Raw genomic sequence first — 112,831 nt, forward strand, 5'->3', positions numbered from 1 at the left:
GCCCCGAGGGGCGACGGCGCGCGTCGCGCGGCTGCACTTCATGCGCGCAGGCGCGCCCGTCGCGCTGCGTGGCGGCAACGAAACGCACCGCCTGGCCGGCCAGCGGCCGCGCGCTTCCGCGCCAGTCGCGGACATGGAAGAACAGCCGCGCGGCATTGCCCGCGGCGACGATGAAGCCGAAGCCGCGCGCATCGTTCCAGTCGACGATCTCGCCGGACTGCTGCCTGGAGTGCGTTCCGTGGCGCGTCACGATGTCAGTGCAGCAGGATCAGCGTGGCCAGGCCGAGGAAGCAGAAGAACCCCATCACGTCGGTCACCGCGGTGACGACCACGGTGCCGGCCACCGCCGGATCGACGTTCATCCGTTTGAGCAGCAGCGGCAGCAGCACGCCGGCCGCCGCGGCCGCGCAGAAGTTGATCACCAGCGCCATCGCGATGACCAGCGACAGCGAGAAGCTGCGGAACCAGACCAGCGCGATCAGGCCGACGATGCCGCCGATCAGCACGCCGTTGATCATCGCCACGCGCAGTTCCTTCCACAGCAGGATCCGCGCATTGCTGGCGCCAACCTGGCCCAGCGCGAGGCCGCGCACCATCAGGGTCAGCACCTGCACCGCGGCGTTGCCGCCGATGCCGGCGACGATCGGCATCAGCACCGCCAGCGCGACCACCTTCTCCAGCGTGGCCTCGAACTGGCCGATCACGCCGGCGGCCATGAACGCGGTGAACAGGTTGATGCCCAGCCAGACAACGCGGCCGCGCACGGCACGCCTGATCGGCGAGAACAGGTCCTCGTCCTCGTCCAGGCCGGCGGCGCCCAGCGCCTGGTGCTCGGCCTGCTCGCGGATGATGTCGACCACGTCGTCGATGGTGATGCGGCCGAGCAGGATGTTGTTGTCGTCCACCACCGGCGCGGAGATCCAGTCGTGATCGGAGAACTGCCGCGCCACTTCCTGCGCGCCTTCGCCGACGTCGATCGCCGGCTGCTCGTCGTCGATCAGCCGGTTGATCGGGGTGGTGTCTTCATGGGTGACCAGCGCGGCCAGCGGCACCCGGCCCAGATACTGGTGGCGGCGGCTGACCACGTACAGGTGGTCGGTGTGCTCGGGCAGTTCCCCGCGCAGGCGCAGGTAGCGCAGCACCACGTCGACGTTGACGTCGGCGCGCACGGTGACCACGTCCGGATTCATCAGGCGGCCGGCGCTGTCCTCGGGATAGGACAGCACCTGTTCCAGGCGCTCGCGGTTCTCGCGGTCCATCGACTTGAGGACCTCGTCGATGACCGTGTCCGGCAGGTCCTCGACCAGATCGGCCAGGTCGTCGATGTCCAGGTCTTCGACCGCGGCGACCAGCTCGTCCGGGTCCATGTCCGCGATCAGGCTCTCGCGCACCTCGTCGCCGACGTGCAGCAGCACCTCGCCGTCGTCCTCGGCATCGACCAGACCCCACACCACCTCGCGCTTGCCCGGCGGCAGCGACTCGAGCAGGTTGCCGATCTCGGCGGGGGACAGCGTGTTGACCAGCCGTCGCACCGGACCGAGGCGTCCGCTGTCCAGTGCATCGGACAGCATGCGCAGCTGACGCGCGGTCTTGTCGTGGCGGACGGCTTCGGCCATGCGCGGCTCCGGTTGGGACGGGCGGGGCCGCGACGACAGCCGCGGCGGATCAGGTGGTCATCCGCGCATTATCCGCCCGGCGCCTGGCAATGGATAGAGCGCGCGTCCTGGAAAGCTCATGGCGCCGACGCGCGGGCGGGGGCATGTCCGGTGCAAGGCGGTGTCGTCATGCCAAGGGCAAGGTGCACGCCCCGCCGACGCATGGCGCTGCTGCCGGTCAGGTGACCTTGGACAGCCAGCGCTCGATGCCGGTGCGGTCGCGGGCGCGCAGCAGTGCCTCCGCGCCGGACCGCAACTGGGCCAGGTCGCAGCTGCGGATCGTGCGACGCAGTTCCAGCAGGGTGGTGGGATGCAGGCTGAACTCCCGCAGGCCCAGGGCCAGCAGCAGCGGTGCCAGCCGTGGATCGGCGGCGATCTCGCCGCAGATGCTGACGGGCACCCCGTGCTCTTCACCGGCGCGGATCACGTGCGCGAGCAGGCGCAGGACGCCCGGATGCAGTGGCGAGTAGAGGTCGCCCAGCGCCTCGTTGTTGCGATCGACCGCCAGCAGGTACTGCACCAGATCGTTGGTGCCGATGGCGAGGAACTCCGCGGCATCGATCAGCCCGTGCACGCCGATCGCCGCGGCCGGGACCTCGATCATGGCGCCCAGCGGCGGCGCCTCGGCCGTCAGTCCATGCTTTCGCAGCGCCAGCACCGCCATGCGCAGGCGCCGGCGCACGATCACCAGTTCCTCGCGGCAGCTGACCATCGGCACCAGCACGCGCACTGGGCCATAGGCCGCCGCACGCACGATGGCCCGCAGCTGGGTGTCGAACACCGCATCGTGCAGCAGCGACAGCCGCAGGCCACGCACGCCCAGCGCCGGGTTGTCCTCGTTGGCCAGCGCCAGCCCGGCGCGGTCGGCCTTGTCGGCGCCCAGGTCCAGGGTGCGGAAGGTGACCGGCCGTCCGCTCATGCACAGCACCGCATCGCGGTAGGCGATGAACTGCTCTTCCTCGTCGGGCAGGCTGTCGCGCTGCAGGAACAGGAACTCGGTGCGGTACAGGCCGATGCCGGCCACGCCCAGCTGGTGGGCACGGCTCATGTCCTCGCGCGATTCGGCATTGGCGTACAGCGCGATGTCCACGCCATCGCGGGTCCTGGTCGGCTTGCTGCGCAGCCGCTCCAGCCCGCGCCGCTCGCGCGCCTCCTGCCGTTCGCGTGCGCGATAGGCGGCCAGATCGTCCGGCCCCGGATCGACGACCACGTCGCCGGTCTCGCCATCGACGATCAGCACGTCGCCGTCGTTGATCTTCTGCAGCACGCCGACCGCGCCGACCACCAGCGGCAGGTGCAGGCTGCGCGCCAGGATCGCGCTGTGCGAGAGCGCGCTGCCGGCGCTGCTGACCACGGCGACCAGCCCCTGGGACTGCAGCTGGGCCAGTTCGGCCGGCGACACCATGTCGCAGACCAGGATCTCGCCGGCGGTGCCGCGCGGCTCGGACGGCCGTGCATGCAGGTGCGCGTTGATCCGGCCGATGATCTGGTCCAGGTCGTCCAGCCGGCTGCGCAGATAGGGGTCGTCCATCCGCTCGAACACCGCGGCCAGCCGGTCGCGCTGCACCCGCAGCGCATACGGTGCCGAGCAGCGGTCGCGGCGGATCAGCTCGTCCAGCGCACGGACCAGTTCGGGGTCGTCCAGCAGCAGGGCATGCAGGTCGATGAATTCGACCGCGTCGCCTGCCAGCGCGCCCTGCAGGCGTTCGCGCAGGCTGCGCATTTCCTCGCGGGCCGATGCGATGGCCCGGGCCAGGCGCGCGGCCTCGGCGTCGACCGCGCCCGCCTCGACATGTTGTTCGCCGATGTCCAGGGCATGCGGCGCGCGCACGCGTGCGCGTCCCAGCGCGATTCCGCGCGATGCCCCGTGAGCGGCGAAACTGCGCCTCATCGTCGTGCCGATCGACCGGTGGGGCAGGGGCCGGCGACCGGGCGCATGCTCAGGCTTCCTCGTCGAAGCGTCGTTCGAACAGGGACACCACGGCCTCCATCGCGATGGCCTCGTCCTCGCCGTCGGTACGCACCGTGATCGGCGTGCCGGGCCCGGCGGCCAGCAGCATCACGCCCATGATGCTCTTGGCGTTGACCTCGCGGCCCTTGGCGGCCAGCGTCACCGCGCAGCGGAACGGCGCCAGCTCCTGGACCAGCTTGGCGGTGGCCCGGGCATGCAGGCCCAGGCGGTTGGACACGGTGAGTTCACGTTCAAGCATCGTCGATGATCGCTCCATTGCGCGCGCCCGCCGCCGCGGTGGCGGGCAGTTCGTCCAGTCCCTGTTCCGGATAGTTCATCACCCGCAGCAGCATCGGCAGGCTCAGCGCCGCGACGCGGCGGACCGGCGTGCCGAGGTGAGCGACCCGGGCGGCGAGGTTGCTGGGACTGGCGCCATACAGGTCGGTCAGCACCAGCACGCCATCGCCTCCGTCGACGCGCCGCAGCGCCGCCGAGGCGGCGGGCAGCAACTGGTCGAGATCGGCGTCGAACGGGACTTCGAACGCTTCCGCGCGCAGCGGCAGGTTGCGCAGCAGCGCGGTCGCGACCGCCAGGACCGAGGCGCCGATGCCGGGGTGGGTGATGAGGAGAATGCCACAGGCCATCCGGGAAAGTTAACAGAGCGCCATGGCTTTCGTCAGCGCCGATTTCCGGGACAGTGTGGCCCTGGAGGAGCACCCGCGGCGGCGGCCGCTCAGTCCTGTTCGCGGTGGTAGGTGGCGACCTCGTCCCAGCCCTGCGAACGGGCATGCGCGGCCAGCCGTTCGGCCAGGTACACCGAGCGGTGCTTGCCGCCGGTGCAGCCGAACGCGACGGTCACGTACGCCCGGGTATCGGTGCGCAGCCGCGGCAGCCAGGTGTCGAGGAAGCCGGCCACCTGGTCGACGTAGGTGGAAACGTCGGGCTGGGCGTCCAGGTAGTCCCGCACCCGCGCATCGCGCCCGGTCAGCGGGCGCAGGTCGGGCTCCCAGTGCGGGTTGGGCAGGACCCGCGCATCGAACACGAAGTCGGCATCGGCCGGCACGCCGCGCCGGTAGGCGAACGATTCGAACAGCAGCGACAGGCCGGTGCCGTGGCTGAGCGCGAACTCGGTGATCACGTGCCGGCGCAGCTGGTGCACGTTGAGCTGGCTGCTGTCGATGACCGCATCGGCCTCCTCGCGCAGCGGCCGGGTGATCTCGCGTTCGCGCGCCAGCGCCTCGGGCAGCGACAGGCCCAGCCGGCTCAGCGGGTGCCGGCGGCGGGTGTCGGCAAAGCGGCGCAGCAGGACTTCGTCGGTCGCTTCGAAGAACAGCAGCTTGGCATCCACGCCCAGCGGTACCGCCGCTTCGCGCCAGGCGGCCAGCTGGCTGAGGTCGCTGTGGCGGCTGCGCACGTCGATGCCCACCGCCATCCGCTCGGGCAGGCCGTCGTCGCGCACAAGGCTGCGCACGAAGGTCGGCAGCAGCTCGATCGGCATGTTGTCGACGCAGTAGTAGTCCAGGTCCTCGAAGGTCTTCAGCGCGACCGATTTGCCCGAGCCGGACAGGCCGCTGATGATCACCAGAGTCGGCTGCACGGTACTCATCCGCCGCGTCGCTCGAGCAGGTTGCTGTGGCGGGCGATGAACATCGCCGCCGGGTCGATGCCCTTGGTGCGCAGGATGTGCAGGCGCGTCGCGGCCTCGCTCAGCACGGCCAGGTTGCGGCCGGGCATGACCGGCAGGGTGATCAGCGGCACGTCCAGGTCCAGCACGTGGCGGGTGCCCGAGTCGCCGGTCAACCGCTCGTAACCGTGCGGATTGGGCTCGGTCATCGGCTTGGTCAGGTGCACGATCAGGCGCAGGTACTTGTTCTTCTTGACCGCGGTGTCGCCGAACATCTCGCGCACGTTGAGCACGCCCAGTCCGCGCACCTCCAGCAGGTCCTGCAGCAGTTCCGGGCAGGTGCCGTCGAGCACGTCGGGGGCGATCTGGGTGAACTCCGGCGCATCGTCGGCGACCAGGCGATGGCCGCGGCTGAGCAGTTCCAGCGCCAGCTCGCTCTTGCCCGAGCCGGCCTCACCTGTGATCAGCACGCCGATCGAGTAGATCTCCATGAACACGCCGTGCAACGTGACCCGCGGCGCCAGCGTGCGCGCCAGATGGTAGGACAGGTGGTTGAGCAGCTCATGGCCGCGCTTGGGCGAGATCCACAGCGGCGTGTTGCTTTCGTCGGCGGCGGCGCGCAGGTCCTCCGGCAGCGACTGGTTCTTGCTGATCACCATCGCCAGCGGGCGGAACTGGATGATCTTCTCGATCGTCTCCCAGCGCAGGCGCGAGTCGAGCGAATCCAGCCAGGCCAGCTCCTCGCTGCCGAGGATCTGGACCTTGTTCGGGTAGACCGCGTTGAGATAGCCGGCCAGCGACGGCCGGCGCGCATTGGTCTGCCCGGATTCGATCTCGCGCGACTCGCCCTTCTGTCCGGCCACCCAGCGCAGGCTCAGCTTCTCCTGCTGCTGGTCGAACAGTTCACGCGCGGTGATGCTGGCATTCCTCATGCGGCCCAGGCCCCTGTCTGGCGAATGACGTGGCATTGTCGCCCAAACCGGCAGGCGATGCGCCAGTGCCGGCGGTCACGCATGCGGCATGCCGGGCCGGCCTGCTGGCCGGTCCGGCATCGGTGATGACGTGGGATGCTGCACGGGTCCCGGCGCCGCGGTGCGGCACCGGGACGGGCGGTGCTCAGGTGAGGTCGGGCACCGCGCGCGGCTGGTGGTTGTGCTGCTTTTCCTTGTGCTTGAGCACCAGGCGGTCGAGCTTGTCGGTCAGCAGGTCGATCGCCGCGTACATGTTCTCGGCGTTCGCGTCGGCGTGCAGGGTCCTGCCGGGAACATTGATGTTGGCCTCGGCGTGGTGATCGGGCTTGCGCAACCCGAGCTGCACGCGGACCTCGATGGACTGGTCGAAATGGCGGTCGAGGCGTTGCAGCTTGCTCTCGACGTACTCTCGCAGGGCCGGAGTGACCTCGAGCTGCTGGCCATACGTTTCGATGCGCATCATGAACCTCCTGGTCGTTGCCGCGGTAAGCGGCTCCGTCCGATGCGGGGCCGGACCTCAGCCGATGCGGACCCGTTCGTGCGAAGCCGAGATGTTCATGGCCTCACGATACTTCGCAACGGTCCGGCGCGCCACAGGAATGCCCGACTGTTTGAGCAGGTCGGCCAGCTTGGCGTCAGAAAGCGGCTTGCGTGGATTCTCGTCGTCGATCAGGCGCCGGATCATCGACTGGATCGCGGTGCTGGACGCCTCGCCTCCGCCATCGGTATCGATGCCCGAGGCGAAGAACGCCTTCAGCGCCAGGGTGCCGCGCGGAGTGCGCACGTATTTGCGGGCGATCGCACGCGACACGGTCGATTCATGCACGCCGATCTCGCCCGCGATCTCGCGCAGGGTCAGCGGCCGCAATGCCTGTTCGCCGAACTCGAGAAACGCCGCCTGCTGGCGCAGCACGCAGCGCATCACCTTGAGCAGGGTCTCGCCGCGGGCTTCCAGGCTCTTGAGCAGCCAGCGCGCCTCCTGCAGGTGCCCGCGCAGGTAACCGGCGTCGTGTTCGCCGCAGCGCCGGATCATCTGCTCGTAGCCGCGATGGATCGACACCCGCGGCATGGCCTGGCCGGACAGGGCGACCTTCCAGACGCCGCGCTGGCGCCAGATCACGCAGTCGGGAATCACGTAGCTGTCGTGGTCCAGCTCGCCCAGGCGCTTGCCCGGGCGCGGATCCAGCGAACGGACCAGCTGCACGGCCTGCTCGACCTCGTCCGGCGTGCAGCGCAGTTCCTGCGCGATGCCCTGGATGCCGCTCCGCGGCAGCCGTTCGAGCGGACCGTCGACGATCCGCAGCGCGACCGCGCGGCCGGGGGTGCAGTCGGGCAGGGGATCGAGCTGCAGGCGCAGGCATTCGCCCAGGCTGCGTGCGGCGATGCCGGGCGGATCGAAGCGCTGCAGCTGGTGCAGCACGGTCTGGATCTCGTCCTCGCCGACTGCGGTCTCCGGCAGCAGCGTCTCGGCGATGGCCGACAACGGTTCGCGCAGGTACCCGTCCTCGTCCAGCGCATCGATCAGCGCCGCGCCGATGCGGCGGTCGCGCGGCGACAGCGGCGAGAGGTGCAGCTGCCACAGCAGGTGGTCGGCGAGGTTCTCCGGTTCGGCCAGCCGCTCGGCGGCGTCCTCGCCGTCGTCGTCGCGGTGGCCGCTGCCGGTGCTTTCCCAGGCGGCCGATTCGTCCGGCGCCCAATCGTCGCCGGCCTCGCCTTCACGGGCGTCGCTGTCGGACGCCTCGGCGGCCTTCTCGGTCCCGTCGGTCTGCGCCGGTGCTTCCGGCTGCGCCTCGTCGGTCCATTCCAGCAGCGGGTTGCTCTCGATCGCCTCGGCGACCTCGGCCTGCAGTTCGAGCGTGGACATCTGCAGCAAGCGGATCGCCTGACGCAGCTGCGGCGTCATGACCAGATGCTGTCCCAGCGATGTCTGCAGCCTTGCCTTCATGCCCGAGCCAAACGTGGAGGAGCGGGGCCGCCGGCCGCGGAATCAGAGACGGAAGGTGTCCCCCAGATAGACCCGGCGCACGTCCGGATCGGCCAGCAGGGCGTCCGGCGCCCCCTGCGCCAGCACGCTGCCCTCGTTGAGGATATACGCCCGGTCGCAGATTCCCAAGGTCTCGCGCACGTTGTGGTCGGTGATCAGCACGCCGATGCCGCGGTTCTTCAGGTGGGTGACGATGCGCTGGATCTCCCCGACCGAAATCGGGTCGACGCCGGCGAAGGGCTCGTCCAGCAGCATCAGGCGCGGCTTGGCCGCCAGCGCCCGGGCGATCTCGCAGCGGCGGCGCTCGCCACCGGACAGGCTTGCACCGAGCTGGTCGGCGACGTGGCCGATCTGCAGCTCGTCGAGCAGGGCCGACAGTTCGGCTTCGATCGCATCCTCGCCCTTGAGGTCCTCGCGCAGCTCCAGCACCAGGCGGATGTTGTCGGCCACGCTGAGCTTGCGGAACACCGACGGCTCCTGTGGCAGGTAGCCCACGCCCAGGCGCGCGCGGGTGTACATCGGCTCGCCGGTGATGTCGCGGCCGTCGAGCACGATGCGACCGGCATCGGCGCCGACCAGGCCGACGATCATGTAGAAGCAGGTGGTCTTGCCGGCGCCGTTGGGGCCGAGCAGGCCGACGACTTCGCCGGCATCGAGCGACAGCCCGAACTCCTTCACCACCTCGCGCTGCTTGTAGCGCTTGCGCAGGCCTTCGGCGACCAGCATCAGCTGCCTCCTGCCGGCTTCTTCGGCTGCAGCACGGTGCGCACGCGGGTACCGTCGCCGCCGCTCTGCATCTGGCCGCTGGCCATGTTGTAGACCATGCGCTGGCCACTGTTGCTGCCGCGCGGTGACTCGACGGTATAGTTGCCGGTCAGGGTCAAGGTTTCCTTGCCAGGCTCGTACACGATACGGTCGGATTTGGCATTCATGGTGCTGCCATCGTCCATTTCCTGCTTCATCGTGGCCTGCTTGCCGGTCAGGATCACCTGCTCGGTCTCACCGTTGCGCTGCACGATCTCGGCGCGTGCAGCACGGATGTCCAGCGTGCCCTGGGTGATCACGACGTTCCCGCTGAGAATGCAGCGCGAGTTGGCGTTGGTCAGCTGGTTGCAGTCGGAACTGTCCGACTCCACGTTCATCGGCTGGTTGCGGTCCGACGACTTGGCCACGGCGGTCGCCGGCAGCAGCGCAGCCAGGACGAGCAGGGTGGCCGCGCGGGCGATGCGGGGATTAACGGCGCGTGGGTTCATAGCGGGTCCTGACCTGCGAGAGGAGCTTGTACTGCTGGGTCTTGAGATTGGCCTCGAAGCCGACGCCGGTCTGCATGATACCGGGGCGGGTGAAGGTCACGCGGTCGTCGGTGCGGGCCAGGTCCTGGCCGGGCAGCAGTTCCAGGCGGCCGGTGCGGAAGGTGGTCGGCGGGCCGGCCTGGCTGTCGCCGGCGACGTTGCCTTCCAGTCGCGCCAGCTCGCCGTCGCCGCTGACCCAGCCACGGTCGGCGGTGACCTGCCAGGGCGTTTCCGGGTCCGGCATCAGGAACACGGGGGTGACGATGTCCAGGCTCTCGTCGCTGCGGCTGCGCTGTAGCTCGGGCGCGCGCAGGCGGACCGACTCGCTGCCGTCCTTGGCCAGTACCACCAGCTCGAAATCGCGCAGCACGTAATCGGAGCGCTGCTCGGAGGCGGTTTCCTGCGGGCTGCGGTCGCGCATCTTCCACGCCGACCAGCCGCTGAACACGGCGGCCAGCAGCAGGGCGATGCCGAGCCATCCACGCCAGCTCATGCGCGGCTTCCGTCGCGCCCGGCGTGGCCGCGCAGGATGGTGTCGACATGGCCGTGCGCGGCCAGCAGCACGTCGCAGACCTCGCGCACCGCGCCTTCGCCGGCGCGGGCGGTGGTCCGCCAGTGCACGATCTCGGCGATCCACGGGTGGGCATTGGCCGGAGCGACCGCCAGGCCGACCTCGCGCAGGCACTCCAGGTCGGGGATGTCATCGCCGACGAAGGCCGTCTGGCTGCGGTCGATGCCGTGGCGGGCGCACAGCGCGTCCATGCACGCCAGCTTGTCCTTGATGCCGATGTGGGTTTCCAGGCCCAGGTCGGTGCCGCGCTTCTGCGCGACCAGGCTCATCCGGGCGGTGATCAGCACGACCTCGAAGCCGAAGCGGCGCAGCAGGGTCAGGCCCTGGCCGTCGAGCACGCTGAAGGACTTGAGTTCGTTGCCTTCGCTGTCGAAGTACAGGCGGCCGTCGGTGAGGGTGCCGTCCACGTCCAGGCACAGCAGGCGGATGCGTGCGGCGCGGGCGCGGATGTCGGCGTCGACGAGGGCGAGGGGATCGTAGGGCATGGGACTGCGGTTAAACCACGCGTGCGCGCAACAGGTCGTGAACATTGAGCGCGCCTACGGCGCGCCCCTCGGGATCGACGACGATCAGGCCGTTGATCTTGTGCCGCTCCATCAGGTGCGCGGCCTCGGTGGCCATCTGCCCGGTATGGATGGTGCGCGGACCACGGGTCATCAGCTCGGCGATGCGCGCCTGGCGCACGTCGATGCCCTGGTCCAGTGCGCGGCGCAGATCGCCGTCGGTGAAGATGCCGAGCAGGTGGTCGTCGGCATCGACGATGGCGGTCATGCCCAGGCGTTTGCGACTCATCTCGACCAGGGCCTCGGCGACGCTGGCCGTTTCGCTCACCTTGGGCATCGCCTCGCCGGCATGCATCACGTCGGTGATGTGCAGCAGCAGGCGGCGGCCCAGGCTGCCGGCCGGGTGCGAGCGGGCGAAATCGTCGGCGGTGAAGCCGCGCGCCTCGAGCAGGGCCACGGCCAGCGCGTCGCCCAGCGCCAGCGTCGCGGTGGTGCTGGAGGTCGGCGCCAGGTGCAGCGGGCAGGCCTCGGCCGGGACGGCGACGTCCAGGTGCACATCGGCCTCGCGGGCCAGGGTGGACTGGGCGCGGCCGGTCATCGCGATCACCGTGTTGCCCTGGCGGCGCAGGGCCGGCAGCAGCATCAGGATCTCGTCCGATTCGCCGGAGTAGGAGATCGCCAGCACCACGTCGGTGTCGGTGATCATGCCCAGGTCGCCGTGGCCCGCCTCGCCGGGATGGACGAAGAAGGCCGGGGTGCCGGTGGAGGCCAGGGTGGCGGCGATCTTGCGGCCGATGTGGCCGGACTTGCCCATGCCGGTGGCCACGACCCGGCCGCGGCAGGCGAGGATGCGCTGGCAGGCCTGGGCGAAGGCGTCGCCGATGCGCTCGCCGACGGCGGTCAGCGCCTGCGCTTCGATCTCGAGAACGCGGCGGCCGCTGGCGACCAGGCCGGCAGCGGCGGGAACGGGGGCGTCGGGAAGGGACATGCGGTTCGGCTCCGGATGCCCGGATTCGCTAGACTATGGGGCTTCATTCTAGGCCAAGTACCCATGGACGCCGACACCATCCGCCGCTTGATCGAAGACGGACTCCCCGGCGCGCAGGCGCAGGTGCAGGGCGAGGACGGCGTGCATTTCGAGGCCACGGTGGTCTGCGAGGCCTTCCGCGGCAAGCTGCCGCTGGCCCGCCACCGCATGGTCTACGCCACCCTCGGCGACCTGATGGGCGGCGCGATCCACGCGCTGGCGCTGAAGACCGTGACCCCCGACGAGGCGCGCTGAGCGCCCGTCCCCGAGCCCCCGACCGGAATCCCGATGCAGAAGATCGTTGTCAGCGGCGGTGCGCCGCTCCAGGGCGAAGTCGCCATTTCCGGCGCCAAGAACGCCGTCCTGCCCATCCTGTGCGCGACCCTGCTGGCCGATGCGCCGGTGGAGATCACCAACGTGCCGCACCTGCACGACGTGGTCACCACGGTGAAGCTGCTGGGCGAGATCGGCGCCGGTGTCAGCATCGACGAGGACACGCTGGCCAGGGGCCGCAGCATCACTATCGACCCGACCACGGTGGACCGCTTCGTCGCCCCGTACGAGCTGGTCAAGACCATGCGCGCCTCGATCCTGGTGCTGGGCCCGCTGGTCGCCCGCCACGGCGCGGCGGTGGTCTCGCTGCCCGGCGGCTGCGCGATCGGGTCGCGGCCGGTCGACCAGCATATCAAGGGGCTGCAGGCGCTGGGTGCGCACATCACCGTCGAGAACGGCTACATCAAGGCGCGCGCTGCACGTCTGAAGGGCGCGCGCTTCGTGTTCGACATGGTCACCGTGACCGGCACCGAGAACGTGATGGCGGCGGCGGTGCTGGCCGAAGGCACCACGGTGCTGGAAAACGCGGCGATGGAGCCGGAAGTCATCGACCTGGCCGAGTGCCTCAATGCGCTGGGCGCGAAAATCGAGGGCGCCGGGACCTCACGCATCGTCATCCACGGCGTCGAGCGGCTGGGCGGCGGGCGTCACGCGGTGGTGCCGGACCGGATCGAGACCGGCACCTTCCTGGTGGCCGCGGCGATGACCGGCGGCCGCATCGTGGCCCGCAACGCCCGTCCCGACACGCTGGAAGCGGTGCTGGACAAGCTCAAGGAAGCTGGCGCGGTCATCGAGACCACCGCCGACACCATCACCCTGGACATGCAGGGGCGCCGGCCGAAGGCGGTGAGCCTGACCACCGCGCCGTACCCGGCATTTCCGACCGACATGCAGGCGCAGTTCATGGCGCTCAACTGCGTGGCCGACGGCGTGGGCGTGATCAGCGAAACGATCTTCGAAAACCGCTTCATGCACGTCAACGAGCTGCTGCGCCTGGGCGCGGACATCCAGGTCGACGGGCACACCGCGATCGTGCGCGGCGCGCAGCGCCTGAGCGGCGCGCCGGTAATGGCGACCGACCTGCGCGCGTCGGCCTCGCTGATCCTGGCCGGCCTGGTCGCGGACGGCGATACCACCATCGACCGCATCTACCACCTGGACCGCGGCTACGAGAACATCGAAGAGAAGCTGGGCGCGCTCGGCGCCCGCATCCGCCGGATCGCCGGCTGATGCTGCTGCGCGGCAGGCTGACACCGAGGCGGAAGATCCTGCTGGCCGCCCTGGCGCTGGCATTGCTGGCGCTGGGCTGGGCCAGCTGGCAGGGCATGGCGATCACCCGGGGCGTCGAGACGAAGGACATGGACTGGAACGCCGACGGCACGGTCTCGCGGACCGAGATCCTGCAGGCGTTCTATGCCGTCACCGCGGCCCGCGAGCGCAGCGGCCAGCGCGAGTGCACCACCTTCGCCTGGTACCGCAGCGGCGAATCGATCCGGGTCGACTGCCAGACCGTGTTCGACGACGGGGCCGGCGCTGCCGAGTAAGGCGGGCGGCGGGGCGATGCGCGTGGCCCGGAGCGGCATCAGGCGTCGGGCGACCGATGCACCTGAAACGACACGGGCCGCTTCGCAGCGGCCCGTTCGCGTTGCAACGGTGCGATGCCGTCAGTTCAACGATTTGAGGGTCAGGTCGATCGTGTCCTGGCCGTTCTCGCGCTGCAGGATGCGCGCCGGCACCGGCATGCCCGCGACCACCCAGGCGATGGTTTCCTTCTTGTCGTCGCGGCGCACCACCTTGGTCGCCTGCTTCTGCTGGCCGGCCACGGTGATCTGCTCCTTACCGGCCACCTCGTAACGCATCGGGCGCGCGCGGCCCTCGTCGACCAGGCGGTAGGCCATCGGCCGGCCCGCCTGCGCGTCGCGGGTGACGGCCAGGTTCATCAGCAGTGCGTCCATGTCGCCGGCCTGCAGCTTGATCGGGCCGCGCCGGTCGTCCTTGACGTCGCCGCTCCAGCTGGCCTGCGCGGTCTTCCAGTCGTAGTTGGCGGTCACCGACTTGCGGCGGATCAGCATCACCGACTGGTCGTTGCTGCTGAGCGGGCGCAGCTGGCCCTCGTGTTCCTCGAACACGGTGTTCTGGCGCAGGTCCGCCACCTGGTTGCGGATCTGCAGGCTGTACTTCCAGTGCGCATTGCCCTCGCGCGCCAGGGTCATGTTGGCATTGGCCTGCATGCCCATGTAGCTGGCCTGGTACTGGGCGTTGAACGGTTCCAGTGCGGCGGCGGGCAGGGCGGCGCCGGCCGTCAGCGCGACGGCGAAAGCGAAACGAAGGGCGGGGCGCGTGGTCATGCTCATGCTCCTTGGTACTCCACAAGACGGAGATCGATCTCGTCCTGGCCGTCCTTGCGTTGCAGGATCCGGACCGGGGTGGGGACGCCATCGGCGACCCAGAGGATGGTTTCGTCGCCATCATCCTCGATGCGGGCGACCTTGAGTGCGGCGTAGCTCATGTCGCCGACGGCGATGGTTTCGGGCGTTTCCGCGACCTGGTAGGCATGGTCGCGGACGCGTCCACCATCGACGAAACGATACTGCAGCGACCGTCCGGGGCGTGCGTCGCGGATCACCGCGAGGTTGATCAGCAGCGCGCTCATGTCGCCGGCCTGCAGCGGGATCGGCTGGCGGCGGTTCTTCTTCAGGTCGCCGTCCCAGTGCGCCTGCATCCGGTCCCAGTCGTAGCTGCCGGTGACCTGGCGCCCCATCAGGATCGCCTTGCGCACCGTGCTCTGGCTCAGCGGGCGGAACAGGCCGTCGTGCTCGTCGAAAACCGTGCTCTGGTGGATGTTGAGCCGGGTCAGGCCGGCCAGGCCGCGGTCGCCGCGGATGGACAGGTCCACCCGCCAGCGCTCGCCATCGCGGACGACCTGCATGGTGGCGTCGCCCGCCTGACGGCCCTTGTAATAGGCGTCATAGGTCGCGACGAACGGCGTCAGTGCCGGCGCGACCCGGGCCGACCCCGTCGCGGCCTCGGCCTCGGTCGGCGGCACGGGTGTCTGCGCCAGTGCCGGGGCAGCGGCGACGCACAGCAGGCACAGCAGGGCGATCGTCGTGGTCGGTCGGCGCATCGGAGTGGGCGGTCGCGTGGGAGGAAGGCGGACCAACATGCCCAGACGTCGGTGTCAGGCGCGTGATGCCGTTCGCAGTTCTCCGGCGCAATCTAGTTGCAGCGGGCTAAACATGCACTGAGTGTCCACCCAGACCTGACCGTCGCGTTCAGCCAGGCGGCCGGCCACCGCCAGCCGCACCACCGCCACCATCAGCGCGTGTTCGCGCGGCAGCAGGCGCGTGGCCAGGGTGTCGGCGGTGTCATCGGCGGTCACCGGCAGGCGCACCTGGGCGATGACCGCGCCGGCGTCCAGTTCCGGCACCACGAAGTGCAGGCTGGCGCCGTGTTCGGCGTCGCCGGCCTCGAGGGCGCGCGCGTGGGTGTGCAGGCCGCGATGCCGCGGCAGCAGCGAGGGATGCACGTTGAGCAGGCGGCCGGCGAAGCGGGCGATGAAGGCCTCGCCGAGGATGCGCATGTAGCCGGCGCAGATCACCCAGTCCGGTCGCGCGGCCGCGACGGCATCGCCCAGGCTGGCCTCGTAGGCGGTGCGGTCGGCGAAGTCCCGTGGCCGGGCGCTCCAGCGCAGCGGCCCGGCAACGCGCGCCAGCGCGGCGGCCTCGGGGCGGTCGGAAAACACGCCGACGATCTCCGCATCGAGGTGGCCGTCGGCGATCGCGTCGAGCAGGGCCTGCAGATTGCTGCCGCGCCCGGATGCGAGCACGGCCAGGCGGGGCAGGCGCGCTCCGCAGGTGGGCGACATGCGGCTGCCGGTCAGCCGATGCGGACGCGTTCTTCGCCGCTGGCGGCGACCACCTGGCCGATGGTCCGGTGCGCCAGGCCCTGCGCGTCCAGCGCCGCGCCCAGCGGGGCCACGGCATCCTGCGGGACCACCAGCACGAAGCCGACGCCGCAGTTGAAGGTGCGCCACATCTCGGCGTCGGCCACCGCGCCTTCGCGCTGCAGCCAGTCGAACACGGGCGGCAGCACGATCGCCGAGGCCTCGATGTCCAGGCCCAGGCCGTCGGGGATGACCCGGATGATGTTCTCGGTCAGGCCGCCGCCGGTGATGTGGGCCATCGCGTGGATCGCCGCGCCATGGGCGCGCAGCAGCGACAGGATCGGCTTCACGTACAACCGCGTCGGGGCCATCAGCGCGTCGACCAGGCGCACGCCCCCGATCTCCAGCTCGGCCGGGCGGCCGGCACGGTCGTAGATGCGGCGGACCAGCGAGTAGCCGTTGGAATGCGGGCCGGAGGAGGCGATGCCGATCAGCACGTCGCCTTCGCGGACCTTCGCGCCGTCGAGGATCTCGGACTTCTCGACCGCGGCCACGCAGAAGCCGGCCAGGTCGTATTCGCCCGGCGGGTACATGTCGGGCATCTCGGCGGTCTCGCCGCCGATCAGGGCGCAGCCGGACTCGGTGCAGCCCTCGGAGATGCCGCCGACCACGGCCGCGGCGGTGTCCACGTCCAGCTTGCCGGTGGCGAAGTAGTCGAGGAAGAACAGCGGCTCGGCGCCCTGCACCAGCACGTCGTTGACGCACATGGCGACCAGGTCGATGCCGATGGTGTCGTGGCGGCCCAGCTGCTGGGCCAGCTTCAGCTTGGTGCCGACGCCGTCGGTGCCCGAAACCAGCACCGGCTCGCGGTACTTGCCGGACAGGTCGAACAGTGCGCCGAAGCCACCCAGCCCGCCCATCACCTCGGGACGGAAGCTGCGCTTGACCAGCGGCTTGATCCGTTCGACCAGCGCATTGCCGGCATCGATGTCCACGCCCGCGTCGCGGTAGGTCAGGGAGGTCGGCGGTATGGTCTGGCTCACGTGGGCGGCTTCTGGTTCGACGAAGCCGGCGATTCTAGCAGCCGGGCCGGTCCTTCACCGCGCCGGATTGGCGCCGGGAGGGCATTCGCGCAACAATCGCGGTCCTGTCCGTCCCACGCCGAAGGATTCGCGCATGCGTGCATGCACCGGTTTCGCCCTGTCCCTGCTGCTCTGGCTGCTTGCCGGCCAAGCGCTGGCGCAGGCCGGCCTGCGCACCGAAGGCGACGTGGTCAGCGTACAGGGCGTCTACGCGGCCGAGGTGCAGGTCAACAGCCAGACCGACCAGGCGCGCGAGGCGGCCTATCCGCGCGCGCTGGCCGCGGTGCTGTCCAAGATTTCCGGCGATGCGGGCGTGGTCAACCGCCCGGGCGTGACCCAGGAGCTCCGCAACGCCAGGCAGTACGTGGACGGGTACGACTACCGCCAGGACCAGGGCACCTCGCCGGGCGGGGCGCCGACGTTCCGGACCATGCTGGTGGTGCGCTTCGTCCCCGAGGACATCGACGTGCTGGTCTCCGCGCTGGGCCTGCCGGTCTGGCCGCAGCCCCGGCCCAAGCCGGTGCTGTGGATGGCGATCGACGACGGCAGCGGCCCGCGCCTGCTCAGCACCGCACACGTGAACGCCGCCCGGCCGCTGCTCGACCGCGCCCAGGAACGTGGCTACCGGCTCGGCCTGCCTGCCGGCAGTGCCGCCGAACAGGCCGCGATCGGCGCGATCTGGCGCAGCGACCCTGCCGCCGTCGCCCGCGCATCGGCCGCCTACAGCCCTCCGATGCAGCTGATCGGCAAGCTGTTCCGCAGCGGCAACGGCTGGACTGCCGAATGGACCTTCGTGGACGCCGGCCGCGTGCTGGCGACGCGTTCGATCTCCGACGGCGACGCGCGGCGGGCCCTGTCCAGCGGTGCCGACGTGGCCGCCGACGCGCTGATCCAGCGCTACGCCAAGGTGCCGCCGTCGCAGCCGGCGGGTACCTACCGGGTCGTGTTCACCGGCGTCCGCAATGCCGACGACTACCTGCGCGTGTCGGGCCTGCTGCAGCGCCTGTCGGTGGTGCGCCGGATCGCGCCGGTGCGGGTCGACGGCGAGCGGATGGAGTTCGATCTGGATCTGCTCACCGGCCTGGCCGGGTTCGAGCGCATGCTCGGCAACGACGTGCCCGTGGTCGTGGTCGAGGGCGCCACCGGGGAGTACCGCATCCGATGAGCGAGGTCGGTTCCGAGGCGGAAATCGCCCGCTTCCTGCGCCAGCTCAAGTGGGGCGCGCTGGCGCTGGCCGTGGCCTGGTTCATCTGGGCGCTGGCGCCGATCCTGACGCCGTTCGTGCTGGCGGCGCTGTTGGGCTGGCTGGGCGATCCCCTGGTCGACCGCCTGCAGCGGCGCGGCCGCTCGCGCACCGTTGCGGTGACCCTGGTGTTCGTCGCCATGTCGCTGCTGCTGGTGCTGTTCCTGCTGATCCTGGTGCCGATGGTCGAGCGCCAGATCGTCACCTTGGTCAATTCGCTGCCCGAGTACCGCGACTGGTTCATGCAGACCGCGCTGCCGTGGATCGAGGCACGGACCGGGTTGGAGCTGATGGGCTGGCTCGACCCGCAGCGGCTGATCGAATGGGTGCGCAGCCACTGGCAGCAGGCCGGCGGCGTTGCGGCGACGTTCTTCGGCTACCTGTCGCGGTCCGGTTTCGCCCTGGTCACCTGGGTGGTCAACCTGGTGCTGCTGCCGATCCTGGCGTTCTACTTCCTGCGCGACTGGGACAAGCTGGTCGAGCGTGTCGCCGGCGTCATCCCGCGCGACCACGTCGGCACGGTCACCCGCCTGGCGCGCGAATCCAGCGACGTGCTCGGCGCGTTCCTGCGCGGGCAGTTCCTGGTGATGCTGGCGCTGGGCGTGATCTACGCGGTCGGCATGTCGCTGGTCGGGCTCAAGCTGGGCCTGCTGATCGGCATCGTCGCCGGCCTGATCAGCTTCATCCCGTACCTGGGGGCGACCACCGGCATCGTGCTGGCGGTCCTGGCCGCGCTGGTGCAGTCGCAGGGCTTCGACTGGCAGCTGCTGATCCTGATCGGCGTGGTCTTCACCGCCGGCCAGCTGCTGGAGAGCTACGTACTGACACCGCGCATCGTCGGCGACAAGATCGGCCTGCATCCGGTGGCGGTGATCTTCGCGGTGATGGCCGGTGGCCAGCTGTTCGGTTTCCTCGGCATGCTGATCGCGCTGCCGGTGGCCGCGGTGGCCAATGTGCTGCTGCGCTTCGTGCAGGAGCGCTACCAGGCCAGCGACCTGTACACCGGCGAACACGTGCCGATCCTGCTGGAAGGCCATGTCGACCGGACTCTGGTCGAGCGCGTGCCGCCGCGGGAGTCGGATCCGTCGTGACCGCCATGGCAGGGCCACCGCCCGGCAGCGGTGCGGTGACGCCGCAGCTGCCGCTGGCGCTCCGCTATCCGGCCGACCAGCGCCTGGACAGTTTCATGCTGCCGCCCGACGGCGCGATCGCGCAGCTGCAGGCGCTGGCGCGCGCGCCGGGCCAGGACTGGCTGTACGTCGTGGGGCCGGCACGTGCCGGCAAGACCCACCTGGCGCTGGCCACCTGTGCCGAGGCCGAGCGGGCCGGGCGGCGTGCCGCCTATCTGCCGCTGCGCGCGGCCGCAGGGCGTCTGCGCGATGCGCTGGAGGCGCTCGAAGGCGCCGACCTGATCGCGCTCGACGGGCTGGAGGCGATCGCCGGCGACCGCGACGACGAAGTCGCGCTGTTCGACTTCCACAACCGCAGCCGCGCCGCCGGCAGCAACGTGCTCTATCTGGACCGCAGCGGTCCGGCCGAACTGGCTCTGACCCTGCCGGACCTGCGCTCGCGGCTGGGCCAGTGCACCCGCATCACCCTGCAGGCGCTGGACGACGATGGCCGGCGGGCGGTACTGCGTGATCGCGCCCAGCGTCGCGGCCTGGTGCTCGAGGACCAGGCCATCGAGTGGCTGCTGACCCGCACCGACCGCGACCTCGGCCAGCTGCTGGCCGCGCTGGAGCGGATCGACCGCGAATCGCTCGCCGCCCAGCGCCGCGTCACCGTCCCGTTCCTGCGGCGCGCACTCGGGACGGGCTGAAGCTCCCGGGTCCATCCGGCGCCCCGCACCGTCGCTGGCTGATCCGCACGCCTACACGGGCTTCGACGCTCGTCGAGGTCGAGTGCCGCGCGGTGCTGGAGGTGCCCGTAACGGCACGGCCCAGCGATCGAGGACGCATCGGGTGCCGCATCGATGCCCATTGCCCGCCCATGTCCCGCTGCATCGCTGCCGATGTGCGATGGCTGCAATCCAGTGCGGGGGGGCGTCGCGCTTGCTGCGCCGTGGCCGGATATCGCGTAACCGATGCGGTGACAGCGACGGATGGTCACGAGTCGCAGAGGCGGAGGTGGGGCAGGATGACGCAACTGCGATGCCCCGCCGCCCGCATTCTGCGACGAGCGACGTTGCCGGACCTGGGACGTGGCGCGATCCGGCCGGCAGCACGCCCCAACCTGGGCCGCGGTGCGGGGGCAGGGTGCACCCGTGCAGCCGCCGGGCTCGCCGAACTGGCCGGCCGATCTCAGGCGTCGGCGCGGTCGGTTTCGGTGAGCGCAGGCCAGACGGGGGCCAGCGACCGGGACAGCTGCTCCAGCCGCTCGGGGGTGCCCACATCGGTCCAGCGGCCGCGGTGATGCTCGCCGGTCGCCCGGCCCTGCGCGATCGCCGCATGCAGCAACGGCGCCAGCCGGAAGCGCGGCGGCAGTTGCTCGACGCCCGGGAGATCGCCGATCACATCCGGCCAGCGTGCGAACAGCGCCGGCCGATAGACTCCGAGGCCGGAAAACGTCAGGCGCGGTGCGCCATCGGGCCGCAGCCCGGCACCGTCGCCGAGCACGAAGTCGCCGTCGGGATGGTGGTCGGGGTTGTCGACCAGCACCAGGTGCGCGTCGCCCTTCGGATCGCGCGGCAGCGCGGTGAAGTCGTAATCGGTCCAGATGTCGCCGTTGACCGCGACGAACGGCGCATCGCCGAGCAGCGGCAGCGCATGCAGCATGCCGCCACCGGTTTCCAGCGGCGTCAGGCCTTCGTAGGAGTAATGGATCCGCATACCCCAGCGGCTGCCGTCGCCCAGCGCTTGCGGGAACTGCGTGGCCAGCCAGGAGGTGTTGATCACGACCTCGCGCACGCCGATGCCGGCCAGTTTTTCCAGATGCCAGGCGATCAGCGGACGCCCCCCGGCCACCAGCAGCGGCTTGGGCGTGAGGTCGGTCAGTGGGCGCATGCGCTCGCCCAGGCCGGCGGCGAAAATCAGGGCGCGCATGTTCAGGCCGCCCGTGCCCGGGTGATGTCCGTCTCGCCGATGCAGCGTTCGAGCAGGGCGATCATCGGGCGGATGTCGGCATAGGCGCTGCCGACCTCGCGCACATAGCGCCAGACCAGCGGCAGCTCGGCCAGATAGGCCGCCTTGCCGTCGCGGTAGGCCAGCCGGCAGAAGATGCCGAGCACCTTGATGTGGCGCTGCAGGCCGGTCAGGTCGAACCAGCGCGCGAAGCGTTCCGGATCGGCGTCGGTCAGTCCCAGCGCCACGGCCTGGCGGCGGTAGTCCTCGCGCCAGGCGGTCACGCGCGCGGCCGGCCAGGCGATGTAGCAGTCGCGCAGCAACGAGGCCAGGTCGTAGGTCAGCGGGCCGCGCATCGCGCCCTGGAAATCGATCACGCCGGGCGAGTTGTCGTCGACCACCAGCAGGTTGCGCGAATGGAAGTCGCGGTGCATGAAGCACTGCGGCTGCGCCTGCGCCGCATCGAGGATCGCGCGGAACGCGACTTCGATCGTCTCCCAGTCGGCACAGTCGCGGGCGGTGCCCAGGTGCCGACCCAGGAACCATTCCGGCATCAGCTCCATTTCCATCACCATCCAGGCCTCGTCGAAGGCCGGCAGGCCGTCCGGCGACACCCGGGCATGCATCGTCAGCATCGTGCGCAGTGCTGCGGCATACAGCGGGTCGGCATCCCCCTGCTGCAGTGCGGGCAGGTACAGCGCGTCGCCCAGGTCCTCCATCAGGATGAAACCCTGCGCATGATCGACCGCGTGCACCTGCGGGGTGTGCAGTCCGGCGCCGGCCAGGCGCGCACCGATGTCCAGCCACGGCACGATGTCCTCCTTGCCGGGCGGGGCATCCATCACGATCCAGCTGCGGCCTGCGCTGGAGGTCCGCCAGTAGCTGCGGAAACTGGCATCGGCCGAGGCCACCTGCAGCTGCAGCGAGGCATCGGAGAGCGCGTCTCGGGTCCAGGCCAGGCGCCGCTCGGCGCGTTCATTCGGTACTGCGTGGGGCATGCGGTGAAGGCGCTCGGCCGGAGGTGGCGCGCACAGGGTAAACGGGAGGCGCGCCGCAGGCGAGGGTGTGTCGTTCAGCGGCGCGTGCGGAACAGACCGGTCAGCGCCAGCACCACCACCGCACCCAGCAGCGCGGCGAAGAAGCCGGCGGGCTGTCCGGCCGCATACCAGCCCATGTAGCGTCCGAACCAGCCGGCGAGCAGGGCGCCGCCGATGCCCAGCAGGATCGTCAGCAGGCAGCCCATCCGGTTGTTGCCCGGATGGATGAAGCGCGCCAGCAGGCCGACCACGAAGCCGACCAGGATGATGTAGAGCCAGCTGTCGCTGCCGAACAGTCCGTTCATTGCGTCCCTCCCTGCGATGGAAGGCAGGCTAGCAGCAATCGCCGCGACGGGCATGCGACGGTGCAGCGTGCTGGAGCCGGGGCGCCGGCGTGTCGCTGGCACCCCGGGCGGCTGCCGCGATCAGCAGCAGCCGTGGTCGCCGTGCTGCTCGCCGCCGGCAACCGCGCCGACCCCGACCGTCTCGCCGCGCAGGCTGGCCTGGCAGTGCGCCGCGATCACGTGCGAGACGCAGGCGGTGACGCGCTTGCCCATCGGGATGTGCAGGAACTCGTTCGGGCCATGCGCGTTCGAATGCGGGCCGAGTACGCCGGTGATCATGAACTGCGCGCCGGGAAACTTCTCGCCGAGCATGCCCATGAACGGGATCGTGCCGCCTTCGCCCATGTACATCGCCGGCTTGCCGAACGCGGCCTGCGAGGCGTCCTCGATCGCGCCGCTCAGCCACGGCGACAGCGCCGGTGCGTTCCAGCCCGTGGAGGACTTCTCCAGCACCAGCTCGACCTGCGCGCCGTACGGCGGATCGGCTTCCAGGGTCTGCTTGAGCAGCGCGCCGGCCTGCTTGCCGTCCAGCGTGGGCGGCAGGCGCAGCGACAGCTTCACCGCGGTGTGCGGGCGCAGCACGTTGCCGGCCGACGACAGCGAGGGCATGCCGTCCACACCGGTCACCGACAGCGCCGGGCGCCAGGTGCGGTTGAGCACCAGCTCGGTGCGGTCGTCCGCCATCGGGGTCATGCCCGGCAGGAACGGGAACTTGCTGAACACCTCGTCGCCCAGCACCTCGGCGACCTTGCCGGCCTGCTGCAGGCGCTCGGCCGGGATCTCGACGTGCAGACCGTCGACGATCACGCGGCCGGTGTCCTCGTCCTCCAGCCGCGACAGCAGGTCGCGCAGCACGCGGAAGCTCGATGGCACGATGCCCGAGGCGTCGCCGGAGTGGACGCCTTCGGACAGCACCTTCACGTCCAGGTTGCCGCCGGCCAGGCCGCGCAGCGAGGTCGTGCACCACAGCTGCTCGTAGTTGCCGCAGCCCGAATCCAGGCACACCACCAGCGACGGCTTGCCGATGCGCGGGGCGAGGTGATCGACATAGGCCGGCAGGTCGTAGCTGCCCGATTCCTCGCAGCCCTCGATCAGCAGCACGCAGCGCGCGTGGGCGATGCCTTGTTCCTGCAGCGCAAGGATCGCCGCCAGCGAGCCGAAGATCGCGTAACCATCGTCGGCGCCGCCGCGGCCGTACAGCCGATCGCCCTTCAGCACCGGCACCCACGGGCCCAGGTCGGCGTCCCAGCCGGTCATCTCCGGCTGCTTGTCCAGATGCCCGTACAGCAGCACGGTGTCCTCGCCGGTGTCGGCGCCGAAGGCGGGGATCTCGACGTAGATCAGCGGCGTGCGGCCCTCCAGCTCGACCACCTCCACCTGCATGCCCGGGATCGCCTGCGCCCGCGCCCAGGTCGCCATCAGGTGCACGGCGGCGTCCATGTGGCCGTTGGCTTTCCAGTCCTTGTCGAACATCGGCGACTTGTTCGGAATGCGGATGTACTCGACCAGCTGGGGAACGATGTCGTCGTCCCACTTGGCGGAGAGGTAACGGTCGAGGCGTGCGTGGTCCATGGATGCTCCAGGCGGATCTTGAAGCGGCCGATTCTACGCCTCCCACAGGGGTAGGATTTTTCCTACACATGAATGCGATGTTCTCCGGCTACGGTTCCGACAGCGGGGCGATACGCTTCCAACCCATGGCGCGGGAGACTGGCGGCGTCGATGGTCCGGCAGGAAGCCGGCATCGATGAAGTCATCAACCACACTACAGGGAGTAGTCGCCATGAATGGATTCAAGGTTCTGCTGAAGTCGCTGCTGCTGTCGTTCGTCCTGCTGGCCGGTTCGGCCTTCGCCATGGACACGGTCGACATCAACACGGCGGATGCCGCGCAACTGGAACGGGCTCTGGTGGGGATCGGAGCGGCCAAGGCCGAAGCGATCGTCGAGTACCGGACGTCCAACGGGCCGTTCAAGAGCGCGGATGAACTGGCACTGGTCAAGGGAATCGGTCTGAAGACCGTCGAACGGAATCGCGAACTGATCGTGGTCGGCACTGCGAAGGAACCGGCACCGCGCGCTGCGCAGCCGGAGGCCGCGCCGGCCAGGCCGGTGGTACGACGCTGAGCGGGGGCTTGCGTCGGCCAGAGTGGGCAGGGATGTCCACCGCACCGGCGGGCAGGGATGAACCTCGGGAGCAGGCGGTTGTGGCGTCGGATACTGCGTAAGGACGCGTGATCCGGCACCTGAAGGCAAGGATGCGTTGAGGGAGGCAGGAGGCCGACACGGATGTGCCCATCGCCCGGTGTTGCACAGGGAGTGCAGCCGGGCGATGTCATGTCCGGATCCCGGACTGCAACAGCTGCGGCACAATGCCGCGATGAGCGAGCTGCCGTTGCCCCGCATCGTCCGTGCCCATGATTGTCGCCGCGAGCGCTGGCGCAATGGCGCCGGCTGGACGCGCGAGATCCTGACCGTTCCCGCATTCTCCGGTGATTCCATGGCAGGCCCCGACTGGGCGGCGAGACTGTCGATCGCCGACATCGAGGTGGATGCCGACTATTCGCTGTTTCCCGGTGTGATGCGCGAACAGGCGCTGCTGTCCGGGGAGGGGCTGCGTCTGCAGGCAGGGGAAGAGGTGCATGAACTTCTGCCCCCGCTGGGCCGCTGGCGCTTTTCGGGTGCGTTGCCGGTGCGTGCGGTCCTGGTGGGCGGGCGCGTGGAGGCCTTCAACCTCATGTGGCGCCCCGGTCTCGTCGATGCACGCCTGCTGCATCGGCCCCTCGTGGGGACGATGCTGTTCTTCTGCCCGCCCGGACTGACCTGGGTCGTCCATGTGGTGGCCGGCAGTGCGCGGCTGGCAGCGGGAGAGGCGTCGCTGGTCCTCGAGCGCGGTGACACCGCGTTGCTCGCGCCATGCGCGGACCGGCGGTTCATGCTGGACGGCGGCGCGGACCTGCTGCTGGTGCGTCTGCAAGCGCAGGATGGAGCATCGGTCGCTGGCCTGGACGAGCGGGCGAACCTTCCCGATGCGGATGTCATTGCGCGCGGCGGCGACGCGGCATGACCGCCGGACCGCACGTCGGTCAGTAGACGTCCCGACGGTACCGGCCCTGCTCACGCAACTGGTCGCGCACGTCCTCGCCGAGGATCCGGGCGAGCGCGGCATCGACCGCCGGCGCCATGCCCGTCGCATTGCCGCACACCAGGATGGCGGCGCCATCGGCGACCCAGTCGCGCAGCGTATCGGCCGCCTGCAGCAGCCGATCCTGTACGTAGGCACGCGCGTCCTGATCGCGCGAGAACGCCAGATCCAGCCGTTCCAGCCAGCCGTCGGTCTGCCAGCCGGTGATTTCCCGGCCGAAGAAGAAGTCGCGGTCGGCATTGCGTTCGCCGAACAGCAGCCAGGTGCGTGTCGCGCCGAGTACGATCCGGGCGCGCAGATGGGCGCGCAGGCCTGCCATGCCGGTACCGTTGCCGATCAGGATCAGCGGTCGTTCGGGCGACGGCGGGTGGAAACCGGGATTGCTGCGGATGCGCAGATCGACGAGCGTGCCGGGCACCGCGTGCCGGCACAGCCAGCCGCTACCCAGGCCAACGCCGCCGTCAGCCGAGTGCATCAGCCGGACCAGAAGGCGCAGTTCGCCATCCTCCGGCACCGAGGCGATCGAGTACTCCCGATGCGGCAGCGGCCGCAGCGTGTCCGCCAGCATCTGCGGTGCCCGTGGCAGGACGGACACGTCATCGGGGAGGTGGCAACACGCGAGCACGGCGTCCAGCCGTTCCCGACGACCAGCGACGACGACCGGCAGGTCGGGCTGGAGGGCGAGCGTGGCCAGCAGCCGCGCGACACGTTCGGGGCTGTTGCGGGGGCCGATCTCGGCGATGTCGCCCGCTTGCCAGATCGGTCGTTCGCTGGCATCCGAGGGAGCCAGGGCGATCTCGAAAGCCGGCCCGCCGGCGCTGCCCGGATTGGCTTCGACGCGGCGTTCGAGCCGCCAGCGGCCATAGACCGGGGGCGCCCAGTCGGGCAGGTGGGCGATGCCACCGATCCGCCCCAGTTCGTACTGCCAGTGACGCAATGCCGCGGCGTCGGCATTGTCGACTTCGACCGGATCGAACACCGGCTGCGCGCCCTGGCTGCGCAGCCAGGCATCGAGCTGGCGGCCGAATCCGCAGAAATCCGCATAGCTGCGATCGCCCAGGGCCAGCAGCGCATAACGGAGAGTGCCCAGGCGTAGCGCCGCGGCTCCGGTGCCCATCGTCGTACGCAGGAAGCGCAGCGCATGGTCCGGTGGGTCGCCTTCGCCGGTGGTGCTGGCGATGAACAGCGCCTGCCGGCTCGATTCCAGCAGGGCGGCATCGACCTGATCGAGCGCCAGCACCCGCGTTGGCGTGCCTGCCGCGCGCAGCATCGCCGCGCTGCGCTCGGCCAGCGCCTGCGCGAAGCCGGTCTGGCTGGCCCAGACCACCAGCATCGGCGCTGCTCCGTCATCGCCCGATGCCATCGGGGCAGGCGCCTTGCAGGTCCGACGGAGGAACACGGTGCAGAAGGCCGCATAGACGAGCAGGGCAGCGAGGGCCAGCCCCCAGCGCGCGGGCAGCGGCGACGCCAGCCACCATGGTCCGGTCTGCAGGGGCAGCAGCGCGGCTGCGGCGAGCAGCAGGGCCGCCAGGACCGCGGTGTTGCCGAGCAGTGCCCAAGACCGCGTGCGCCCGGCTGGCATGACGGCGCGGCTCATCCGACGAGATGCTCCTCGAACGCGGGACTCATCGCTTCGGAGACCTCGGCACCGTCGGACGACACGAAGCGCACCGCCAGACCGGCTGCGCACGCGTGACGCAGGCCGGCTTCCGGCCCCAGCACGGTCATCGCGGTGGCCCAGGCATCGGCACGCATCGCATCGGTGGCCAGCACGGTCACCGACGCAGCGGCATGTGGCACGGGTTGGCCACTGCGTGGATCGATGCTGTGGCTGTAACGCCGGCCGTTCTGCTCGAAGTGGTGCCAGCGGTCGCCGGAGGTGGCCACGGCCAGTCCATCCAGTGACAGCACGCGTGGTGGCGGGGTGGCCCCGGTCGCGACGTCGGGCGGGGTCTCGACCAGCACCCGCCAGGCATCACCGTCGGGCTTGCGGCCATGCGCGCGCAGTTCGCCGCCGACCTCGACCAGCGCGGCGCACACACCGATACCCTGCAGGTATTCGCTGACCAGGTCGACGCCGAAGCCCTTGGCGATGCCCGAGAAGTCCAGTTGCAGGCCACCCGGCTGGTGGAGCGCGCCGTCGCCGTCGCGGCGCCGCAGCTGGTGCCAGCCGCAGCGCGCCCGTGCCGCGGCCAGCCGCGCCTGATCCGGTATCCGCCGCGGCTGCGCGCCGGCGCCGAAGCCCCACAGCTCCACCAGCGGGCCGACGGTCGGGTCGAACGCGCCGTCGCTGGCCTGCGCGACCTCCAGTGCAGCGGTGAGCACCCGCGAGAAGCCGCCCGGCAACGGGTGCCAGCTGTCGGCGGGGGCATCGCGGAAGCGGCTGATGTCCGAATCCGCTTCCCACGTGCTCATCTGCGCGACCACCGTGTCGAGCTGGCGCTGGATGCCATCGTGGAAGGCATGCAGGTCGGCTGTCCTGGACACCGCCAGGCGTACGCTCCAGCGGGTGCCCATGGTCTGGCCGCCCAGCGCGGCCAGCGCCAGGGTGCTGTCGGTAAAGGCGTGCATGCGTCGTGCGCCGATCCGGTTACTGCGGCAGCACTTCCAGCGTGGCCACGTAGCTGAGGCGACGTTGCCCGGCCTGCGGAATGCTGGTCTTCGCGTCCTGGGTGCCGGTTTCCAGCCAGTACATGCCCGGCGCGGCCCAGGTCACGGCGAATTCGCCGTTCGCGTCGCTGGTCGCCTTGATCTCGTCCTGCGCATTGCGATAACGGGTTTCGCCGCGGACGATCTCGAACTCCAGCCCGGCAGCAGGCCTGCCGTCGACCAGCACGCGGAAGCGCGTTTCCTCGCCGGCGAACAGGTCGTTCGGATGGCCGGTGAGCACCAGTTCGATGCCTTCGCCGGTCGGCTTGAGCGCGGTGTCGTTCGGCGCGCCGTTGGTCACGTAGGTCTCGATCCGGCCGATGCTCTGCGACACCTGCAGGTTCTTCGCGTCCTTCGGCACCTCGCCGAACGTGGCGACGCTGCCGCGCCAGCGCTTCGGTGCGCCGTTCTCGTCCCAGGTGGCGAACAGGCCGCTGTTGAGCACCGCCAGGCGATAGGTGCCCTGCTGGGCCAGTTGCAGGTCGAACACGCTGCGGTACTTGCCGGTCGCGCCGTTCTGCGGCTGCACCTGGCTGCCGTCGGGCGCGGTGATCACCACGTTGTCCAGGCGCAGCGGCACGTGGTTGAAATAGAACAGGTCGTTGGACACGGCCGCATCGACGGTGATCCACGGGTCGGCGCCGGCCAGCACGGTCTGCGACGGACGCAGCCAGGCCTTGTGCGCAGGTGCGGCGAAGGGAACGAGCAGGGCAATGGCGGTGGCGAGCAGCAGCGGGCGCTTCATTGGAAATCCTGGTGGCATGGGTGCGGTGGAATGGATGCGGAACGGATCAGGGCTTGACCGCGAGGGTCACGCTGCCCAGCTCGCTGTCGCCCTGGGCCTTGCCGGACTGGGCGGTCTTCGTCGGCCAGCTGAAAGGAATCTTCAGCAGTTCGCGGCCGCCGACCTCGCGCACGGCTTCCACCACCAGCGTGTAGTCGCCTGGCGCCAGGCCCTTGAGTTGTGGTGCGGCTTCGTCGAAACGCAGCACATGCTTCCCGACCGGCTTGGTCGGGCCGGTGACGCCGTCGACCGGCACGCTCAGCGTGCGCCCGGACTTGCGCCACCACTGGCGCAGGTCGGGCAGCCATTTGGTGCCATGGCCTTCGGCGGTGTCCTTCATCTGGTACCAGACCGACAGGTTGGCGGCGACCTTCTGGTCCGCGCCCTCCAGCCAGACCGCCACATACGGGCGGTGGTATTCAGCCACGTTGAGTTTCGGCACCTCGACGTTGATTTCGAGTTCTGCGGCGAAGGCCGGAACGGTCAGCAGGCCGCTGACCGCGAAGAACAGAGGGGTACGCATCGGAAAACCTCGGGTCAGTGGATCAGGATCAGGGCCAGCAGCAGCGGCACCAGCAGGCCCAGCCCGACCAGCGGCCAGGTCATGCGCCGCTGGCGCGCGTGCAGGTGCAGCAGGAACAGCCCGGTGATGCAGAACACCAGGCAGGCGACGGCGAAGATGTCGAGGAACCAGCTCCAGGCCGGCCCCGCGTTGCGGCCCTTGTGCAGGTCGTTGAAGTACGACACCCAGCCCCGGTCGGTGCGTTCGTACTCGATCGCGCCGCTTTCGCGGTCGATGCTCAGCCAGGCATCGGCACCGGGCGAGGGCATCGACAGGTAGATCTCTTCCGGCGACCACTCGCCCTGACGCTGGCCGATCGGTGCCTGCAGGGCTTGGCCCAGCCAGTCGGCGACATCTGCAGGGAGCGCGGCGTGGCCTTCGTCGGGACCGGTTTCGAGCGCACCTAGCAACGGGGCGGGCAGGTCGATGGTGAGGTTCCGGACCTGCGGACTGGCCTCGATCTTCGCCGCGTGGTTCAGGGTGATGCCGGTGGCGGCGAACAGCAGCATCCCGACCAGGCAGACCGCGGAGCTGATCCAGTGCCACTGGTGGAGCGTGCGCAGCCAGAAACCGCGGCGCTGCTGCCGGGCCACCGGGTCGGAATGGGGAGTGGTGCTGGACACGGTGCGGCTGGCGGATTGGACGGCCCATTATAACCAATCGATGAGAATGGTTCTCATCGATTGGGGCGATCCGACACCAACGCGCGAAGCGCCGGGCCGTTGACAGGCCCGGCGCCGATTGCGGTCAGAAGCTGACGTTGAGGCTCAGCCAGAGGTTCCGCGACTTGTCCTTGTTGTTGTAGTCGTCCAGATAGGCCGGCGTATAAGCGCCGGTCGTGGCGTTCTGGGTCCAGAGCGTCTGGAACGAAGTGAAATCCTCGTCCAGCAGGTTGTTGATCCGCGCGTTGAACCTGACGTTCTCGCTGAAGGCGTACTGCGCGCCGAGGTGCAGGACGGTGTAGTCCTTGTAATCGCGGCGCTCGCCGTTGAGCACGTCGCGGTAGCGCCTGGAACGCGCCTCGGCGATCAGCTGCAGGCTGAAGCTATCGGTGGCCTGCCAGTTCATCGTGGCGTTCGCCATGTGCTTGGCGGTGTTGGTCAACGGCAGGCCGATCTGCGCACCGCTCAGCTGCTCGCTGTCGGTGTAGGTGTAGTTGGCGCGCAGCGACAGCGCATCGCTGATGCCCCAGCGGCCTGCGATCTCGGCGCCCTGGATGCGGACCTCGTCGATGTTGATGTTCTGCGCGTAGGTCGTGTAGCCCAGCAGCGCGTAGTCGCCCAGGTTGGCGCAGGGGCGCACGCCGCCGGTCTGTGCGCAGCTGAGGTTGGTCTCGCCGCGCGCGATCTTGTCCTCGAAATCGTTGCGGAAGATGGTGACGTTGAAGTTGTGCGCGCCGTCGACCGAGGTCCAGTACAGCGCCAGTTCGCTGTTGACGCTGGTTTCCGGTTGCAGGTCCGGGTTTCCGACGAAGGGCGAGGTGCCCTGCGCGCCGAAACCGGTGATGCCGTCGTACAGATCGGTGGTCTTCGGCGTCTTGTAGCCCGTGCTGACGCCGCCCTTCAGGGTCCAGCCCTGGGCGAGCTCGTAGACCGCGTAGGCGCGTGGGCTGATGTGGCTGCCGAACACGTTGTGGTCGTCGTGGCGCACGCCCAGGGTGATGGTCAGCGCTTCGATCGGGCTCCAGTTGTCCTCGGCGAACACCGACCACATCTTGTGGTCCTGCACGGTCCCGGCGCCTTCGCCGCCGCCTTCCATGCCGAACACGCCGTCCTCGAGCTCACCGTCGATGACCTGGCCGCCGACCACGAAGTGGTGCTGCGCGCCCACCGCGAAGTCGAGCTTGGCATCCAGCGTGTACTGGGTGCTCTCCATCGTGCGCTTCGGCCGCGGCAGGAAGGTATCCACCAGCAACTGCTGGCGCTGCGCGCGGGTGCGGCCGGCATACGGACCGGTGGCGCAGACGGCGGCGTTGTTGCAGTAGATGTCGCGGTGGACCAGACGGTCCTCGACGGTGAACGGCAGGGTGCGGCCGTGATTGCCCGTGTCGATGTGCGCCAGCGAGACGAAGCTGTTGCCGAATGCCCACTCGCCGTGATGGGTCACCGACCACTGGTCGCGGGTGAACTCCTGCTCGGCGGTGTAGCCGACCTGCGGGGCGGCGCGCCAGATGCCGGCCAGCCCGTCCACCGTGCCCAGCGGATAGGCCTCGTTGCCCAGGTTGTTGATGAACGGCGTGTTGTCGTAGGTCTGCTTCGAGGTGTCGTACTCGAAGATGACGCTCTGGTTCTCGGTCGCCTTCCAGCTCAGCGTGACGCCGGCACTCTTGTTGGTGCTGTCGACGGTCTTGCCGCCTGCGCCGAAGCCGAGGCTGCGCTCGAACTGGGTGCCGTCGGGCGCGGTGATGAATTCGTACTCCGGAGTCGATGCATCGCGCTCGTACCACGAGCCGCGCACGCCCAGGCCCAGCGTGTCGGCGATCAGCGGGCCCATCACCGCGAAGTCGAAGGTGCTGTCGCTGCCGAAGTCGCTGTTTTCCTGGATGCTGTGGCCGATGGTGGCCGAACCGGTCCAGCGGTCGGCGACCTTGCGGGTGATGATGTTGATCACGCCGCCGAGCGCGTCGGCACCGTACAGGGTCGAGGCCGGGCCGCGGATCACCTCGATGCGCTCGACCATGTCCAGCGGCGGAATGTGGTTGAACTGGTTGCCGCCGAAGCTGTTGGGGTAGATGTCGCCATGGTTGTTCTGGCGCTTGCCGTCGATCAGGATCAGGGTGTACTCCGAGCCCATGCCGCGCATGCTGATGGTGCGCTGGCCGGTCTTGTCGGAGGTTTCGCCGACATCGACGCCTTCCAGGTCGCGCACCGCATCGATCAGCGAGATGTACGGGCGCTTCTGCAGTTCCTCGCGGGTGACCACGCTGATGCTGGCTGGTGCGTCGGTGATCTTCTGCTCGAAGCCGGCGGCGGTCACCACCACGGTGTCCAGGGTGGTGGCATCGCCAGCGACGGCGACCTCGGCGAAGGCCTGCGGCGCGAACAGCGTGGCGGCCAGGGCCAGGGCGAGATGGTTGCGACGGCTGACGCGCAGGCGCGAGCGGGTGATGCTGTGCATGGGATGGTTCCAGGGTGGCGGTCGTAAGGAGGGCCTGCGGCGTGACCCCGCGCAGGCGTGCGAGGGCGCGGAGGCGGCCCTGCAAGGATCGGGAGGAGGGATCGGCCGCCCGGTACAGGCGGACGCGATCAGGCCTGCGGTGGCGCGCGGCCCTGCTGGCGCCTGTGCGCCGGGGATCCGGACGCCGGTGCGGTGATGTCGGCAAGGATCCGCCCGCGAAGAAGCGGGCGCTGGAACAGGCCAATGCCCGGTCCGGGCAGCACGGTGCCGCCGGTGGCGATGGCAGGTGCAGGCGAGGTCTCGTCCAGACCGACGCAGGCGATTTCGCTGCGACGCGGCTTGGCCGGAGCGTCACGGTGCAGCGGGGACGAGGGCAGTCCGCCGTCGCCGCTGTCGTATCCGTGCCCGGCCGACGCGCCGGGCACGGTGGGCGATGCGGTGGACGCCAGCGCGAGGCAGACAGGCAGCAGCATCAACAGTGCGGCGATCAGCAATGGCGACAGGCGCAGCGTCCATTCCGGACGGAATGCGCGCTGGACGCTGGCGATGGCGCTGCTCGCGGTCACGACCTGTCGCTTCCCTCAGGCGGAAAAGGTCCGCCGAATTCACGCATTTTAAACGATAACCATTATCGTTAGCAAACGCGTCTGCATCTCATGTGTGTGCAGGGAGCGCCCTTCTACAGGGTGATCGGAAGGTCGTGTCCGGAAGCCGGATGGGGAGCCCGGAACGCGCGGAGGGTCTGGTCGGCTGGTCGCCACTCGGAACTCAAGGGCCGCGCCGCGCACAGCGTGGGCACCTGGCCCGACGTCGGGCGGCTTCGCAGTGAGAACCGCCGTCGAACGTGCTGCCCCTAGTCGAGGGCAGGATGCCGGCGCCTTCGCTCAGTCGCGATCGTCGCGGGTCCAGACCCCGCCGTGTTCGAACCTGACGGGGAACTTCGGCACCGGCGAATAGGCCGGCGCGCAGAGGGCACGGCCATCGCGCAGGTCGAAGCGCGCCCCGTGCAGGACGCATTCGATGCTGCCTTCGGCCGGGTCGACGCTGCCGGAGGACAGCTCGAAGTCCTCATGGCTGCAGCGGTCCTCGAGCGCATAGAGTTCGCCATCCAGATTGACGACCAGGATCGGCGTGCCGGTGACTTCGTCGAACACGGTGCGCGTCTCGCCCGGCAGCAGTTCGCCGCTGGGACAGACGAAGGTCCAGGTCCCGCTCATGCGCGACCACCGGACAGCGGCTTTTCCAGGACCTCGAAGCGCAGGTCGTCGCGCTGCGGCAGGCCGTAGCGGGCATCGCCGTAGGGGAAGGGCTTGTGGATGCCGGTCCGGCGGTAGCCGCGTCGTTCGTAGAAGGCGATCAGTTCGTCGCGCACGTCGATCACGGTCATGCGCATCGCCGGCAGTGCCCAGTCTTCGCGTGCGACACGCTCGGCTTCGGCCAGCAGTGCCTTGCCCAGTCCACCGCCCTGCAGCTTGGGTGCGACCGCGAACATGCCGAAGTAGCCCGCGCCGTCCTCGTCGGCGACATGCGCGCAGGCGAGGATGGCGTCGCCATCGACCGCAAGCAGGATCCGGCTGCGCGGGCGTGCGATGTCGTCCATGAGCACCTCGGGCGAGATGCGTTCACCGTCGAGCAGGTCGGCCTCGGTGGTCCAGCCCTGCCGGCTGGCGTCGCCGCGGTAGGCCGAGGTGACCAGCGCGACCAGGGCCGGAATGTCGGCGGCGGTGGCGGTGCGGAACTGCAGGGTGCGGGCGGTGGCGTGCATGGCCTTATTGTAGCGATTGGCACTGTCGCGGCAGCGGTGGCCAGCCTGCGGCAGCCGGAGCTCACCGGGACGCTGGCGTCGGCGGCGTGTGCCACATGCTGGTATGGCCGGCCGCAGGAAGCGGCCGGCACCGCGTGCGGCATCAGCCGAGCAGGGCGCGGACCTTGCGCAGCGCCACCACGAATGCCTCGATTTCCTCGTGCGTGTTGTAGAACGCAAGCGAGGCGCGCAGCGTGGCCGCGACGCCGAAATACTGCAGCAGGGGGTGCGCGCAGTGCTGCCCGGAGCGGACCGCGACACCTTCCAGGTCGAGCAGCGTCGCCAGGTCGTGCGCATGCGCGCCCTCGACCAGGAACGAGATCACCGCGGCCTTGCCCGGTGCCTGGCCGAAGATGCGCAGGCCGTCGACCTTGCCCAGTTCCTCGGTGGCATGCGCCAGCAGGTCGGCTTCGCGCGCGGCGATGTTCGCCATGCCGAGTGTGTCGAGGTAGTCGACCGCCGCACCCAGGCCGACGAAGCCGGCGATGTTCGGCGTGCCGGCCTCGAAACGGTGCGGCGGATCATTGAACACCGTACCGTCGAAACTGACTTCCTTGATCATCTCGCCGCCACCGATGAACGGCGGCATCGCCTGCAGGTGTTCGCGGCGCGCCCACAGCGCGCCGGTGCCGGTCGGGCCGCACATCTTGTGGCCGGTGATGGCGTAGAAGTCGCAGCCGATCGCGGCCACGTCCAGCGGCAGGTGCGGTGCGGCCTGCGAGCCGTCGATCATGGTCACGATGCCGCGGCGGCGCGCCTCGCGGCAGATCTCGCGGACCGGATTGACCGTGCCGAGCACATTGGACACGTGGGTCAGCGCCAGCAGCTTCACGTCGGCGGTCATCGCCGTGCGCAGCGCGTCCAGGTCGAGCGAGCCGTCGGGGAGGATCTCGGCGACCTTGACCGTCGCGCCGGTGCGCTGGGCCACCAGCTGCCACGGCACGATGTTGGCGTGGTGCTCCATCCGCGACACCAGGATGGTGTCGCCGGCCTTCAGCCGCGGCAGCGCCCACGAATAAGCGACCAGGTTGATCGCGAACGTGGTGCCGCTGCACAGCACCAGCTCGTCGGCACGCACATTGAGGAAGCGCGCCAGCCTGCCGCGCGCGCCCTCGTAGGCTTCGGTGGCCTCGGTGCCGAGCGCGTGCACCGCCCGGCTGACGTTGGCGTTCTGGCGGCGGTAGAACGCGTCGGTGGCCGCGATCACCTGGATCGGCTTCTGCCCGGTATTGGCGTTGTCGAAGTACAGCAGCGGTTTGCCGTGCACTTGCCGCATCAGCAGCGGGAAGTCGCTGCGCACGCGCTCCCAGTCGATCGCTTCGGCCCGGATCGGATCCGCCGGCACGCTCACGCGACCCCCGACGCGCTCAGCGCGCGGTCCAGATGCGCGGCCAGGATCGTCGCCAGCGGGCCGTCCAGCGCACCCAGCGGCTCGTGGCAGAACGCGGCGCTGAGCAGGGCCTGGGCACGATCCTTCGGGATGCCGCGCGAGCGCAGGTAGAACAGCGCCTGCTGGTCGAGCTGGCCGACCGTCGCGCCGTGCGCGGCCTGGACCTCGTCGGCGTCGATGACCAGCACCGGCTGGGTGTCGATCTCGGCATTGGCCGACAGCAGCAGATTCTTGTTGGACAGGCGCGCGTCGGTCCCGTCGGCGCCGGCCTGGATGTTGATGCCGCCATGGAACACCACGCGGCTGCGGTCGGCGCCGAGCCCGCGCCAGACCAGTTCGGCGGTGGTGTCGCGCGCGATGTGCTCGATCCCCAGGCGGGTGTCGATGTGGCGGCGGCCGTTGCCCAGCAGCACGCCGTTGGCGGTCAGTGCGGCGTTGTCGCCTTCCAGTCGCACGTTGAGCTCGTGGCGCGTCAATGCAGCGCCCAGTTCCAGGTCCACGCGGCGGTACTGCGCCTCGTCCGCCAGCACCGCATCGGTGCGCAGCAGCGTGGTCTGCCCGTCGGCATCGGCCTGTACGCGTGCGTGGGCCAGCGAGGCGCCAGCGGCCACCTGGATGTGGGTCAGGGCATTGGCCAGGTGTGCGGACGCGCCACCGGCCTGCAGGTGATGTTCGACCAGCTGCAGCGATGCGCCACGGCGCACGTCCACGACATGGCGCAGGTGCCAGGCACTGTCGGCCGCGTCCGGCGCACCGAGGAACACCAGATGCAGCGGCGTCTCCACCACGGTGTCCTCGGCCACGCGGAGCAGGGCGCCCTCGTGGGCCAGCGCGCTGTTCAGGCGCGCGAAGACCTCCTCGGCACGCTCGAACCGGCGCGTGATGAAGCGCGACGCCTCGTCACCGGTGGCCAGCGCCACCGACAGCGGCTGCAGCATCACGCCATCGGGCAGGCCGGTCAGGTCCGACAGCGCGGGCGCATGCAGGCCATTGACGAAGACCAGGCGCGGGGCCGGGATGCCGGCGAGCAGCGCCGGGTCGATCGCCGCCATGTCGGGCGACGGGACCGCGAAGCTGCGTCGTTCCAGCTGGCGCAGCGAGGTGTACTTCCAGGCCTCGGCGCGCGGGCCGGGCAGCCCGTCGCGCACGGCGGCATCGAGCAGCCCGCGGCGCACGTCGTCGCCGTCGAAGCCTGCGGCCAGCGATTGCAGGAGCGTGCTCATCAGACCGCAGCCTCCGGGGCGACGCGGTCCTTCAGCCAGGCGTAGCCGTGCTTCTCCAGCTCCAGCGCAAGCTCCGGGCCGCCGGTCTGGACGATGCGGCCCTCGGCCAGCACGTGGACCACGTCCGGCTTGATGTAGTCGAGCAGGCGCTGGTAGTGGGTGATGACCACGAACGAGCGCTCCGGCGAGCGCAGCGCGTTGACGCCATCGGCCACCACCTTCAGTGCGTCGATGTCCAGGCCCGAGTCGGTCTCGTCCAGGATCGCCAGCTTCGGTTCGAGCACGGCGAGCTGGAAGATCTCGTTGCGCTTCTTCTCGCCGCCGGAGAAGCCTTCGTTGACGCCACGGTGCAGCAGCTCGTCCTTCAGGTGCAGCACGGCCAGCTTCTGCCGGACCAGCTTCAGGAACTGCATCGAGTCCAGTTCTTCCTCGCCGCGTGCCTTGCGCTGCGCGTTCAGCGCCGCACGCAGGAAGTAGGTGTTGTTGACGCCGGCGATCTCGACCGGGTACTGGAACGCCAGGAACAGGCCGGCGGCGGCGCGCTCCTCCGGCTCGAGCTCGAGCAGCGCCTTGCCGTCGAACTCGACGCTGCCGGCGGTGACCTCGTAACCGTCGCGGCCAGCCAGCACGTTGCCCAGGGTGGACTTGCCGGCGCCGTTGGGACCCATGATGGCGTGCACCTGGCCCGGCTTCACGTCCAGCGACAGCCCCTTGAGGATGTCCTTGCCGGCGACGGAGGCGTGGAGGTTGTCGATCTTCAACATGTTGGTGCCTGGGATGTCTGGAATGAGGGATCAGCCCCGCGGGGCGAGATAGGCGTCGCAGAGAAAGCGCGAACGGTCGTTGTTCAGCTGTTCCACGAGGCTGTTGTAGAGCACCGTGCGGCGGGTCCGCGGATCGTCCGCCGGCAGGATCGCGCCCCAGCTGGCGCGCAGCGCCTCGAGGTCGCGGTCGCGCAGGGCGATCCAGCTGCGCTGCGCATCGCGGATCGCGGCGGCGGCGCCGGGCTCGGACGCGTATTCGTCGAGCACCGCGCGGTAGGTGCGGTTGAGTTCGGCATCGGTGTCGGCCGCGGCCTTGACCGGATCGGCGTCGACGTCCGGACCGGTGCAGCCGCCGCCTTCGCAGCAGATGTCGTCGTGGACGAAGTCGGCTGCCGCCAGGGTGGGCGCCGCGGCCGGCAGCAGGACGCAGGCCAGCAGGGCGAGGATGCGCGTGCGTACGCGGTCGGACGTGGTGCTCATCCGACCGAGCCTTCCAGCGAGACCTCCAGCAGTTTCTTGGCCTCGACCGCGAACTCCATCGGCAGCTCGCGGAAGACCTGCTTGCAGAAGCCGTCGACGATCATCGACACCGCGTCCTCCTCGCCGATGCCGCGGGCGCGGCAGTAGAACAGCTGGTCGTCGGAGATCTTGGAGGTGGTCGCCTCGTGCTCGACGGTCGCGCCCGGGTTCTTCACCTCGATGTAGGGGAAGGTGTGGGCGCCGCACTGCTTGCCGATCAGCAGCGAGTCGCACTGGGTGTAGTTGCGCGCCCCGTCGGCACCGCGGTCGACCTTGACCAGGCCGCGGTAGGTGTTCTGTCCGCGCCCGGCGCTGATGCCCTTGCTGACGATCTTCGACTTGGTGCGCTTGCCGATGTGGATCATCTTGGTGCCGGTGTCGGCCTGCTGGCGATGGTGGGTCAGCGCCACCGAGTGGAACTCGCCGCTGGAGTCATCGCCCAGCAGCACGCAGGACGGGTACTTCCAGGTGATCGCCGAGCCGGTCTCGACCTGGGTCCAGATCACCTTGCTGCGGTCGCCGCGGCATTCGGCGCGCTTGGTCACGAAGTTGTAGATGCCGCCGACGCCGTTCTCGTCGCCCGGGTACCAGTTCTGCACCGTGGAGTACTTGATCTCGGCGTCTTCCAGCGCGACCAGCTCGACCACCGCGGCGTGCAGCTGGTTCTCGTCGCGCATCGGCGCGGTGCAGCCTTCCAGGTAGGAGACGTAGGCCTTGTCCTCGCACACGATCAGGGTGCGCTCGAACTGGCCGGTGTGACCGGCGTTGATGCGGAAATAGGTGCTCAGCTCCATCGGGCAGCGCACGCCGGCCGGGATGAACACGAAGCTGCCATCGGAGAACACCGCCGAGTTCAACGCCGCGAAATAGTTGTCGCCGACCGGCACCACGGTGCCCAGGTAGCGCTTGACCAGCTCCGGGTGCTCGGCGATGGCCTCGGACATCGAGCAGAAGATGATGCCCTTCTCGGCCAGTTCCTTGCGGAAGGTGGTGCCGACCGAAACCGAGTCGAACACCGCGTCGACCGCCACGCCGGCCAGCTTGGCGCGCTCGTGCAGCGGTACGCCGAGCTTGTCGTAGGTGTCGAGCAGTTCCTTGGGGACTTCGTCCAGCGACTTGTACTTCGGCCCCTTGGGCGCGGAGTAGTAGCTGAGCGCCTGGAAGTCGATCGGCGCGATCTTCAGCTTGGCCCACTCCGGCATCGGCATCTTCAGCCAGTGGCGGTAGGCGGCCAGGCGCCAGTCGGTCATCCACTCCGGCTCGTTCTTCTTGGCCGACAGGGCACGGATGATGTCCTCGTCCAGGCCCGGCGGCAGCGATTCGGATTCGATCTCGGTGATGAAGCCGGCGTCGTAGCGCCGGCCGAGCCGCTCGATGATCTCGGCGTTCTGGATGGGGGCGTTCACGTCGGTGGTGTCGGTTTCGGTGGCCATCTGGCTGCCTACGGGGATCAGGAGGCGACGCGCACGGCGATCGGGCGCCGGCGCAGGTCGGTGGGGGACGGGGGGCGCAGCATCTGCGACAGGGTGACACCGCGCAGGGCGTCGGCGACCACGTCGTTGATCAGCCGCCAGTTGGCGCGCACGCCGCACTGGTGGGCGATGCCGCAGCTGCTCTCGTGCTGGCTGCACTCGGTCATCGCCAGCGGGCCTTCCATCGCCTCGACGATCTCGATCAGGGTGATCTCGCCGGCGTCGCGGCTGAGCCGGTAGCCGCCATGCACGCCGCGCAGGCCTTCGACCAGGCCGGCCTGGGCCAGCGGCTTGAGCAGCTTGCTGACGGTCGGTTGTTCCAGGCCGGAGTGCTCGGCCAGGTCGGCCGCGCTCAGGACCTGGCCGGCACGCGCGGCGAGCACGGTCAGGACCACGGTGGCGTAATCGGTCAGTTTGGTGACGCGGAGCATTGCGGGGCAAAGACTGGGGGAGGAAAGCGTACCGAAATTGTACGCTTTTGCCCTGGCCGCGCCAACCAGTCCATCCGGCAGGTCATCCCGGGTTGCGGTGGATGAAGAATCGAGCCGCGAATGCGCCGGGGCTTGGGCCTGGGCGGCATTGTGGGCGAGAATCCCGCATTGCCTCCGCACCGGACCCAGCATGGCCCGCAAGATCGTCGCCAGGAAATCGCCCATCCACGGAAACGGCGTGTTCGCCGTCGTCCAGTTGCGCAAGGGCGACAGCGTCGTCGAGTACAAGGGCAAGCGCCGCACCCACGCCGAGGTCGATGCCGATACCACCGGCGATGTCGAGAGCGGTCACACCTTCCTGTTCACGCTCAACGACCAGTACGTGATCGACGCCAATCACCAGGGCAACGACGCGCGCTGGATCAACCACAGCTGCGACCCGAACTGCGAGGCGCTGATCGCCGAGTTCGACGGTGACGACCGCAGCCGGGACCGGGTGCTGATCGAGGCGCTGCGCGACATCGCGCCGGGCGAGGAGCTGACCTACAACTACGGCATCACCCTGGCCGAACGGCATACGCCGCGGCTGAAGAAGATCTGGGAGTGCCGGTGCGGCTCGCCCAACTGCACCGGGACGATGCTGCAGCCCAAGCGCTGAGCCGCTTCGTGGCGCCTCAGTCGAGCGACTGTGGCGCCAGCGCGCCGATGTCCTGGTTGAAGGTCACCACCAGGCGGCCATCGGCGACGCCTGCCGACGCGACCTGGATGCCGCCCAGCAGGGCGGCGATCGCGGGATCGAGCCGGTACACCGGCTCCTGGCGTGCGTAGTCGGCCAGCCAGGCGTTGAGCAGGCTGCGCGTGCTCGGGTCGAGCGTCGCGCTGCCGCTGACCGGCTTGAATGCTTCCAGGCTCGGCTGGTCGAGGAAGAACGCCTGCTGCGCACCGTCGTAGCGCAGCGCGCTGCTGAGGGTGACGTTGCCGACCGGGGTCGGCGTGCCGCCGCCGCTGGCCATCGCCAGGTCGAACGCCAGCCGCAACCGGTTGCCGGGCGGCAGTTCCAGGCGCGGCCTGCTGACCGTCAGCTCGACCAGGCCGCCCAGCGCATCGCGCTGCTGCGGGAACTGTCCCTCGAGGAACTGCTGCGCGTCGGCCGCGCCGATGGAGACGTTGCGGCCGCGCACCTCGGGTGCCGCATGGGCGGTGGCGACCGCCGACAGCGCGGAGAAGGCGAGCAGGCTGGCGGCGAAGAGACGATGCAGAGCGGGCATGGGGCGTGACCGGCGAAAGGACGCGTCACTGTCGGCCGCGCCGGGTGAATCCACCGTTAGCGGAACGCGTGGCGTGGCGACGCGGCCGACGCGAGTCGCTGGACGCAGGTGATGCCGCTGCCGATGTTCAGTCCAGTCGAGGCTGCAGCGATGCCGAGGTGATTTCCCAGCGCTGGCCGTCGATGCCCAGCCGCAGCCGGTACCAGCCATCGATCCGTTGTTCGCCCGCCCGGGTGCGCAGGCGCAGCTCGACCGGGATCTCGACGGCGCGCGGTGGCATCTCCATGTCCAGCGCACGTGGGGTGCGGTTGCGGATCCGCAGATCCTGCAGGTCCGCGCGCGCACGCACGATGGCGTCGTCGGGCGACTGCTCCGGATGCCCGCCGGCCCAGAAGGCATCGGCGGCAGCCGGGTCCATGCCCGGCGCCAGCCTGAGGTAGGCGTGAAGGTGCGAGACGGCTGCCTGGAATGCGGCGCGCTGGCCGTCGCGGTCGCGGTCGCCGTCGTCGGGGGAGGAGCGGGGGGCATGGTCCGCGGTCGCTGGCTGCGCAGTGCCGTCGACGGCCCCGGTGGGGGACGCTGCCGCTGCGGGCTCGCGCTGGCACGAGCAGTGCGCCAGCGGCAGGACCAGAAGGGGAATCAGCCACAGGCGCATGCGCGGCGCTCCTCGTGCGATGGCGCGCAGCATACGGGATGCGTGCCGGCTCAGGAGCCGCCGCGCCGCTCCAGCTCCTCGACCAGGGCCGCCATCGGCGCGCGCATGCCCGCCAGCAGGTCGTCCTGTGCCTCGCGCGGAACCTGCATCAGGCCTTCGAGGATCCGGGCCCCGATCACCAGCGCGGTGCGTTCGTCGCCGGAGAAGCCGCGCAGGCGCTGGTTGCCCTCGACCGAACGCATCCAGTCGTCCTGGCAGGTCTGTTCGAACTCGATGCTGCAGCGGCCGGTGCAGGGCAGGCCGCCGGTTTCGACCGGGGTCACGGTGACCCGGTAACGTTGCTGGCGTCGTTTCATGGGAAGCATCTGGCGCGGAAGTGACGCAAACGATAGGGCCGCCGTCGCGACGCCACGAGTAGGCATGCCATGACGAACTGTTCCATCGCGCCAGCGCGCCGATTCAGCGTGCGGCACGCAGGCGCGGCAGCGGATCGGACGCACCGTTCTGCCCGTAGATGCCGTAGTGCAGGTGCGGTGGCGTGCCACGCGCGTTGCCGGTCGTGCCCACGGTGCCCAGGCGCGTGCCGGGTTCGACGACGTCGCCCACGGCCAGATCTGGTGCCCAGTCGTCCAGGTGCGCGTAGTAGTGGCGCTCGCGCCCGGGGCCGATCACCCAGACCTGTCGTCCGCCCAGGCCGCCGTCGCGCACCGCCACCACCACGCCACGCGTGCTGCTGCGGACCGGGGTACCGCGTGGCGCGAAGATGTCGACGCCTTCGTGGCGCCGGTCGCGACCGCGCGGTGCGCCGAAGGTGTCTGCGATCCGCCCGGCGGCGACGCCGTCAACCGGAACGGCGAGCGTCGGCGGCGCGGGCGTGCGCGCGAGATCCCACAGCGTGCGCGGCGTCTGCAGGAAGGGCTGCCGCCAGGCCCAGGCCAGCACGAGCAGCAGGCAGAACAGCACCAGCAGGCGGAGCACCAGCCGGGCGATCCGCCGGGCGCGACCGCGGCCACGCATCTGCACGCTCATGCGCGCAGCGGTGCCGGCCGGAAACGCAACAGGGCGGCATCGCTGCCGCCCTGTCGGGAAACGCAGGTTGCGCGCTGGCCGATCAGGCCGCGGCGTCCTTCAGCTTCTTCAGCGGACGGACCTTGACCTTGACCGAAGCCGGCTTGGCCGCGAACCACTGCTCTTCCTTGGTGAACGGGTTGATGCCCTTGCGCTTGGCCTTGGCCGGAACCTTGACCGAGGTGACCTTGAACAGGCCCGGCATGGTGAAGCTGCCAGCGCCCTTCTTGCTGATCGCGCCGGACACGGCTTCTTCGACGGCGGCCAGCACGGCCTTGACGTCCTTGGCAACCACGCCGCTGGTTTCGGCCAGGTGCTTGATCAGCGCGGACTTGCCCAGCACTTCCTTGAGGACGGGGGCGGCCTTCTTCGGAGCGGCAGCCTTCTTCACTGCGGCCTTCTTGGCCGCTTTCGGCGCGGCCTTCTTGGCGGCCGGCTTCTTGGTGGTCTTCGCCATAACTTTCCTGTGCGGTACGTTGGAATGGGTGGAGTCTGCGCCGACGCCCGTCGGCAAGCGCAATGTAGGGCAAGTCCGCGGCCCCGCCAAGGGGAAAACAGCGAAAAAGTGCAGGAAATGCCGTGCAGGGAGACCGGAATCGGCTCATTTGCGCCCGTCGCCCGGCTCGCGGGCGCCATGGCGCGCCGGATCCGGCACGATGCCGGCCTCCTTGCGGATGCGCTTGCGCTCGGCCACCTTGTCGCTGGCCTGCTGCTCGCGCGCACCGCGCACCATCTCGGTCAGCCAGCCGACCAGCAGCTCGGTATAGGCCTTCTGCTGCGGTTTCTGCGAGAACGCGTGGTCGGCGCCGGAGATCCTGCGCGTGGTCAGCGAATGCGCGTTGGCGAACGCCGCGGCGTAGTTCTCGGTGACCGGATGCGGCACCACCTCGTCGTGCTCGGCTTCGACCAGCAGCACGTCGCCGCGGAAGCGGCTGCCCGCGGCCAGGGCCAGGTTCTCGTCGATCCCGACCCGGCGCCTGCGGAACGCCGGCAGGTCCGGGTCGTCGTGCAGGCGGCGCTTGGGCAGTTCCCAGCCGACATCCTTGTAGAGGGCGGGCGAGCGCAGTGCCAGCCAGCGCACCGGCCGGCGTTCGGCGAGCAGGCAGGCCAGATAGCCGCCATAGCTGATGCCGACCACGGCGATCGCGCCGGGGTCGACGTTGGGCTGGGCCACGAACCAGTCGTAGGCGGCGAGCAGGTCGTCCAGGTTCTGGCCGCGGCTGACGGTCTCCCACTGCGAGGCGGTGTCCTCGTGTCCGCGCAGGTCGAAGGTCAGGCAGACGCAGCCGATGCCGGCAGCCTGGCGGGCGCGGACCAGATCGTGTTCCTGGCTGCCGCCCCAGCCGTGCACGAACAGCACGCCGGGCAGGGCGGTGGTGGGGGAAAGCAGGGTGCCGCGGACGATGTCCTGGTCGACGGCGATGTCGATCGCTTCAAGCGCTATGTCCATCCGGAATGTCCACGGTCGCGTATTTCATGACCGGGCCTTCTGTCGCATCGGGGTCGTGGAAATGTACGGTCGCGTGCGTCGGCGGAATGTGTGCGGCATCGTGGCTCTCGTGGCAGGCCGCATGCACCTGCTGCGTGCCGGGGAGACGCAGCAGCACTTCCAGCGCCGCGATCTCCGCCGGTGACGCGCCACCCAGGCGCCAGGACTGCTCGAGGATGCCGCAGCGACGGCGCCCGCTTCCGTCGATGCCGCAGACCGCATCGTAGTTGCGGCGCGAGGCGAAGAAGCCGGGGAACGCCTGCTGTACCGCTGCGTCGTAGCGCACCGCATTGCGGACCACGGCATGTTCGTCCTCGCTGCGCGCCAGGGCCTCCAGCGCGGCGAAATCGCCACGGATCACCCGCAGGCTGGAACCGCCATAGACCTCGCAACCGGTACGGTCCACGACCTGGCGCTGGGTGCCCAGGTAGGCCAGGCGTACGCCGGGCAGGCGGATCTCGCCGATGCTGCAGGTCACCGCCGCGTCCAGGTTCATCTCGACCACCACGCCGTGTTCGCGCAGCGTGCCAGGATCGAGCGAGGCGCAGACGCGGCGCAGCGCATCGGCGTCGGCGACCACGTCCTGGCCGTGTCCGCCGCGGGCGTGGGCCTGCTTGATCCGCACCGGCCCGTGCGCCAGCAGGTCCAGGGCCGCGGCCTCGAGCGTGTGGCGGTCGAAGGCGGTCTGACCCGGCAGCACGGCATCGTCCAGCGCGGCGGAGAGGCCGTCGTCCCAGCCGGGCGGCACGTGTGCGGCACGACCTGGCACGGCATGCGAGATCACCTTGGTGGCGACGAAGGCGTGCGGCACGACGCCGCCGAACAGGTCGTCCTCGCCGGCGATCCCGAGGCGCGCCGCATCCTCGGCCAGCAGCGTGTCGGCCGGGATGAAGTAGGGCGGGTCGCGATACCGCACCGCCGGGTCGAACGCGCCGCCGTAGCGCCAGCCGTGCAGGTCGGCAAGGCTGCGTGCGAGCGAGGCCACGGTATCCAGTTCGTGCGGTGCACGCGGCTGGTGGGGATCGTGCAGGGTCACCACGGTGCGCCGGTGGGGGAGCGCGACGAGGGCGGGCACGGGGGCGGCTGCGATCGGTGCCATGGGAGGTCCTCGGGTTCGCCGCAGACGCTGAGGGCTGGGCAGTGAAACGGCTGCGAAGGACCGGAGACCGAATGGGAGCGCTGCGACCGCGTGCACGCGGCCGGCGGACGTGGGTCGCGCTCCACATGCGGGTCAGGGACGGGCCGACTCGTGCGGTCGTGATGACGCGACGACCGGCGGCCGATGGCACCTTGCTGGTGCGTCGCGCACGTCATGTCCCGATCATCCGCTGGCATGTCCTTCCGGACGCCGGGGCCATCGATCCCGTCGCGACCTCCCCGCGCTGGACGTGGCCGGGCGAGGAGATCGGCCTCGACGACGCGGCGGTCGCTACTCCAGCGCACGACCGGACGGGACCGGTCCGGCCGGCATTCACGGCTGGTGGTGGTCGTGGGTCACCGGCGTGGCGCAGTGCGGATGGGTCGGCAGCGGCGTGGCCCCGCGCCGCTGGCCTGACTGATGGGAGGCACGCCGACAGCCGCGGTGCGTGCATCGGTCCGATGCGCGGATCCGAATCAGGCGAGGACAGCGTGGCGGCGACACGTGCTCCCGCACCTGGCAAAGGCAGCAGGCACAGCGGAGCGGTGGCCGTTGCCGCGCCCGGTACCGCCTGTCCGGGCGCTACAGGCGGTACTCGGGTGAGTCGTCAGCGGGCCTGCGCGAACAGCGCGCCGCGCGCGGGCAGGGTGACGTGGCGTCCGTCCTGTGGCGGCACCGGCGCGCCGTGTGCGTCGAGCGTGGCCCAGTCGCCGGCCGGCAGTTCGAGCCGCGACGCCGTCGCCGACAGGTTGAAGGCGGCCAGCAGGCGCTGGCCTTCGGCCTCGCGGACGAAGGCCAGGACCGGCTCGGGCGCATCGAGGAAGCGGATGTCACCGCGAACCAGCGCAGGTTGCATGCGTCGCCACTGCATGAAACGGCGGAAGGCGTTCAGCACGGAGTCCTGTTCACCGTCCTGGCGGGAGACCGCAACTGCGCGGTGCGCGTGGGCGACCGGCAGCCACGGCGTACCGGCGCTGAAACCGGCATCGACGGCGTCGGTCCACGGCATCGGCGTGCGGCAGCCGTCGCGGCCCTTGAAGTTCGGCCAGAACGCGATGCCGTACGGGTCCTGCAGTGCTTCGAACGGCACCTCGGCCTCGGGCAAGCCGAGTTCCTCGCCCTGGTAGATGCAGACCGAACCGCGCAGCGCACCGACCAGCATCGCCAGCTGGCGGGCGTGGTCGGGCGTGGCGGCGCCATCGCTCCAGCGGCTGATCGCGCGCGGCACGTCGTGGTTGGAGATCGCCCAGCACGGCCAGCCTTCAGTCATCGCCGCTTCCAGCCGTTCGACCGTGCCGCGGATGTAGGCCGCGCTGCTGTCTTCGGTCAGCAGTTCGAAGCTGTAACCCATGTGCAGGCGGCCGGCCGAGGTGTACTCGGCGGTGGTGGCCAGCGAATCCTCCGAGGAGATCTCGCCCAGCGCCACCGTGCCCGGGTAGCGGTCGAGCAGGGCGCGCAGGTCGGCCAGGAACGCCAGGTTCTCCGGCTGGGTGTTGTTGTACCAGTGGTACTGGTAGGCGTAGGGATTGTCCGGGCTGAAACCGCGGCCGACGCGTTTGTCCTTCGGCTTGGGCGGGTTGTCGCGCAGCTGCGCGTCGTGGAAACAGAAGTTGATCGCGTCCAGGCGCAGGCCGTCGACGCCGCGGGCCAGCCAGAACTCGACGCTGTCCAGGATCTCCTGGCGCACCGCCGGGTTGTGGAAGTTCAGGTCCGGCTGCGAGGACAGGAAGTTGTGCAGGTAGTACTGCTCGCGGCGCGGCTCCCATTGCCAGGCCACACCGCCGAACAGGGCCATCCAGTTGTTCGGCGGCGTGCCGTCCTCGCCGGGGTCGGCCCAGACGTACCAGTCGGCCTTCGGGTTGTCGCGGCTCTGCCGGCTTTCGCGGAACCAGGCATGGTCGCTGGAGGTGTGGCTGAGCACCTGGTCGATCATCACCTTCAGGCCCAGTGCGTGCGCCCTGGCCAGCAGCCGGTCGAAGTCCTCCAGCGTGCCGAACAGCGGGTCGACCGCGCGGTAGTCGGCGATGTCGTAGCCGAAGTCGGCCATCGGCGACTTGAAGAACGGCGAAATCCAGATCGCATCCACCCCGAGGCTGGCGATGTAGTCGAGCTTCTCGATGATGCCCGGCAGGTCGCCGACACCGTCGCCGCTGGCGTCCAGGAAGCTGCGTGGATAGATCTGATAGATGACGGCGCCGCGCCACCAGGGGGAATCGGACATGAGCCAGGCCGGTTGCATTGCGTGGAGCCGGGGCCGCTGATGGAATGCGGCCCGGGCCGATGGAGGTGGCGCGCACGTCCACCCCGCCGGGGGAGAGGAACCGGCGGAGTGGAACGGCACGCTCAGAAGCGGTAGTTCACGCCCAGCAGGTAGGTGCGGCCCCACTCCAGGTGCTCGAGCGGGCGGTCGCGACTTCCGGCGTAGGTGCGGTAGGCCTCGTTGGTCAGGTTGCTGGCCTGCAGCAGCAGGGTCAGGCCGTTGAGCGCCGAGTCGGTGCCGAAGCTGTAGCTGAGCTGCGCGTCGGTGATGTTCTCGCCGACCACGTAGCGCAGTGCGCGCACGCCGTCGAAGTTGCCGATCTCGCCGATGAAGTCCGAGCGGCGGCGCTGGCTGATGCGGGCCTCGAAGCCGTTGTTCTCGTAGTAGGCGGTCAGGTTGTAGACGCGCCTGGACAGGCCCGGCAGGTCGATCGGGTCGCTGCCGACGCTGTTGGCGCTCTCCGGGTCGAGGATCTTGATGCTGCTGTCGTTGAAGCTGGCGCTGGCGACGATGCCGAACCCGCGCAGCGCCTCGCTCCACAGGTCCAGCGGCAGCGAGGCGGTCAGCTCCAGGCCGCGCAGGGTGCCGCCTTCGCCGTTCTGCGGAGCGGTGAAGTTGCCGATGTCCTGCGCGGGCTGGGTGCCCGGCGGCGGCACGTAGTCGGCGACGAAGGCCGAAAAGTCGTAGTCGTCCCGGGTCTGGGTATAGATGTAGGTGCGCAGGTCCTTGTAGAAGAACGCCGCGGCGATGTACGCGCGGTTGCCGAAGTACTTTTCCCACGACAGGTCGAACGCATAGGCATGCCACGGATCGAGCATCGGGTTGCCGCCGCTGCCACCGGGCCGGCCGGTCGAGGTATCGACGCCGAATTCCAGCGACGAGCGCAGCTGGTCCACGCGCGGCCGCGCGACCTGTTCGGCCAGGCCGACGCGGATGGTGTGTTCGCCGGGCAGCTGGAATGCCAGGTTCATGCTCGGCAGCACATCGGTGTAGGTCTTGCCGGCTTCGAACGGCTGCACGTTGCTGCCTTCGGGCCGGGTGGCATCCCAGTAGCGCGACGCCGAGGACTGGTCCACGTGCTGGATCTGCACGCCGACGTTGCCGGTCACCAGGGCCGCGCCCCACTCGGCATCGATGTTGGCGCGCGCGTAGGCGGTGGTGATCTCCTCGCTGACGGTCCATGCCTTCGGGATCAGGTAGGACAGGTCCTCGACCGGCTCGAAGGTCATGTAACGCGCGACCGCCGCCGGCACGTTCCACGCCGGGATGTAGCCCACGCCGGCGAAGCCCAGGTCGACCAGGCCGTACTGGAGGTCCGACCCGATCGCGGTGTCGCCCTGCGCGCCGAGGTTGATGTTGCCTTCCGGCTGGCGCTTGCTCTTCTGGCGGTCGGCGTAGTTCAGGCCCAGGTCGATGTCGGCCAGCCAGCCGATGGCCTCCGGAGCGGGCAGCGACACGCCCAGGCGGACGCCCTTGAGTTCGTCCTCCACGCTGGGGGTCTTGCCGTATCCGGAACCATAGATGGTGTTGGTCAGGTAGAGGTTGGACGCATCGGAGTAGTCCAGTCCCGGCACCATCTGCGAGAAGCCGTTGTCGCGGATGCTCAGCCCGATCGTGTCCAGCGAGGGATTGGGCAGCCGCTGGGCGTTGTTCTCCAGGCTCACTTCGTCGCGTTTGGCACGCGACCAGCTGACATCGGTGAACACCCGTGCCTGGCCGACGTCGAACTCGTTGCTCCAGCCGAACGCGTCGATCCTGTCCTCGCGGCGGTTGTACATGCCGCGGACCAGCGGATAGACGCCGGTCAGCGTGCCGCCGGCGAAGCTGCCGTTGTCGCTGAGCTGCACGTTGCTGTAGACGCATTCGGGATTGCAGGGGAACGAGCCGTTGTACTGGGTGTTGACCTCCCACTGGTTGGCCGTGTCCTGCTGCTCGGCTTCGGAGTGGAACAGGTCCAGCGTGCTGGTCCAGGCGTTGGACGGGCGGAACTGCAGCGTGGCCATCACGCCGTCGCGCTTGGTGTAGCCGGTGCGGCGCAGCGCCTTCATGCCGTCGGTGGCCCAGGCGCCGGTCGGCAGGCCGGGGCGCGCGTCGGTCTTCCACGGCTCGTACAGCCCGACCTGGTTCTCGTGGATCGGCGTGTCCGAATGCGAGTAACCGATCGAGAAGCCGAAGCGGCGGTCCTCGGACTGGCCGATGTAGCTGGCGCTGAGCCGATGGCCGTAGCCGCTGGTGTCGGCGGCCTTGCCCAGCGAGTTGTGCTGGTAGCGACCGCTCAAGGTCACCACCGTGTCGTCGAAGTTGAGCGGACGGACGGTCTGCATGTCCAGCGTACCCGACAGGCCCTGGCCGATCAGGCGTGCGTCGGGCGTCTTGTACACGGTGACGCCGCTGACCAGCTCGGACGGATACTGGTCGAACTCCACGCTGCGGTTGTCGCCGGTGCTGACCATCTCACGGCCGTTGAGCAGGGTGGTCGCGAAGTCCGGCGACAGGCCGCGCACGCTGATCACCTGGGCGCGGCCGGCCACGCGCTGCGCCGACAGGCCGGGCAGGCGGGCGATCGACTCGCCGATGCTCACGTCGGGCAGCTTGCCGATGTCTTCGGCCGAGATCGCCTCGACGATCGAGCTGGAATCACGCTTGACCGAGATCGCGTCCTCGATGCCGCGACGGATGCCGGTGACCTGGACGGTGTCGAGGTCGACCGCGTCGCCCTGCGTCGCCGGATCCTGCGCGGTGCCGGCCGTCTGTGCATGGGCGCTGGCGGCGGTCAGCACGATGGCGGACGCCAGCGCCGCGCTCAGCAGATTGCGCTTGTGGTTCAACATTGTTCCCTCCCAGGAAATGTTGTTCGTTCGATGTGTGGTGGCAGCCGACGTGCCGGGTCGCGGTGTGGTTCCGCGGCAGCGGGCAGGCGTTGTGGGCGCGTGTCCATGGTAGTGCTCCGCATGCATGCCGGAAGATGGATGCATACGTATTCATGGCGTTTTCAAGTGGTTTCCGGTGCGTGCTTCCTGCGCGGAAACGGTTGCACGGCATCCGCGACGGCACGGCACGACGCTGCCGATGCGGCCGCAACACCGCATCGGCAGCGTCGCGGTCACAGGGGAACGAGGCGGATCGCCTGGCCGCCACCGGCGGCGAGCCACAGGTCCAGCGTGTCGGCGGCGCCGACCTCCCGGGTTTCGCGTGCGAAGGCGAACGGCGCATCACGCCAGTGCGCGCCATCGCCATCGCGATGGATCTCGGCGCGGTAGCGCCGGCCCGGGTCGAGGAAGGACAGCGACGCCCGCACCGTCCGCGCCTGCTCGTCGCCGACCGCGCCGATGAACCATTCGTCGCCGCCCCGCGCCCTGCGCGCGATCACCGCGTAATCGCCGACCTCGCCGGCCAGCATGCGGCTTTCCTCCCAGTCCACCGCGACATCGCGGATGAACTGGAAGGCCTCGGGCTGGGCGGCGTAGTGCTCGGGCAGGTCGGCGACCATCTGGATCGGGCTGTACAGCACCACGTACAGCGCCAGCTGCTTGGCCAGCGTGCTCTGCAGCGGCTGGCCGTTGCGGCCCTTCAGGCTGACGATGCCCGGGGTGAAGTCCATCGGCCCGGACAGCATCCGGGTGAACACCAGCGTCGCCTCGTGGTCGGGTGGATTCGGCGGCTGGCCCCAGGCGTTGTACTCCATGCCGCGCGCGCCCTCGCGCGAGACCCAGTTCGGATACGTGCGGCGCAGGCCGGTGTCCTTGACCGGTTCGTGCGCGTTGACCGCGATCCGCCGTTTGGCGGCCTCCTGCACCACGCGCAGGTGGTGGTTGCTCATCCACTGGCCTTCATGCCATTCGCGCAGCACCGGCCCGTCGCGGCGGTCCTGGCGCTGGATGTCGCCGGCATCGCAGACGTAGCCGGTCTTGATCACGTCCACGCCGTTGCGCGCATACAGGTCCAGCGCGGCCGGCAGCTGGCGCTCGTAGTGGCTGACCGCGCAGGCCGTCTCGTGATGACCGACCAGATGCACGCCCTTGCCGGCGGCGTAGCGGGCCAGGCCGGGCAGGTCGAAATCCGCGGTGGCGCGGGTGAAGTCGAAGTCCCAGCCGTTGGCGAACCAATTGCCGTCCCAGCCCGGGTTCCAGCCCTCCACCAGCACACCGCGGAAGCCGTTGTCGGCGGCGAAGTCGATGTAGCGACGGGTATTGGCCGTGGTGGCGCCGTGCTTCGGGCCGGTCGCCCAGGTCTCGGTTTCCAGGTGCAGCGACCACCACACGCCGACGTACTTGGCCGGGGTGAACCAGCTGACGTCGCCGAGCGCGTTGGGCTCATTGAGGTTGAGGATCAGGTCGGACTCGACCAGGTCGCCGGCGCGCTCGCCGACCTGGACGGTGCGCCAGGGCGTGGTGAACGGGGGGCTGCGGACCACCGCGGCGTCGCCACTGCCGGGCGTCAGCGCCGCGCGCAGCACGTCGCCATCGCCGCGGGCCAGGTTCATGCCGGCGTAGTCAACCAGCGCGGCCTCGTGGATCGACAGGTGCAGTCCGGCATCGGTACGCAGCGTGATCGGCGTCTGCGCGGTGCCGACTTCCTTCAGCGGAGTACGGTGGTACAGGTATTCCTCGCGGTTCCATTCGAACGCCGGCACCCACCAGGCGGTGGCCGGCGTGGACGGCGCGAACTCGGTCAGCTCGGCGCGGATGCGGACCTGCTCCTGCCCCGGCTGCTTCGGGAACTCGTAGCGGAAGCCGATGCCGTCGTCGTAGACCCGGAACACCAGGTCGAAGCGGCGCCCAGCCTGTGCGGTCTCGCGGACCTCGGCCCTCAGCTCGGTGTAGCGGTTGCGGCTGACCCGGCGCTCGCCCCAGGGCTGCTCCCAGGTCTCGTCGACGCTGCGGGTGGACTGCGCAACCACCTCGAGATTGCGTTCCAGCCGCCCGTCGCCGAGCAGGAAGCCGAGCCGGGAGCTGGACAGCACAGGCGTGTCGCCACGATCGACGCGATAGGACAGCCGCCCCTCGTGCTGCGATTCAAGACTGACCCGGAGCACGTTGCCGGGCGAGTCGACGCTGGCCACGGTGTCGGCGCGGGCGGTCAGGCTGACGCTGCCCAGGAGGGACACGCACAGGACGACCGGGGCCAGGCGCCAGCGGTGGAGGGCGGAAAACGCGGATGCGCGCATGGTGGCGGTCACTCCAGGACGTAGACGAGGGCGGTGCGTGGCGGCACGTCGAAGCGGCCGCGGCGGGCGTCGTAACGCGCCTGCTCGCGTGGACGCGTGTCGGCCGCTTCAGGCGCCAGATGCACCGGGTGCAGCACGTAGCGCTTGCCGCGCTCGCCGGGAAGGTCCAGGCGCTGCGGTTGCGGCGATGCATTGAGCAGGTACAGCACTTCGCGGAAGCCGGCGCCGGGATGGCCGCGTCCGTCGAGATGTCCGGCGATCACCAGCGGGTTCTGATCGGGGCCGGTGTTCGGGAAATGCAGGCGCGCGATCACCTCGTCGGCGCTGTCGAGCCGGAACAGGCTCGAGCTGGCGCGGATCCGCAGCAGGTCGCGCAGGCCATCACGGGCCAGTGCGATGTCGGTGGGCGTCGGCCGCAGCGCGGGATCGGCCAGCCGCGGTGCGATCCACGGCCACGCGGCTTCATTGCCGCTGGCGGGCGGCAGGCCGGTGCCGAAGTATGCGTCGCGGTAGGTCCAGTCGATCCGGTTGAACCAGTCGCCGGAGTCGTAGCTGTTGCGGTCCATCGACTTCGAACGCAGCGTGTCGATGCCGGCGTGGAAGTAGGCCACGCCCTGGCTGAAGGCGGTGCTGGCCATGCCCAGCAGCTGCACGCGGGCGCGGTCTTCGCTGCTGGTCTCCAGCGGCAGCTTCCAGGCGTTGAGGTCGTACAGGGTCTCGTTGTCGTGGTTCTCGACGTAGTTCACCGCCTCGCCCGGCGCGGCCGCATAGCCGGCCGGCTGGCCGTTGTAGTCGATCGCGTGCAGCGGGCGTTCGCGACCATCGGCGCTGGTCAGCACGTAGTCGCGCAGGCTGCCGGCCAGGCCGACCCGGACCAGGTCGGCGGCAGCCAGCAACGCCGCGCGGCCCAGCGCGGGATCGGCGTCGGCGTTCGGCGCATACACCAGCCCGTTCAGCCAACCCTGCCGCGACGCTTTCTCGGCCGGGCTGTCGCCGGGCCCGCCGCCGCGCAGCGCATCGCGCGCACGGTCGCTGAAGCTGCCGATCCCGCTGCCGGCCAGCGACAGCTGCGAGGCCTGGACGAAGCGCGCCCCGTCGGCGACCTCGCCGAAGTTCCAGCCTTCGCCGATCAGCTGCACCGGGCGTCCGGCGGCCGCATCGACCCGGCGCTGCAGCGCCTCCATCGCCGCGCGCGGCTGGTGGCCCATCAGGTCGAAGCGGAACGAGTCGATCCGGTAGTGGCGCACCCACAGTTCGGCCGAATCGATCATCAGCCGCGCCATCATCGCGTGCTCGGTCGCGGTGTTCTCGCAGCAGGTGCTCTGTTCGACCCGGCCGGCCGCGTCGAGCCGGTGGTAGTAGCCGGGCACGATCCGGTCCAGCACCGAGCGCGGGTCCTGGCCGGAGACGAAAGTGTGGTTGTAGACCACGTCCATGCCCACGCGCAGGCCCAGCGCATGCAGCGCCATCACCATCGCGCGGAACTCGCGGATCCGCGATGCGCCGTCGGCCGGGTCGCTGGCGTAGCTGCCTTCCGGCGCGTTGAAGTGGTACGGGTCGTAGCCCCAGTTGAAGCAGTCGCCGCTGGCGACCGCCATCACCGCAGTCTGTTGAGCGGGGCTGTCGGCAGGCGCATCGGGAACGTCCGGCACGGCGCAGCCGGCCTCGGGCACGCTGGCGAAATCGTAGACCGGCAGCAGGTGCAGGTCGGTCAGGCCGGCATCGGCCAGCGCCCGCAGATGGGCGATGCCGTCGCTGCGCTGCTCGGCGAAGGCCAGGTAGCGGCCGCGATGCGCTGCGGGCACCGTGGCATCGCCGATCGAGAAGTCGCGCACGTGCAGCTCGTAGATGCGCATGTCGGCCTGGGTGCGCAGCGGTGCCGGCCGCGCCGCGTCCTGCCAGCCGGACGGGGAAAGCGCCGGGTCGTCCAGGTCGGCGATGTAGCTGCGCCGCGAATCCGTGCCCAGGCTGACCGCGTACGGATCGGTCACCCGGTTGCGGACCAGACCGGTGCCGCGCGCATGCACGTCGACCAGCCAGGTGTAGGAGTGGCCGCGCAGGTCGTCGGACACGTGCAGCGACCAGATGCCGGTCGCTGGATCGAAATGCAGCGGCGCGATGCGGCTGGCCGGCGCGCTGTCGTCCGCATGCAGGCACACCGACACCGCCTGCGCGGTCGGGGCCCAGACACTGAAGGTGGTGCCATCGGCGCGGGGCAGGGCGCCGGGCGACGGCGCATCGACGGCCGCGGCGTACAGATCGTCCAGCGCGGCCGCCGGCTGCAATGCGGTGGCATCGCGTACGCGGCCGTCGGCGTCTTCATGCACCAGGACCAGCGCCTGCGTGTGCAGCTCACGCAGGGCGGCATCGTCGAGGTCGACGCGCAACACGGCGCCGTCTCCGGCGTGCGCGAGCCGACGCAGCACATCCGCGGCGATCCCGGCATCGGAAGCAGGCAGCAGCGGATGCACCCCGTCGGCACCGCGGACGCGGGTCCCGACCTCGGCGTGGATGCCGCCGCGTGCGGCGTGGTACAGCCGGTAGCGTTCACCGGCCCGCATGCCGGGCCAGCGCAGCGTGCGCCGGTCCAGCCACAGGCCGCGTGCTTCGATCGGTGCTGCCAAGTCGGCAGCGAGCACGCGTGCCGGGCCGGCATCGCAGTCGGCCAGTGTCGGTGCGGGCACATGCGCGGCCATGGCCTGCGGTGCCTGCGAACACAGGGCCAGCGCCAGCAGTGGCGCGGCGATTCCACGGCGACGGCCACGGCCGTCACGCGTTGCATGTCGCATCATCCCTCCCAGGAATCGCGGTGTGGTACGACGGCGCCGCATCAACCGACGCCGACGCTGCACGATGCCAGCGCCGGCCGCGCGGTGGGCATGAATACGTATGCAGCGCCGTGCCGATCCGGTGCCGCGCCTCTACCATGAGGCCGCGCCCCGCTTTCGCACCGGCGCTCACATCGCATCCGTGATTCCCGGAGGGGGGAACCGCTTGATGGACCGTAAACCGCATCTGTCGTTCTGGCAGATCTGGAACATGTGCTTCGGCTTTCTGGGCATCCAGTTCGGCTTCGCCCTGCAGAACGCCAACGTCAGCCGCATCTTCCAGACCCTGGGCGCCGACATGGACCAGGTCCCCGGCCTGTGGATCGCCGCGCCGCTGACCGGCCTGCTGGTGCAGCCGGTGATCGGCTATCTCTCCGACCGCACCTGGACCGGCCTGGGCCGTCGCCGCCCGTACTTCCTCGCCGGCGCGGTGATGGCCACGCTGGCGCTGTTCGTGATGCCGAATTCGTCTGCGCTGTGGATCGCCGCCGGCACGCTGTGGATCCTGGACGCGTCGATCAACGTGTCGATGGAGCCGTTCCGTGCGTTCGTCGGCGACCAGCTGCCGCGCGAGCAGCGCGCCAGCGGCTACGCGATGCAGAGCTTCTTCATCGGCGTCGGCGCGATCGTCGCCAGCATGCTGCCGTGGCTGCTGGCCCGGGCCGGCGTCGCCAACACCGCCGGCCCGGGCGAAGTGCCGGATACCGTGCGCTACGCGTTCTATCTGGGCGGCGTGGTGCTGTTCACCGCGATCGGCTGGACCGTGCTGCGCACGCGCGAGTACCCGCCCGACGTGCTCGCGCGCTTCGAGGATGCGCAGCCGGTGGCCGCATTGCCGGCCGGCGATGCGCGCGCGCCGGTGCCGGCCGCGCTGCTCTGGCTGCTGCTGGGTGTGGGCTGCGCCGTGCTGATCGCCTGGCGTGGCTGGGACCGCATGCTGTACGTGCTGGCCGGCATGCTGGCCGCCTACGGTGCGCTGCTGCTGGTCGCCCGCGTGCTGCCGCCGGCGGGCATGCTGCCGACCATCGTCGCCGACGTGCGCGCGATGCCGGGCACGATGCGGCGGCTGGCCGTCGTCCAGTTCTTCTCGTGGTTCGCGCTGTTCGCGATGTGGATCTACACCACCGCCGCGGTGGCCGGCGTGCACTTCGGCAGCAGCGACCCCACTTCGGCCGCCTACAACGACGGCGCCAACTGGGTCGGCGTGCTGTTCGCCGTCTACAACGGCTTCGCGGCGCTGGCGGCCGTGGTGATTCCGTGGATGGTGCGGGCGCTGGGCCTGCGCCTGAGCCATACGCTGAACCTGTGGCTGGGGGCGGCCGGCCTGCTGTCGTTCCTGCTGGTGCGCGACCCGCAGTGGCTGCTGCTGTCGATGCTCGGCGTCGGATTCGCCTGGGCCTCGATCCTGTCGCTGCCCTACGCGATGCTGTCCGGCAGCCTGCCGGCGGCGAAGATGGGCATCTACATGGGCATCTTCAACTTCTTCATCGTGATCCCGCAGCTGGTCGCGGCCAGCCTGCTGGGCTTCCTGCTGCGCGCCGCGTTCGGCAACCAGCCGCTGTGGGCGCTGGCGATCGGCGGCGGCAGCCTGCTGCTGGCGGGTGTCTGCGTCCTGCTGGTGCCGCGCGAGACGACGGAGGTGCGCGCATGATGATCCGGACCACGCTCGCCGCGGCACTGCTGGCCATCACCGGCACCGCGGCAGCCACGGAACGCTTCCACGGCACGCTCGAGCCCTTCGCCAGCGAGGCGGTGTACTTCGTCGTCACCGACCGCTTCGTCAACGGCGACCAGTCGAACGACCATCGCGACCAGGGTGGCAGCGACGCGCTGCGTACCTTCGACCGGCCGCTGGCACCCTGCGACGGCGAGGTCGGCAATGTCGGTTATCTGGGCGGCGATTTCCGCGGCCTGCTCGACAACGCCGCCTACATCCGCGACCTGGGCTTCACCGCGGTGTGGCTGACGCCGATCATCGACAACCCCGACCAGGCCTTCACCGGCGGCGATGTCATCACCTGCGACGGCTTCCTGACCGACCGCGGCAAGACCGGCTACCACGGCTACTGGGGCGTGAACTTCTACAGGCTCGACGAACACCTGCCCAGCGCCGGCCTCGATTTCGCCGGGCTGACCGGCGGCCTGCGCGCGCAGGGCCTGAAGACGGTGCTGGACATCGTCGCCAACCACGGTTCGCCGGCCTACACGATGCCGCAGGCGCAGCCGCAGTTCGGCCAGGTGTTCGACGCGGAAGGGCGGCTCGTCGCCGATCACCAGAACCTGCCGCCGGAGCGGCTCGATCCGGCCGGCAACCCGCTGCACGCGTTCTACAACGCAAAACCCGACCTGGCCCAGCTCGGCGATTTCGATGCCGACAACCCGGCGGTGATGGACTACCTGGTCGGCGCCTACCTGCAGTGGATCGGGCAGGGCGTGGATGCGCTGCGGATCGACACGATCCGGCACCAGCCGCTGGACTTCTGGAAGCGCTTCGCCGACCGGATCCGCGCCGAGCGTCCGGGCATGTTCATGTTCGGCGAGGCCTTCGACTACGAGGCGGCCAACATCGCCGCGTTCACGCTGCCGGAAAACGGTGCGATCAGCGTGCTGGACTTCCCGATGAAGCAGGCCATGGACGAGGTCTTCGGCCACGCCGGCAAGGGCTTCGAGCGGCTGGCGCCCGCGCTGCATCTGGTCGATGGTCCGTACGCCAACCCGTACGACCTGGCCACGTTCTACGACAACCACGACATGCCGCGGCTGGCGGCCAGCGATGCCGGCTTCATCGACGCGCACAACTGGCTGTTCACCGCGCGTGGCATTCCGGTGGTCTATTACGGCTCCGAGGTCGGCTTCATGCGTGGTCAGGCCGAGCATGGCGGCAACCGCGCCTACTTCGGCCAGCAGCGGATCGACACGGCGGGCAGCAGCCCCATCCATGCGGCACTCAGGCGCATCGCCACGCTGCGCCGCGAATCGCCGGCACTGCAGCGTGGCCTGCAACTGAATCTGCGGCTGTCCGGCGACCAGGCCGCGTTCTACCGCGTCTACCAGGGCGACGACACCACGCAGACCGCGCTGGTGCTGCTCAACAAGGGCGATCGCGCCTCAACGATCCGCCTGTCGCGCGACCTGCAGCCTGGCGGCTGGCGCGACGGCTTCAGCGGCGAGCGGATCGACATCGGCCGACGCCTGCGGATCGAGGTGCCGGCGCACGGCGTGCGGGTGCTGTTCTTCGACCAGCCGCTGACCGATGCCGCGTTGCGCGCGAAGCTGGCTGCCGGGATGTCGCGCACGCCGGTGCATTGAGTCCGTAGCGCTTCCGGCACAGACGCCGGATGTCGCGCCGACGCGTGCGGCATCGATCCGGACGTCGCAGCTCCGGCTTCCTCTCCCGGATCGCTACGGTGGGAGGCACGCGCCCAGGGGCCCGGGCGTGAGGGCAGGGCGCGAAGAACAGGCGATCTGCCGCCGCCCGAAAGGTCGGACGGGATGGCGGCGAGACTCGCCCACAGTGCAGGCCTGTCTCAGCGCCCTGCAGCATGTCTCGAAACCCCGCTGTCACCGCTGTGCCGCGTGCACCGGCAGCGGCGAAAGAGATGAGGCGAAACGAAGGCTCCGGACGGAACGTTGGTCGTGCGCTGTTGCCGGGCCCCGTCTCAGGCCCCGGTCGAGGCGCGCAGCACCAGTTTTGCCGGCAGCGCCTGGCTGTCGACCGGCTCGCCCTGGATCAGCCGGATCAGGCTGTCGACCAGTACCTGCCCGGCCTGCTTGGTGTCCTGCTGCACGGTCGACAGCGGCGGGTCGACGAAACTGGCCATCGCGATGTCGTCGAAACCAGCGACCGCGACATCCTCGGGCACGCGCAGGCCGTGCTCGCGCAGTGCCTTCAGCGCACCCAGCGCGATCAGGTCGCTGGCCGCGAACACCGCGTCGAACGCCTGGCCCGAGGCCAGCAGCGCGCTGGCGGCCTCGTGGCCGGACTGCTCGGTGGTGATCGCGTCGAACTGCAGCGCCGGGTCGGCGCCGATGCTGGCCGCGGCCAGCGCCGCGGCATGGCCGCGGTAGCGTTCGAGGAATTCGGGGTAATGGTTCGAGGCGTGGCCGAGGAAGGCGATCCGGGTCCGGCCCTGTGCCAGCAGGTGCGCGCTGATGTCGCGCCCGCCCTGGTAGTTGTCGCAGCCGATCGAGACGCCGGGCTGGCCGGGCAGGGCGGCGCCCCAGCGGATGAAGTGCGTGCCCTGGGCGACCAGCTGCTGCAGCTTGGATTCGGCTTCCAGGTAGTCGCCGTAGCCGAGCAGGATGATGCCGTCGGCCTTGTGTGCGTCCTCGTAGTCGGCGTGCCAGTCGTTGGACAGCTGCTGGAACGACACCAGCAGGTCGTAGCCGCGCAGCGCGCAGGCGCGGGTGATCGAGCCGAGCATCGACAGGAAGAACGGGTTGATCAGCGAGTCGTCCGGGGTCGGATCCTCGAAGAACAGCAGCGCCAGCGTGCCGGACTGGCGGCAGCGCAGGCTGGACGCGTTCTTGTCGACCTTGTAGTTGAGCTCGTCGGCGATCGCCAGGATCCGTCGGCGGGTCTCGGGATTGACCGACGGGCTGCCGCGCAGCGCGCGCGACACGGTCGGCTGCGAGACTCCGGCCAGGTGGGCGATGTCCAGCGATGTGGCCTTGCCCTTGGTCATTCCGGTGGCCCTGGCGGGCGGATGGCGTGTTGCCGACGCCGGCATCATGCCATGGCCGTCCGGCCTGCCGGTGGGCGCCGCGCGGGGCTTGCGCTAGAATCGGCCGCGATGCCGTCGGCACTGGGCCGGCGCGCGAACCAGAACGGACAGGGTGGCCCGCGGCAACGCCGGCCGAGCGTGCGACATGAGCACTACCACCGCCCAACGCTGACCCGCCACCCCGGACCCGGAACGACGGCGCCTGGTGGCGCTTTTTTTTGGTCGCCCGGTTCTGGTTCCCATTCCTTCCCGTTTCCTGCCCGCGGCACCGCCGCCGGCCCCTCAGAACGCCATCCAGATGATCACGATCACGCTTCCCGACGGCAGCCGCCGCGAATTCGATGCCCCCGTTTCCGTCATGCAGGTCGCCCAGTCGATCGGTGCCGGCCTGGCCAAGGCCACCATCGCCGGTGCCGTCGACGGCGTGCTGGTCGATGCCAGCGACGTCATCGACCATGACGCCAGCCTGCGCATCATCACCGCCAAGGACGAGGAGGGCGTGGAGATCATCCGCCACTCCTGCGCCCACCTGGTCGGCCATGCGGTCAAGCAGCTCTACCCGGACGTGAAGATGGTGATCGGCCCGGTCATCGCCGAGGGCTTCTATTACGACATCTACTCCGAGCGCCCGTTCACCCCGGACGACATGGCCGCCATCCAGGCGCGCATGGCGGAGCTGATCGCCACCGATTACGACGTGATCAAGAAGATGACGCCGCGCGCCGAGGTGGTCGAGATCTTCAAGGCCCGTGGCGAGGACTACAAGCTGCGCCTGATCGAGGACATGCCCGCGGATGTCACTGCCATGGGCATGTACTACCACCAGGAATACGTGGACATGTGCCGGGGTCCGCACGTGCCGAACACCCGCTTCCTCAAGGCCTTCAAGCTGACCCGCATCTCCGGCGCCTACTGGCGTGGCGATGCCAAGAACGAGCAGCTGCAGCGCGTCTACGGCACCGCCTGGGCCGACAAGAAGCAGCTGGATGCCTACATCCAGCGGATCGAGGAGGCCGAGAAGCGCGACCACCGCCGCATCGGCAAGCAGCAGAACCTGTTCCACCTGCAGGAGGAGGCCCCGGGCCTGGTGTTCTGGCACCCGAAGGGCTGGTCGGTGTGGCAGGTGGTCGAGCAGTACATGCGCCGCGTGTACCGCCAGACCGGCTACGGCGAGGTGCGCTGCCCGCAGATCCTGGACGTGTCGCTGTGGCAGAAGTCCGGCCACTGGGACAACTACAAGGACAACATGTTCTTCACCGAGTCGGAGAAGCGCACCTACGCGGTCAAGCCGATGAACTGCCCGGGCCACGTGCAGATCTTCAACCAGGGCCTGCACAGCTACCGCGACCTGCCGATCCGCTACGGCGAGTTCGGCAGCTGCCACCGCAACGAGCCTTCGGGCGCGCTGCACGGCATCCTGCGCGTGCGCGGCTTCACCCAGGACGACGGCCACGTGTTCTGCACGGAAAGCCAGATCGAGGACGAAGTGCGCGCGTTCCACGAGCAGGCGCTGAAGGTCTATACCGACTTCGGCTTCGAGGAGATCCAGATCAAGATCGCCCTGCGCCCCGACTCGCGTCTGGGCGACGACGCCACCTGGGACAAGGCCGAGGACGCGCTGCGTTCGGCGCTGCGCGCCTCGGGCGTCGAGTGGCAGGAACTGCCGGGCGAGGGCGCCTTCTACGGCCCCAAGATCGAGTACCACCTGAAGGATGCGATCGGCCGCACCTGGCAGCTGGGCACGATGCAGGTCGACTTCATGATGCCCGGCCGCCTGGGTGCCGAGTATGTCGACGAGAACAGCCAGAAGAAGCACCCGGTCATGCTGCACCGCGCCATCGTCGGCTCGATGGAGCGCTTCATCGGCATCCTGATCGAGCACCATGCCGGCCAGTTCCCGGCCTGGCTGGCCCCGGTCCAGGCCGTGGTGATGAACATCACCGACGCCCAGGCCGATGCCGTGGCCGAGGCCCGTAAACTCCTTGCGAATCAAGGCTTCCGGATCGAGGCCGATTTGCGAAACGAGAAGATCGGCTTTAAGATCCGCGAGCATACGCTGCAGCGGGTGCCGTACCTGCTGGTGGTCGGAGACCGCGAGAAGGAAAACGGCGCCGTGGCGGTCCGCACGCGTTCGGGGGAAGATTTGGGCACAATGTCCATCTCCGCCTTCGGCGATCTGCTGCGTTCGCACCAGGCGGCGTGACCCGGCGCACCGACCGGCGCCGTCAGACCCCTCTTTGGAGACTGCAACATCAGCACCCCCGAAAAACAGAATCGCAAGAACAATGAGATCCGCGTGCCGCGTGTGCGCGTGATCGGTTCCGATGGCGAGATGATCGGCGTCCTGTCGCGCGACGAGGCGTTGCGCATGGCCGAGGACGAGGAGCTCGACCTCGTCGAGATCCAGCCGAACGCGGATCCGCCGGTCTGCAAGATCATGGACTTCGGCAAGTTCAAGTTCGAAGCGCAGAAAAAGGCCAACGAGGCCAAGAAGAAGACCAAGCAGGTCGAGATCAAGGAGCTCAAGTTCCGTCCGGTCACGGACGAGGGCGACTACCAGATCAAGTTGCGCAACATGCGCCGCTTCCTGGAAGAGGGCGACAAGGTCAAGGTCAACATCCGTTTCCGTGGCCGCGAGATGAGCCACCAGGAACTCGGCCGCCAGATGGCGGCGCGGATCGAGGGCGACCTGGGCGAGGACATCGTCATCGAATCGCGGCCGCGTCTGGAAGGCCGGCAGATGGTGATGATGATCGCGCCGAAGAAGAAGTGACCGCGGCGGCCTCCGGGCCGCCATGGTGCCGGCCCCGGGCCGGACATGCAGGGGCGCCGCGGCGCCCCTGCCGCTTTCCGGGGGCCGGTTTCGCGCCAGGGAACCGGCTGATTTGCAAGGTAAACTCGGGATCGGCATAATGGCCGGCTCCGGTTCGCCGGAACGACTGTCCGCAGTCGCAGGACCCGCCCGAGATGCGTTTCCGGTCAAGGGCTTACAGCAGGTAAGGGCAAGGATGGAAAGCGCAGCGCAGCTGCCGCCCGTGCCAGTGACATAGACCATCAAGGACATTTGCAATGCCCAAGATCAAGACCAACCGGGCGGCGGCCAAGCGCTTCCGCAAGACCGCGTCCGGCAAGTACAAGGCTGGCCACGCCAACCGTAGCCACATCCTCACCAAGAAGGCGACCAAGCGGAAGCGCAACCTGCGGCAGACGAACCACGTCCGTGCCGAGGACGCTGGCCGTCTGGACCGCATGCTGCCTTACCTCTGAGGAACTGAACCATGGCACGAGTCAAGCGTGGTGTGCAGGCGCGCCGCCGCCACAAGAAAATCCTGAACCTCGCCAAGGGCTACTACAACGCCCGTCGCAAGGTCTTCCGCGTCGCCAAGCAGGCGGTCATCAAGGCGCAGCAGTACGCCTACATCGGCCGCAAGCAGAAGAAGCGCAATTTCCGCTCGCTGTGGATCACCCGCATCAACGCGGCTGCCCGCAGCAACGGCCTGAGCTACAGCCGTTTCATGAACGGCCTGCTGAAGGCCGGCATCACCCTGGATCGCAAGGTGCTGGCGGACATCGCCGTGCATGACGCGGCCGGCTTTACCGCACTGACGGAAAAGGCGAAGGGCGCTCTGGCGGCATAAGTGCGGGTCCCCTGCATCGTCCCGCGCATCGCTGCGCGGGCATGCGGAGGAAACAGCGCTGACATGCATGGGGAAGGGCGCAAGTCCTTCCCCATTCTTTTTTTGCGTCACACGACATTCCCGCCGCAGGGTCATCACGGCGCTGCGGCCGCACCGAACCATCAGGTCCGTATCCCGATGAGCGAAATCGAATCGCTGAAGCGCCAGGCGCTGGACGACATCGCCGCCGCGGCAAGCCCCGACGTGCTGGAGGCCCTGCGCGTGGCCCTGCTGGGCAAGCAGGGCAGCGTCACCGGCCAGCTCAAGCAGCTGGGCGCGCTGCCGCCCGAGCAGCGCAAGCAGGCCGGCGAGGCCATCAACCAGGTCCGCGACGCCGTGTCCCAGGCCCTGGCCGCGCGCAAGGACGTGCTCGACGCCGCGGCGCTGGACCTGCGCCTGGCCGGCGAAGGCATCGATGTGACCCTGCCGGGCCGCGACGCCCGTCGCGGCGGCCTGCATCCGGTTTCGCGCACGCTGGAGCGCATCGCCGAGATCTTCGGTCGCCTCGGTTACGAGCTTGCCGACGGCCCGGAGATCGAAGACGACTGGCACAACTTCGAGGCGTTGAACTTCCCGCCGCATCATCCCGCGCGGGCGATGCACGACACCTTCTACTTCGGCGACGGCCGCCTGCTGCGCACGCACACCTCGGGTGTGCAGGTCCGTTACATGGGGCAGCATCAGCCGCCGCTGCGCATGATCGCCGCCGGCAAGGTCTACCGCTCCGACAGCGACCAGACCCACTCGCCGATGTTCCACCAGGTCGAAGGCCTGCTGGTCGACGAGCACGCCACGTTCGCCGACCTCAAGGGCACGCTGGCCGAGTTCGTCCGCGCGTTCTTCGAGCGCGATTTCGAGATGCGCTTCCGTCCCAGCTACTTCCCGTTCGTCGAGCCGGGCGCCGAGGTCGACATCGCCTGGCAGCAGCCCGACGGCAGCACGCGCTGGCTGGAGGTGCTGGGCTGCGGCATGGTCCACCCGAACGTACTCAAAGCGGTCGGCATCGATCCGGAGCGCTACACCGGCTTCGCCTTCGGCCTGGGCGTGGAGCGCTTCGCGATGCTGCGCTACGGGGTGAACGATCTGCGCGCCTTCTTCGAGAACGACGTGCGCTTCCTGCGCCAGTTCGCCTGACGCCGCCGCACCGCATCCCGGTCATCAACGGCGGGCCATGGCCCGCCCAGCTGGATCCGCACACACCATGAAGTTCTCCGAAAACTGGCTGCGCAGCCACGTGCCCACCCAAGCGAGCCGCGACGAACTGGCCGCCACCCTGACCGCGATCGGCCTGGAGGTCGAAGAGGTCACCGCGCTCGGCGCCGGCCTCGATGGCGTGGTGGTCGCACGCATCCTCAGCGCCGAGAAGCATCCGGAGGCCGACCGCCTGCAGGTCTGCTCGGTCGATGCCGGGCAGGGCGCACCGCTGCAGATCGTCTGCGGTGCGCCGAACGCGCGTGCCGGCCTGGTCGCGCCGCTGGCGATGGTCGGCGCCAATGTGGGGGGCATCGCGATCAAGGCGGCCAAGCTGCGTGGCGTCGAATCCAACGGCATGCTGTGCTCGGCCAAGGAGCTGGGTCTGGATGCGGATGCCTCCGGCCTGCTCGAACTGCCGGCCGACGCGCCGGCCGGCACGCCGCTGGCCGACTATCTGCAGCTGCCCGACGCCAGCATCGAGATCAAGCTGACCCCGAACCGCGCCGACTGCTTCAGCGTGCGCGGCATCGCCTTCGACGTGGCCGCCGCCTGCGCCAGCGACGTCGCACCGCTCGAGGTCGCGCCGGTCGCTGCCGCGTCCAGCCGCGAGCTGGCGGTGCAGCTGCAGGCCGGCGCCGACGCGCCGCGCTACTGCGGTCGCGTGATCGAAGGCCTGGATCCGGCCGCGATCACCCCGGTGTGGATGGCCGAGCGCCTGCGCCGCAGCGGCGTGCGCCCGGTCTCGCTGCTGGTCGACATCACCCAGTACGTGATGCTGGAGCTGGGCCAGCCGATGCACGCCTTCGATCTGGACCTGCTGCAGGGCCCGGTGGGCGTGCGCCACGCCCGCCATGGCGAACGCCTGACTCTGCTCGACGGACGCGAGGTCGCGCTCGATCCCGCGTTCCTGGCGATCACCGATGCCGACCGCGTAGTCGCACTGGCCGGCCTGATGGGCGGCATGGACACCCGCGTCACCGAGGGTACCCGCAGCGTGTTCCTCGAGGCCGCGCATTTCGCCCCGGCTGCGATCATGGGCCGCGGCCGTCGTTTCGGCCTGCATACCGATGCCGGCCATCGTTTCGAGCGCGGCGTCGATCCGCAGCTGCCGCGCACGGCCATCGAGCATGCGACCGCGCTGGTGCTGCAGCTGGCCGGCGGCACGCCCGGCCCGGTGACCGAGGCGGTGCTGCCCGAGCACCTGCCGGCACCGGCGACGATCGTGCTGCGTCGCGCGCGCATCCAGCGCGTGCTCGGCATCGCCATCGACGATGCCGAAGTCGAGCGCATCCTGCGTGCGCTGGGCATGGATGTCGCCGCCTCCGGCGATGGCTGGACCGTGACCGCGCCGACGCGCCGCTTCGATGTTGCGATCGAGGAAGACCTGATCGAGGAACTGGCGCGCATCCACGGCTACGACCGGATCCCGACCACGGTGCCCGGTGGCGCCGCGCGCATCGTCGCGTCCAGCGAAACCCGGGTCGAAGAAGGCGACCTGCGCCGTCAGCTGGTCGCGCGCCACTATCAGGAGGCGATCAGCTTCGCCTTCGTCGAGGAGGCGCTGCTGCAACACTGGCAGTGCACCGACGACACGGTCACGCTGGCCAATCCGCTCAGCGCCGAACTGGCGGTGATGCGTCCGCGCCTGCTGCCGGGTCTGGTCGATGCGCTGGGCCGCAACGCCGCGCGCCAGGCCGGGCGCGTGCGTCTGTTCGAGTTGGGGCGTGTGTTCGCCGCACCGGCACAGGCTGGCGACGCGCCGCTGGAAACGCGCCGCATCGCCGCCGTCGCCTGTGGTGCGGCTGGCGCCGAGCAGTGGGGCGTGGCCACGCGCCGCGTCGATTTCCACGACATCAAGGGCGACCTGGAATCGCTGGCCGCCGCATCGGGGGCACAGCTCGTCTTCCGTGCCTCGACCCAGCCCTTCGGCCATCCAGGCCGCAGCGCCGACGTGTACCGCGTCGACGGTACGGGCCCGGCGCGGCATGTGGGCTGGATCGGCCAGCTGCATCCGCGCCTGCAGGGCGCGCTGGATCTGGATCAGGACGTGTACGCGTTCGAGCTGGATCTGGAGCCGCTGCAGCAGCGTGCGCTGCCGCGCGCCGAGGCACTGTCGCGCTTCCCCGCGGTGCGCCGCGACCTGGCCTTCCTGGTCGCCGAGCAGGTGAGCTGGGCGGCACTGGAAACCAGCATCCGCGCCGCAGCCGGCCCGGTGCTGCGCGACCTCGTGCTGTTCGATCGCTACCAGGGTCAGGGCGTGGAAACAGGGTCCAAGAGTCTGGCTATGGGCTTGATTTTGCAGGACAACGCGCGCACTCTCACGGATCGCGACGCGGACGCCGTGACCGATCAGGTCATCGCTGCACTGGCCAGCGAACACGGTGCCCGCATCCGCGGCTGAGACGAGGGGAACACGATGGCTTTGACCAAGGCGGAAATGTCCGAGCGCCTGTTCGACGAGGTCGGTCTGAACAAGCGCGAGGCAAAGGAATTCGTCGATGCGTTCTTCGATGCACTGCGCGAGGCGCTGCAGGATGGCCGGCAGGTGAAGCTGTCGGGTTTCGGCAATTTCGACCTGCGGCGCAAGAACCAGCGCCCGGGCCGCAATCCGAAGACCGGCGAGGAGATTCCGATTTCGGCGCGTACCGTGGTCACCTTCCGCCCCGGGCAGAAACTGAAGGAGCGGGTCGAGGCATTCACCGGAGCCGAGCCGCATGCTTGATCCCGGCAGCAACCGCGAACTCCCGCCGATCCCGGCCAAGCGCTACTTCACCATCGGCGAGGTCGCCGAGCTGTGCGACGTCAAGCCGCACGTGCTGCGCTACTGGGAGACCGAGTTCCCGAGCCTGGAGCCGGTCAAGCGGCGTGGCAACCGCCGCTACTACCAGCGCCACGACGTGCTGATGGTGCGGCAGATCCGCGGCCTGCTGTACGAGCAGGGCTATACCATCGGCGGCGCCCGCCTGCGCCTGGAGGGCGAGGGGGCGAAGCAGGAGTCGGCGTTGAGTCACCAGATCGTCCGCCAGGTGCGGATGGAGCTGGAGGAAGTGCTGCAGCTGCTGCGGCGCTGAGTGGGGATGCGCTATCAATGGCGCATGCGATCCCGCTATAATCGCCAGCCCGCTTCGGCGGGACAGCTTTCCGGGGTATAGCGCAGCCTGGTAGCGCACTTGTCTGGGGGACAAGTGGTCGTCGGTTCGAATCCGGCTACCCCGACCAAACCGTTTCACGATCAAGCCCGCCGCGTGCGGGCTTTTTCGTGGGCGTCTGCAGCGTGAACAGTGCGCCGGGCTAGGTGTGTAAAGCCACCACGTTGTTCACCGGGATCGTGATTCTGGAGATTGGCGGCCTGTAGTCGAGGCTGGCATGCGGACGGTGCCAGTTGTAGACGTGCAGCCACGTTGTCAGTTCTGCGGCTCGCTGATCGGAAGTGTCGTAGACGCGGGCGTAGGCCCACTCGCGCATGCTGGTCTGGATGAAGCGTTCGGCCTTGCCGTTGGTGCGCGGCGTATAGGGCCGCGTGCGGCAATGCTTCAGGCCAAGCCGCCGCATCGCACGGGCGAACAGAGCCGATCGATAGCAGGCGCCGTTGTCGGTCAGCACTTGGCGGAAGGACACGCCCAGCGTCCGGTAGTAGCGCAGGGCGGCGATCAGCGCATGCACGGCACTGATCGCGCGCTCGTCCTTGTGAATGCAGGAAAAGCCGATGCGCGAGTGGTCATCGATCGCGATATGGACATAATCCCAGCCTGCGCCATCGCTGGCCTGGGTGCGATCACCGGTAACCCGGTGGCCGGGTCGCCAGAAGCGGCCCAGCTTCTTGATGTCCAGATGCAGCATGTCGCCGGGCTTGGGGTGCTCGTAGCGATTCTGCGCACGGGGCGGCTCCAACGACGAAAGCCGGTTCAGGCCGGCGCGCCGAACGATCCGGGCTACGGTGCTGTGGCCCAGTTCCAGCGCATCGCCGATCTGCCGATAGGTCTGGCGCTGCCGCCGTCGTTCCAGGACCTGCTCGACGACTGATCCGACTGTGGCGTTGGGAGAGGACTCGGGACGAGAACTGCGATCGGCCAGTCCGGCCAGGCCTTCGCAGCGAAAGCGCTCCAGCCACTTGTAGGCGGTGCGGGCGCTGACGCCACTGGCCTGTGCGGCTTCCTCCACCCGGAGTCCTTCGTCCAGGATCCTGCGCACGAGCAGCGCTCGACCGTGGGGTGTCAATCGGGCATGTTTATGCAGGTTCATCCGGGGCTCCTGGGGGCTGGTTGGCTTCGCAACCTCCATCTTCCAGAGATGCCCCGGATGAACAACCTACTGAGAGATCACAGCTAGGCCAAAGGGCATGTGTATTCGTGCCGCGCGCCGCCTATGCTCGCGCCTTCATTGGATCTTCACGGGGACGACATGCGGCGCATCGCACTGGTGGTGGGGCTGTGCCTTTCGACGGGACTGGCGCACGCGCAGGAGGCGGCCCCGGTGCCGGTGGAGGGGCCGCCGATCGTCGATGTCGAGGCCGTGCTCGTGACCGGTGTTCAACCCGGTCCCGGCCTGTGGCGCGTCTACAACGGCGAGAACACGCTCTACATCCTCGGCACCCAGTCGCCGCTGCCTCGCGACATGACCTGGGATTCGCGCGAGGTGCGCCAGGTGCTGGCCGAGGCCGGGGTCGTGCTCTATGCGCCCGGCGTCACCATCGATGCCGACGTGGGCTTCTTCCGTGGCATGACCATGCTGCCCTCGGCACTGAAGGCGGCCAGGAATCCCGATGGCAGGACCCTGGACGAGGTACTGCCGGCCGACCTGTACCGGCACTGGAGCAGGCTGAAACAGCGCTACGCCCCGCGCGATCGCGGCATGGAAAAGAAGCGGCCGCTGATCGCCGTGTACGAGCTCTACAAGGAGGCGCTGGACCGCAATGGCCTGCGCCAGGGCGGCGTGGTCGGGCCGGTGATCGAAGCGGCGCTCAAGCAGCGCGACATGAAGAGCACGCCGACGACCTTCAAGATCAGGATCGACGACCCGCGCGCGGCGCTCGCCGAGTTCCGCCAGGAAGCGCTGAAGCCCGAGGACCTGGCCTGCTTCCGTGACACGCTGGACATCATCGAGCAGCAGTTGCCGGCGATTGCGGCCCGCGCCAACGCGTGGGCCACCGGCGACATCGAGGCGCTGCGGGCGATGCCCGATGCGCGCAGCCAGACCATGGCCTGCCTGTCGGCGTGGACCGAAACCGAGGTGGCGCGCCGTCGCGGGCTGGTCGACGTCGACACGAAGGTACGCGCGGCCTGGCTGCAGGCGGCCGATGCGGCGCTGAAGGAGCATCGCGTCGGATTCGCGCTGCTGCCGATCAGCGATCTGCTCGGCGGTGGCGGCTACCTCGCGCAGCTGCAGGCGAAGGGATACGAGGTCGAGTCGCCCTGAGCCGCGCTCAGGCCGAGACGCAGTCGCGCCCGCTGCCCTTGGCCCGGTACAGCGCGGCATCGGCCGCATCGATCCAGTGCGCCGGTTCGAGATGGTCCGGCGCGACCACGGCCAGCCCGATGCTGATCGTGCAGGTGCCGCCGCCCGGGCCGGAGCGCGCCGAGCGCCGGACCTCGGCCAGCACCGACTCGGCCCATGCCTGCGCCTGGACCAGGTCGGCGCCAGCCAGCACCACGCCGAACTCGTCGCCGCCATAGCGGCCTGCCGCATCGCCCGCGCGCAGGTGCGAGCGCACGATCAGCGCGACCTGCTGCAGCAGCGTGTCGCCGGTGGAGTGGCCATGGCGATCGTTGGTGGCCTTGAAGTGATCGATGTCCAGCATCAGCAGCGTCGCGGGCGTTCCCTCGGCCTGGTGCCTGCGCAGCGCGGCGGCGACGTTGTGCTGCCAGTGTCGGCGTGCGTCCAGGCCGGTCAAGCCGTCGATCCTGCTCAGCGCATCGAGCTGCCGGTTCTTCTCGCGGATGCGCTGGACCAGGCGGCTGCTGCCCAGGCTCACCGCGAGGGTGTGGATCAGCAGCATCGGCAGGCTGGCGAGCACCACCGTCATGCTGCTCTCCGGTTCGAACGCGAACCCGGTCGACAGCCCGCCCAGCAGCGCGCCGGCCGCTACCGCTGGCATGGACCACAGCCACAGCCGCGGCATGCCGGTACTGATCTTGTCGACGGTGACCAGAGTCAGCAGCAACACGCTGGGCAGCAGATTGAAGTGCAGCAGCGACACCCACAGCCCGGCCTGCGCCGAATCCAGCAGCAGGTTACGCAGTTCGGCCCGGAACGGGTCGGCATTGCGGCGTGCCAGCCACCATGCCAGATGCGGCCACAGCAGACAGGTGAACACGGCCGCTGCCCAGTGCGCGGTGGAGGCCTGCTGTTCGTACAGGACCGCGGCGATGCACAGCCCGCCCAGGCCCATGCCGAGCATGCGATAGCGATAGATGCGGTCGGGGAAACGGCGCGCGTCGCCAGCCGTCCATCCGCCGGTGGGTGTGGCCTGGTCGGTGCTGTCCCTGGATGTCCTCACGCCGCCCTCCCGCGGTGCGCGGCGTCATCATACTGTGCGCCGGATACCGCGGAGGTGGCGACGCTCAGCTGGCGGCGGAGCGGATCCCGGCAGCCGACAGTGCCGGCCAGCGGCGGAGCACCGCTGCACGGATGCCGGCGGCGTCGATGCCGGCCTCCGCCAGCAGGTCCTCGCGGCTGGCGTGATGCTGGAACGCGTCCGGCAGACCCAGGTGCAGGACCGCGCGCAGCACCTGCTCGGCCTGCAGCAGTTCGGCCACGGCCGAGCCGGCACCACCGGCCACGACGTTGTCCTCGATCGTCACGAAGCCGTCGTGGGTCGCGGCCAGTTCCATCAGCAGCGCGCGGTCCAGCGGTTTGATGAAGCGCATGTTGACCACGGTCAGGCCCAGCTCGCGGCCGACCTGTTCGGCCGCTGCGACCGTGGCGCCGAACGCCAGCAGCGCGATGCGCGCGCCGTCGACGCGCAGCTCGGCCTTGCCGATCGGCAGCGTCTCCAGCGCCTGGTCGATGGCCACGCCGGGGCCGGTGCCGCGCGGATAGCGCACCGCGGCCGGACCTTCATGGCGCAGGCCGGTGGTGAGCATCCGACGGCATTCGTTCTCGTCGGCCGGGGCCATCACCACCATGTGCGGCACGCAGCGCAGGTAGCTCAGGTCCAGGTTGCCGGCATGGGTGGCGCCGTCCGGGCCGACCACGCCGCCGCGGTCGATCGCGAACAGCACGTCGAGCTTCTGCGTGGCTACGTCGTGGACCAGCTGATCGTAGCCGCGCTGCAGGAAGGTCGAGTAGATCGCCACCACGGGCTTGGCGCCCTGGGTGGCCATGCCGGCGGCCAGGGTCACCGCATGCTGTTCGGCGATGGCCACGTCGAAATAGCGGTCCGGGTATTCCTTCGAGTAGCGGACCAGGCCGGAGCCTTCCCGCATCGCCGGGGTGATCGCCAGCAGCTTCGGTTCGGCGGCGGCCATGTCGCACAGCCAGTCGCCGAACACGTCGGTGTAGGTCGGCTTCTTCGCGCCGCCCTTGGCGATCAGGCCCTTGGCCGGGTCGAACGGACCCACCGCGTGGTAGCCGATCTGGTCGCCCTCGGCCAGCTCGTAGCCCTTGCCCTTGGTGGTCATCACGTGCAGCAGCTGCGGACCCTTCAGTGTCTTCAGGGTCTTCATCGCCGCGAGCAGGGCGGGGATGTCGTGTCCGTCGATCGGGCCGGTGTAGTGGAAGCCCATCTCCTCGAACAGGGTGGACGGCACGAACATGCCTTTCCAGTGCTCCTCCCAGCGCTTGACGAAGCGCGCCGGCGGCTTGTTCTTGTCGCCGAGCAGCTTCTTGCCGCTCTCGCGCAGCGCGTTGAGCGTCTGGCTGCCGGTCATGCGGCCCAGCATGCGGGTCAGGCCGCCGACCGCCTCGCTGATCGACATCTGGTTGTCGTTGAGTACCACCAGCAGGTTGGGCTCGGACTCCATGCCGCCGGCGTGGTTGAGCGCCTCGTAGGCCATGCCCGCGGTCATTGCGCCATCGCCGATCACGGCGACCACGCGCCGCGGATCGCCGGCCTGCTGCAGGGCGATGGCCATGCCCAGCGCGGCCGAGATCGAGGTCGAGGAGTGGCCGACCCCGAAGGTGTCGTACGCGCTCTCCTCACGCTTGGGGAACGGCGCCACGCCATCCTTCTGCTTGACCGTATGGATGCGGTCGCGGCGGCCGGTCAGGATCTTGTGCGGATAGGTCTGGTGGCCGACGTCCCAGACCAGCTGGTCGACGGGCGTCTCGTACAGATAGTGAAGGGCGACGGTCAGCTCGATCACGCCCAGGCCTGCACCGAAATGACCGCCGCTCCTGCCGACCGACTCGATCAGATACCCGCGCAGTTCATCGGCGATGGCCGGCAGTTCGGATTCGTCGAAGCGGCGCAGGTCGGCCGGCGAGTCGATGCGCGACAGGCGCGGATAGCGGACGGAATCGATCATTGCGGCATTCGACATGAGGTCGCCCATTGTCCTCCTCGACAGCGTGCAGCGGCAAGCAAGGCGTTCAGCTGCCGCTGACGGGATGCTGCCTGCGCGTGCGGGATCCGCGCGTGAATGGAGGGGGCGCTGCTGCATGCCGCGGCCCTCACCACGCGCGCCCCCATGCCGGGCGCGGCGATGGGGGCAGGGCGCCGGATGCGCTTCTGGCTCGTGGGGTCCCGTGCGTGGGTTCATGCGGAAGGAGGAGCCTTGGCTGCGCGGCGGCGATCGCCGGGAAGGCCGCCGCAGGCCCTGCCGATGGGCGCCGGAGGCGGGCCCACCCGCTGGCATGCCGACGACGTTGCCTGGTGTCCGCCGCCTGGCGGCCGACGATGGTCCGATGCGATGGTCAGTCGAAACGCTGCAGGACCTTGCGTGGGAGCTGGGCCTTCAGGAACGTCATCTGGTCGGTCAGGATGTTGCGGTTGGACAGGATCAGGTGCTCGATCCAGCTGGGCCGGTATGGCACCGCCAGCAACGGCATGTTGGCCTGCTGCGGCGTGCGGCTGCCCTTGCGCGAGTTGCAGTGGAAGCAGGCGCTGACCACGTTTTCCCAGACGTCGCGTCCACCGCGGGACACCGGCAGGACGTGGTCGCGGGTCAATTGTGGTCGTGCGAAATGCTGGCCGCAGTACAGGCACAGGTGCGCGTCGCGGGCGAACAGCGCGGGGTTGGTCAGGCCCGGGGTCGGATCGATCGCCCGCGGGTGTGCATGGCCGCGCGTGGCCACGATCGGATGCAGTTCGATCGTGCTGGTATGGCCGGTGTCGCGGTTGATGCCGCCGCGGATGCGCAGGCAGGGATCGCCGAGAGTCCAGGCGACTGCATCGCGTGCGTAGAGGCAGGTCGCATCCTGCCAGTTGATCCATCCCAGGGCGCGGCCCTGGGCATCGAGCGAGAGCAGGCGGACGGCGGGTCCGCATGTCGACGGCGAAGACGGTACCGTCGCCGGTGGAGGTTCACCGGCGTAGATCAGACCGAGCGTTGCTGTGTCTGTCTCCATCGGGAAAACAGCTTATACCCGATCGGTGACGGTTTGGGTACCGCCGCCGCTCCAGCCGCGCAGCCCTCAGCGCAGCACGCCGTCCAGTCCGGGCGCCGGCGCCAGCGCGCTGCGGTTGTCGACATCGAAACTGCGCTGCTTGGCGTCTTCCGGCGTCGCGTCGACGGCGCCTTCCAGCCGGTAGCCGAGGCTGCGTCGCCCGGCCAGGGCATCGGCAACGGCCATGCGCGCGATCGCCTCAGGCTTGAGTGTCAGGGTCACGACATCGGCTGAGGTCGGCCCGATCGACAGGCCTGGCGCGCCCTGCAGGGTGCCGGCCGGATGCTCGTCGACGCTGATCTGAATGCGCACATTGTCGAAGCGCATCGGGATGCTGCTGTAATTGTTCAGCCGAAGCTGGACCTCCCAGCTCCCGTCGGCCTGCACGGCCAGCTGCTGGATCGCCGCGGCGGGCGGGGACACGCGGCGGACCTTGCCGCTGTTGCAGGCGACCAGGGCGAGCAGGCCGAAACCCAGGACGAGGAACTTCAGGGAACGCTTCATGCCGGCTCCGGAACGTGGTCGAGCGGCAGGATACTACGCAGGTTCCGCGCCGAGACAGCTCGCCCTGCTGCCCGGCTCAGCGCAACGGTGCGGCGATCACCAGCGGTTCGAGATCGTACCCCATCGCCTCGGCCTGCGCCTTGATGTCCTCGAACCGTTCGCGCTGCATGTCCGGCTCGCGCGACAGTATCCAAAGATATTTGCGGCCCGGTTCGCCGATCAGTGCCCACTGGTAGTCCGGGTCCAGCGCGAGGATCCAGTAATCAGCCCAGACCAGCGGAACCCATGACAACCAGTCCGGAGCGAACCGCACCTGCAGGCGGCCGGGATGCCCCTCGACCGCACGGGCCACGCCCTCGGCGACGGCGGTGTCGCCCTCATGCGTACGGCAGGCGTTGCGGACGTCGATCCGGCCGTCTTCGCGCAGCGCGTAGGCAGCGGTGATGTCGCCGGCGCACTTGCGCTGGAACGACACCGGCAGGTGCGCGATTTCGTGCCACTGGCCGGCGTATCGCGTGATGTCGAGCGTTTCGACCGAGCGCACCGGCCCAGAGGCGATGGCGGCGGGAGACAGCAGGGACAACAGGAGCAGGGCGGTCGGTCGCATGGCGGTCTCGCGGTCTCGGCAATGCCGGCCCGATGCTAGCACTGCCGGCCGTTGCCAGATGCGATGCGCTCAGCCGTACCGCGCCACGTGTTCGCGTGTCCCGCCTGGATGCAGAAGTTCGACATCCGTGCTGGTGCCATCGCGGAGATTGCGTGCCTCCGCCAGCAGCCGGGCCAGCGCCAGCGCCTGCGCCGTATCGGCGTACCAGGTAAGTGGACGCCCGTCATACAGCAAGGTGCAGCCGCGGTAGTCGCGCTGCACGGTGATCAGGCAGGACGCCATGGCGTATCTCCGGTGACGGGAGGCGCGGCAGGAACTCCACTGTGCGTGCAGCGACTGCTGCGCGGCCATCGGAACACGGGCATGATCTTCGTAGGAAAACGCAGCGCTGGTCGAATCGGCCCCGCTGTGTCTGGATGCGCGACGCGGAGACCGGCTGCGTGATGTCGCGCGCGACCAGTTCCAATCGCGCGTCGGCGCGATGTAAAGGGGAGCACGCTTCGTCGGCGGTGCGCATCGCCAGGCGGCGAACTCGGGCCGTCTGCCTGCGGCGTGAGGTGACGGACGTGTTCCGAGGAACCGATATGCCCTATACGTGCTTCGGAAGAGCGACGCGGCCCCTATGCTTCAGCCGCCGCCCCAGTCGGCGACGCGAGGGCTATTCAGGCATCGCTGCGGTCAGATGCTGATGACCACCGGGAGCAGGATCGCAAGTCCTGCTCCGGTGACCAGTGCGACGGTGCCAATCACCAGACGTCCCCAGCCCTCAGGCCCCTGACGCTGCCACGTTGGCGGAACCGGTCCGGTCGCGTGACGCCGTTGGGCGGATGTGCGAGGAAGGGCCTGTCGCCGACGAAGGTGCAGACCTGCCCGGCGTGTGCGGGGGTGATGTGCATGCCGTCTGTCCATGGGGGGCATGGTGCCGCCGCATCCGTCACCGGCGGGTGCATCGGGCGTGAGGATCGTGTGCTCGCTCGCGCCGGGAATCGCAAAGACGCAGGTCGCCGTAGCGATGTGAGTCCGTGCGTGATGGTCAAACCAGATTGACCTGCAGTAGGGCAAATCCCACCCATGTCCGGGCACTCGTCCGATGCCGTAAGGCCTTGCCGGAATCCACGCTTCAGTTGCCAGCACCGCGGGCGGCCGCCCAAGCCGATCCCTTTCACCGCGGGCCCCGTGTATCCCCCGCGGGGCGGCTGGCGCCTATCGATCAACGACATGGAGGCGACGCATGAAAGCGAGGTTCGCAAGGATGGCAGGTGTCCTGCTCGTGGGGCTGACACTGACATTCGGCACTGCGGTCGCGCAGAGCTATCCGACGCCGCCTGCCAGCGAATGCACGGCCAACGGTGATCTGGGCACGGTGGAACTACGGGACGGACAGCGGCACTTCCTGTGTGGGGACGGCCAGTCGCAGTTCCTGTACGAGTGCACCTATTCGGGCAACTCCTGCGTGATTCATTGAGGCGTGGCCCGCTACATTGCGTGTGTCCCACTTTGACGTCATCTGATCCCTGCCGAAGCCCTGCCTGCCGGGGCTTCCTATCAATCACCAAGGAAACCGCCGTGATCAGGAAGATGTGTGCTGCGCTGATCCTGGGCATCTCCTGTGCCTCCAGCGCCTTTGCGTTTCCCCCGCAGACCCCATGCAGATTCGATGGGCAGATCGAGGTCCTGCCCAACCAGGATGGCTGGCTTGAACTCTATCGTTGCGAAGCGGGGGAGTGGGTCTTCGTAACGTACTGCTTGCCGTGAGAGTCCTGCGGTTGAGCGCGGCGCGCATCGGCTTCGTCGGGAATCTCCTACAAAGCGACGTGGTACCAGCTGATGGCGTCTTCGGGCGTCAACGTCACACTTTGGTCGCCGGCAACGCGTGCACTGGTCAGGACGACCCCGCAGAAGTGCCCGGGCCCCTCGACGAGCAGGAGAGGGCGTTTTCTCCGATGAGAGTCTCCATGCCGCGATCCACAGGAATCGAGAAGGTGGTCGAACGCGTCATCGCACGCCTGGGCGAGATCGAGCAGATCTACGGCGCTGGCGTGCGCGAGCAGCAGAGCCGCGTGTTCCTCGCGGAACTTCAAGCCGAATGCGATGGCCCCGCCATCCATATGGAAGTGTGCTTCCAGACCGCGTATCGCGCACGTTTCGGTGATTGACGTCCTTGGCCGGCATGGCGATCAAGGGCTCCTGGCGGCATATGGATTGTCCGCTGCATGCCAGCGTCCAGGCGTGGTGGCTTCGCCAGTGCTGAGCCGCGGCCGCTGCACCGGTGTGAGGGTGCCGTCGTCGTCGCAGCCGACGCGGACTGGACGATCGCGAGGTCGGCCCCATCGAACCAGCGGCTGATTCCGGACGCACGACAGATGGTCGGGCCGGCGCGCGAGGTCCCGATCCTCTCGCGCCGCCGGCTTCGCCGGGCGCACGGCTTCGACGTCAGCAGCGGCCAGACGCCTGCAGCAGCGCCCCCCCCCATGCCTCACCCTCAGGGACGCAGATGGCGTTGGAAGACCAGCGGATGCCTGCATGTACGGATGCCTCCGTCGCGTCGAACATCGTCGACGTCTGCGCCGTCCGGCCGAGATGTCAGGTGTGCGCAAGCATCTGCTTGGGGACACCGTAGGGCTCGCCCTCCAGCGTCCGGACGGCACACGCACTGTCGCGCATGGAAACTCCGTTCGGCAGCTCGGGTAGAGCCCGGACGGGGCAGCAGAGAACATGCATACGGACGGCACGCTATGCCACCCAAGGGCAGCTGCGCGCTTGGTGGCGCTCCTGCAGGCGCGAGCACGAGCGCTTCGTGTTCATGCGAAGCGTCAATGATCGGTGGGCTGCAGTGGTGGTCCGGGAGCATCCGACGACGCGCAGGTGCCCGCGCGGCACGTGCGCGGGGCGGGGCAGGAGATCCCGAGGTTCATCCACGCCGTGGCGCTCAATCTGCGGCGCGCACCGAATGGGTGCCCATCAGGCAGCGGCCCGAACGCCGGAAAAAAGAAAAGGGCCTGCATTTCTGCAGGCCCTTCAATTACATGGTGGCCGGGGAGGGAATCGAACCCCCGACACGGGGATTTTCAATCCCCTGCTCTACCAACTGAGCTACCCGGCCATGTCGCTTCCGGCTGGGCCGTTGCGAAGGACGCGAACTATACCGGGGCTTTTCGGATCCGGCAAGCGTGCCGTGCGCTGAATGTGCGATCGGCTTACGCGTCCGGTCCGGGATGTGGCGCGCATGATGGTCGGCATACGGGCTTTCGGTGGAGGTGGTGCGATGGTCAGGGTCTTGTGGGTGACGGCGATGGCGCTGGCGATGACGGCGTGCGCGAGTGTGCCGCGGCAGTCCGATGCGCAACGGCTCGCCCTGTACGAGGCGCATGCCGGGCAGCCGGTCGGCAATTTCAGGTTCTTCGGCAGGCTCAACGGCTGGACGCCGCTGGGAGACTCGGCGCTGGCGGTCTGGACGCGGCCGGGCGAGGCCTGGCTGCTCGACCTGTCGGGGCCGTGCCAGGATCTGGCGTATGCCAGCGCGATCAGCCTCACCAGCCATATGAGCCAGGTGTCGGCGCGGTTCGACGATGTCGTGCCGCTGGGCGGCGGCACCGCATCGCTGCGGATCCCGTGCCGCATCGCGCAGATCCGGCCGCTGGACACCAAAGCGCTGAAGGAGAGCGAGCGGCAGCTGCGCGAGGCGGCGACCGAGCAGCGGCAGGAGCCGGCGCAGGAGCCGTTGCGATAGCGCGTGCGTGGGGTGCCGGATCGCTATGCCGGGCCCGGTGGCGGGCCTGCACGAGCAGGCCCGTCCTGGTCGCGGTCAAGGTCCAGTGCGCGCGGATCTGCGTTCACTGGCCGCCGTAAGGCCGGACGCCGCTGGTACGCGCCAGCGCCATGCCCACGATGCCGGCGTGGATCAGTCCTGCGGCGGGACGTAGCCGGCGACCTTGAGCACGTCGCCGCCGAACAGGAACTTCTCCATCTGTTCTTCCAGGAAGGCGCGATGCTTGGGGTCGCGTGGCGACAGCCGGTTCTCGTTGATCAGCATGGTCTGATGGGCCAGCCACTTGCTCCAGGCTGGCTTGCCGATGCTGTCGTAGACGCGTTTGCCGGCATCGCCGGGCAGCGGGGCGAAATCGAGGCCCTCGGTCTCGATCTGGTCGTACTGGCAGAAAACCGTGCGTGGCATTGCGGGTGTCCATGGTGGCCGCCAGGGGGGGCGGCGTCAGAGCGAGTCGAGCAGTCTGCGGATCGGCGCAGGCAGGCCCAGCGTGGCCAGTTCGGCGCGCGCGACCCAGCGCAGGTCGTCATTGTCGCGCACCGCGTCATGCAGGGCGACCCTGGCCAGCCGCAGCGGCTGCAGGTGCAGGCGGTAGTGGCTGAAGGTGTGGGCGATCGGTGCCAGCGGCTCTGCGCTGTCGTAGTCGCCGCGCAGGTGGGTATCGAACCACAGCCGCATCGCGGCATCGGTTTCGGCCTGCGGCAGGGTCCACAGCGAGGCCCAGATGCCGCTGGGCGGGCGTCGCTGCAGAAGAATGCGCTTCTCCGCGTCGAGCAGCAGCAGTGCGGTGGCCTCGCGTTCCGGCAGTACCTTGCCCGGCTTGGGCGTGGGCAGCGCGTCCACGAGGCCTTCGCGGCGGGCCACGCAGTCGTCCTGCAGCGGGCACAGCATGCAGGCCGGACTGGCACGGGTGCACAGGGTGGCGCCGAAATCCATCTGCGCCTGGGTGTAATCCGCCAGCCGGCCCGCGGGCGGTTCGGCGACATGCTGCTGCGCCAGCGCCCACAACTGTTTTTCCACCGCCGGCAGTCCGGGCCAGCCGGCGATGCCGTGATAGCGGGACAACACCCGCTTGACGTTGCCGTCCATGATCGGGAAGCGGTCGTTCCAGGCCTGCGACAGGATCGCACCGGCGGTGCTGCGGCCGATGCCCGGCAGGGCGATCAATGCATCCAGATCGCGCGGCAGGTCGCCGGCGTGCAACTCGACGCAGCGCTTCGCTGCAGCGTGCAGGTTGCGGGCGCGGGCGTAGTAGCCCAGGCCGGCCCAATGCGCCATCACCGCGTCGGTATCGGCGGCGGCCAGGTCGGGTAGGGTCGGGAAGCGCTCGATGAAGCGCAGGAAGTACGGGATGACCACCGCCACCTGGGTCTGCTGCAGCATGATTTCCGACAGCCACACCCGATAAGGCGTGCGCGGATGCTGCCAGGGCAGGTCGTGGCGGCCGTTGCGGTCGAACCAGGCCAGCAGGCGGGTGGCGAAACGGTCGGACATGGGGTGGTCTGGGCTGGCTGGCGTGTGGCTGGCGTGTGGCTGGCGGGCGGGGACGTCGGTGGAGCCCCGGCTGCGCGGGCATCGGGGGAGCCGGCCTGGTCAGGGGCGTGCGTCGGCGAGGGTGGCAACGGCGCCATGGCGCGGCTGGCCTGCCCTGGGCGGTGCTGGGTTTCGGGTCAGGGCAGGACTGCGAATCACGGCGCGCGGACCGGATGACCCACATGACGCGGTCGCCGGCCGCCGAACGGTCATCGCTCTCCCGGTCGCCGACCGGGCGCGACGCGAGCGGCCGGGCGACCTCACGCGCCGCGCGTCTCAGCTGCCGCCCAGCGCTTCGGGCAGCAGCGCATCGACGAAGGCCTCCGCATCGAACACGCGCAGGTCCTCGGGGCGCTCGCCGATGCCGGCGAAGCGGATCGGAATGCCGAACTCGCGGGCCAGTGCGAACACCACGCCGCCCTTGGCGGTGCCGTCCAGCTTGGTCACGACCAGGCCGGTGACGCCGACCGCCGCGTGGAACTGGCGGAGCTGCGACAGCGCGTTCTGGCCGGTGGTGCCGTCGATCACCATCAGCACCTCGTGCGGAGCGGCCGGGTCGAGCTTGTGCAGCACGCGCTTGATCTTGCCCAGCTCGTTCATCAGGCCGGTCTGGGTGTGCAGCCGGCCGGCGGTGTCGGCGATCAGGATCTCGGTGCCGCGCGCCTTCGCCGCCTGCAGCGCGTCGAACGCGACCGAGGCGGGGTCGGCGTTCTGACCCTGGGCGACCACGGCCACGCCGTTGCGTTCGCCCCAGGCCTGGAGCTGGGCCACGGCGGCGGCGCGGAAGGTGTCGCCTGCGGCCAGCATCAGGCCGCGGCCCTCGTCCTTGAAGCGCCTGGCCAGCTTGCCGATGGTCGTGGTCTTGCCGACGCCGTTGACGCCGACGGTCAGCAGCACGAACGGGCGCACGCCACGGTCGATCTGCAGCGGCACCGCGACCGGCTTCAGCAGGGCGATCAGGTCGGCGCGCAGCGCGGCCAGCAAGGCGTTGGCGTCGCTGAACTCGCGCCCCTTCATGCGCTTGCGCAGGCTGTCGACCAGCGACGTGGTCGCGGCGACGCCGACGTCGGCGGTCAGCAGCGCCGTCTCGATCTCGTCCAGCAGGTCGTCGTCCAGGCGCGGGTTGCGCGAGAACAGGCCGCCGAAGCTGCGGGCGAAGCTGCTGTTGCGCAGGCGCTCGCGCCAGCCCGGTTTGCCCGGTGCCGCCGCGGGCGCGACCATGTCCTGGGTGATCGCCGCATCGGCGGGCGGATCGGCCGTGATCACCGCGGCCGGCGCGACGACCTCGGCGGCCACGATCTCCTGCGTCACCACCTCGGCGGTCACCGTGGTGGCGATCGGCGCGATGACCGCGCCGTCGACCGCCTCGACCGGCACCTGTCCGGCGACCGGCGCGGGTTCGGGCGCGGGCGGTTCGACGGGCGCCGGAGGCGGTGCCGATGGCGCATTGGGGAACGCCGCGGCCAGGTCTTCGGCACTGAATCGGCTGCCGGCGTTGCCGGTGGCGGGGTCGGGTTGCGGCTTCTTGCGGCGGAAAAAACTGACCATCGGGCACGGATATCGGAGAATGCGCACATGCTAGCACCGCCCCCCTCACGCCTTCGTCGTCGTCCCGTGTCGCGGAGGCGACGATGAACCATCGGCCTCGCCGCGGCGTGCCGGGCCCTGCGGTGGCGCCGGGCGCGGTACGCATCGTCGGTGGACGCTGGCGTGGCACCCGTCTGGCCGTGACCGGTGCACCCGGGCTGCGCCCGACCTCCGACCGGGTCCGCGAGACCCTGTTCAACTGGCTGATGCCGGCGCTGCCCGGCGCGCGCGTGCTCGACCTGTTCGCGGGCAGTGGCGCGCTCGGGTTCGAGGCCGTATCGCGGGGAGCTGCCTCGGCGGTGCTGGTCGAGCAGCATCCGACCGCCGCCGCCGCGTTGCGCGAGACGGTCACCCGGCTGGGCGCGCAGGAGCGGATCGAGGTGGTCCAGGGCGACGCGCTGCGCTGGCTGGCGGCCCAGCCCCCGGCCGCGTTCCACATCGCCTTCGTCGATCCGCCGTTCGCCGACGGCCTGTGGCAGGACGCACTGACCGGCCTGCTGCCGCGCCTGGCCGGCGATGCCTGGCTGTATCTGGAAAGCCCACCGGCGCAGGCGCCCGTGCTGCCGCCGGACTGGCCGCTGCATCGCGAACTGGTGACCGCGCAGGCGCGGGCGGCGCTGCATCGTGGCCCCGGGCGACGGGGCGCTGATACACTGGCCGACGCCGATCCGGCGCCCTGAATACGCACAGCCGTGGCCAACAGCCGCACCGCCATCTATCCCGGAACCTTCGACCCGATCACCAACGGTCACATCGACCTGGTGGCACGGGCCGCGCCGCTGTTCGAGCGCGTGATCGTGGGCGTGGCCGAGAGCCAGGTCAAAGGCCCGACGTTGCCGCTGCAACTGCGCGTCGACCTGGCCCGGCAGGCGCTGGCGGCGCATCCGAACGTGGAAGTGTGCGGCTTCGACTCGCTGCTGGCCCACTTCGTGCGCGATGTCGGTGCCGGCGTGCTGCTGCGCGGGCTGCGCGCGGTGTCGGATTTCGAATACGAGTTCCAGATGGCGAGCATGAACCGCCATCTGATCCCGGAGGTCGAGACCCTGTTCCTGACCCCGGCCGAGCAGTACAGCTTCATCTCGTCCTCGCTGGTGCGCGAGATCGCCCGACTGGGAGGCGACATCTCGGGCTTCGTGACACCGGCGGTGGCCGCCGCCCTGCAGGCTGCACGGCAGGGCGACGCTGTTTCCAACAATTAGATCAATCGATGACGGGAGGTTCCTGATGAACAAGTCCACTCGGCTGCTGCTGGCCGCTTGCCTGATCGCCCCGCTGGCCCTGGCCGGCTGCAAGAAGGAAGAGGCGGTGAGCAACGAAGCCACCGAAGCCAAGGTCCTGGCCGCCCCCGGCAAGGACGACGACGCGGGCTGGAAGACCTACCTGCCGGCGGTCGTGCAGGAGAACATGGGCACGATCAGCAACAACCCGTTCCTGTACTACCTGCCGCCGGAGTCCGATCCGGAGTTCCAGGCCAAGTACGAGCGCCAGGTCGAGTCGGCCACCACGGCGATGCAGCGCGGCATCCAGAAGGGCAACCTGCTGGCCTTCGGTTCGCCGGCCTCGGCCAGGATGGCCGAGCTGATCGAAGTGGCGTTCAAGGATGTGCCGGCCGACACGCTGAAGGGCGTGCGCGTGCTGTTCATCGGCGATGCGGCCGACAACGCGCGTGCCCAGGCGGCGATCGCGCCGACCGGCGCCGAGTACGTGTTCGTCGAAGCCAAGTAAGCCTGCGTGCCCGGTCGCTGCGGCGGCCGGGCGCCGGCGGATCCGATCCCCGCACTGGCGGGGATCGGCACCTTCGGGTGGAGCCGCACCCTCGGGGAGCAGCAGCCACGACCCGAGCAGCACCATGTCCCTGAAGATCAACGAAACCTGCGTCAACTGCGATGTGTGCGAGCCGGCCTGTCCGAACCGCGCCATCTCGATGGGTGAAACCATCTACGTGATCGATCCGGCCCGCTGCACCGAATGCGTCGGCCACTTCGACGAGCCACAGTGCGTGGTCGTCTGTCCGGTCGAATGCATCGATCCGGACCCTGCCTTCCCCGAAAGCCAGGACGCGCTGCTGCTCAAGCTGCGCCGGCTCGAGCAGGAACACCCCGAGTTCTATACCCACGAGGATCCCCCATGAGCCTGGCGCTTCGCGCGTGCGCGCTGTTCGCCCTTCTCGTCGTCGTGCCGGCTCCCGCCGCCGACCGAGCGCAGCCACCCGCGAAGCCCGGGGCCGCGGCCATCGCCAGCGCCCACGCGCTGGCGACCGAGGCCGGGTTCGAGATCCTGGACCAGGGCGGCAACGCCTTCGATGCGGCGGTCGCGGTGTCGGCCGCCCTGTCGGTGGTCGAACCGATCAGCTCCGGCCTGGGCGGCGGCGGGTTCTTCCTGCTGCACGACGCCGGCACCGGCCGCGACGTGTTCATCGACGCGCGCGAGACCTCGCCGGCCTCGGCCACCCAGGACCGCTACCGCGACGCGCAGGGGCGGCTGGACAAGGACCGCGCGCAGAACGGCGCCTGGGCCGCGGGCATTCCGGGGCTGCCCGCCGCGCTGGTGCACATGGCCGAGCGCTACGGCCGGCTGCCGCTGTCGACCAGCCTGGCGCCCGCCGTGCGCCTGGCCCGCGACGGATTTCCGGTCTATGCCCGGCTCGAGCGCGGCTACGCGGCGCGCAGCAAGGTGATGGAGCGGTATGCCGGCACCCGCGGCGTGTTCCTGCGCGACGGCAAGCCGCCGGTGCAGGGCCAGATCCTGAAGCAGGCCGACCTGGCCCGCACTCTCGAGGCGCTGGGCGCACAGGGCTTCGACGGCTTCTACCGCGGCCCGGTGGCGAAGAAGCTGCTGGCCGGCGTGCGCGCCGAAGGCGGGCGCTGGACCGCCGAGGAACTGGCCGGTTACACCGTCAGGGAGCGCGAGCCGCTGCGCTTCGACTACCGCGGCTGGGAGATCGTGACCGCGCCGCCGCCGTCCTCGGGTGGCATCGCGCTGGCGCAGATGCTGCAGATCCTGGGCGGCTGGAACCTGTCGGCGCTGGAGCCTGCGCAGCGGGCGCACCTGACCATCGAATCGATGCGCCGCGCGTTCCGCGACCGCACCTTCTATCTGGGCGACCCGGATTTCGTGCACGTGCCGGTCGACGTGCTGAGCAGCCGCTATTACGCGGCCGGCCTGCGCGCGACGATCAACCCGGACAAGGCGACACCCAGCGACGTGTTCTCCGGCCTGCCCACGCCGCTGGAGGACGAGGAGACCACCCACTTCTCGATCATCGACGCCGACGGCAACCGCGTGGCCGGCACGCAGACGGTGAACCTGCTGTTCGGCTCCGGGCTGGTGCCGCCGGGCACCGGCGTGCTGCTGAACAACGAGATGGACGACTTCGCGCTGCTGCCGGGCCAGCCCAACGCCTTCGGCGTGATGGGCTACGAGGCCAACGCGCCCGAGCCGGGCAAGCGCCCGCTCAGCTCGATGACCCCCACCTTCATGGTCTCGCCGGACAAGGTCGCCGTGCTCGGTACCCCGGGCGGCAGCCGCATCATCACGATGGTGCTGCTGGGCGTGCTCGGTTATGCCGACGGGCTGAGCCCGCAGGAAGTCGCCGCGGTGCACCGCTACCACCACCAGTGGATGCCGGACGTGGTCCAGGCCGAGAGCGGCACCTTCGCGCCCGAGGTGGCGTCCGCGCTGCGGGCGAAGGGCCACACCCTGGACCTGCCCGAGGACCGGGTGCAGGGCAGTGCCTCGAGTCATGTCTGGGGCAACCTGCAGACCGTGCAGTGGGACCTGCGCGACAACACGCTCAGCGGCGGTAGCGATCCGCGCAACGACGTCGGCCGTGCCGAGGTGCGCGCCCCGAAGGCGCGCGCGCCGGCCTCTCCCTGAGCGATCGACGGCAGCCAGGGCCCGTGTCGGCCCTGGCAGCTGTCGCGGGTACCGGCGGCGCGGGCGACTTGCGGATTCTTAACCCGCACGCCGCTAGCATCCGCGCATGAAACTCTGGTCACTCCGCGGCAATTCGCAGAAGCTCGACGGCGGCTCCATGTTCGGCAATGCGCCCAAGGCGATGTGGGAGCGCTGGGCGCCGCCCGATCCGCAGAACCGCATCGACCTGGCCTGCCGCGCGCTGCTGGCCAGTCCGCTCAACGGCAAGACCGTGCTGTTCGAGACCGGCATCGGTGCGTTCTTCGAGCCGAAGCTGCGCGAGCGCTACGGGGTGCAGGAAGACCGCCACGTGCTGGTGGAATCGCTGCGTACCGCCGGCTTCGAGCACGAGGACGTCGACGTGGTGGTGCTCAGCCACCTGCATTTCGACCATGCCGGCGGCCTGCTCGCGCCCTGGGCCGAGGGGCGCGCGCCTGAGCTGTTGTTTCCGAATGCGACCTATCTGGTCGGTGCCGCGCACTGGGAGCGCGCGCGCCATCCGCATCCGCGCGACCGGGCCAGCTTCATCCCCGAACTGCCCGGGCTGCTCGAAGCCAGTGGCCGGCTCGAGATCGTCGACGGTCCGCAGTCGACCGCGCTCGGCGACGCGGTGCGTTTCAGCTTCAGCGACGGGCATACGCCGGGACTGATGCTGGCCGAGATCGTCGGCCCCGAACTGGTGGACGGACAGCCGCACGGCGGCGTGGTGTTCTGTGCGGACCTGATTCCCGGACGCTCCTGGGTGCACCTGCCGATCACGATGGGCTACGACCGCAACGCCGAGCTGCTGATCGACGAGAAGCGTGCCTTCCTCGAGGACAAGCTCGCGCGCAACGTGCACCTGTTCTTCACCCACGACCCGGACTGCGCCCTGGCCCAGGTGGTGCGCGACGAGAGGGGGCGTTTCGGCACCGGGCACGAAGTGTCCGAGCTCCAGGCCCGGGCGCTGGCAGCCTGACGACGCGTCGGGCGATGATCATGCATCGGCACCATCCCGATGCCAGGAGCCCTGCATGCGTTCGTCATTCCACCACCGCCGTTCCAGCCGCGCCTGCCTGGCGCTGCCGCTGCTGATGCTGGCCGGCTGCTCGCAGGGAGGTCCGCACGCGCCGGCCGCCGCCCCGGGCAGCGCCGAGCCGGTACGGGCGATCGAGGACGGCGGCATCAGTGGCCCGATCCGGCTGAACCAGCTCGGGTTCCTGCCCGGCGCGCACAAGCTCGCGCTGGTGGAGGGCGCTGGGGAGGGCGCGCGTTTCGAGGTGGTCGACGACGCGGCAGGCGGGAAGGTGGTGCTGCGCGGTGCGCTGGCGCAGGCAGCGTCGTGGCCGCCGGCGGGACGCACGGCGGCGCTGGCCGATCTGGATACGCTGCGCGCGCCCGGTCGGTACCGGATCCGCGTCGACGGGCTGGCGCCGTCCGATCCGTTCCCGGTCGCGACCGACGCGTATGCCGCGCTCGGCGATGCGGCGCTGAAGGCGTTCTACTTCAATCGCGCCAGCACCGCGCTGCCGCAGTCCCTGGCCGGTGCGCATGCGCGCGCGGCCGGCCACCCGGACACCGATGTGCGGATCCATCCGTCGGCCGCTTCGCCGGGGCGTCCTGCAGGCAGCAGGATCAGTGCGCCGAAGGGCTGGTACGACGCAGGCGACTACAACAAGTACGTGGTCAATTCCGGCATCGCGACCTACACGCTGCTGGCCGCCTACGAACATTTCCCAGACTGGTTCGCGCACCGCAGTACCGGCATTCCCGAGAGCGGCAATGCCGCGCCCGACATCCTCGACGAAGCCTGGTGGAATCTGGAATGGCTGCTGGCCATGCAGGACCCCGGCGATGGCGGCGTGTACCACAAGCTCACCGGCAAGCAGTTCGATGGCAGCGTGATGCCGGCGCAGGCGCGCGGCGTGCGCTACGTGGTGCAGAAGAGCACCGCGGCGACGCTGGATTTCGCCGCCCTGATGGCGGTCGCCAGCCGGATCTACGCCGGACAGGAGGCGCAGTTTCCCGGCGCGGCGGCGCGCATGCGCGCCGCCGCGGAGTCCGCCTGGCGCTGGGCGCGGGCCAATCCCGACGTGCTTTACCGGCAGCCGGCCGACGTGCTCACCGGCGAGTACGGCGACGCGCATCTGGCCGACGAGTTCGCGTGGGCGGCGGCCGAGCTGTACCTGCTGACCGGCGACCCGGAGTACTACGCGGTGTTCGCCGGGCAGGGCATCGGTCCTGGCGTCCCGGGCTGGCCCGACGTCGGCGGGCTGGCCTGGATCTCGCTGGCCAGCCACCTGCAGCAGTTGCCATCGGAGGATGCGCGGGTGGAGGTGCAGGCACGCATGCTGACGCTTGCAGACGAACTGGCCGCACGCTGGCGGCAGTCGCCGTGGCGGCTCAGCATGGAGGCCGGCGACTTCCGCTGGGGCAGCAATGCGGTGGCGCTGAACCAGGCGATGATGCTGGTGCAGGGCTATCGGCTGTCCGGGCAGCGCGAGCATCTGGACGCGGCGCAGTCGCTGCTGGACTACGTGCTCGGGCGCAATCCGCTGGGGGTGTCCTTCGTGACCGGCCATGGCCTGCGTACGCCGCAGCACATCCACCATCGGCCATCCGAGGCCGACGGCGTGGACGCACCGGTGCCGGGCCTGCTGGCTGGCGGCCCCAATCCGGGGCAGCAGGACGCGAAGGACTGCCCGGTGCCGTATCCGTCCAGCTTGCCGGCGTTGTCCTGGCTGGATCACCAGTGCAGCTATGCCAGCAACGAGGTGGCGATCAACTGGAACGCACCGCTGGTCTATGTGGCTGCGGCGATCCAGGTGCTGACGCCGGAGACGCCGCAGGGCGACACCACGCGCGCGAAGTGACTTCCGGCACCATGATCCGGTGACCACCGGGCCTGCGCTGGCCGGGTGCCGCCGCGCAGACTGTGTCCATTCCCCACGGACGCCTGCCATGCACCGGATGTCGTTGTTCTCCCGTCTGATCGCCGCCGCGGCGCTGGTGTTCGCAGTGGCCGCCGCCGCCGCCGCGGCGCCCGCCCGCACCGTGCCACTGGAGGTGCCGACCGGGCGCAGCACCACGATGACGGTCTGGGAGCCGGAGGGCCCGGTACGCGGGGTGGTGATGTTCTCCAGCGGGCATGGTGGCTGGCCCGAACACTACGGGCACCTGCTCGATGGCTGGCAGGCCGCCGGCTTCGTGGTGGTCGCGCCGCTGCACGTCGATTCGTTGAAGTACCCGGAACGCGAGCGCTTCTCGATGCAGCAGGGCTTCATCGAACGGCTGGCCGACATGCGTGCCACCAGCGACTACGTGGCGCAGCACTGGCCCGATGCTCCGGTGGCCGCTGCCGGCCACAGCTACGGCACGCTGGTCTCGCTGTGCCTGGGCGGCGCACTGGCCGGAATGATGCCGCTGCGCGATCCGCGGGTCTCGGCGGTGGTGGGCTACTCGTCGCCGGGCAGGATTCCCGGCCTGGTCGATGCGCAGGCCTATGCAGGCGTCGCGGTGCCGGCATTGATCGTCACCGGCGATGCCGACCTGGTGCCCGGCTTCGTCACCGACTGGCACGACCACCTGTATCCCATCGAGACCGCGCCTGCCGGCGACAAGCACGCGCTGGTGCTGAGCGGCGGCACCCACAACCTGATCGCGGGGGAGACCACGACGCACCAGCAGCGCGCCAGCGAGGTCGGCACCGCCTTCCTGAAGGCGCAGCTGTTGCACGACCAGGCGGCCGCGGCGTTGCTGCAGGCGCCGGCCGGCGAGGGCGAGCGCTGGGTGCGGCGCTGAACCGCAGCCGGATACGGATGGAGGCGGCGCCCGCGGATCGCGGGCGGCATCCCGTTCCCGGCCCGGATCAGTGCTCCAGGCGCGTGCCGAAGATGCGGTCGCCCGCGTCGCCGAGGCCCGGCAGGATGTAGCCCTTTTCGTTGAGCCGTTCGTCGACCGCGGCGGTGTAGATCTCCACGTCCGGATGCGCGGCTTCCACGGCGGCCAGGCCTTCCGGCGCGGCGACCAGGAAGATGCCCTTGATCCGGCGCGCGCCGGCGCGCTTGAGCATGTCGATGGTGGCGATCAGGCTGCCGCCGGTGGCCAGCATCGGGTCCAGGATCAGCGCATCGCGCTCTTCCAGGCGGCCGGTCAGGCGCTCGAAGTAGGGCACCGGCTGCAGCGTCTCCTCGTCGCGCTGCAGGCCGACCACGCTGACGCGCGCGGCCGGGATCAGCGCCAGCACGCCCGGCAGCATGCCCAGGCCCGCGCGCAGGATCGGCACCAGGGTGATCTTGGCGCCGGCGATGCGCTGGACCTGGACCTCGCCTGCCCAGCCCTGCATCGTCGCGGTCTCGGTGGCCAGATCGGCGGTGGCCTCGTAGGCCAGCAGCGTGCCCAGTTCGGTGACCAGTTCGCGGAAACCCTTGGTGCTGAGCGCGGCATCGCGCAGCAGGCCGATCTTGTGCTGGACCAGGGGGTGACGGACTTCGACGATCTTCATGCGGGCGACCGGGCAGGGGGAGGCGACAAGTCTGCCCGATGTGACCGTCGGCGGGCGAGGGGATGACGCGGCGATGACCCTGCGATGCGGGCGTCATGCGATCGCCTCGGCGCTGTCACACCTGTGCAGGATCGCTGCAATAGCGTGCCCACCCGTCCTTCATCACTCTCGACGGGAACCCACCGTGTCGCCACAACGCCCCCTCACCGCCGCCATCGGCGTGGCGCTTCTCGCCATGGCCGTCAGCCCGCTGTCGCGCGCCCAGGCCACCGACGCCATCCCCGCGATGGCCGCCGACACGATCACGCTGGACACGCTGGAAGTGCGCGCCCAGCTCGAGTCGCAGATGCGCGCCATCGACTACAAACGCAACGCCGATGCGATCCAGGACACGGTCTCGTCCGACGCCATGGGCCAGTACCCGGACAAGAACGTCGGCGAGTCGCTGTCGCGGCTGCCGGGCGTCAGCGTCACCCGCGACCAGGGCGAAGGCCGCTTCGTGGTCGTGCGCGGCCTGGACGCGGCGCTCAACAGCGTCACCGTCGACGGCATCGCGATCGGCACGCCGGAGGATTCCAGCCGCGCCGCGCCGCTGGACGTGATCCCGTCCGACTCGACCGAGCGCCTGACCGTGGTCAAGTCGCCGACCCCGGACATGCCCGGCGATTCGATCGGCGGCGCGATCAAGGTCGAGTCGGCCAGCGGCTTCGACCGCGCCGGCCGCACGGTCCGCGCCAAGGCCGAGATGAGCCACCAGAGCCTGAGCGGCGAGACCAGCCCGAAGGCCTCGTTCAACTACAGCGACGTGTTCGACGACACCTTCGCCGTGGCGTTCGGCCTGAGCTACCAGGACCGCACCTACGAGTCCGACAATATCGAGGCCGAGTACGACTACCTGGACCAGGACGTGTCCGACGACCTGGTCGCGATCGAGGTCCAGCAGCGCAAGTACTACGTCAACCGCAAGCGGACCGGCGTCAACCTCAACCTGGACTGGCGCCCGGACGACAGCAGCAGCTACTTCCTGCGCACGCTGTATACCGACTTCACCGACGCCGAGACCCGGCAGAACAGCATCATCCCGACCGGCGAGGGCGACATCACCCGGACCGGCCCGGGCATGTACGCGGTCGAAGGCATCGATCCGGGCGACTTCAGCCGCCGCGTACGCTTCCGTACCAAGAAGGAAGACACCTTCACCGTGAGCGCCGGCGGCGAGAACCGCTTCGGCCATGCCGCTGTGGATTACCGCGTCGGTTACACCAAGACCCGCGAGAACGTGGCCGACGAGGTCGAGGCGCGCTTCGAGTACGCCGGCGACGACGATGTGTCGCTGGTGCTCGACCAGACCCGCCCGATCCCGCGCTACACCATCAACGACACGCCCTTGGGCGGCTGGCTGGACAACGACAACTACGCATTCAACCGCTTCGTCGTGGCGCCGACCTGGGTCGACGACGAGGAGCGCAGCCTGGCGGTCAATTTCCGTTACGACGGCGAGACCATCGGCTGGAAGACCGGCCTGCTCGGCCGCTGGCGCGACCGCGACGTGGACATCGACGAGCACGAGCTGCGCCGCGGCCCGGACCTCAACCTGGGCAGCTGGAGCCGCAGTTCGCCGAAGTACACCCACGGCAACATGGGCGACGGCATCAGCTCCAGCGACATGCGCGACTACCTGGCCGGCCACCTGGGCCAGTACAGCGAGCGTCCGCAGGACGTGCTGGAGAACACCGAGATCTCGCTGATCGAGGACTACGTCGCCAGCGAGGACATCCTGGCCGGGTACCTGATGGCCACCGCCAACCTCGGCAACCTGCGCCTGATCGCCGGTGCCCGCGTCGAGCGCACCGAGTTCGAGGCCACCGGCAACACCGTGGACATCGACGAGGACGGCAACGTCGTGTTCGGCCAGCGCCTGGCCTCCAGCAGCTACACCAGCGTGCTGCCCGGCCTGCACCTGCGCTACGACCTGGGCGATGCCTGGGTGCTGCGCGGCGCCTACACCCAGACCATCGGCCGGCCGTCGTTCGGCGACATCTCGCCGCGCACCCGGATCAACCGCGAGGATCGCGAAGTCGAACTGGGCAACCCACAGCTGGATCCGTACGAGTCGAGCAACCTCGACCTGTCGGTCGAGCGCTACCTCGGCGACAGCGGCATCGTCTCGCTGGGCGTGTTCCACAAGGACATCAAGGGCTACATCGCCGAAACCTGGAGCACAAGCCACCCCGGCTACCCGGGCTTCGACGTGGTCCAGCCGGTCAACGGCGACGACGCGAAGGTGTTCGGCGTCGAGCTGAACTGGCAGCAGCATTTCTCCAACGGCCTGCTCGTCGGCGCCAGTGCGACCTGGCTGGACAGCGAGTTCCGCCTGCCGGCCGGCAGCACGATCGAGGACCGCGCAGGCGAGACCTTCAGCCTGCCGCGTTCGTCCGAGCGCCTGTACAGCGCGCACATCGGCTACGAGAAGGGCGCGCTCAGCACCCGCATCGCGGCCGTGCACCGCAGCGAGTACCTGGACGAGATCGGCGACGACCCGAACTTCGACATCTGGGTCGCCGACAACACCCAGCTCGATTTCACCCTGGATTACACCGTCGACGAGCGCTGGGGCTTCTTCCTCGAAGCGTCCAACCTGCTCGACGAGCCGCTGGAGCTGTACCAGGGCTCGCCGGCCAACACGCTGCAGAACGAGCTGTATGGCCGCACCTACGTCGCCGGCGTGAAGCTGCGCTTCTGATGACCGACACCGATGGCCCGCCCCGTGCGGGCCATCGGCATCCGTGAGGATCCACCATGCGCGATACCTGTTTTTCCGTTCCGTCCGTCCTGCGCACGTGCGCGCTGGGCGCCGCCATCGCCATCCTGTGCGGCTGCACGCCGTCCCCGACGCCGAGCGATGCGCCTGCGCCTGCAGCGTCGCCGCAGGCCGGACCTGCCGCGGCCGCCACTGCGGAGGCGAACCGCGACCTGCCGGTCATCACCGAGGCCTTCGTCACCGCGCTGACCCCGGACGACAACATCGACTCGCCCGCCGCGTGGACCGCGCCCGACGGCGCGACCTGGGTGATCGCCACCGCCAAGGCCACCGACAAGCTGGTCGTCTACGACGGACAGACCGGCAGGACCCTGCGCACGGTCGGCGTCGCCGGCAGCGGCCCGGAGCAGTTCGATCGCCCCAACGGCGTGGCCGTGGTCGACGACCTGCTGTTCGTGGTCGAACGCGACAACCACCGTGTGCAGGTGCTGCGCCTGCCGGCGTTCTCGCACGTGGCCAGTTTCGCCGCCGAGGATCTGGTCAAGCCCTACGGGCTGTGGGTGAACAAGGTCGATGGCGGCTACGACCTGTACGTCACCGATTCCTACGACAAGGGCGAGGACGCGCAGGGCAACGACATCCTGCCGCCGCTGGAAGAGTTGAACCGCCGCGTGCACCGCTATGCGCTGAAGGTCGAAGGCGACGGCCTGCAGGTCGCACGCACCGGCCCGTTCGGCGACACGACGGCCGATGGCGCGCTGCGCGTGGTCGAGTCGATCTGGGGCGATCCGGCCAACGACCGCTTGCTGATCGCCGAAGAGGACGAGACCTACGCCAACGAGCTCAAGGTCTACGACCTTGCCGGCCGCTACGCAGGCCGGACCATCGGCCGCGACGTCTTCAAGGCCCAGGCCGAAGGCATCATGCTGAAGACCTGCGCCGATGGCAGCGGCTGGTGGCTGACCACCGAGCAGGGCAAGGGCCAGACCGTGTTCCACCTGTTCGACCGGGCCAGCCTGGCGCACGTGGGAGCGGTGACCGGCAGACAGGTCGCCAACACCGACGGCATCTGGCTGCACGACGTGGCCAGCGAGCGCTTCCCGGACGGCGTGCTGTACGCGGTGCACGACGACCAGGGCATGGTCGCGCTGGACTGGCGCGACATCGCGTCGTCGCTGAAGCTGCCGGCATGCGCACGATGAGCCCGACCTCGATGGACACGCGTCAGATGAAGACGACCTCGCCGCAGCGACGTCTGGCCACCGCCATGCTGGCCTGTCTGTTGCCGCTGGCGCTGCCGGCGGCAGCCGATACGCAGCGCAGGCCCGAGCCGAACACCCAGGTGCCGGCGGGCGCGACCTGGTATGCGCCGACCGGCCAGCCCGACCGCATCGTCGCCTCGCCGCTGCAAGATGGCGCCAGCGGCTTCGCGGTGGCCTGGCGTACCGACGCCGCAGTGCAGGCGCCGCTGCTGGAAGTCGTCGTGGCCGGCGATTCGCCGGACATGGGCACGCCGCGCCGGCTGCCGGCGGCCAGTACGCCGCTGACCACCGAGAACGGGCTGTCGCACCAGCACCAGGTCCGTGTAGATGGCCTGCAGCCGGACACGCTGTACGCCTGGCGCGTGCAGGGCGACCGCACCTGGAGCGCCTGGCACCACACCCGCACCGCGGCCGCGGCCGATGCGCCGCTGACCCTGCTGTACTTCGGCGACACCCAGAACAAGAACCTGAGCCTGAGCACCCGGGTGCTGCGCGAGGGCATGCGGCACGCGCCGGACGCGCGGCTGGCGCTGTTCGCCGGCGACCTGGTCAGCGGTGGCGATGGCGAGGACGACAACGAATGGGGCGAGTGGTTCGCCGCCACCGGCACGCTGCCGACCTCGATGGTGGTCGCGCCGGCGCCGGGCAACCACGAGTACTTCGAGGAGTTCGAGGACACGCCGCAGGAGCGGCGCGTGCTCGGCGCGCACTGGCCGCTGGTGTTCGCACTGCCGGACAACGGCGCGCCCGGCGCGCAGGGCACCAGCTACTGGTTCGACTACCAGGGCGTGCGCATCGCGGTGCTGGACGGCACCTCGGCGCTGGACCTGGGCACGGCGCAGGCGCAGGCGGCTTGGCTGGACAAGGTGCTGGCCGACAATCCGCACCGCTGGAGCATCGCGCTGATCCACCAGCCGATGTTCTCGCCGCGCCAGGACCGCGAGAACACGCTGCTGCGCGAGCACGTGCTGCCGGTGCTGGAGAAGCGCCGCGTCGACCTGGTGCTGCAGGGCCACGACCACGTCTATGGTCGCCGTGGCGGCCCCACGGCCGGCCAGCCGACGCCGCAGTACCTGGTCTCGGTGGCCGGCGCCAAGCAGTACCGGCTGTCGCCGGAGGCGAGGCGCACGATGGCGCCGGTGGCCGAGGACACCCAGCTGTTCCAGGTGATCCGCATCGACGGCGACCGGCTGCGCTACGAATCGCGCACCGCCACCGGGCGCCTTTACGACGCGTTCGAGATCGCGCAGGGCGTCGATGGTACGCGTCGTCTGCTCGAGCAGCGCGATGACCGCATCGAACAGCGCGACTGCACGCGTGCGGCCACGCTGAAGGGACGTGCGGACCGTTGCTGGGAGTAATGATGCGGTCGCCGGGCGGCGCCGTCGCTGCCGCCCCGCGCATGCGGTGCATTCACCCGCGGTTCTCCGCCGGGCCGTGCCGATCCGTCGCCGACGTGCGTGCCGTGCATGTCCGGTCGACCGACCCGGGCCAGTGGGTTCATCCTGATGCCGCTCTTCGATCCTCGGCTTTGGCCAGCTGCCAGCCCGGTGGCGGCCACCATCCATCCGCCGGAGTTCCATCGATGACATCCCGTCGTCTCCTCGTGTCCATTGCGCTGGTCGTTGCCTCGTTCGCCACCGTGGCGTCCGACCACATCGCTCACCCGTTCCTGGCCCGGCAGCCGAAGATCGCACCCGGCGAGGCGGTGCTGACTGTCGAGATCCCGGCCGGCAGTTTCACCAAGTACGAGATCGGCGAGGACGGTCTGGTCTACGTGGACTGCTTCCAGTCGATGCCGGTGGCGTATCCGGCCAATTACGGCTCGATGCCGCGCACCCTGGCCGGCGACGGCGATCCGCTGGACGCGCTGGTGCTGACCCGCGCGCCGCTGCATCCGGGCGTGCTGATCGCCTTCCGTCCGATCGGCGTGCTGCGCATGGTCGACAAGGGCGAGCACGACGAGAAGATCATCGGTGTGCCCACCGACAAGGTCGACCCGACCTATGCCGGCATCCGCGACCTGACCGACCTGCCGGAGATCGAGCGCCAGCGCATCGAGGCATTCTTCCGCGTCTACAAGGACCTGCCGGCCGGCCGCAACACCGTCGAGCTCAACGGCTGGGGCGACGCGGCCGAGGCGAAGGCGCTGATCGGCGCCTCGCTGAAGCGGTTCGAGGCGACGCCGCGCGCCGACTGAGATGCTGCCGCGCGTGGATCCGCGACATGAAAACGCCCGGTGCAGCCGATGCACCGGGCGCCTGTTCGTTGCCGCGGCTGCGGCTGGCGGGAACGGATCCGTCCCCGCCCGGGACCGACCTCAGGCCGCCTGCGTCTGCGCGCGGCGCGGACCTTCGCGCAGCGCTCTGCCGACCATGCCGACCAGCAGGTCCAGTTCGGCGTCGTCCATCAGGAAGTGCGGGGTGAAGCGCAGCGAGTTCTCGCCGCCGTGGATCACGTTGACGCCATGCATGCGCAGCCATTCCTCGGTCGAGCCGGCGCCGTAGCACTTGAACTGCGACGAGAGCTCGCACGAGAACAGCAGGCCGGTGCCCTGGACCTTGGTGATCAGGCCACCGAGCTCGGCCTTGAGCGCTTCCAGCCTGCGCAGGGCGTCCGCACCGCGCGCGCGGATGTTGTCCCGGACCTGCGGGGTCAGCAGTCCGAGGGTGGCGCAGGCCACGTCCAGGCCGCGCGGGTTGGCGGTCATGGTGTTGCCGTAGATGCCCTTGCGATAGAGGCCTGCCGCGTGGGCGTCGACCGCCAGCACCGACAGCGGGAACTGGGCGGCGTTGAGCGCCTTGGAGTAGGTCTCCATGTCCGGCGCCTCGACGCCTTCGAAGCCGGGGTAGTCGACCAGCGACAGGGTGCCGTGCACGCGCAGGCCGGCCTGGATCGAATCGACCAGCAGCAGGCTGCCGTGCTCGCGGGTCAGCCGGCGCGCCAGGCGGTAGAACGACGCCGGGACCGAGCGGCCGGGATCGCCTTCGCCCATCACCGGTTCCAGGAACACCGCTTCGATGAACCAGCCGTTGCGGCCGGCCTCGGCGAAGGCCTGCTCCAGAGCGGCCTCGTCGTAGGGCGGCACCGCGATCACCGAGGCCTCGTCGCGGTAGCTGGCCAGGTGCTGGATGTAGGTCTTGCGGGTGGAGTCCGAATACAGGCCCGGCCGGTCGGTGCGGCCGTGGAAGCTGCCCTTGACCACCAGGCGCTTGATCGTGGCGCCGGCGTGGCGCGCGCCCGGGTCGGTCTGCAGCTTGGCGTTGACGTCGACGATGCGCGCGGCCAGGCCGACCGCCTCGGAGCCCGAGTTGAGACACATGAAGCTCTCGAACGGGCAGCCACCGCGGCTGTGGCCGATCTCGGCACGCAGCGCGTCGACGAAGCGGCGCTGCGACAGGCTCGGCGTCATCACGTTGGCCATCACCTGCGGCCTGGCCATCGCGTCGAGCACCGCGGCCGGCGCATGGCCGAAGCCGAGCATGCCGTAGCCGCCGGCGTCGTAGAGCACCGCGCCCTTCAGGGTGACCACCCACGGGCCGCGTGCGGCCAGCGCCACGTACGGGGTCACGCAGTCGTCGGCGTAGAAGTTGACGAAGCCTTCCTGCAGCGCGGCGATCTGCGCCTGTTCGTCCAGTTCCAGCAGTTCGCCCAGGTGCGGCTGCACGCGGGCGTACTCGGCGGCGGCCGCCTCGATCGCCTCGCCCAGCGCGGGGTGGCCGGCAGCCAGGCGGACGACGCTCGCATCGTCCAGGCCGGTGGTCAGACGCTGCCCGCCATGGGCGCGCAACGGGGCGAGGGGGGCCAGGACGGTCATGCGGTTCTCCGGGGTCAAGAGGGGCTGGGTGCAGCAGGCCTTCATTTTTAGCAGGAGGGGATCGTCGATTGGCAGAGGCGATCTGATCGGAAATCATGCTAGTTTCGGCGGATCGACGAATCTATCCCGGCGAAATGAAACTTACCCCCTCCGACGACCAGCTGCTGTCCCTGCTGCGCGAGGACGCCCGTGCCTCCACCGCGCAGATCGCGCGCCGCCTGGGCCTGTCGCGGACCACGGTGCAGAGCCGGATCGAGCGGCTCGAACAGCAGGGAGTGATCCGTGGCTACACCGTGCGCGTGGACGACGGCCTGGAGCAGGCGCGGATCCGCGCGCACATCATGATCACCGTGTCGCCCAAGAAGATGGCCGCGGTGGTCAAGACCCTGCAGGCCATTCCCGAAGTGCGCACGCTGCAGTCGGTCAGCGGCCCGTACGACCTGGTCGCACTGGGGGTGGTCGGCGACGTCAACCAGATGGATGTGCTGACCGACCGGATCGGCGAGATCGACGGGGTCGAGCGGACCTCCACGGCGATCGTGCTGTCGACCAAGTTCGAGCGCTGATCCGACCAGGAACTGGCCAGGAGCGTGCGCGGCGGTCGCCTCCGATGCCACGCGGACCACCGGCGAAGAGGCCTCCTGCTACCAGGCCCCGCCCGCAGCGGCGCTACAATCGCCGCCCCCGTGTCGCCGGTCGTCCCGTCTTGAAGAAGTCCGATTTCCACTATGAACTGCCCGAGGACCTGATCGCGCAGGCGCCGCTGGCCGAGCGGTCCGCCAGCCGTCTGCTGGTGGTACCGCCGGTACCGGACGCGCTGCAGGACCGGCAGGTGCGCGACCTCGATGCGCTGCTGCAGCCCGGCGACCTGCTGGTGTTCAACGACACCCGGGTGATCCCGGCGCGGCTGTTCGGGCAGAAGGAGACAGGCGGCCGGGTCGAGATCCTGATCGAACGGCTGCTGCCGGGGAACCAGGCCCGTGCCCAGGTCGGTGCCAGCAAGTCGCCCAAGCCGGGCAGCCGGATCGCGCTGGATGCCGGCGGCCAGGCCGAGGTGCTCGGCCGCGATGGCGAGTTCTACCTGCTGCGCTTCGATGTCGGCGCGCCGCTGGAGACCTGGCTGCTGAAGGCCGGGCGCCTGCCGCTGCCGCCGTACATCCGCCGCGAGGCCGGGCAGGACGACGATGCGCGCTACCAGACCGTGTTCGCGAAGCGGGTGGGGGCCGTCGCCGCGCCGACCGCCGGCCTGCATTTCGACGAGGCGTTGCTGGAACGGCTGCGCGCGAAGGGCGTGGCGTTCGGCCATATCACCCTGCATGTCGGTGCCGGCACCTTCCAGCCGGTGCGCGCGGACGATGTGCGCGACCACCACATGCACAGCGAGTGGCTCAACGTCGGCGCCGAACTGATTGCGCAGATCCGGCGCACGCGTGCGGCCGGCGGGCGCGTGGTCGCGGTCGGCACCACCGTCGTGCGCGCGCTGGAGAGTGCGATGGTCGATGGTGAACTGCATCCGTTCGCCGGCGAAACCCGTATCTTCATCTTCCCCGGCTACCGGATCCGCAGCGTCGATGCGCTGGTGACCAACTTCCACCTGCCGGAAAGCACGCTACTGATGCTGGTATCGGCGTTCGCCGGCAAGGACCGCGTGTTCGAGGCCTATGCGCATGCGGTGCGCGAGCGCTACCGCTTCTTCAGCTACGGCGACGCGATGCTGTTGTTCCCGCAGGCGACTGGCTGAGGCGATTCGCCCCCGGTGGCGATGGCGGCGTGTCGCCGTGGAGCTCGCAGGAGCGCGTGACGTGCCATCGCGGCGATGTGCCACCGACCGGAACGCCGATGCGTGCCCGCCGGTCCGTTGCGTGTCCACGGATGGCGGTACACGCCGCTGGCGGATGTGGCGGCCAGTGCCAGCAGGCAGATCGGCCTCGGATCATCGTCGCCGCACCGCACCCGCGTTCCCGCCGCTGGTTGCTCGGGCGCCGGCTCGGGAGGATGAGGCTTCCGCCGTGACGACCGGCTTGCTGCGATGGCGCGCGGCGACGGACTCCGCGCGTTCCCGTTGCCGGCATGGCGCCGGCAACGGGGTGTACGGGCTCAATCAGGCAGCCACTGCGACAGCCAGAACGCGGCGTGCCGCTCGTCCAGCATCCAGTCGCGCTGCACCACCTCGCGCAGCGCCTCGCCGGCCCTGGCGGCGGCATCCAGGTCCTGCGTGTGCATGCGGATCGCATCGACCCAGTCGCGGAAGCGCGGCTTGACCCGGGTGACCGGAAGACTGCCCTGGTAGGGCTCGATGTCGCTGCAGACGACCGGGTAACCGCACGCGCCGTATTCGAGCAGACGCAGGTTGCTCTTGCAGCGGTTGAACAGGTTGTCCTCCAGCGGCGCCAGCGCCAGATCCAGATCCAGTCCCGCGAGTCTGGCCGGGTACTCTTCGATCGACACGCCCTCGTGGAACTCGCGCACGTACGGCCGGATGTTGTCCGGGCACATGCCGAAGAAGACCCAGTCGACCTCGTCGGCCAGCGCCTTGACCACGTCGGCGATCAGTTCCAGGTCGCCACGATGGCCGGCACCACCGCCCCAGCCCACGCGCGGCCGCGGTCCGTCACGCCGTCCGCCGCGGATCTGGCTCCACCAGCGCGGCGGCAGGTGGTTCTCGACCACCCGGATATCGTCGTGCATGCCGGCGAACGCCTCGGCCAGCGGCGCGGTCGAAACCACGAAGCGGTCGACCAGCTTCAGCGACTCGCGCATGGTCCGCAGGATGTCCTTGGGCATCACGCCCTTGTGCGCGCTCTTGAGCGGGATGTTGGGCAGGTAGTCGTCCAGTTCGGCGACCTTGAAGGCGCGACTGAACCGGCCGAGGCGCTTCACCGGCTCCAGCCTGTCCTTGAACATCTGCCGCTGCAGCACGATCACGTCCGGGCTCAGCCGCTCGATGTCCACCGGCGTCTGGTAGCGGTCGGTACAGTGCGCGTCGGCGAGGCCGGCTTCGTTCATCGCACGCGTCGGCTCGATGATCCGGTAGTGGCCGCAGCCGAACTTGTCGGCCGCCAGCGTCAGCGCGACCGGCCGGGGCCGCCAGCGCAGCGGCCGCCAGTTGATGGCGTTGCGCGTGTCGACCTGGTAGCCGACCCCGAACAGGGTCAGGCTCTGGTTGTAGGCCGGGTCGCGCGCGAGCAGCGGCAGCCAGCGCTCGAGCATCGCATCGCGCTCCTGCTCCAGCTGCACCTGGTCGGCATGGGGCCGGTCCAGCACCACGTCGTGCATCAGCACGGCGTGCGGCGTCCACACCACCAGGTAGCCGGCGCTGCGCACCTTCAGGCAGAGGTCGACCCCGCCGAACGCGAGCGGGAACGCGGCCTCGTCCAGGCCGGTGCCCACGCTGTCGAAGACCTCGCGGCGGATCATCAGGCAGGCCGACGAGACGGCGCTGTAGTCCTGGTCGACCTGCAGCCGGAACATGTACCCGGGGTCGTCGTGCTTGAGGCCGATGAACGGCGTGGCCGCCACGTCGCGCAGGCCGAGCACCAGGCCGGCGTGCTGGACGCGACCGTCGTTGTGCAGCAGCTTGGCGCCGACGATGCCCACCTCCGGGCGCTGGGCATGGTTGAGCATGGCGTCCAGCCAGTCGTCCTTGACCACCGCCGTGTTGGGGTCGAGCAGCAACAGGTAGTCGCCGCGTGCCTGGGCCGCACCGAAGTTGAGCATCGCCGCCTGGTTGTGCGGGCCGCCATGGCGCAGCACCCGCATCTGCGGACTGTCCATCGCCTCGATGCCCGCAAGCCAGGTGCGGGCGTCCTCGTCGGTGCTGCCGTTGTCGATGATCAGCACTTCGTAGTTGCGGTAGGCGGTCTTCTCCAGCAGCGTTTCCAGGCAGCGGCGCAGCGGAGCCAGCTGGTTGCGGGTCGGCACGAGGATCGAGACGCCCGGTGTCGCCGGGTGGCCGTAGTCGATCCGGTAGCAGCCCGGCAGGGTGGTGCCGACCTGCGCCTGCTCATAGCCCCGGTTCCGCAGGTGACGCTGCAGCGCGTCGATCTCGACCTGCAGGGTGCGGCTTTCCGGAGCCGCGGCCAGCAGCAGCGGCTCGTCCACATGGCCCAGGCCATCCAGGCCGCCGGTATCGATCAGGCGCAGCAGCAGTTCGTACTCGGGCGATTCGGCGAAGGCCGGATCGAAGCCGCCGGCCTCCACCACCACATCGCGCCGGTAGAGCCAGTGGCGGGCCATGCTCGAGGGCATCGACAGCAGCAGGTCGAGGTTGAAGCCGGGCCGCAGCATCGCCGACAGCTGGCCCTTGCCGTCGGTCATGATCTCGTCGGCGTAGATCGCGCGCATGCCGGGCGCGCCGATCAGTTCCTGGGCCACGATGCCCAGGCCGCTTGCGGTGAAGCGGTCGCCCGCCTGGACCAGTACGAACCAGTCGAAATCGCCAGCGGCCAGCAGGCCGTTGATCGTGCCCGGCACCCCTTCGACGCCGATGGCGACATGACGTGGCGTGGCAGCGTGCGCGGGTTCGGCCTCGGCCAGTGCGGTGACGGCGAACACCTGCAGATGCGGCTGCAGCGCGCTGTCCTGCACCAGGCTGTCGAAGGTGCGCTCGAGCCCTGTCCGGTCGCCGTCCGCGTCGAGCACGATGACGGCGATGGTCGGGGGCGGGGTGGCGGAAAAATGCGCGGAGATCAATGCGCCCTGCGCCGGGCTCGGGACCCGGCGCTCGAGCCAGGCATCGAGCGTGACCCGCGGCTGCGCCTCGTCGGCGAGGTTGCCGAAGCCCATCGACCTGGCGGTCTCGCTGCGCGCCTGCAGCAGGCGCGCGCTGCCGGTGCCCGGGTGGCGCGCATAGAGCGTGCGGTACAGCTCAGGGAAGTTCTTGCGCTCGCGGCCGGACAGATGGTCGTCGCCGGCGCCGGCCACGCGCGTGTGGACCTCCACGGTGGTCCGGGCGACGTGGAAGAACGGGAAGCGCGCGGCGAGCCGCAGCAGCAGGTCCCAGTCCTCGAAGGCCGCCAGCGAGGTGTCGAACGCGCCGACCTCGCGCAGCATGCTGCGCGGGTGCGCCCAGGTGTTGACGGGAATGTAGTTGCGCGCGAACAGGCGGTCGCGGTCGTAGCGCTCGTGCCGGAACGGCACGCTGCGCCCCTGTTCGATGCGCTGTCCGTCGATCAGGCTTTCGGCGACGTACTCGGCCTCGGTGTAGACGAAGGTATCCGGACGCGCTTCCAGCGCCTCGGCCAGGACTTCCAGATGGTCGGGCAGGAAGATGTCGTCGTCGTCGAGGTAGGCGACGAAGCGGCCGGTCGCCAGGCGCAGGCCGGCGTTGCGTGCCGCCGAAGGCCCCTGCGTCGTCGGCTGCCGGATGTAGTGCACCGGGAAGTCGCACCCCGCCAGCAGCGCTTCGACCGGGCTGCCGGCGTCGTTGATCAGGACCACCTCGAAGTCGCGCAGGGTCTGCGCGCCGACGCTGGCCAGTGCGTCGGCGAGCAGGGCGGGGCGGTTGTAGGTGGTCAGGATGATCGAGAACAGCGGGCCGTCGCCGGGCGTCGCCGCGGTCGTGACCGTCATGTCCCCGGTCGGGACGTGCTTCAACGCGTCCAGCCGGGCGAGCATCTGGACGGCGCGCTGGCCAAGCGGCGTATCGCGCTCGGCTGGATATTGCGCGAGGCGTCCGCGCAGCAGTGCGGCCACGTCCTGCTCGCGCCCGCGCAGCAGATGCTGGTTGCCGCGCCGGAACACACCCTCGAGGATGCGCAGATGGTTGTCGAGCGGCGCGTTGGAGGCGTAGAAACCGGTCGAGATCTGGCTGCCATGCACCCGGTAGCCCAGGCTGGGCTGGCGCAGGAACACGAAATCCGGCGCCACTTCGGCGACACGCACGGTGAGGTCCCAGTCGCCGGCCGGCATGTCGTCGTGGATGCGTCCATCGGGCAGGCGCACACGGTCGAGCGCATCGCGGCGCAGGATCATCGCCGACGGCGTCACGTAGTCGTCGAACGCGAGCAGGTCGGCGACTTCGTTGCGCTGGCCGCAGTACGACGCCTTGCGGTGGCCGGGATGGTCGGCGTAGCGGATCAGCGCGCCGTCGCCGTCGATCCAGTTGCACTGCGTGTAGCCCAGCGCGGCCTGCGGATGGGCGTCCATGCAGGCCACGAGCGAGGCCAGGTGGCCTGGATACATGATGTCGTCCGATCCCAGCACGACCACGTAGCGGCCGCTGCCCGAATCGACGCAGCGGTTGTAGTTGGCGTACATGCCGCGGTTGACGACGTTGCGCTCCAGGGTGAAGCGCGGATCGCCGGCGAAGGCGGCCAGGACCTCGAGGCTGGCGTCGGTGGAGCAGTCGTCGCGGACGATCAGCTCCAGGCTGACGCCCTGCTGCGCCAGCACCGAGCGCACGGTCTCGCCGATGTGGGCGGCGTTGTTGTAGGACATCACCGCGACGGTGACGTCGACCGGCCCGGTCGCCTGCACGGGCAGCGCGGCGTCGTGCCGGCCTGCGGGCGAGGCCGATGCGCCATCGATGTTCCGCGCCAGCCACTGCGTCAGCGCGACCGCAGGCACCTCGGTGTCCCAGTGGAACTTGGGCAGCTGCGGATGCGCGATTCCCTGCACCGGGAAGAACACCAGGCGGACGCCGATGGCGGCGGCCAGTGCGTGGTAGAACCAGTAGATCATCTCCGGAACGTCGATCGCCAGCACCACGACCGTGCTGCCCGGACGCATCCACAGCAGGTTGGCCAGCGCGGCGCCGGACGGGGAGATCGCCAGGTCCAGCCCGGAGAAGTAGTTCACCTGGGCGGCGAAGTCGAGCGACGCCGGCTGGATGCAGTCGTGGTCGTGCTGCTGCAGCAGGGCGATCAGCGCCTCCTGGTTGGCGACCGCCCGGCCGTTGCCCCCGGGCGGACGGATCAGGTAGGCCGACCGCGCCTGCACGGCGACCGTCGGCACGCGCTCGCGCACGGCGCCGGCCAGCCAGCGCATCGCTTCGGGACAGATGCGGTAGTCGCTGCCGTCGAACACATGGCCGTCGCGCGGCTCCCAGATCTCGGCGGCGTCGGAAAAGTAGAACAGCCGGCCGACGTCGACCGCCTCTCCGCGCTCCACGAACACGATGCGGTCGGACGGCCAGAACAACTCCAGCGATGCGACTACCGTGGCCGGCAGCCCGGCCTCGACCAGCAGCACGGTGTCGTCGGGCAGCCGCGCCCGGCCGATCCAGCGCATGCTCGCCAGCTTTTCGATCAGCCAGTGGGCATAGTTGCGGTTCTCCCACGAGAACAGCGAGACCGCGTTGGCCACCGATCGCGCCTGACCACGGCCGGAGAAGCAGCGGCTGCGCAGCGGGTCGACTGCATCGAGCCGGTACTTGATGTACCAGTCGGTATTGATCCGGTGGTGGTTGCGGTAGACGGCGTCGCTGACGATCTCGCCGGCCTGCCGGTCGAGGACGGCGCCGATGCCGGCGACCACGCGCGCATTCTCGAACTCCGCCGAATACTGGGGACAGGCGAGCGGTCGCGCCTCGCGCACGTGGTGCGGGATCGCGAAATCCACCATCTCCAGTGGCGCCGGCTGCCAGTCGTGCTCGGCGGCCAGCAGGCGCCGGCGACGCGCCCCGGTCGCATTCTCGATGGCGACCAGGCGCCCGGCGAATACGTTCGGCTCGGGCTGCGCCGGTGTCGGGGCGGCCTCGCCATGCGCGGTGGCGGCCTGCGCGGCGCGCAGCTGGATCTTGCGGTCGACCAGGTGCTGCAGGCAGACCTCGAGCCTGGCCATGGCCGGGTACTCGCCTGCGGGGAGGCGCTGTGCGTGATCGGTGCTGCTCGTCATCTCACTTTCCAGTCACGACGGTGCGGAACTCGTTGTAGTCGCGGTAGTAGTCACTCTCCAGGTAGTGCTCCGATGCCAGCACCATGCACACCGAGCCACTGGAGAAGTTGTCGATCTCGCGCCAGATCATCGGCGGGATGTAGAGCCCGTAGTACGAGCGGTTCATGTGGTACTTGAACTTGGTGCGGCCGTCATCGAGGGTGATGTCGAAGCTGCCGGACATCGCGATCAGCAGCTGGTGCAGATCCTTGTGCGCGTGGCCGCCGCGGTGCGAGCCGCCGGGGACGTCGTACAGGTAGTAGACGCGCCGGATGTCGAACGGGATGTGCCGGTCCGCCTCGATGAAGGTGAGGTTGCCGCGCGGATCTTCCACCTTGGGAAGGTCGATGATCTTGCAGTGTTGCAATGACATGGTGGCTTCCTCGCGCGGTTCAGGGGTGGAAGGCGTTGCAGGCGTCGATGACCCGCTGCTGGTCGGACAGTCCGGGGTGAAGCGGCAGGCTCAGCGCCGTGCCCGCCATCGATTCGGCGAGCGGCAGTGGCGGCCAGTGCCCGGCGGCGTAGGCCGGTTGCCGGTGGATCGGCACCGGGTAATGGATCAGGGTCTCGACGCCGGCCGCACGCAGGTGCGCCTGCAGGGCGTCGCGCGCGCTGCAATGGACGACATACAGGTGCCAGGCGTGGCGCTCGTCCGCAGCAGGGATCTGTGGCAGCGACAGGCAGGGATTGTCGATGCCGGCGTCGTAGCGTCGCGCGAGCGCGTCGCGCTCGGCGACGTCCGCGGCCAGGTGGTGCAGCTTGATGCGCAGGAAGGCCGCCTGCAGTTCGTCCAGCCGCGAGTTCACGCCCTGCCGGTCGTGGTGGTACTTGCGGCTGGAGCCATAGTTGCGGAGCGAGGCCACGCAGGCCGCGATCCCGGGATCGGTCGTCACCACGGCACCGGCATCGCCGAGCGCGCCGAGGTTCTTGCCCGGGAAGAAGCTGAAGCCTGCGGCATCGCCGAAGCTGCCCGCGCTGCGACCGGCGCGCATCGCGCCATGGGCCTGCGCCGCATCCTCGATCAGGAAGAGTCCGTGCGCATCGGCGAGCGTGCGCAGTGCCGCCATGTCGGCCAGCCGCCCGTACAGATGGACCGGCATCAGGGCTCGGGTGCGGGAGGTCATCGCGGCTGCGGCGGCGGCCGGCGACAGGTTGCCGCTGGCGTCGGGCTCCGCGAGCACCGGCACCAGGCCGGCCTGGGACACCGCCAGCGCCGTGGCGATGAAGGTGTTGGCAGGCAGGATCACCTCGTCGCCGGAGCTCAGCCGTCCCAGCTCGATGCCTGCGCGCAGGACGAGGGTGAGCGCGTCCAGACCGTTGCCCACGCCGACGCAGTGGGGCACGCCGCAGAACGCGGCGAACTCGGCCTCGAACGCGGCCAGTTCCTGGCCCTGGACGTACCAGCCGCTGGCCATCACGCGGCGCAGTGCGTCGACGAACTCGCGCTCGAAGCGCAGGTTCAGGGATTTCAGGTCGAGGAAAGGCACATTCACGGCTGCGACTCCGTGTCCAGCCAGCGGACGAAACGGGCGGGGTTGCCGACGACCAGGGCGCGCGGGGCCACGTCGCGGGTGACAACGGCGCCCGCACCGACCATCGCCCCTGCACCGATGCGCAGGCCGGGCAGGATCACCGCGCCGCCGCCGATCGACGCACCGGCCTCCACGATGGTCTGCGGAAACGCGGCAGGGTGCTGGCGCGAGCGCGGGTAGCGATCGTTGGTGAAGGTGACATTCGGGCCGATGAAGACGTCGTCGGCGATGCGCAGGCCGTCCCATAGCTGCACGCCGTTCTTGACCGTCACCCGGTCGCCGACGACGACATCGTTCTCGATGAAGCACTGCGCGCAGATGTTGCAGTCCGCGCCGACGCGTGCCCCGGCCAGGACCACGACGTACTGCCAGATGCGGGTACGCTCGCCGATCGAGAGCGACTGCACGTCCGCGGCGGGGTGGATGGCGGGCTGGGAACTGCTCATGGCGGCCTCAGGCTCCGAGCGCGTACTTGATGTGGTCGACGACGCGCTGGCCCGCATTGCCGTCGAAGTCGGCGAAGAACATCGGGATCGCGGCCATGCGCTGTGCCTTTTCCGTCTCCGGGCGATGGCCCAGGCTGTCCAGGAACCGGGCGATGTCCGTGTCGCTGGTGGCGGTGTCGTAGTAGCGGGCCACCGCCGCGCCTTCGTCGTTCAGTCCCAGCCCATGCGGGTTGCGCAGGTAGAGGACCGGCTTGCCGGTCACGAAGTACTCCATCAGGAAGGAGCCTGCGTCGGTCAGCATGGCCGAACTGGCGGCGAACGCGTGGCGGTGGTCCGGGCGTTCGTCGATGACCACGCCCATGCGCAGCAGTTCCTCACGAAAGGCGGCGACGCCGGCCTCGTCGAAGATCGACAGGTTGAGCAGCTTCTTCCACAGCAGCGGATGCGGCCGGAACAGCAGGACCAGTTCCGGACGCCGTGCGAACGCGCGGAAGATCGGCATGGCGAGCTGGTCGAAACTGGACCACAGGTCCCCATCGAACGAGAAGTGCGCGTTCCAGAGCACGGCGCGACGGTCACCGATCTGCGCGCGCAGTTCGGGATCGACCGGGAACCGGTCCAGGTCGACCAGACCGTCCATGCGCGGATGCCCGGACACGACCACATGACGATCGCCGGTCGGGCAATGCCGGCTGTACATGCCGCGCGCGCTCTGCGAGCGGACGAACACGGCCGAGCCGTGCATCGCGACGGGCTGGCCGTACTGGTGGGTCAGATTGATGTCGCCGCCACCGACCTCCAGGCCGTAGGGGACATAGCCGGTGAACGGCACGTGCCTGCGAAGCTCCGGGAATCGCCAGGCGGGCGGCCGGGTCTCGTCGTAGGGCGAGGTGAACAGGGCCGCGTCCAGTCCCGCGGTGCGCAGGTCGATCTCGTCCCAGGCGCGCCACGGCAGGCCGAGTTCGTCGAGGTGCCGTGCCGCATCCTCACGGTTCCAGCGGTAGTCCGGGTGCAGGAAGGGCACCATGATCACGCTGGGCTCGATGCCGTCATCGCGCTGCATCGCGTCCCAGACGCTGCGCACGTTGCCCCAGGATTCGGGCAGCTGGTAGAGAATGGCGACGCGTCGCCTGCGGCCGCCCGGGCTGCTGTCGACGTGTGTACTGGTATCCGGCGTTGCTGCGGTCATGCCTGCGACGTTCCTTGATTGGCGTCGGCATTGCCGACGCGCGCCCGTACGCCGATCGCGTGCAGCGCGGCTGTTGCCAGGGACGTGTTGGAGTCGGCCACTGCCGGCAGGTGGTGCAGGGCAGGCGTTTCAAGTGTCGCCAGTTCCGTGCAGCCGAGGATCACGCCATCGGCCCCCGTCGCGGCCAGACGCGAGAAAAGCCGCTCGACGCGATCGAGCAGGAGGGCATCGATCCGGCCCCGCACCTTGACCGATTCGATCGCGGCTGCGACCAGATCGACCTCGTCGTCCAGCAGCGGTAGTGGTTCGATGTCCGCGGCGGCAAGGGCATCCTGGTACAGGCCGTGCCGATAGAGAGAGACCGACGCCAGAACCGCGGCCCGGCGTGCACCGCGGGCTCCGAGTGCGGACACGGTGGCGGCGACGATGCTGGGGACGGCGACCGGTGCGCTCTCCGCCCAGCGCTGGTAAAGGATATGAGCGGTGTTGCACGGCACGACCACGGCGGTCGCGCCCTGGGCGGCCAGTTCGGCGATCGTGGCGGCGATGAACGGCGACGGATCGCGCTCGCCCAGTTCCAGGTGCCGGCCGCGGCTCGGAAGCTTGGTGTTGATGTCGCACAGCACGCGCGGGTAGTGCCAGTCCTTGCCCGCCTCGACCTGGGCGTACAACGCCTTGAGGAAGTCGAGCGTCGCCCACGGCGCAACGCCGACCACGCCGAGGCTTCCCTCGTGCGATGGCCAGGTCACCTCTGGATCGACCGGCTGGATACTGGGCATCAGCCGCGCTTCCGGAACAGATACAGGCGCAGCCGCGTCTCGGGATACTTGTTGAGCGCATGTCCCTCCGGAAACATGTTCTCGTCACGTAACAGATCGAAGCCACTGCCGGCGATGGCGTCCACGTACGCGTCGCGTGTGCGGTACGTCGCCGAGTAGCGCTCGCCGAGATGTTCGGAAAAGCGGTCGTCGATCTCATGACGACCCGCAACGCCGGTACCGTCGCGCACCATCAGCAATCCCCCGTCGCGGACGAATCGGTGCAGCCGCGACAGGAGCCTCTCCGCCTGCGCGTCGTTGAGATAGACGAACAGGCCCGAAATGTAGACCAAGTCGAACTGCTCGTGCGTATCGAAGTCCTCGGCCGAAGCGACCTGGAAAGCGACCTGATGCATGCCACGCCGGGTTGCTTCCGCCTGGCCGATGTCGGCCAGTCCCTGTGCGTACTCGACCGCCAGGACGCGGCCGGCGCCGCGCTCGCCGAAACGGAACGACCACTGTCCGACCCCTGCACCCAGGTCGAGGATGGACAGACCATGCAGGTCCGGCAGCCAGTCGAAGACCTTGGCGGTCTCGTCGTCGATCTTCAGCTTGAGGTTGTCGCTGTCCTGCTCGAGGTTGGCGACCGATTCGAATGCCACCTTGTGCAGCATGGTGGCGCGGCCGTCCCAGAAGCGCTTGACCTTGTCCTGGTCGATCATGTGGTTCCACTCTCCGCTTCGCGCGCGGCGCGGTAGCGCCACAGGGTGTCGTTGAGGATCGGCCTCGACGCGCTGATGCCCGGATCCATGACCCGGCTGTCGCAGAGGAAGTCCAGATTGAGCTGCGTGTACTCGTTGACTGCCCGGTTCGGAATCGGCAGCAGCCGCACGCCCAGCGGCTTGCGCAGGCGCACCGCCAGGGCGGCGATGTCCAGGACCAGCCCGGTCATGTCCTCGGTGAACATCGTGGCGGGCACCGGCACCATGTCGATGCCGCAGCCGCACACGGTGGACAGCAGGGCCAGCTTCTCCAGGCTCAGTGCGCGCAGGTTGTTGGCGTCGGTCAGCCCGTTGTCTTCCAGCACCGAGTACATCACGCCGTTGAAGCCCACGGTGCGCACGTCGGCGCGCAGCGCAGCCTGCTTGAGCGCGTCCGTCAGCACGCTGGTGACGAAGACGCTGCCATGGGCGCCGACGGGCGAGGGCCCCAGCAGTTCGACCAGCTTGGCGACCGAGGTCTCGCCATCGGGGAACGGCGCGAACGAACCGTCCAGCCCGCGGTAGGCGATGCCGCTGTCGGCCGCGATCGCACGGCCCAGCGCATCGACGCGGCCCATGTCGGCGGCCAGCGCTTCGACCAGCG

At 69.5% G+C, this 112,831-nt stretch carries 106 protein-coding genes and 2 tRNA genes (2 of these 108 only partly in view); 38 read left to right on the plus strand and 70 right to left on the minus strand.

What is annotated here, in order from left to right; translation table 11 throughout:
* The 14 genes from IB242_RS20810 to IB242_RS03850 form a co-directional block, all read right to left on the minus strand.
* Positions 1-250, minus strand: partial view of a cold shock and DUF1294 domain-containing protein gene (locus tag IB242_RS20810; RefSeq protein ID WP_192275996.1) — the 5' portion only. Its footprint begins 407 nt before the window's first position; only the first 250 of its 657 coding nucleotides appear in the window; it begins with the start codon at positions 248-250; its stop codon lies beyond the left edge, outside the window.
* A 4-nt stretch (positions 251-254) separates the two neighbouring features.
* On the minus strand, positions 255-1,616 hold the full coding sequence (gene mgtE, locus IB242_RS03790; RefSeq protein WP_192275998.1) for a magnesium transporter: 1,362 nt from the start codon (positions 1,614-1,616) through the stop codon (positions 255-257).
* A gap of 217 nt (positions 1,617-1,833) precedes the next feature.
* Complete coding sequence (gene ptsP / locus IB242_RS03795; protein ID WP_192276000.1) at positions 1,834-3,546, minus strand: phosphoenolpyruvate--protein phosphotransferase; 1,713 nt, start codon at positions 3,544-3,546, stop codon at positions 1,834-1,836.
* Between the two features lie 49 nt (positions 3,547-3,595).
* Entirely contained in the window at positions 3,596-3,865 is a 270-nt protein-coding gene (locus IB242_RS03800; protein ID WP_192276002.1) for an HPr family phosphocarrier protein, read from the minus strand.
* Complete coding sequence (locus IB242_RS03805) at positions 3,858-4,250, minus strand: PTS fructose IIA subunit family protein (protein WP_192276004.1); 393 nt, start codon at positions 4,248-4,250, stop codon at positions 3,858-3,860. The genes IB242_RS03800 and IB242_RS03805 overlap by 8 nt, the downstream gene beginning before the upstream one ends.
* An 89-nt stretch (positions 4,251-4,339) precedes the next feature.
* The gene (gene rapZ, locus IB242_RS03810) at positions 4,340-5,212 is read right to left on the minus strand and encodes an RNase adapter RapZ (protein ID WP_192276006.1); all 873 of its coding nucleotides are present in this window, start codon (positions 5,210-5,212) and stop codon (positions 4,340-4,342) included.
* Positions 5,209-6,162 (minus strand): HPr(Ser) kinase/phosphatase, encoded by a 954-nt coding sequence (gene hprK / locus IB242_RS03815; protein ID WP_192276008.1) that lies wholly within the window; start codon positions 6,160-6,162, stop codon positions 5,209-5,211. The genes rapZ and hprK overlap by 4 nt, the downstream gene beginning before the upstream one ends.
* Before the next feature lie 184 nt (positions 6,163-6,346).
* Positions 6,347-6,661, minus strand: coding sequence for a ribosome-associated translation inhibitor RaiA (gene raiA / locus IB242_RS03820; protein WP_192276010.1), 315 nt, complete (start codon positions 6,659-6,661; stop codon positions 6,347-6,349).
* 57 nt (positions 6,662-6,718) lie between these two features.
* Positions 6,719-8,146: an RNA polymerase factor sigma-54 gene (locus IB242_RS03825; protein ID WP_192276012.1), complete on the minus strand. Its 1,428-nt coding sequence runs from the start codon at positions 8,144-8,146 to the stop codon at positions 6,719-6,721.
* A gap of 42 nt (positions 8,147-8,188) precedes the next feature.
* Positions 8,189-8,911 (minus strand): LPS export ABC transporter ATP-binding protein, encoded by a 723-nt coding sequence (gene lptB / locus IB242_RS03830; protein ID WP_192276014.1) that lies wholly within the window; start codon positions 8,909-8,911, stop codon positions 8,189-8,191.
* On the minus strand, positions 8,911-9,438 hold the full coding sequence (gene lptA / locus IB242_RS03835) for a lipopolysaccharide transport periplasmic protein LptA (protein ID WP_192276016.1): 528 nt from the start codon (positions 9,436-9,438) through the stop codon (positions 8,911-8,913). The genes lptB and lptA overlap by 1 nt, the downstream gene beginning before the upstream one ends.
* Positions 9,419-9,970, minus strand: a complete 552-nt coding sequence (lptC, locus tag IB242_RS03840) for an LPS export ABC transporter periplasmic protein LptC (RefSeq protein ID WP_192276018.1) — start codon at positions 9,968-9,970, stop codon at positions 9,419-9,421. The genes lptA and lptC overlap by 20 nt, the downstream gene beginning before the upstream one ends.
* Positions 9,967-10,533 carry an HAD hydrolase family protein gene (locus IB242_RS03845; RefSeq protein WP_192276020.1) on the minus strand — a complete coding sequence of 189 codons (567 nt, stop codon included), beginning with the start codon at positions 10,531-10,533 and terminating at the stop codon, positions 9,967-9,969. Before IB242_RS03845 ends, lptC begins: the two co-directional genes overlap by 4 nt.
* Positions 10,534-10,543: 10 nt before the next feature.
* Positions 10,544-11,539, minus strand: coding sequence for a KpsF/GutQ family sugar-phosphate isomerase (locus IB242_RS03850; RefSeq protein WP_192276022.1), 996 nt, complete (start codon positions 11,537-11,539; stop codon positions 10,544-10,546).
* Between the two features lie 63 nt (positions 11,540-11,602).
* On the opposite strand from IB242_RS03850, the gene IB242_RS03855 reads away from it, so the two are divergent.
* From IB242_RS03855 to IB242_RS03865, 3 genes are read left to right on the plus strand one after another with little or no spacing between them, the layout of a single operon-like run.
* On the plus strand, positions 11,603-11,833 hold the full coding sequence (locus IB242_RS03855; RefSeq protein WP_192276024.1) for a BolA family protein: 231 nt from the start codon (positions 11,603-11,605) through the stop codon (positions 11,831-11,833).
* Between the two features lie 33 nt (positions 11,834-11,866).
* A complete protein-coding gene (gene murA / locus IB242_RS03860; protein ID WP_192276027.1) occupies positions 11,867-13,141 on the plus strand; it encodes a UDP-N-acetylglucosamine 1-carboxyvinyltransferase in 1,275 nt (424 codons plus the stop codon).
* A complete protein-coding gene (locus IB242_RS03865) occupies positions 13,141-13,455 on the plus strand; it encodes a hypothetical protein (protein WP_192276029.1) in 315 nt (104 codons plus the stop codon). Before murA ends, IB242_RS03865 begins: the two co-directional genes overlap by 1 nt.
* A gap of 120 nt (positions 13,456-13,575) precedes the next feature.
* On the opposite strand, the gene IB242_RS03870 is transcribed toward IB242_RS03865, so the two are convergent.
* The 4 genes from IB242_RS03870 to purM are packed head-to-tail and all read right to left on the minus strand — an operon-like array spanning position 13,576 to position 16,837.
* The gene (locus tag IB242_RS03870) at positions 13,576-14,259 is read right to left on the minus strand and encodes a DUF3108 domain-containing protein (RefSeq protein ID WP_192276031.1); all 684 of its coding nucleotides are present in this window, start codon (positions 14,257-14,259) and stop codon (positions 13,576-13,578) included.
* A gap of 2 nt (positions 14,260-14,261) precedes the next feature.
* The gene (locus IB242_RS03875; RefSeq protein ID WP_192276033.1) at positions 14,262-15,035 is read right to left on the minus strand and encodes a DUF3108 domain-containing protein; all 774 of its coding nucleotides are present in this window, start codon (positions 15,033-15,035) and stop codon (positions 14,262-14,264) included.
* A gap of 54 nt (positions 15,036-15,089) precedes the next feature.
* Positions 15,090-15,776, minus strand: coding sequence for a phosphoribosylglycinamide formyltransferase (gene purN, locus IB242_RS03880; RefSeq protein ID WP_192276035.1), 687 nt, complete (start codon positions 15,774-15,776; stop codon positions 15,090-15,092).
* An 11-nt stretch (positions 15,777-15,787) separates the two neighbouring features.
* Positions 15,788-16,837: a phosphoribosylformylglycinamidine cyclo-ligase gene (gene purM, locus IB242_RS03885; RefSeq protein ID WP_192276037.1), complete on the minus strand. Its 1,050-nt coding sequence runs from the start codon at positions 16,835-16,837 to the stop codon at positions 15,788-15,790.
* A 133-nt stretch (positions 16,838-16,970) separates the two neighbouring features.
* On the opposite strand from purM, the gene IB242_RS03890 reads away from it, so the two are divergent.
* Genes IB242_RS03890 through hda form a run of 3 tightly spaced genes read left to right on the plus strand, consistent with a single transcriptional unit; the run spans position 16,971 to position 19,938 of the window.
* The gene (locus IB242_RS03890) at positions 16,971-18,041 is read left to right on the plus strand and encodes a DUF2066 domain-containing protein (protein WP_192276039.1); all 1,071 of its coding nucleotides are present in this window, start codon (positions 16,971-16,973) and stop codon (positions 18,039-18,041) included.
* A complete protein-coding gene (locus IB242_RS03895; protein WP_192276041.1) occupies positions 18,038-19,210 on the plus strand; it encodes an AI-2E family transporter in 1,173 nt (390 codons plus the stop codon). The genes IB242_RS03890 and IB242_RS03895 overlap by 4 nt, the downstream gene beginning before the upstream one ends.
* 5 nt (positions 19,211-19,215) lie before the next feature.
* Positions 19,216-19,938 (plus strand): DnaA regulatory inactivator Hda, encoded by a 723-nt coding sequence (gene hda / locus IB242_RS03900; protein ID WP_192277699.1) that lies wholly within the window; start codon positions 19,216-19,218, stop codon positions 19,936-19,938.
* 481 nt (positions 19,939-20,419) lie between these two features.
* On the opposite strand, the gene murU is transcribed toward hda, so the two are convergent.
* The 4 genes from murU to IB242_RS03920 all read right to left on the minus strand — a co-directional run bounded on the left by murU (position 20,420) and on the right by IB242_RS03920 (position 24,131).
* Complete coding sequence (murU, locus tag IB242_RS03905) at positions 20,420-21,160, minus strand: N-acetylmuramate alpha-1-phosphate uridylyltransferase MurU (RefSeq protein ID WP_192276043.1); 741 nt, start codon at positions 21,158-21,160, stop codon at positions 20,420-20,422.
* A 2-nt stretch (positions 21,161-21,162) separates the two neighbouring features.
* Positions 21,163-22,176: a phosphotransferase gene (locus tag IB242_RS03910; RefSeq protein ID WP_192276045.1), complete on the minus strand. Its 1,014-nt coding sequence runs from the start codon at positions 22,174-22,176 to the stop codon at positions 21,163-21,165.
* A gap of 74 nt (positions 22,177-22,250) precedes the next feature.
* Entirely contained in the window at positions 22,251-22,520 is a 270-nt protein-coding gene (locus IB242_RS03915; protein WP_192276048.1) for a GlsB/YeaQ/YmgE family stress response membrane protein, read from the minus strand.
* 120 nt (positions 22,521-22,640) lie between these two features.
* Complete coding sequence (locus IB242_RS03920) at positions 22,641-24,131, minus strand: M20 family metallopeptidase (RefSeq protein ID WP_192276050.1); 1,491 nt, start codon at positions 24,129-24,131, stop codon at positions 22,641-22,643.
* Between the two features lie 211 nt (positions 24,132-24,342).
* Between IB242_RS03920 and IB242_RS03925 the strand changes: the two genes are divergently transcribed.
* Positions 24,343-24,684 (plus strand): helix-hairpin-helix domain-containing protein, encoded by a 342-nt coding sequence (locus IB242_RS03925; RefSeq protein WP_192277701.1) that lies wholly within the window; start codon positions 24,343-24,345, stop codon positions 24,682-24,684.
* A 253-nt stretch (positions 24,685-24,937) separates the two neighbouring features.
* Complete coding sequence (locus IB242_RS03930; RefSeq protein WP_192276052.1) at positions 24,938-25,624, plus strand: HutD family protein; 687 nt, start codon at positions 24,938-24,940, stop codon at positions 25,622-25,624.
* Positions 25,625-25,643: 19 nt separating this feature from the next.
* Here IB242_RS03930 and IB242_RS03935 read toward each other — a convergent pair whose 3' ends face one another.
* The 15 genes from IB242_RS03935 to IB242_RS04005 all read right to left on the minus strand — a co-directional run bounded on the left by IB242_RS03935 (position 25,644) and on the right by IB242_RS04005 (position 40,417).
* A complete protein-coding gene (locus tag IB242_RS03935) occupies positions 25,644-27,299 on the minus strand; it encodes a sulfite reductase flavoprotein subunit alpha (protein ID WP_225540008.1) in 1,656 nt (551 codons plus the stop codon).
* Complete coding sequence (locus IB242_RS03940; RefSeq protein ID WP_192276054.1) at positions 27,296-28,273, minus strand: FAD:protein FMN transferase; 978 nt, start codon at positions 28,271-28,273, stop codon at positions 27,296-27,298. The genes IB242_RS03935 and IB242_RS03940 overlap by 4 nt, the downstream gene beginning before the upstream one ends.
* A gap of 19 nt (positions 28,274-28,292) precedes the next feature.
* Positions 28,293-29,096: a DUF4198 domain-containing protein gene (locus tag IB242_RS03945; RefSeq protein WP_192276057.1), complete on the minus strand. Its 804-nt coding sequence runs from the start codon at positions 29,094-29,096 to the stop codon at positions 28,293-28,295.
* 46 nt (positions 29,097-29,142) lie between these two features.
* On the minus strand, positions 29,143-29,658 hold the full coding sequence (locus IB242_RS03950) for a DUF2271 domain-containing protein (protein ID WP_192276059.1): 516 nt from the start codon (positions 29,656-29,658) through the stop codon (positions 29,143-29,145).
* A 14-nt stretch (positions 29,659-29,672) separates the two neighbouring features.
* On the minus strand, positions 29,673-30,320 hold the full coding sequence (locus IB242_RS03955) for a PepSY-associated TM helix domain-containing protein (protein WP_343237081.1): 648 nt from the start codon (positions 30,318-30,320) through the stop codon (positions 29,673-29,675).
* 124 nt (positions 30,321-30,444) lie between these two features.
* Complete coding sequence (locus IB242_RS03960; protein ID WP_192276061.1) at positions 30,445-32,814, minus strand: TonB-dependent receptor; 2,370 nt, start codon at positions 32,812-32,814, stop codon at positions 30,445-30,447.
* Between the two features lie 128 nt (positions 32,815-32,942).
* Positions 32,943-33,380 carry a hypothetical protein gene (locus IB242_RS03965; RefSeq protein WP_192276063.1) on the minus strand — a complete coding sequence of 146 codons (438 nt, stop codon included), beginning with the start codon at positions 33,378-33,380 and terminating at the stop codon, positions 32,943-32,945.
* Positions 33,381-33,698: 318 nt separating this feature from the next.
* A complete protein-coding gene (locus tag IB242_RS03970) occupies positions 33,699-34,031 on the minus strand; it encodes a non-heme iron oxygenase ferredoxin subunit (RefSeq protein WP_192276065.1) in 333 nt (110 codons plus the stop codon).
* On the minus strand, positions 34,028-34,579 hold the full coding sequence (locus IB242_RS03975) for a GNAT family N-acetyltransferase (RefSeq protein WP_192276068.1): 552 nt from the start codon (positions 34,577-34,579) through the stop codon (positions 34,028-34,030). Before IB242_RS03975 ends, IB242_RS03970 begins: the two co-directional genes overlap by 4 nt.
* Before the next feature lie 142 nt (positions 34,580-34,721).
* Positions 34,722-35,969, minus strand: a complete 1,248-nt coding sequence (locus IB242_RS03980; RefSeq protein WP_192276070.1) for a cysteine desulfurase — start codon at positions 35,967-35,969, stop codon at positions 34,722-34,724.
* On the minus strand, positions 35,966-37,231 hold the full coding sequence (gene sufD / locus IB242_RS03985; protein ID WP_192276072.1) for a Fe-S cluster assembly protein SufD: 1,266 nt from the start codon (positions 37,229-37,231) through the stop codon (positions 35,966-35,968). Before sufD ends, IB242_RS03980 begins: the two co-directional genes overlap by 4 nt.
* Positions 37,231-37,995 (minus strand): Fe-S cluster assembly ATPase SufC, encoded by a 765-nt coding sequence (gene sufC / locus IB242_RS03990; RefSeq protein WP_192276074.1) that lies wholly within the window; start codon positions 37,993-37,995, stop codon positions 37,231-37,233. Before sufC ends, sufD begins: the two co-directional genes overlap by 1 nt.
* Positions 37,996-38,025: 30 nt before the next feature.
* On the minus strand, positions 38,026-38,475 hold the full coding sequence (locus tag IB242_RS03995) for a lysozyme inhibitor LprI family protein (RefSeq protein WP_192276076.1): 450 nt from the start codon (positions 38,473-38,475) through the stop codon (positions 38,026-38,028).
* Positions 38,472-39,947, minus strand: coding sequence for a Fe-S cluster assembly protein SufB (sufB, locus tag IB242_RS04000; protein WP_192276078.1), 1,476 nt, complete (start codon positions 39,945-39,947; stop codon positions 38,472-38,474). Before sufB ends, IB242_RS03995 begins: the two co-directional genes overlap by 4 nt.
* A gap of 17 nt (positions 39,948-39,964) precedes the next feature.
* Positions 39,965-40,417, minus strand: a complete 453-nt coding sequence (locus IB242_RS04005) for an SUF system Fe-S cluster assembly regulator (protein ID WP_192276080.1) — start codon at positions 40,415-40,417, stop codon at positions 39,965-39,967.
* Positions 40,418-40,607: 190 nt separating this feature from the next.
* Here IB242_RS04005 and IB242_RS04010 point away from each other — a divergent pair, with 190 nt between their 5' ends.
* Complete coding sequence (locus IB242_RS04010) at positions 40,608-41,075, plus strand: SET domain-containing protein-lysine N-methyltransferase (protein ID WP_192276082.1); 468 nt, start codon at positions 40,608-40,610, stop codon at positions 41,073-41,075.
* Positions 41,076-41,091: 16 nt separating this feature from the next.
* On the opposite strand, the gene IB242_RS04015 is transcribed toward IB242_RS04010, so the two are convergent.
* The 11 genes from IB242_RS04015 to IB242_RS04065 form a co-directional block, all read right to left on the minus strand.
* Positions 41,092-41,685: a DUF1439 domain-containing protein gene (locus IB242_RS04015; RefSeq protein WP_192276085.1), complete on the minus strand. Its 594-nt coding sequence runs from the start codon at positions 41,683-41,685 to the stop codon at positions 41,092-41,094.
* Positions 41,686-41,812: 127 nt separating this feature from the next.
* Complete coding sequence (locus tag IB242_RS04020; protein WP_192276087.1) at positions 41,813-42,340, minus strand: hypothetical protein; 528 nt, start codon at positions 42,338-42,340, stop codon at positions 41,813-41,815.
* A gap of 50 nt (positions 42,341-42,390) precedes the next feature.
* Positions 42,391-42,696, minus strand: a complete 306-nt coding sequence (locus IB242_RS04025) for a DUF3861 family protein (RefSeq protein ID WP_192276089.1) — start codon at positions 42,694-42,696, stop codon at positions 42,391-42,393.
* A gap of 103 nt (positions 42,697-42,799) precedes the next feature.
* Positions 42,800-43,369: a M23 family metallopeptidase gene (locus IB242_RS04030; RefSeq protein WP_192276091.1), complete on the minus strand. Its 570-nt coding sequence runs from the start codon at positions 43,367-43,369 to the stop codon at positions 42,800-42,802.
* An 82-nt stretch (positions 43,370-43,451) separates the two neighbouring features.
* The gene (locus IB242_RS04035; RefSeq protein WP_192276093.1) at positions 43,452-43,865 is read right to left on the minus strand and encodes an HU family DNA-binding protein; all 414 of its coding nucleotides are present in this window, start codon (positions 43,863-43,865) and stop codon (positions 43,452-43,454) included.
* Positions 43,866-44,009: 144 nt separating this feature from the next.
* Positions 44,010-44,858: an alpha/beta fold hydrolase gene (locus tag IB242_RS04040; RefSeq protein WP_192276095.1), complete on the minus strand. Its 849-nt coding sequence runs from the start codon at positions 44,856-44,858 to the stop codon at positions 44,010-44,012.
* Entirely contained in the window at positions 44,842-45,996 is a 1,155-nt protein-coding gene (locus tag IB242_RS04045; protein WP_225540010.1) for a DUF3182 family protein, read from the minus strand. Before IB242_RS04045 ends, IB242_RS04040 begins: the two co-directional genes overlap by 17 nt.
* Positions 45,997-46,642: 646 nt before the next feature.
* Positions 46,643-48,256: an alpha-glucosidase family protein gene (locus IB242_RS04050; protein ID WP_192276097.1), complete on the minus strand. Its 1,614-nt coding sequence runs from the start codon at positions 48,254-48,256 to the stop codon at positions 46,643-46,645.
* 122 nt (positions 48,257-48,378) lie between these two features.
* Positions 48,379-51,126 (minus strand): TonB-dependent receptor, encoded by a 2,748-nt coding sequence (locus IB242_RS04055; RefSeq protein WP_192276099.1) that lies wholly within the window; start codon positions 51,124-51,126, stop codon positions 48,379-48,381.
* A 272-nt stretch (positions 51,127-51,398) separates the two neighbouring features.
* Positions 51,399-53,462, minus strand: coding sequence for a glycoside hydrolase family 97 protein (locus tag IB242_RS04060; RefSeq protein WP_192276101.1), 2,064 nt, complete (start codon positions 53,460-53,462; stop codon positions 51,399-51,401).
* An 8-nt stretch (positions 53,463-53,470) separates the two neighbouring features.
* Positions 53,471-56,158 carry an alpha-1,6-glucosidase domain-containing protein gene (locus tag IB242_RS04065; RefSeq protein ID WP_192276104.1) on the minus strand — a complete coding sequence of 896 codons (2,688 nt, stop codon included), beginning with the start codon at positions 56,156-56,158 and terminating at the stop codon, positions 53,471-53,473.
* 301 nt (positions 56,159-56,459) lie between these two features.
* On the opposite strand from IB242_RS04065, the gene IB242_RS04070 reads away from it, so the two are divergent.
* Both IB242_RS04070 and IB242_RS04075 read left to right on the plus strand, forming a co-directional pair.
* A complete protein-coding gene (locus tag IB242_RS04070) occupies positions 56,460-57,941 on the plus strand; it encodes an MFS transporter (protein WP_192276106.1) in 1,482 nt (493 codons plus the stop codon).
* The gene (locus IB242_RS04075) at positions 57,938-59,599 is read left to right on the plus strand and encodes an alpha-amylase family glycosyl hydrolase (protein ID WP_225540012.1); all 1,662 of its coding nucleotides are present in this window, start codon (positions 57,938-57,940) and stop codon (positions 59,597-59,599) included. The genes IB242_RS04070 and IB242_RS04075 overlap by 4 nt, the downstream gene beginning before the upstream one ends.
* A 350-nt stretch (positions 59,600-59,949) precedes the next feature.
* On the opposite strand, the gene IB242_RS04080 is transcribed toward IB242_RS04075, so the two are convergent.
* A complete protein-coding gene (locus tag IB242_RS04080; RefSeq protein ID WP_192276108.1) occupies positions 59,950-60,975 on the minus strand; it encodes a LacI family DNA-binding transcriptional regulator in 1,026 nt (341 codons plus the stop codon).
* A 337-nt stretch (positions 60,976-61,312) separates the two neighbouring features.
* On the opposite strand from IB242_RS04080, the gene thrS reads away from it, so the two are divergent.
* From thrS to IB242_RS04125, 9 genes are all read left to right on the plus strand, one after another.
* Positions 61,313-63,217 carry a threonine--tRNA ligase gene (gene thrS / locus IB242_RS04085; RefSeq protein ID WP_192276110.1) on the plus strand — a complete coding sequence of 635 codons (1,905 nt, stop codon included), beginning with the start codon at positions 61,313-61,315 and terminating at the stop codon, positions 63,215-63,217.
* A gap of 48 nt (positions 63,218-63,265) precedes the next feature.
* Positions 63,266-63,787: a translation initiation factor IF-3 gene (gene infC, locus IB242_RS04090; RefSeq protein WP_192277712.1), complete on the plus strand. Its 522-nt coding sequence runs from the start codon at positions 63,266-63,268 to the stop codon at positions 63,785-63,787.
* Positions 63,788-64,083: 296 nt separating this feature from the next.
* Positions 64,084-64,281 carry a 50S ribosomal protein L35 gene (gene rpmI, locus IB242_RS04095; protein WP_010342861.1) on the plus strand — a complete coding sequence of 66 codons (198 nt, stop codon included), beginning with the start codon at positions 64,084-64,086 and terminating at the stop codon, positions 64,279-64,281.
* A gap of 11 nt (positions 64,282-64,292) precedes the next feature.
* Positions 64,293-64,652: a 50S ribosomal protein L20 gene (rplT, locus tag IB242_RS04100; protein ID WP_192276112.1), complete on the plus strand. Its 360-nt coding sequence runs from the start codon at positions 64,293-64,295 to the stop codon at positions 64,650-64,652.
* Between the two features lie 177 nt (positions 64,653-64,829).
* A complete protein-coding gene (gene pheS, locus IB242_RS04105; RefSeq protein WP_192276114.1) occupies positions 64,830-65,825 on the plus strand; it encodes a phenylalanine--tRNA ligase subunit alpha in 996 nt (331 codons plus the stop codon).
* Positions 65,826-65,892: 67 nt separating this feature from the next.
* A complete protein-coding gene (gene pheT / locus IB242_RS04110) occupies positions 65,893-68,286 on the plus strand; it encodes a phenylalanine--tRNA ligase subunit beta (protein ID WP_192276116.1) in 2,394 nt (797 codons plus the stop codon).
* Positions 68,287-68,301: 15 nt separating this feature from the next.
* Positions 68,302-68,607 (plus strand): integration host factor subunit alpha, encoded by a 306-nt coding sequence (locus IB242_RS04115; RefSeq protein ID WP_192276118.1) that lies wholly within the window; start codon positions 68,302-68,304, stop codon positions 68,605-68,607.
* Positions 68,600-68,956 carry a MerR family transcriptional regulator gene (locus tag IB242_RS04120; RefSeq protein ID WP_192276120.1) on the plus strand — a complete coding sequence of 119 codons (357 nt, stop codon included), beginning with the start codon at positions 68,600-68,602 and terminating at the stop codon, positions 68,954-68,956. The genes IB242_RS04115 and IB242_RS04120 overlap by 8 nt, the downstream gene beginning before the upstream one ends.
* A gap of 71 nt (positions 68,957-69,027) precedes the next feature.
* Positions 69,028-69,104, plus strand: a tRNA-Pro gene (locus IB242_RS04125).
* A gap of 72 nt (positions 69,105-69,176) precedes the next feature.
* On the opposite strand, the gene IB242_RS04130 is transcribed toward IB242_RS04125, so the two are convergent.
* Positions 69,177-70,127 (minus strand): IS481 family transposase, encoded by a 951-nt coding sequence (locus IB242_RS04130; protein WP_192276122.1) that lies wholly within the window; start codon positions 70,125-70,127, stop codon positions 69,177-69,179.
* Positions 70,128-70,286: 159 nt separating this feature from the next.
* Between IB242_RS04130 and IB242_RS04135 the strand changes: the two genes are divergently transcribed.
* Positions 70,287-71,300, plus strand: coding sequence for a TraB/GumN family protein (locus IB242_RS04135; RefSeq protein WP_192276124.1), 1,014 nt, complete (start codon positions 70,287-70,289; stop codon positions 71,298-71,300).
* A gap of 7 nt (positions 71,301-71,307) precedes the next feature.
* On the opposite strand, the gene IB242_RS20815 is transcribed toward IB242_RS04135, so the two are convergent.
* From IB242_RS20815 to IB242_RS04165, 6 genes are all read right to left on the minus strand, one after another.
* A complete protein-coding gene (locus tag IB242_RS20815) occupies positions 71,308-72,381 on the minus strand; it encodes a diguanylate cyclase (protein WP_343237083.1) in 1,074 nt (357 codons plus the stop codon).
* A gap of 64 nt (positions 72,382-72,445) precedes the next feature.
* On the minus strand, positions 72,446-74,350 hold the full coding sequence (dxs, locus tag IB242_RS04145; RefSeq protein ID WP_192276126.1) for a 1-deoxy-D-xylulose-5-phosphate synthase: 1,905 nt from the start codon (positions 74,348-74,350) through the stop codon (positions 72,446-72,448).
* A 388-nt stretch (positions 74,351-74,738) separates the two neighbouring features.
* Positions 74,739-75,392: an HNH endonuclease gene (locus IB242_RS04150; RefSeq protein ID WP_192276128.1), complete on the minus strand. Its 654-nt coding sequence runs from the start codon at positions 75,390-75,392 to the stop codon at positions 74,739-74,741.
* 66 nt (positions 75,393-75,458) lie between these two features.
* Complete coding sequence (locus IB242_RS04155; RefSeq protein ID WP_192276130.1) at positions 75,459-75,935, minus strand: LEA type 2 family protein; 477 nt, start codon at positions 75,933-75,935, stop codon at positions 75,459-75,461.
* A 76-nt stretch (positions 75,936-76,011) separates the two neighbouring features.
* Complete coding sequence (locus IB242_RS04160; protein WP_192277716.1) at positions 76,012-76,542, minus strand: lipocalin family protein; 531 nt, start codon at positions 76,540-76,542, stop codon at positions 76,012-76,014.
* 69 nt (positions 76,543-76,611) lie between these two features.
* Positions 76,612-76,824 (minus strand): hypothetical protein, encoded by a 213-nt coding sequence (locus tag IB242_RS04165; protein ID WP_192276132.1) that lies wholly within the window; start codon positions 76,822-76,824, stop codon positions 76,612-76,614.
* Positions 76,825-77,773: 949 nt separating this feature from the next.
* Here IB242_RS04165 and IB242_RS04170 point away from each other — a divergent pair.
* Together IB242_RS04170 and IB242_RS04175 are read left to right on the plus strand one after the other, a co-directional pair.
* Positions 77,774-78,007, plus strand: a complete 234-nt coding sequence (locus IB242_RS04170) for a hypothetical protein (protein ID WP_192276134.1) — start codon at positions 77,774-77,776, stop codon at positions 78,005-78,007.
* A 301-nt stretch (positions 78,008-78,308) separates the two neighbouring features.
* Positions 78,309-78,698 (plus strand): hypothetical protein, encoded by a 390-nt coding sequence (locus IB242_RS04175; protein ID WP_192276136.1) that lies wholly within the window; start codon positions 78,309-78,311, stop codon positions 78,696-78,698.
* Between the two features lie 871 nt (positions 78,699-79,569).
* On the opposite strand, the gene IB242_RS04180 is transcribed toward IB242_RS04175, so the two are convergent.
* Positions 79,570-79,645: transfer RNA gene (locus IB242_RS04180), tRNA-Phe, on the minus strand.
* A gap of 162 nt (positions 79,646-79,807) precedes the next feature.
* On the opposite strand from IB242_RS04180, the gene IB242_RS04185 reads away from it, so the two are divergent.
* Positions 79,808-80,272: a DUF6491 family protein gene (locus IB242_RS04185; RefSeq protein WP_192276138.1), complete on the plus strand. Its 465-nt coding sequence runs from the start codon at positions 79,808-79,810 to the stop codon at positions 80,270-80,272.
* 171 nt (positions 80,273-80,443) lie between these two features.
* On the opposite strand, the gene IB242_RS04190 is transcribed toward IB242_RS04185, so the two are convergent.
* The 3 genes from IB242_RS04190 to ftsY form a co-directional block, all read right to left on the minus strand.
* Complete coding sequence (locus IB242_RS04190) at positions 80,444-80,716, minus strand: oxidative damage protection protein (protein WP_192276140.1); 273 nt, start codon at positions 80,714-80,716, stop codon at positions 80,444-80,446.
* A gap of 36 nt (positions 80,717-80,752) precedes the next feature.
* Entirely contained in the window at positions 80,753-81,802 is a 1,050-nt protein-coding gene (gene mutY, locus IB242_RS04195; protein WP_192276142.1) for an A/G-specific adenine glycosylase, read from the minus strand.
* A 315-nt stretch (positions 81,803-82,117) separates the two neighbouring features.
* Positions 82,118-83,389 (minus strand): signal recognition particle-docking protein FtsY, encoded by a 1,272-nt coding sequence (ftsY, locus tag IB242_RS04200; RefSeq protein ID WP_192276144.1) that lies wholly within the window; start codon positions 83,387-83,389, stop codon positions 82,118-82,120.
* Positions 83,390-83,472: 83 nt separating this feature from the next.
* Between ftsY and rsmD the strand changes: the two genes are divergently transcribed.
* The 8 genes from rsmD to IB242_RS04240 all read left to right on the plus strand — a co-directional run bounded on the left by rsmD (position 83,473) and on the right by IB242_RS04240 (position 91,123).
* Positions 83,473-84,108 (plus strand): 16S rRNA (guanine(966)-N(2))-methyltransferase RsmD, encoded by a 636-nt coding sequence (gene rsmD / locus IB242_RS04205; RefSeq protein ID WP_192276146.1) that lies wholly within the window; start codon positions 83,473-83,475, stop codon positions 84,106-84,108.
* Complete coding sequence (coaD, locus tag IB242_RS04210; protein WP_192277718.1) at positions 84,109-84,627, plus strand: pantetheine-phosphate adenylyltransferase; 519 nt, start codon at positions 84,109-84,111, stop codon at positions 84,625-84,627. It abuts the gene before it with no gap.
* Between the two features lie 25 nt (positions 84,628-84,652).
* A complete protein-coding gene (locus IB242_RS04215; RefSeq protein ID WP_192276148.1) occupies positions 84,653-85,153 on the plus strand; it encodes a hypothetical protein in 501 nt (166 codons plus the stop codon).
* Positions 85,154-85,277: 124 nt separating this feature from the next.
* Positions 85,278-85,559: a YfhL family 4Fe-4S dicluster ferredoxin gene (locus tag IB242_RS04220; protein ID WP_192276150.1), complete on the plus strand. Its 282-nt coding sequence runs from the start codon at positions 85,278-85,280 to the stop codon at positions 85,557-85,559.
* On the plus strand, positions 85,556-87,304 hold the full coding sequence (ggt, locus tag IB242_RS04225; protein WP_192276152.1) for a gamma-glutamyltransferase: 1,749 nt from the start codon (positions 85,556-85,558) through the stop codon (positions 87,302-87,304). The genes IB242_RS04220 and ggt overlap by 4 nt, the downstream gene beginning before the upstream one ends.
* A 106-nt stretch (positions 87,305-87,410) precedes the next feature.
* Positions 87,411-88,301: an MBL fold metallo-hydrolase gene (locus tag IB242_RS04230; protein ID WP_192276154.1), complete on the plus strand. Its 891-nt coding sequence runs from the start codon at positions 87,411-87,413 to the stop codon at positions 88,299-88,301.
* A gap of 55 nt (positions 88,302-88,356) precedes the next feature.
* Positions 88,357-90,195 carry a glycoside hydrolase family 9 protein gene (locus IB242_RS04235; protein WP_225540014.1) on the plus strand — a complete coding sequence of 613 codons (1,839 nt, stop codon included), beginning with the start codon at positions 88,357-88,359 and terminating at the stop codon, positions 90,193-90,195.
* A gap of 97 nt (positions 90,196-90,292) precedes the next feature.
* Entirely contained in the window at positions 90,293-91,123 is an 831-nt protein-coding gene (locus IB242_RS04240; protein ID WP_192276156.1) for an alpha/beta hydrolase, read from the plus strand.
* Positions 91,124-91,190: 67 nt separating this feature from the next.
* Here IB242_RS04240 and upp read toward each other — a convergent pair whose 3' ends face one another.
* Positions 91,191-91,826, minus strand: coding sequence for a uracil phosphoribosyltransferase (gene upp, locus IB242_RS04245; protein ID WP_192276158.1), 636 nt, complete (start codon positions 91,824-91,826; stop codon positions 91,191-91,193).
* A gap of 184 nt (positions 91,827-92,010) precedes the next feature.
* Here upp and IB242_RS04250 point away from each other — a divergent pair, with 184 nt between their 5' ends.
* The 4 genes from IB242_RS04250 (at position 92,011) to IB242_RS04265 (ending at position 98,049) form a co-directional block, all read left to right on the plus strand.
* Positions 92,011-94,569 carry a TonB-dependent receptor gene (locus tag IB242_RS04250; protein ID WP_192276160.1) on the plus strand — a complete coding sequence of 853 codons (2,559 nt, stop codon included), beginning with the start codon at positions 92,011-92,013 and terminating at the stop codon, positions 94,567-94,569.
* Positions 94,570-94,625: 56 nt separating this feature from the next.
* Entirely contained in the window at positions 94,626-95,789 is a 1,164-nt protein-coding gene (locus IB242_RS04255; RefSeq protein ID WP_192276162.1) for a phytase, read from the plus strand.
* 26 nt (positions 95,790-95,815) lie between these two features.
* Positions 95,816-97,210, plus strand: coding sequence for a metallophosphoesterase family protein (locus IB242_RS04260; protein WP_192276164.1), 1,395 nt, complete (start codon positions 95,816-95,818; stop codon positions 97,208-97,210).
* A 224-nt stretch (positions 97,211-97,434) separates the two neighbouring features.
* Positions 97,435-98,049, plus strand: a complete 615-nt coding sequence (locus IB242_RS04265; protein WP_192276166.1) for an inorganic diphosphatase — start codon at positions 97,435-97,437, stop codon at positions 98,047-98,049.
* A gap of 120 nt (positions 98,050-98,169) precedes the next feature.
* On the opposite strand, the gene IB242_RS04270 is transcribed toward IB242_RS04265, so the two are convergent.
* Positions 98,170-99,666 (minus strand): aminotransferase class III-fold pyridoxal phosphate-dependent enzyme, encoded by a 1,497-nt coding sequence (locus IB242_RS04270; RefSeq protein ID WP_192276168.1) that lies wholly within the window; start codon positions 99,664-99,666, stop codon positions 98,170-98,172.
* A 134-nt stretch (positions 99,667-99,800) separates the two neighbouring features.
* Here IB242_RS04270 and IB242_RS04275 point away from each other — a divergent pair, with 134 nt between their 5' ends.
* Both IB242_RS04275 and queA read left to right on the plus strand, forming a co-directional pair.
* Positions 99,801-100,232, plus strand: a complete 432-nt coding sequence (locus IB242_RS04275) for an Lrp/AsnC family transcriptional regulator (protein ID WP_192276170.1) — start codon at positions 99,801-99,803, stop codon at positions 100,230-100,232.
* A 140-nt stretch (positions 100,233-100,372) separates the two neighbouring features.
* Positions 100,373-101,407, plus strand: a complete 1,035-nt coding sequence (gene queA / locus IB242_RS04280) for a tRNA preQ1(34) S-adenosylmethionine ribosyltransferase-isomerase QueA (protein WP_192276172.1) — start codon at positions 100,373-100,375, stop codon at positions 101,405-101,407.
* Between the two features lie 356 nt (positions 101,408-101,763).
* On the opposite strand, the gene IB242_RS04285 is transcribed toward queA, so the two are convergent.
* The 8 genes in view from IB242_RS04285 to IB242_RS04320 are tightly spaced (at most 19 nt apart) and all read right to left on the minus strand, a layout consistent with a single transcriptional unit that may run on beyond the window.
* The gene (locus IB242_RS04285; RefSeq protein WP_225540016.1) at positions 101,764-107,502 is read right to left on the minus strand and encodes a glycosyltransferase; all 5,739 of its coding nucleotides are present in this window, start codon (positions 107,500-107,502) and stop codon (positions 101,764-101,766) included.
* A 1-nt stretch (position 107,503) separates the two neighbouring features.
* A complete protein-coding gene (locus tag IB242_RS04290; RefSeq protein WP_192276174.1) occupies positions 107,504-107,914 on the minus strand; it encodes an FdtA/QdtA family cupin domain-containing protein in 411 nt (136 codons plus the stop codon).
* Between the two features lie 19 nt (positions 107,915-107,933).
* Complete coding sequence (locus IB242_RS04295) at positions 107,934-109,034, minus strand: DegT/DnrJ/EryC1/StrS family aminotransferase (RefSeq protein WP_192276176.1); 1,101 nt, start codon at positions 109,032-109,034, stop codon at positions 107,934-107,936.
* Positions 109,031-109,519 carry an acyltransferase gene (locus IB242_RS20730; RefSeq protein ID WP_343237084.1) on the minus strand — a complete coding sequence of 163 codons (489 nt, stop codon included), beginning with the start codon at positions 109,517-109,519 and terminating at the stop codon, positions 109,031-109,033. Before IB242_RS20730 ends, IB242_RS04295 begins: the two co-directional genes overlap by 4 nt.
* 7 nt (positions 109,520-109,526) lie before the next feature.
* Positions 109,527-110,708, minus strand: a complete 1,182-nt coding sequence (locus IB242_RS04305; RefSeq protein ID WP_192276181.1) for a CDP-glycerol glycerophosphotransferase family protein — start codon at positions 110,706-110,708, stop codon at positions 109,527-109,529.
* Positions 110,705-111,487: an aspartate/glutamate racemase family protein gene (locus tag IB242_RS04310; RefSeq protein ID WP_192276182.1), complete on the minus strand. Its 783-nt coding sequence runs from the start codon at positions 111,485-111,487 to the stop codon at positions 110,705-110,707. Before IB242_RS04310 ends, IB242_RS04305 begins: the two co-directional genes overlap by 4 nt.
* A complete protein-coding gene (locus IB242_RS04315; RefSeq protein WP_192276183.1) occupies positions 111,487-112,188 on the minus strand; it encodes a class I SAM-dependent methyltransferase in 702 nt (233 codons plus the stop codon). The genes IB242_RS04310 and IB242_RS04315 overlap by 1 nt, the downstream gene beginning before the upstream one ends.
* Positions 112,185-112,831, minus strand: the 3' portion of a protein-coding gene (locus tag IB242_RS04320) for a DUF711 family protein (protein ID WP_192276184.1). It continues 613 nt past the right edge of the window; the window shows 647 of its 1,260 coding nt (coding positions 614-1,260); its start codon lies off the right edge, out of view; it ends in the stop codon at positions 112,185-112,187. The genes IB242_RS04315 and IB242_RS04320 overlap by 4 nt, the downstream gene beginning before the upstream one ends.

The sequence above is a fragment of the Xanthomonas sp. XNM01 genome (assembly GCF_014851915.1).
Lineage (GTDB): Bacteria > Pseudomonadota > Gammaproteobacteria > Xanthomonadales > Xanthomonadaceae > Pseudoxanthomonas.

Coding starts and splice junctions, on each gene's coding strand:
- ptsP (WP_192276000.1), bottom strand. CDS start 3,546: ATGAGGCGCAGTTTCGCCGCTCACGGGGCATCGCGCGGAATCGCGCTG.
- IB242_RS03910 (WP_192276045.1), bottom strand. CDS start 22,176: ATGCCCCACGCAGTACCGAATGAACGCGCCGAGCGGCGCCTGGCCTGG.
- IB242_RS04060 (WP_192276101.1), bottom strand. CDS start 53,462: ATGCGCGCATCCGCGTTTTCCGCCCTCCACCGCTGGCGCCTGGCCCCG.
- IB242_RS20730 (WP_343237084.1), bottom strand. CDS start 109,519: ATGAGCAGTTCCCAGCCCGCCATCCACCCCGCCGCGGACGTGCAGTCG.
- IB242_RS04075 (WP_225540012.1), top strand. CDS start 57,938: ATGATGATCCGGACCACGCTCGCCGCGGCACTGCTGGCCATCACCGGC.
- rplT (WP_192276112.1), top strand. CDS start 64,293: ATGGCACGAGTCAAGCGTGGTGTGCAGGCGCGCCGCCGCCACAAGAAA.
- IB242_RS04005 (WP_192276080.1), bottom strand. CDS start 40,417: ATGCTCCGCGTCACCAAACTGACCGATTACGCCACCGTGGTCCTGACC.
- IB242_RS03875 (WP_192276033.1), bottom strand. CDS start 15,035: ATGCGCCGACCGACCACGACGATCGCCCTGCTGTGCCTGCTGTGCGTC.
- IB242_RS03865 (WP_192276029.1), top strand. CDS start 13,141: ATGCTGCTGCGCGGCAGGCTGACACCGAGGCGGAAGATCCTGCTGGCC.
- upp (WP_192276158.1), bottom strand. CDS start 91,826: ATGAAGATCGTCGAAGTCCGTCACCCCCTGGTCCAGCACAAGATCGGC.
- ggt (WP_192276152.1), top strand. CDS start 85,556: ATGAGCCTGGCGCTTCGCGCGTGCGCGCTGTTCGCCCTTCTCGTCGTC.
- pheT (WP_192276116.1), top strand. CDS start 65,893: ATGAAGTTCTCCGAAAACTGGCTGCGCAGCCACGTGCCCACCCAAGCG.
- IB242_RS04070 (WP_192276106.1), top strand. CDS start 56,460: ATGGACCGTAAACCGCATCTGTCGTTCTGGCAGATCTGGAACATGTGC.
- sufB (WP_192276078.1), bottom strand. CDS start 39,947: ATGGCCACCGAAACCGACACCACCGACGTGAACGCCCCCATCCAGAAC.
- IB242_RS03995 (WP_192276076.1), bottom strand. CDS start 38,475: ATGAGCACCACGTCCGACCGCGTACGCACGCGCATCCTCGCCCTGCTG.
- IB242_RS03935 (WP_225540008.1), bottom strand. CDS start 27,299: ATGAGCCGCGCCGTCATGCCAGCCGGGCGCACGCGGTCTTGGGCACTG.
- IB242_RS04025 (WP_192276089.1), bottom strand. CDS start 42,696: ATGAAACGACGCCAGCAACGTTACCGGGTCACCGTGACCCCGGTCGAA.
- dxs (WP_192276126.1), bottom strand. CDS start 74,350: ATGATCGATTCCGTCCGCTATCCGCGCCTGTCGCGCATCGACTCGCCG.
- pheS (WP_192276114.1), top strand. CDS start 64,830: ATGAGCGAAATCGAATCGCTGAAGCGCCAGGCGCTGGACGACATCGCC.
- IB242_RS04015 (WP_192276085.1), bottom strand. CDS start 41,685: ATGCCCGCTCTGCATCGTCTCTTCGCCGCCAGCCTGCTCGCCTTCTCC.
- IB242_RS04255 (WP_192276162.1), top strand. CDS start 94,626: ATGCGCGATACCTGTTTTTCCGTTCCGTCCGTCCTGCGCACGTGCGCG.
- hprK (WP_192276008.1), bottom strand. CDS start 6,162: ATGAGGAATGCCAGCATCACCGCGCGTGAACTGTTCGACCAGCAGCAG.
- IB242_RS04010 (WP_192276082.1), top strand. CDS start 40,608: ATGGCCCGCAAGATCGTCGCCAGGAAATCGCCCATCCACGGAAACGGC.
- IB242_RS04040 (WP_192276095.1), bottom strand. CDS start 44,858: ATGGACATAGCGCTTGAAGCGATCGACATCGCCGTCGACCAGGACATC.
- IB242_RS04170 (WP_192276134.1), top strand. CDS start 77,774: ATGAAAGCGAGGTTCGCAAGGATGGCAGGTGTCCTGCTCGTGGGGCTG.
- IB242_RS04165 (WP_192276132.1), bottom strand. CDS start 76,824: ATGGCGTCCTGCCTGATCACCGTGCAGCGCGACTACCGCGGCTGCACC.
- IB242_RS03825 (WP_192276012.1), bottom strand. CDS start 8,146: ATGAAGGCAAGGCTGCAGACATCGCTGGGACAGCATCTGGTCATGACG.
- lptA (WP_192276016.1), bottom strand. CDS start 9,438: ATGAACCCACGCGCCGTTAATCCCCGCATCGCCCGCGCGGCCACCCTG.
- IB242_RS04265 (WP_192276166.1), top strand. CDS start 97,435: ATGACATCCCGTCGTCTCCTCGTGTCCATTGCGCTGGTCGTTGCCTCG.
- IB242_RS03975 (WP_192276068.1), bottom strand. CDS start 34,579: ATGCACGCCACCGCCCGCACCCTGCAGTTCCGCACCGCCACCGCCGCC.
- IB242_RS04030 (WP_192276091.1), bottom strand. CDS start 43,369: ATGAGCGTGCAGATGCGTGGCCGCGGTCGCGCCCGGCGGATCGCCCGG.
- IB242_RS03895 (WP_192276041.1), top strand. CDS start 18,038: ATGAGCGAGGTCGGTTCCGAGGCGGAAATCGCCCGCTTCCTGCGCCAG.
- IB242_RS04155 (WP_192276130.1), bottom strand. CDS start 75,935: ATGAAGCGTTCCCTGAAGTTCCTCGTCCTGGGTTTCGGCCTGCTCGCC.
- rpmI (WP_010342861.1), top strand. CDS start 64,084: ATGCCCAAGATCAAGACCAACCGGGCGGCGGCCAAGCGCTTCCGCAAG.
- thrS (WP_192276110.1), top strand. CDS start 61,313: ATGATCACGATCACGCTTCCCGACGGCAGCCGCCGCGAATTCGATGCC.
- mutY (WP_192276142.1), bottom strand. CDS start 81,802: ATGTCCGACCGTTTCGCCACCCGCCTGCTGGCCTGGTTCGACCGCAAC.
- IB242_RS03925 (WP_192277701.1), top strand. CDS start 24,343: ATGAATGGATTCAAGGTTCTGCTGAAGTCGCTGCTGCTGTCGTTCGTC.
- IB242_RS03940 (WP_192276054.1), bottom strand. CDS start 28,273: ATGCACGCCTTTACCGACAGCACCCTGGCGCTGGCCGCGCTGGGCGGC.
- hda (WP_192277699.1), top strand. CDS start 19,216: ATGGCAGGGCCACCGCCCGGCAGCGGTGCGGTGACGCCGCAGCTGCCG.
- IB242_RS03970 (WP_192276065.1), bottom strand. CDS start 34,031: ATGAGCGGGACCTGGACCTTCGTCTGTCCCAGCGGCGAACTGCTGCCG.
- IB242_RS04270 (WP_192276168.1), bottom strand. CDS start 99,666: ATGACCGTCCTGGCCCCCCTCGCCCCGTTGCGCGCCCATGGCGGGCAG.
- lptB (WP_192276014.1), bottom strand. CDS start 8,911: ATGCTGGTCGCCGAAGGCCTGCGCAAGCGCTACAAGCAGCGCGAGGTG.
- IB242_RS04315 (WP_192276183.1), bottom strand. CDS start 112,188: ATGATCGACCAGGACAAGGTCAAGCGCTTCTGGGACGGCCGCGCCACC.
- IB242_RS03930 (WP_192276052.1), top strand. CDS start 24,938: ATGAGCGAGCTGCCGTTGCCCCGCATCGTCCGTGCCCATGATTGTCGC.
- IB242_RS03920 (WP_192276050.1), bottom strand. CDS start 24,131: ATGGACCACGCACGCCTCGACCGTTACCTCTCCGCCAAGTGGGACGAC.
- IB242_RS04020 (WP_192276087.1), bottom strand. CDS start 42,340: ATGCGCCTGTGGCTGATTCCCCTTCTGGTCCTGCCGCTGGCGCACTGC.
- IB242_RS04235 (WP_225540014.1), top strand. CDS start 88,357: ATGCGTTCGTCATTCCACCACCGCCGTTCCAGCCGCGCCTGCCTGGCG.
- IB242_RS03800 (WP_192276002.1), bottom strand. CDS start 3,865: ATGCTTGAACGTGAACTCACCGTGTCCAACCGCCTGGGCCTGCATGCC.
- IB242_RS04285 (WP_225540016.1), bottom strand. CDS start 107,502: ATGACGAGCAGCACCGATCACGCACAGCGCCTCCCCGCAGGCGAGTAC.
- murA (WP_192276027.1), top strand. CDS start 11,867: ATGCAGAAGATCGTTGTCAGCGGCGGTGCGCCGCTCCAGGGCGAAGTC.
- IB242_RS03945 (WP_192276057.1), bottom strand. CDS start 29,096: ATGAAGCGCCCGCTGCTGCTCGCCACCGCCATTGCCCTGCTCGTTCCC.
- IB242_RS03915 (WP_192276048.1), bottom strand. CDS start 22,520: ATGAACGGACTGTTCGGCAGCGACAGCTGGCTCTACATCATCCTGGTC.
- rsmD (WP_192276146.1), top strand. CDS start 83,473: ATGAACCATCGGCCTCGCCGCGGCGTGCCGGGCCCTGCGGTGGCGCCG.
- IB242_RS03950 (WP_192276059.1), bottom strand. CDS start 29,658: ATGCGTACCCCTCTGTTCTTCGCGGTCAGCGGCCTGCTGACCGTTCCG.
- IB242_RS04135 (WP_192276124.1), top strand. CDS start 70,287: ATGCGGCGCATCGCACTGGTGGTGGGGCTGTGCCTTTCGACGGGACTG.
- IB242_RS04185 (WP_192276138.1), top strand. CDS start 79,808: ATGGTCAGGGTCTTGTGGGTGACGGCGATGGCGCTGGCGATGACGGCG.
- IB242_RS04035 (WP_192276093.1), bottom strand. CDS start 43,865: ATGGCGAAGACCACCAAGAAGCCGGCCGCCAAGAAGGCCGCGCCGAAA.
- IB242_RS04065 (WP_192276104.1), bottom strand. CDS start 56,158: ATGGCCGCGCATGTGCCCGCACCGACACTGGCCGACTGCGATGCCGGC.
- IB242_RS04045 (WP_225540010.1), bottom strand. CDS start 45,996: ATGGCACCGATCGCAGCCGCCCCCGTGCCCGCCCTCGTCGCGCTCCCC.
- IB242_RS03855 (WP_192276024.1), top strand. CDS start 11,603: ATGGACGCCGACACCATCCGCCGCTTGATCGAAGACGGACTCCCCGGC.
- sufC (WP_192276074.1), bottom strand. CDS start 37,995: ATGTTGAAGATCGACAACCTCCACGCCTCCGTCGCCGGCAAGGACATC.
- IB242_RS04190 (WP_192276140.1), bottom strand. CDS start 80,716: ATGCCACGCACGGTTTTCTGCCAGTACGACCAGATCGAGACCGAGGGC.
- sufD (WP_192276072.1), bottom strand. CDS start 37,231: ATGAGCACGCTCCTGCAATCGCTGGCCGCAGGCTTCGACGGCGACGAC.
- IB242_RS04055 (WP_192276099.1), bottom strand. CDS start 51,126: ATGTTGAACCACAAGCGCAATCTGCTGAGCGCGGCGCTGGCGTCCGCC.
- IB242_RS04290 (WP_192276174.1), bottom strand. CDS start 107,914: ATGTCATTGCAACACTGCAAGATCATCGACCTTCCCAAGGTGGAAGAT.
- IB242_RS04050 (WP_192276097.1), bottom strand. CDS start 48,256: ATGTCCGATTCCCCCTGGTGGCGCGGCGCCGTCATCTATCAGATCTAT.
- IB242_RS04230 (WP_192276154.1), top strand. CDS start 87,411: ATGAAACTCTGGTCACTCCGCGGCAATTCGCAGAAGCTCGACGGCGGC.
- IB242_RS04215 (WP_192276148.1), top strand. CDS start 84,653: ATGAACAAGTCCACTCGGCTGCTGCTGGCCGCTTGCCTGATCGCCCCG.
- ftsY (WP_192276144.1), bottom strand. CDS start 83,389: ATGGTCAGTTTTTTCCGCCGCAAGAAGCCGCAACCCGACCCCGCCACC.
- IB242_RS04260 (WP_192276164.1), top strand. CDS start 95,816: ATGAAGACGACCTCGCCGCAGCGACGTCTGGCCACCGCCATGCTGGCC.
- purN (WP_192276035.1), bottom strand. CDS start 15,776: ATGTCGCCCACCTGCGGAGCGCGCCTGCCCCGCCTGGCCGTGCTCGCA.
- IB242_RS04305 (WP_192276181.1), bottom strand. CDS start 110,708: ATGACCGCAGCAACGCCGGATACCAGTACACACGTCGACAGCAGCCCG.
- mgtE (WP_192275998.1), bottom strand. CDS start 1,616: ATGGCCGAAGCCGTCCGCCACGACAAGACCGCGCGTCAGCTGCGCATG.
- IB242_RS04275 (WP_192276170.1), top strand. CDS start 99,801: ATGAAACTTACCCCCTCCGACGACCAGCTGCTGTCCCTGCTGCGCGAG.
- IB242_RS03850 (WP_192276022.1), bottom strand. CDS start 11,539: ATGTCCCTTCCCGACGCCCCCGTTCCCGCCGCTGCCGGCCTGGTCGCC.
- IB242_RS04120 (WP_192276120.1), top strand. CDS start 68,600: ATGCTTGATCCCGGCAGCAACCGCGAACTCCCGCCGATCCCGGCCAAG.
- IB242_RS04220 (WP_192276150.1), top strand. CDS start 85,278: ATGTCCCTGAAGATCAACGAAACCTGCGTCAACTGCGATGTGTGCGAG.
- IB242_RS04115 (WP_192276118.1), top strand. CDS start 68,302: ATGGCTTTGACCAAGGCGGAAATGTCCGAGCGCCTGTTCGACGAGGTC.
- IB242_RS04130 (WP_192276122.1), bottom strand. CDS start 70,127: ATGAACCTGCATAAACATGCCCGATTGACACCCCACGGTCGAGCGCTG.
- IB242_RS04150 (WP_192276128.1), bottom strand. CDS start 75,392: ATGGAGACAGACACAGCAACGCTCGGTCTGATCTACGCCGGTGAACCT.
- IB242_RS03845 (WP_192276020.1), bottom strand. CDS start 10,533: ATGCCCTACGATCCCCTCGCCCTCGTCGACGCCGACATCCGCGCCCGC.
- murU (WP_192276043.1), bottom strand. CDS start 21,160: ATGCGCGCCCTGATTTTCGCCGCCGGCCTGGGCGAGCGCATGCGCCCA.
- IB242_RS04160 (WP_192277716.1), bottom strand. CDS start 76,542: ATGCGACCGACCGCCCTGCTCCTGTTGTCCCTGCTGTCTCCCGCCGCC.
- IB242_RS03890 (WP_192276039.1), top strand. CDS start 16,971: ATGCGTGCATGCACCGGTTTCGCCCTGTCCCTGCTGCTCTGGCTGCTT.
- IB242_RS03960 (WP_192276061.1), bottom strand. CDS start 32,814: ATGCACAGCATCACCCGCTCGCGCCTGCGCGTCAGCCGTCGCAACCAT.
- IB242_RS04080 (WP_192276108.1), bottom strand. CDS start 60,975: ATGACCAAGGGCAAGGCCACATCGCTGGACATCGCCCACCTGGCCGGA.
- raiA (WP_192276010.1), bottom strand. CDS start 6,661: ATGCGCATCGAAACGTATGGCCAGCAGCTCGAGGTCACTCCGGCCCTG.
- rapZ (WP_192276006.1), bottom strand. CDS start 5,212: ATGAGTACCGTGCAGCCGACTCTGGTGATCATCAGCGGCCTGTCCGGC.
- IB242_RS03805 (WP_192276004.1), bottom strand. CDS start 4,250: ATGGCCTGTGGCATTCTCCTCATCACCCACCCCGGCATCGGCGCCTCG.
- lptC (WP_192276018.1), bottom strand. CDS start 9,970: ATGAGCTGGCGTGGATGGCTCGGCATCGCCCTGCTGCTGGCCGCCGTG.
- IB242_RS03870 (WP_192276031.1), bottom strand. CDS start 14,259: ATGACCACGCGCCCCGCCCTTCGTTTCGCTTTCGCCGTCGCGCTGACG.
- IB242_RS04310 (WP_192276182.1), bottom strand. CDS start 111,487: ATGCCCAGTATCCAGCCGGTCGATCCAGAGGTGACCTGGCCATCGCAC.
- IB242_RS04240 (WP_192276156.1), top strand. CDS start 90,293: ATGTCGTTGTTCTCCCGTCTGATCGCCGCCGCGGCGCTGGTGTTCGCA.